The following is a 112,203-nucleotide window of genomic DNA, read 5'->3' on the forward strand; positions in this document are numbered from 1 at the left end:
GGCTCGGGCGCGAACGAGTACGAGTACAGGTGCGAGGGGATGTCGCAGGAGACGTTCGGATAGCGGTTGTCGCGCCAGGTGCCGCCGACGCGCTCGGCCCGCTCGAGCACCGCGAAGGAGACGCCGCCGCGGCGGGCGAGGCGCGCCGCCGCTCCGATCCCCGCGAAGCCCGCGCCGACCACGACGACGTCGACCGAGGTCGCCATCAGACGATCGTCCGGGGGAGCGTCGACCCGGCCGGGTCGCGGTGCGGGTCGGCGACGAAGCGCTCGACGAGTGCGAGCAGCTCGGCCGGCCGTTCGGCCAGCACGCAGTGGCCCGCGTCGATCACGGCGTAGCGGGCGTCGTCGATCGCCCCGAGCAGCGCCTCCGCCCCCTCGACGCCGACGAGGGCATCGGCCGCGCAGCCGACGACCAGCGCGGGGACGCGCAGGCGGGCCGCGGCCTCGGTCGCGTCGGCGCGGGCGGCCGCGGCGAGGAGCGCGGCGGTCGCGGCGTCGGCGGCCAGGGGAGTCGCGCGCCCGGGTCCGAGGTCGGCGAGCGTGCGGACGCCGATCACGCGCGCCAGGTCCGCGCGGGCGTCGGGGAGGCCGGCCAGCGACTCCCACAGCCGGGCGACCGCGAGGAGGCGCTCGGTGGGCCGCAGCCAGCCGGCGGCCAGCACCAGGGCGACCACGCGCGGGTCCGCTTCGGCGGCGGTGATCGCGGCCCAGGCGCCGAGGGAGACGCCGACGACGACCGCCCGCTCAGCGCCGAGCCGGTCGAGCGCGGCGGAGACGGCGCGGGGCGCGTCGGCGAGCGGATCCCGCAGGTCGGCGAGCTCGAGCGCCGCCACCCGGTGCCGGCGAGCGAGCATCGGCAGCAGCAGCGCCCCGTCGGCCCGGGCACCGCGACCCGGCCCGGTCACGAGCAGGACGACGTCCGTCGCCGGCTCACCACCGGAGTGGAGGCGGACCGTGTCGTCGCCGACGTCCAGGGACGACTCCAGGATCAGCGCGGCCTGCCGCTCGAGGTACGCCGACGACCGCGTCACGAGACGCGGCCGGCCTCGCGCACCGGGAGGCGCAGCCGGCGGGTCGCGGTGCTGCCGGGCGCCGGCGCCTTCATCGCGCGCTCGGGGGCGACGTGCCCGTAGTCGGTGGTGCGCTGGCGCCAGGGCCGCCCGATCTCGCCGGTGAGCCGCGCGACGGTCGCGATGTCGAGCGAGCGGTGCGCCTCAGCGCCCGCCTCCGGGCTCATCGCGCCGTCGAGCAGCAGCCCGCCGAGGTCGTCCGCGCCGCCGCGCAGCAGCTCCTGCGACAGCTGCAGCCCGAGCTTCGTCCAGGCCGTCTGCACGTGGTCGATCCGCCCGTGCAGGAGCAGCCGTGCCACCGCGTGCACCGCGCGCGTCTCGCGCCGGGTCGGCCCGCCACGGGTCTGCGCGACGACCGCGGGCGGCGCCTCGGCCGGCACGAACGGCATCGCGATGAACTCGGTGAAGCCGCCCGTCTCGTCCTGGATCGCGGCCAGCGCACGGAGGTGGTCGATCTGCTGCTGTGGCGTCTCGACGTGCCCGTAGACCATGGTCGCGGTCGACTTCAGGCCGCCGCGGTGCGCGGTCGTCACCGACTCCCGCCACTCGGCGACGCTCGGGTCTGCGCCCTCGCTCAGGATCGCGCGCACGTCGTCGTCGAGGATCCGCGCCGCGGTCCCCGGCACGGAGTCGACGCCCGCCTCGCGCAGCACGGCCAGCATCTCGGCGGGGGTCCGCCCGGTGCTCGTCGCGGCGTCGAGGATCTCGCCCGGCCGGAACGCGTGCAGGTGCAGCGAGGGGTGCCGAGCGTGCAGGGTGCGCACGATCAGCAGGTGGTCCTCGCCCGGGGTCGCGAGCGGACCCTGGAGGCAGAGCTCGGTGGCGCCGAGCACGACGGCCTCGTCGGCGAGCTGCTCCAGGGTCTCGACGGTGAGCCCGCCGGCGCCCCAGAGCGCGGTGTCGATGTTGCGGTTGGCCACCACGGTGACGGTGTCGCCCACGGCGGAGCGCCGGACGTCGTCGGCGAGGGCGGCCAGCGCGTCGAGGTCGTCGCCGTCGGCGGCGAGCAGGGCTCGGTAGTCGGCGTCGTCGAGACCGGCCGGATCGGCGGCGGCACGCTCCAGCACGGCGGCGAGGGTCGGCGCGGCCGGGCGCGGGGCGGGCGGGAGCTCCTCCTCGTACGCGCGGGGGACGATCGGCGCGGCCTCGTCGGCCAGCCACGACTCCCGGTCGGCGAGCGCGAGCACGTACGGCGCGACCCGCGGATCGATCCAGGTCTCCGCGTCGCTCAGGTACCGCGGATGCGCGGTCAGGCGCTCGTGCAGCAGGTAGCCGGAGTCGGCGGTCAGCCGCGCGAGGTCGTCGATGTTCGGCCACGGCCGCTCGGGATTCACGTGGTCCGCGGTCAGCGGACTGACGCCGCCCCAGTCGTCGATCCCGGCGCGGAGGAGCAGCCCGAGCTCCTGCTCGTCGGTGAGGTTCGGCGGCACCTGGATCGTCATGTCGGCGCCGAGGACGAGGCGCGCGACGGCGACGTTCGCGACGTACTCCTGCAGCTCGAGGTCGACCTCGTTCTGCATCGCGGTCCGCGGCTTGGCGCGGAAGTTCTGCACGATGCACTCCTGCACGTGGCCCCAGAGCGCGTGCGAGTCGCGGATCGCGAACAGTGCGTCCGCCCGCTCCGCCGTGTTCTCGCCGATGCCCAGCAAGACGCCCGTGGTGAACGGGATCCGGCTGCGCCCGGCGTCGTCGAGCACGCGGAGCCGGAGCGCCGGGTCCTTGTCGGGTGAGCCGTAGTGCACGCCGCCCTTCTCGGACCAGAGCCGCTCGGCGGTCGTCTCGAGCATCATCCCCATCGAGGGCGCGACCGGGCGCAGGCGCTGCAGCTCGGCCCAGGACATCACACCGGGGTTGAGGTGCGTGACCATGCCGGTCTCGGTCATCACCAGCACCGCCATGGCGCGCACGTACTCGAGCGTCGAGGCGTAGCCGTGCTCGGCGAGCCACGCGCGGGCGACGGGCCAGCGGTCCTCCGGGCGGTCGCCGAGGGTGAAGAGCGCCTCCTTGCAGCCGAGCGCGGCGCCGGCGCGGGCGACCTCGAGGATCTCCTCCGGCTCCATGAAGGTCGACTCGCGCTTCAGCGCCAGGCCGCCCGGGGTCTCGACGAACACGCAGTAGTGGCAGCGGTCGCGGCAGAGCTTGGTCAGCGGCACGAAGACCTTGCGGGAGTAGGTGATCACTCCCGGCCGGCCGCGGCGGGCGAGCCCCTCGTCGCGCAGCCGCCCGGCCGCCAGCAGCACCGCGTCGAGGTCGTCGCCGCGCGCCTCGAGGAGCACCTCGGCGCTCGCGCGCGTGATCGGCTCGCCGTCGGCGAGGCGGGCGAGGAGGGTGGGCACGGTCATGCGGAGGCGGCTCTTCCGGAGGGGTCGGTCGGCGGGCGCCGACGGGTCGGGGCGCGGGAGGGTCGACCGGCCGGCGGCAGCGCGCCGGCCGGTCGCGACGGTGTCAGAGGGCGCGCAGGCGCGGCGCGAGGTCGCGCTCGAACGCGTCGAAGAAGCGCTGCTGGTCGTCGCCCGGCGCGTGGAACACGAGGTGGTTGAAGCCGGCATCGACGTAGGGCTTGATCTGCGCGACCGTCTCGTCCGGGTCCGAGCCGACGATCCAGCGCTTGGCGACCTGCTCGATCGGCAGCTCGTCGGCGGCGCGCTCCATGTCGACCGGGTCGGTCAGCGAGTGCTTCTGCTCGGGCGTGAGCGAGAGCGGCGCCCAGAAGCGGGTGTTCTCGAGCGCGAGAGCCGGGTCGGGGTCGTAGGAGAGCTTGATCTCGATCATCCGGTCGAGCGCGGCGGAGTCGCGCCCGCCCGCCGCGATGCCCTCCTCGACCGCGGGGAGAAGCTTCTCGGTGTAGAGCTCCATGCCCTTGCCGGAGGTGCAGATGAAGCCGTCGCCCGCGCGGCCGGCGTACTTGGCGACGACGGGTCCGCCCGCGGCGATGTAGACCGGGACGCCGTTCTCCGGCTTGTCGTAGATGGACGCCTCGTGGGTGGAGTAGTACTCGCCGTCGAAGGAGACGCGGTCCCCGGCCCAGAGGGCGCGCATGAGGCGCACGGCCTCGCGCAGCCGGGCGAAGCGCTCCTTGAAGTCGGGCCAGCTCTGCTCGCCCGCGCCCTGGTAGCCGGTCGCGACCTCGTTCAGCGCCTCGCCGGTGCCCACGCCGAGCATGATGCGGTCCGGGTAGAGCACGCCGAGCGTGCCGAACGCCTGCGCGATGACGGCGGGGTTGTAGCGGTAGTGCGGCGTCATCACCGAGGTGCCGAGCCGGATGGTCGAGGTGCGCTCGCCGGCCGCGGCGAGCCAGGCGAGCGAGAACGGCGCGTGGCCGCCGGTGTGGCGCCAGGGCTGGAAGTGGTCGGAGACCACCGCGCTCTCGAAGCCGTGCCGCTCGGCGCCGACGGCCAGCTCCACGAGCTCGCGCGCCCCGAACTGCTCCGCCGATGCCTTGTACCCGAGCGTGATCGTCATAGTGCCGCCTTCGTCAGAGGGAGGGGACCGCTCCGGACACCGGGCGGTCCCTCCATTCTGCGCCCGCGCGGGCGGCGATCGGGACGCTCAGGCGGACGCGCCCGAGATGTTGACCATCCAGTGCACGCCGAAGCGGTCGGTCAGCATCCCGAACCGGTCGCCCCACGGCGACGTGGTCAGCGGCTCCTGGACCGAGCCGCCGACCGCGAGCCCGTCCCAGTAGCCACCGAGCTCGGCGTCGTCATCGCCGAAGAGCGCGACGGTGATCCGCGCGCCCTCCTCGAACGTCATCGAGCTCGGGGTGTCGGACGCCATCAGGATCAGCCCGTTCGGCGTGACCAGCTGCGAGTGCATGATCAGGTCCTGCTCGGCCGGATCCTCGCTCGCGTGGAAGTCAGCGAAGGTGCTGGACTGCAGCTCCCCGCCGAAGACCGAGTGGTAGAACTCCATCGCCTCGCGAGCGTTGTCGCGGAAGCCGATGTAGGGGCTGAGACTCGTGGACATGGGGCGCCTTCCGCTCGAGGAGGGCCCCAGTATCGACCCGCCGGCGATCCCGCTGCAACGGCCGCCTTCCTGCTGATCGAGTAGCCCGCGCAGAGGGCGTCCCCCTGCTGATCGAGTAGTCCGCGCAGCGGGCGTGTCGAGATCCACGCGTCCAGCAGGGGCGGGTCTCGATACGCCGCCTTCGGCGGCTACTCGACCAGCATGAATGCCGCCACCTTCTGCTGATCGTCCCCGCATGCTGATCGAGTAGCCCGCGCAGCGGGCGTATCGAGATCCACCAGCGTCAGAAGGACGAGTCTGCAGACTCGCCCTGCTGATGCCGCGGGTCTCGATACGCCCCTGCGGGGCTACTCGACCAGCATGTCTGCGCGCGTCTCTTCCCAGTAGATCCCTGTGTCCGGCAGGCGCGGACGGCGCGCCCCCTACAGCTCCGCGCGGGTCGGGGGGTTCGCGCCGGAGCGGGAGGTGGTGATGCCGGCGACGCGGGCGGCCCAGTGGCCGATCGCGCGCAGGGAGGGCTCGTCGAGGAGCAGGCCGTTCGGGGCGCCGAGACCCTGGCGGAACGCCTCGTCGAGGATCGCGCCCATCGCGGAGTCGCCCGCGCCGATGGTGTCGGCGACGACGATGCGGGCGGCCGGGACGGTGGCCCGGGCGACGGCGGAGGCGAGCAGCAGGCCCTCGCCGCCGCGGGTCACGACGGCGAGCTGGGCGCCCAGCTCGAGCAGGCGGGTCAGCACCTCGTCGAGCTGCATCGTCGGGTAGAGCCACTCCGCGTCCTCGTCGCTGAGCTTGACGATCTCGCAGGCCGCGGCGACCCGCTCGAAGCGGGCCAGTGCGTCGTTGTGCTCGCCGACGAGCGCGGGGCGGATGTTCGCGTCGACGCTCGCGGTGACGCGGGCCGGCAGGGCCTCGAGCAGCTCGACGATCGCGGAGCCGCCCGGCTCGAGGTAGACCGCGATCGAGCCGGTGTGCACGTGAGTCGCGCTCGAGGGATCGGCGGCCGGCGGGTTCCAGGAGAGGTCGAAGTCGTACTCCGCGGAGCCGTCCGCCTGCAGGCGGGCCCGGGCGGTCGAGGTGCGCTCGGCGTCCCCGTGCAGCACGGTGACGCCGGAGGCACCCAGGTGCTCGGCGATGCGCCGGCCGCGCTCGTCGTCGGCGATGTCGGTGACGAGGGTCGCCTCGCGGCCGAGGCGGGCGAGGGTGAGCGCGACGTTCGCGGGCGAGCCGCCCACGTGCTCGGTGCTCTCGCCGTCGCGCTCGACGATGTCGATCAGGGCTTCGCCGATGACGAGGATGCGGGGCGCCGCGCTGTCGCGGACGTCGGTGGAGGACATCCCGCCATCATGCCGGTCCGCGCGGCGCCGCCGCGAGACCTCCCGCGCCTCGCCAGGTTCCGGCGGGGAGTCCGGCCAGCACCTCGTCCACCGTGGTCAGGGTGATCAGCGGTCCGAACAAAGCCATCGCGTCGAGCGCGCGGGCGTGGTCGGCCTCGGAGGCGCCCGCGCAGGCATCGGTCACGACCCGCACCTGCACGCCGGCGTCGGCCGCAGCGAGCGCCGTCGCCAGCACGCAGCAGTCGGTCGAGACCCCGGTCAGCACCATCGAGCGGGAGTCGTCGAGCAGCGCCTCGAGCTCGGCGCCCCACTTGCCGAAGGTCGGCGCCGTGATCGTGCGGTGCCCTTCGAAGCCGGGGACGAGCGCGTAGAGCGGATCCTCGTCCGGGACGAGCGCGAACGGCCAGTCCCGGTAGTAGGGGATCCAGGCGCCGCGGGGCTTGGCCGGGGCGACGAAGCGGGTGGTGACCACCCGCTCGCCGAAGTGCGGGAGCAGCCGGGTCGTCCCCTCCGCCGCACGGGTGAACTCCTTCGACGCCCACGGCGAGGACACGTCGGCGAAGACGTGCTGCAGGTCGATCGCGACGAGCAGGCTCACGCGTCGGCCTCCTGGCGCCGCACCGCGGAGCGCGAGAGGACGAGCGTGCCGACGAAGCCGATCACGAGGGCGACCAGCACGCCGAGGTTCGCCCCGGCCCACTCGCCGTCGCGCCCGCCGATCGGGCCGAGCAGGTAGCCCTCCCACTCGAAGCCGGGGGAGTAGTTGACGACGAGGCCCCAGCCGATCACGGCGCCGATCACCACGAGCAGCACCGGCGCGATCGAGACGCTGCCGTAGCGGCCCCGCGAGGTGTAGAGCGCGTCCTGGTCGTAGTCGCGGCGGCGGAGGAGCAGGTCGGCCAGGAAGACGCCGAGCCAGCCCGCGATCGGCACGCCGAGGGTGATGAGGAAGCCCTGGAACGGGCCGAGGAAGTCGCCCGCGACGAAGACGACGTAGATCGCACCGAGCACCATCAGCACGCCGTCGATGCCGGCGGCCACCGGCCGGGACACCTTGAGGCCGGTGCTGAGCAGCGCGAGGCCCGAGGAGTAGATGTCCATCACCGCGCCGCCGATCAGCCCCAGCAGGGCCACCACGATGAAGGGGAGCAGGAACCAGGTCGGCAGGATGCTCGCGAGCGCGCCGATCGGGTCGGCCGCGATCGCGTCGGACAGCTCCGTCGAGGAGGCGGCGAGCAGCAGCCCGACCACCACGAGCACGACGGGCGCGACGGCGCCGCCGATCGTGGTCCAGCCGATGACTCCGGCGGTGCCGGCGGTGCGCGGGAGGTAGCGCGAGTAGTCGGCCGCCGCGTTCACCCAGCCCAGCCCGAAGCCGGTCATCATGAAGACGAGTCCGCCGATCACGGCCCCCGCCGATCCCGAGGGCAGGCTGCCGACGGCGGCGAGGTCGATGCGGTCGAGCACGAGCACGACGTAGACCACGGTCAGCACGGCGGTCGCGATCGTGATCGCGAGCTGGAGCCGCATGATCAGCCGGAAGCCGGCGATCCCGGCGATCACGATCAGCGCCGCGACGACGATCAGCGCGACGACCTTGGTCAGCACGCCGCCGTCCCAGCCGAACTCCTCGAAGACGGTCGCCGTCGCCAGCACGGCGAGGGAGGCGAGCACCGTCTCCCAGCCCACCGTGAGCAGCCAGGAGATCACCGCGATCAGCCGGTTGCCGTCGACGCCGAAGGAGGCGCGGCTGAGCACCATCGTCGGAGCCGAGCCGCGCTTGCCGGCGACCGCGACGAAGCCGCAGAAGAGGAAGGAGACGACGATCCCGATCACGGCGACCGCGGTCGCCTGCCAGAAGGACAGGCCGAAGCCGAGCAGGAACGAGCCGTAGCTCAGCCCCAGCACCGAGACGTTGGCCGCGAACCACGGCCAGAACAGGTCGCGGGGGCGGCCGTGCCGCTCCGACTCCTGGATGGTGTCGAGACCGTTGAGCTCGATGCCGCCGGCGGGGCGGGTGGTCGGTTCGGGAGAGGTCATGACATCCCTCGTTGTCGCGCGGAAGGCCCGGGCGAACGCCGGATCCTGTCGAATGTAGTGCAGGATCGGCGCCCGATCGCGGCGGGCCGGAAGACCGGTGGACGACTCCGCGAGGTCCGCTCCTGGGGAGGAGACCCGCGGCCCCGCCCGCTCAGTCCTCCGCGCGCTCCAGCAGCCCCCGCAGCGTCTCGAGGTCCGCCGCGACCCGGTCGCAGTCCTCGTCCCACTGCTCGAGCGTCATGCCGTCGTACCGGCGGACGGTGAAGGCGACCTCGGCGCCGTCGCCGTTGGCGAGGATCCGGAGCGGGTTGTCGAAGACCCGGCCGCCCTCGGTGATCACCCGGTGATCCGCCACGCCGTAGGGATTCCGCGGCGCGAAGACGATCTCGACCCGGCCCATCGGCGAGTCGGCGAACCAGTGGCCGTCCACCTCCTCGACGGACGCCTGCGCCAGCCCCGCCGCCCAGAGCGACAGGTTCGAGGGATCGACGACGAAGGAGTACACCTCGTCCGCCGGCGCGTCGATCACGACGCCGACCGGGCGCGACTCGTACAGGACCATCTCAGTCTCCCTCCGCGGCGAAGCTCGCCACGAGCAGCGCCGCGAGCGCGGTCCGCTCGAGCATCCCCTCGATGCTCACCGATTCTCCCCGGGCGTGCGCGCCCTCGCCAGGGGCGCCGAGCCCGTCGAGCACGGGGATCCCGAGCGCGGCGATCAGATTGCCGTCGCTGGCGCCGCCCACCGCCGTCTCGGTCAGCGGCAGGTCCATCGTCTTCGCCACCCGCTCGGCCCGGCGGTAGAGCGCGCCGACGGCGGCCGTCCGCTCGAAGACGGGCCGCTGCCACGAGCCGCGGACCTCGATCCGGATCCGCGGGTCCGACGCCTCGAGCGCGTTCATCTCGGCCTCCACCCGCGCCGCCTCGGCCGCGCCGCGGATCCGCACCTCGAGCTCGAGCCGCACCTTCGCGGTCGTCACGTTCACCCGGCTGCCGCCCTTGACCACGCCGATGTTGACGGTCGTCCCCGCCTCCGGCCGGGCGATCCCGAGCACCCGCGGGATCAGCGCGCCGAGCTCGTGGATCGCGCTGGCCCCCTTCTCCGGCTCGACGCCCGCGTGCGCCTCGATCCCGACGACGTCGACGACGAAGTTGCCGATGCCCTTGCGCGCGGTCTTCACCGCGGTGCCGATCGCCCCCTCGAAGACGAGCGCCGCCTCCGCTCCGCGGCTCTGGTGCTCGAGGAAGCTGCGCGAGGTGAGGCTGCCGACCTCCTCGTCGCCGTTCATCACCAGCCGCACGGCCGGGTGCGCCAGGCGGGCGTGCCGCAGCGCCAGCACCAGCCAGACCATCTGCACGAGGCCGACCTTCATGTCGTAGCTGCCCGGGCCGCTGAGGCGGTCGCCGTCGATCGCGAACGGCCAGCCGCGGGTCGTGCCGAGCGGCCAGACGGTGTCGTAGTGCCCCACCAGCGCCACGAACGGGCGGGACCCGCGCGGTCCGCGCCCCGGGGCACTGCCCGGGAACGTCCAGCTCGACGCGCTCGGGCAGTCCTGCTCGCGGAGGTGCTCGAGCTCGCCCGCGTGTCCGAGCCGCTCGCCGACCCAGTGCACGAGGAACGCGTGCAGCTCGTCGAGCGCCTCGAGGGAGTCGCTCGGGCTCTCCATCATCACGAGGTGGCGGACGTCGTCGAGGATGCGCGCGCGCTGGTCGCGGAGGAAGGTGCGGACGCGGGCGGCGTCGGCGGCATCGGGGAAGGTCACCGCTCCGGAGTACCAGAGTGCGGCGCCCGGCGCGAACCGGGGCCGCGGGTGAACCGGACGCCGCCCCTCTACGTTGAAGGAGGAGAGGTGGAGATGTCCGAGGATCAGGCCGAGATGCTGCGTGCCCTGCACGACGAGCACTCGGCGGCGCTGTGGCGCTTCGTCCTCCGGCTCACGGGCGACCGCCAGCTGGCGGAGGACGTGGTGCAGGAGGCGCTGCTGCGCGCCTGGAAGCACCCGGAGATCCTGGCCCAGGGCGAGGCCGCGGCCCGCTCCTGGCTCTACACCGTCGCCCGCAACATCGTCATCGACGACCGCCGCAGCGCCCGGCACCACCGCGAGTTCGGCACCGACGAGGTGCCCGAGCGCGCGCACGGCGACCGCACCGACCAGGTGCTGGACGCCTGGCTGCTCTCGGAGGCGCTGAGCACCCTCAGCCACGACCACCGCGCGGTGATCGTGCACGCCTACTACGGCGGGCGCACGGTCGGCGAGATCGCCGAGCTGCTGGGCATCGCGCCCGGAACGGTGAAGTCGCGGATGCACTACGGGATGCGGGCGCTGAAGCTCGCCCTCCAGGAGAAAGGCGTGACCGAACCGTGAGCACCGAGCAGCAGAGCGACGACGCCTTCCGCGACGACGCCTTCCGCGACTGGGACGCGGCGTACCTCCTCGGGGCGCTCTCGCCCGCCGACCGCCGCGCCTACGAGCAGCACCTGCGCGGCTGCCCCGGCTGCCGCGAGGCGCTCGGTGAGTTCGTCGCGATCCCCGGCCTGCTCGCGCACCTGCCGAAGGAGGAGGCGCTCGGCCTGCTCGAGACGGAGCAGCGCGTCGAGGAGTCCGCCCCGCCCGCCCTGCTCGCGCACCTCGCCCGGGCCACCGACGCGCTCCGCCGCCGCACCCGCTTCCGCATCGCCGGCCTCGTGCTCGCCGCCGCCGGGGTCTCCGCGGCCGCCGCGATCGCCCTCCCGCTCGTGGTCGGCACCCCGCCCACGGTGGTCGAGAATACGGTGGCGCTCGCCGCGGCGCCCGGCGTCCCGGTCGAGGCGTCGGTCCGGTTCGTGCCGGAGGCGTGGGGCACGCGGATCGACATGGACTGCAGCTGGGAGGAGAGCGGCGCGGCGACCGGGGGCGCGGCGTCCGTCGGCTACGTGATGTACGTGACCGACACGGCCGGCTCCACGGAGCCGATCGGCTCGTGGACGAGCACGCCCGGCTCGACGGTGGAGCCGAGCCTCTCGACCGGTCTGCCACTGGCCGAGATCGCCTCGGTCGAGGTGCGCCTGCAGGGCTCCGAGCAGGTCGTCCTCACCGGCAGCCCCTGACGCGGGTCTCGGCGCCGACCCCGATCTCCCAGGTGCGGAGCCCCGGGACTGAGTAGCTTCTCAGTCATGACGATCGCGACCCTCGCCCTCGCCCCTGCCTCCGTGACGGCGGCCTCCTCCACCGACAGCATCGACGAGCTCTCCGGTCTCGTCGGCGTCGCCGCCCGCGTGATCGCGGCACTCGGCGAGGCCGGGGTCGGTCTGCTGACGCTGATCGAGACGGTCTTCCCGCCGATCCCGAGCGAGCTGGTGCTGCCGCTGGCGGGCTTCCTCGCCCAGCAGGGGCGGATGAACCTGGTGCTCGTCGTGATCACCGCGACCCTCGGCGCCTACCTCGGCGGCCTGATCCTGTACTGGCTCGGCTACCGCATCGGCACCGAGCGCTCGATCCGCCTGCTGTCCAAGCTGCCCCTGGTCGACCGCGAGGACTTCGAGAAGGCCGTCGGCTGGTTCCGCCGCCACGGCACCTGGGCCGTCCTCTTCGGCCGGCTCATCCCCGGAGTCCGGAGTCTGATCTCGCTGCCCGCGGGTGCCGAACGGATGAATCTGCTGCTGTTCTCGGGTCTGACGATCCTCGGCTCCGGCGTCTGGAACGGCCTGCTGATCGGCCTCGGCGCCGCGCTCGGCACCCAGTACGAGCTGGTCGACCAGTACGCGGGCGTGCTCGACGCGATCATCTACGGCGCGATCGGCGTGGTCGTGCTGCTGCTGGTGGTCCGCAGCATCCGCCGGCATCGCGCCGCCCGCGGCACCGGGACGCGCCGCCGGCACTGACCCGGGCGGTCGGAGCCGGAGAGTACCGGGAGCGCCGACCCGGCGCGACCGCCCCCGTGTCCCGCCGTCCGCGCCGCGGATGTGCCCTAGCGTTCGAGGGGTCAGCCCCCGACGAGAAGGAACGCCATGCCCGAGAACACTGCCGAGAACGCCGCCGCGACTCCGTCTCCCGCCCTCTCCCGCACCGCCGTCGAGCGCAGCTGGATCATCGGCGTCTCGCTGATCGCCATCGCCCTCGGCGTGATAGCGGTGCTGATCCCCGGCCCGACCCTGCTGACCGTCGCGATCGTCTTCGGCATCCACCTGATCGCCGCCGGCGTCTTCCGGCTCCTGCTGGCCTTCACCGCCACGCGCCTGCAGAACCGGGTGCGCTGGCTCGCGGGCCTGCTCGGCGCGCTGATCCTGGTCGCCGGCATCCTCTGCCTGTCCAACCCGTTCGAGTCGCTGAGCATCCTCGGCCTCGTGATCGGCCTGGGCTGGATCCTCGACGGCGTCTCGAGCATCACCAGCGGCCGCACCGTCGCCGGCCCGGTGTGGCTGCCGATCGCCGCAGGCATCGCCTCGGTGATCGCGGGCCTGCTCACCGTCATCATGCCGGTGCTGGCGCTGTCCGCCTTCGTCACCGTCGCGGCGATCCTGCTGATCGTCGTCGGCGTCTCGGGCCTGCTGCTGCTGCCGGGCCGCACCAGGACCGCGCCGGAGACCGCCGAGGCGCGCTAGACGTTCCAGATGCCGAGGAGCTGCACCGGGATCGCGTAGGCGAACCAGGACAGGGGCGCGAGGATCCAGTTCGCGAGGATCCGCCGCCGGCCGTCCGCGTGCGCGAGCACCACGGCGACCTCGGAGCGGGCGATCCGCGGGGAGTAGAGCAGGGGCGCGTTCGCCACGATCGACAGCAGCGCGCCGATGATCACGGGTCCGCCGGCGAGGACGAAGAGACCCGGCTCGGTCTGCAGCGCGAACGCGGTGGCGACGATCAGCCAGATCGCGAGCAGGGTGGCGGCGGCGGCCCGGGTCGCCCGCTGGGCGAGGCTCCGTCCGGATGCGATCACCGCGTCGAGCGGCTCGGACCGGCCCGCCCGCACGGCGCGCACGGCGCGGAGGCGGAGCACGACGGCGACGATCAGCGCGAGCACCGCGTAGGGCAGGCCCGCGCGGGTCAGCGCGACGGGCAGCCAGGGCGCGCTGAAGGCGAGGACGCTCCCGAAGAGGCCGCCGAGCACCAGCATCCCGACCGGGACGACGACCACCAGGCTGAGCGGGAAGCGCGGGGGGCCGTCGTGCGTCGCACGGGCGTCCGCGTGCTCCGGCTCTCCGAACGGTCGCTCACCGGTCGCCTGCGCGGCGTGCTCGTGATCCCCGTCGTCCCCGATCCCCGTGCTCCCGTTCCCCATGCCGTCGACCCTAGCCCGGCCGCCTTTCCGCGGCGGGTCCGTGGCGGGTCCGTGGCAGCATGGCGCCGTGACCGCCGCCGACCCCGCCTCCGAGCCCGACCTCGTCCCCGAGCTCCTCGTCGAGGACCTCGAGCGCAGCCTCGCGTTCTGGTGCGGCCCCTGCGGCTTCGCGGTCCGCTACGCGCGACCGGAGGAGGGCTTCGCGTACCTCGTCCGCGGCACCGCCCACGTCATGCTCGACCGGATCGGCAGCACCCGCGACTGGATCACCGCGCCGCTGGAGCGCCCGCTCGGCCGCGGCGCGAACCTCCAGATCCGCGTCGACGACGCGGACGCGGTCGCGACGGCTCTCGAGGCCGCGGGAGTGCCGCTGTTCGCCCCGTCCGAGACCCGCTGGTACCGGGTGGGGGAGGAGGAGGCGGGCGTCCGCCAGGTCCTCGTCACCGATCCCGACGGCTACCTCCTGCGCTTCCAGTCCTCGCTCGGGCGACGCCGCGCGACGTGAGCCGAACGGCGCGCGCCATCATGCCAGCGGAGGACGCCGGAGACGGCCGCCGACTGGTTCCATCGGTTCCATGTCCACTCCGTCCACCGGCACCCTCGCGCTGCCGACCACCGACCAGGCCGCCGCCGACCCGGCCGCCGCCGCGCCGCCCGCGCCTCCCGCTCCCGCCGCCCTCTCCGACGACGAGGTCCTCCGCCCGGCCGATCTCGTCACCGCGCTGACCGGCGTCGCCCTCGGCTTCTTCGCCCTCTTCGTCCACGGCCTCACGCAGTGGTCGTACGTCGGGCCCACCGTCGAGCGGGCGGGCGTGCTCGGCTGGCTCGCCCCGGCGCTGGTCGGGCTGATCTGCGTCCTCACGGCCGTGACCTCGGTGGCGGTCCGCGCCGCCCGCCGGGAGAGCCGCCGCGGGCCGTCCGCGCCGACCGGAGCCGCCTCGTGACCGCCGCGCCCGCCGTCCCGTCCACCGCGACCCCCGCCGTCGCCCTCGCGCAGGAGCTGCTCCTGCGCACCGGCTGCGCCCGCCCGGGACTGCCCTGGGTCCGTGAGAGCGCAGCGGGATCCGCGGTCGACCTGGCGGTCCTCGAGCGCGGCGCGCACCTGCTCGACCTCTCCGAGGAGGCGGTCGCCCGGATCGCGCTGTCGCTCGCCACCGGCCGCCCGGTCGACCTGCGCGCGGCGTTCGGGCACCTCACCCGCGACCACGCCGAGGCCGTCATGATCGCCGTGGCCGTCGCCGGCGGGCACGACCGCGTCGAGAGCCGCGTCGTCGTCGCGGACGGCGAGCGCCGGGTCGAGAGCGTGCCCCCGCTCGGCGTCTGGCCCGATCGCGGAGCGCGATCCGGCGACGAGGGGCTCGCCCGGGCCGCGGCCTGACCGACCCGCACGACCCCCAGACGCGGGTGACGCCTCGGTCGTCCGGCCGATCCGAGTCGCTACGGCCTTTCGCAGATCCCCGGCTTAGGGTGTCCGTGTGCAACGTGTCGACGATTTCCCAGGAGCCGGACCGGTGGCGACCTCCCCCGAGTCCGGTGACCCGCGCGAGGCGTCCGCCCTCCAGCTCCCCTCCAACGCCACCACGCCCGTCCAGGTGACGAGCGGCGAGGCCGGCTACCAGGGCGGCAACGCGGCCGACCCGGTCTGGCAGTCCTGGCGGGAGGAGCTCGCCAAGGTCGGCGGCCCCTCGCCGCTCCTGCACTTCGTCGACTCCCCGCGCACCCGCATCGAGCTGTCCACCACGCACCCGGGCGGGCTGCCCCCGTTCATCTCGGGCAAGACGACCCTGCTCTCCTCCCTCATCCGCGACGAGCTGGCGCTGCGCACCGCGAAGAACGCCGCCGCCGCCATCACCGACAAGGGGATCGAGCTGCGCTCGGTCCGCGGCATCGAGGGCGTGCACCTCGCGATCGGCCTCGCCCAGTGGCGCGCCGGCGAGACGGAGTTCACCGCCCCCGTCCTGCTGCGCCCGCTCGCGATCCGCCGCTACGGCCGCGACTTCGAGCTCAAGCTCAAGGGCCAGCCCTACTTCAACCCGCAGCTCGCCCGCGCGCTCAAGCAGCAGTTCGGCATCACGATCGACCCCGAGCAGTTCGTCGAGCTCGCGGTGCAGAGCGGCGTCTTCAAGCCGCAGCCGGTCATCGACCAGCTGCGCGGACTCACCTCGCACCTGCCCTGGTTCGCCGTGCACCCGCGCCTGGTGGTCTCGAGCTTCGCCGACGTCGCCGGCGACATGCTCCGCGACGCCCGGATGCTCGAGCACCCCGTCCTGGACGCGGTCGCCGGCAACCCGGCCGCCAAGCGCGCGCTGCAGCAGTCGCAGAAGGTGGCGTCGATCATCCCGCAGGACGAGCGTCCGCCGGCGACCGACAACCTCCTCCTCGACGCCGACGCCGAGCAGGAGCAGGTCATCGCGAACATCGCGGCCGGCAACTCGCTCGTCGTGAAGACCCTGCCCGGCACCGGCGGCACTCAGACGATCGTCAACGCGATCGGCGCGCTCGCCGCCCAGCACAAGCGCGTCCTCGTCGTCGGCGCCCGCCGCTCGAGCCTCGACAGCATCCACCAGCGCCTGCTGTCCGCCGGGCTCGGCGGCATCGCCGTCAGCCCGCGCACGCTCCGCCGCGACCTGATCCAGTCGATCGGCCGCAACGAGAAGGCCGCGCGCCCCTCCGTCAGCGAGATCGACGACGCGCTGCTGCGCCTGCGCAAGGTGCTGCTCGACTACCGCGGCGCCCTCTCGCGCCGCGACCCCAGCTTCGGCGTCTCCGCGCTGCAGGCCCTCGAGGAGCTGGCGCGCCTCTCGCAGCTGCGCACGCCCCCGTCCACCGCCGCCCGCCTCGACCGCCGCGCCGTCACCGCCCTCGCGCACAGCCGCCCCGAGGCGACCCGGATGCTGATCGAGTCGGCCCGCCTCGGCGAGTTCCGCTACGGACCGGGCGACTCGCCCTGGTACGGCGCGCAGTTCGACTCCACCGCCGACGCCGAGGCCGCGCACGAGCTGGCCAAGCGCCTGCACCTGCGCGATCTGCCGCGCCTGCTCGACCGTGCCCAGGACGTCATCGCGCAGACGCGCATGCGCCCGTTCGAGTCGGTCGCCGAGCTCGGCATCTACCTGCGCCTGCTGCAGGACGTCCGCGAGACGCTCGACAAGTTCCAGCCGGCCGTCTTCGACCGCTCGATCCAGGACCTCATCGTGGCCACCTCGCCGCGCCGCGAGGCCGCCGAGATGTCGTCGACGAACCGCCGCCGCCTGAAGAAGCTCGCTCGCGAGTACATGCGGCCCGGCGCGCACGTCACCGACCTCAACGCGTCGCTGCGCCGTGTGCAGCAGCAGCGCACGCTCTGGCAGCGCTACGCCGTCGCGGGCACCGTCCCCGAGGTGCCGGTCGGCGTCGCCGACGTGCAGGTCGCGTTCCAGCAGGTGTCCGACCAGCTCGGCCGGCTCGACGAGCCGCTCGGCCGTCGCGGGAGCAGCACGCCGCTCGCGTCCCTCCCGCTCGCCGAGCTCGTCTCGATGGTCTCCGGGCTCGCCGAGGACAGCGAGGTGCTCGCCAACCTGCAGGAGCGCACGACGCTGCTCTCGACGCTGCGCGAGTGGGGCCTGGACCCGCTGCTGACCGACCTCTCGCGCCGCCACGTGCCGGCCGAGCTGGTCGCGATCGAGCTCGACCTCGCCTGGTGGCGCTCGGCGCTCGAGATCATGCTGACCGACGAGCGCGCCCTGCTCGGCGGCAACACCAGCGTGCTCGACCGGCTCGAGGCGGACTTCAAGCTCGTGGACGAGGCGCACGCCGCTTCCAGTGCCGAGCTGCTGGCCTGGAAGCTCTCGGAGACCTGGAAGATCGGGCTCGTCGACTGGCAGCTCGAGCGCGACGCTCTGCGCGCGCTCCTGCGCTCCGAGGCGTCGACCACGCCGCAGGAGCTGCAGAAGGCGGCGCCGCACCTCTCGCGGGTGCTCGCTCCGGCCTGGCTCGCCTCGCCCTACGAGGTGCACCGCATCGGCACCGAGACCACCTTCGACGCGGTCTTCCTCGTCGACGCCGGCGCCACGACGCTCGCCGAGAACGTCGGAGCGATCCGCCGCGCCAAGCAGGTCGTCGCGTTCGGCGACCCGGTGACGCAGACGCCGACGCCGTTCTCGCTGCGCGTTGACGAGACCGTCGAGTTCGGCAGCGCCGCCTCGCGCACCGACGTCGAGGCCCTGCACGCGCAGTCGGCGCTGGCCCGGCTCGGCGAGCTGCTCAACACCGTCACGCTCACCCGCAGCTACCGCGCGGGCGGCGAGGACCTCGCCGAGCTGGTGAACCGACGCTTCTACGGCGGCCGGATCGACTCGCTGCCGTGGGCCGGCTCGTTCCTCGGGCACGACTCGCTCCGCTTCCACTACATCGCCAGCGGACACGGCATGCCGGAGAACGACTCCGGAGCGGTCGAGTCCGTCGACGCCGAGGTCGCGAAGGTGGTCGAGCTGGTGCTCGAGCACGCGGTCATCCGTCCGCGCGAGTCGCTGATGGTGATCACCGCGAGCCCGCGGCACGCCGTCCGGGTGCAGCAGGCCGTGCTCACCGCGTTCGCCAAGCGCGCGGATCTCAACGACTTCATCCTCGGCGACCGGCCCGAGCCGTTCGCGGTGGTGACGCTCGAGCAGTCGGTCGCGCAGAGCCGCGACCGGGTCATCTTCTCGATCGGCTACGGCCGCACCCCGCACGGGCGCCTGCTCTCCAACTTCGGTGCGCTGGCAGAGCCGGGCGGAGAGCGCCTGCTCGCCGTCGGCATGACCCGCGCCCGCCGCTCGATGGACATCGTCTCCTGCTTCCGCCCCGGCGACATCGACGAGTCGCGGATGCGCTACGGCATGGTCGCGCTCGCCCAGGTGCTCCAGGAGGCGGAGGACCGCGTCCAGCCGAGCGACCGCGACGACTACTCCGAGCCGATGCTCGTCGACCTGGCCGCGCGTCTCGAGCGCCGCGGTCTTCGCGTGAACATCGGGCACAAGGGCAAGCTCGCACTGGTCGCGGCGCACGGCACCCGCGCCGTGGTCGTCGAGACCGACCGCGACGTCAGCACGCAGAGCCTCCGGGTCTCGCTGCGGCTGCGCCCGGAGCTGCTGCGCCGCCTCGGCTGGCACTACCTCCGCGTGCACAACTTCGAGCTGTTCGCCGACCCCGAGGCCGTGGCCGCGCGGGTCGCCGGGCTGATCGGCGCCCCGCAGGACGAGACGTCGACCGGTCCGATCGAGGTGCCGGTGGGCGCCGGCGCGCCGATCGTCGAGGACGCCGCCCCGGCGTCGAACGAGACGCAGCCGATCACGCCCCTGCCCGCCGACTGAGCGTGCCCGAGGACTCCCGGGCCGCCGCGCCCGCCGGCGCCGACCGACCGCTCCGGCGCTCGCGCGGCGGCCGGCGGGCGACCCTGCCCGCGAAGCCGGGCACCGACCCGTCCCCGCACGACGCCGTCGTCCCCGACCCCGACGCCGCGCCCGCGCGCCCCGACACGGGCCCGAACGACGCCCGCCTCCGCCAGGACGTCCCCCCGCACTACTGACCCCTCCCGCGAGATGCCACTTGTGCACGCTTTTCACGGCGTGTCGCGCGCACAAGTGGCATCTCGCGGGCCGCGGACGACGGCGGCCCACCGTGCCGGAGCACGATGGGCCGTCGTCGTCGCGGTAGCGGGTCAGCCGCAGGTGCGGGCCGCGTAGGGGGCCTTGACCGTCGAGGTGACGGACTTGCCGCCGACGGAGGCGGTCGCCGTCACCGTCGCCTCGCCGGCCGCGAGCTGGGCGGCCCGGACGGTGAAGGCGGCGGAGGCGTTCGAGCCCGCCTTGACGCCGGCGAAGGACTTCGTGCCCGCCGTCGAGGTGACCGTGACGTCCATCGGGACGGTGTCGCCGTTGGTCGCGACGACCGTCAGCACGACCTTGCCGGCGACGCAGCGGGTGGTCGCCGCGGCCGTCAGCTTCAGCGAGGACTGCACGGTGACCGTGGCGGTCACCGGCATCCGCGAGTCGTCCTGCGCCACTCCCCGCACCGTGAAGGTGCCGGCGGCGGCGTAGGAGGCCGGAGCGACGGCGTCCCAGGTCACGGCGACGGTGCGCTTCGCGCCGTCGGCCGTCGTGAGCTCCGCGCTGGGCAGCACCGGCGCGACGCCGGCCGCGGTCGAGACCGCGATCGGAGCGACCGAGGTGACGGCGATGGCCGGGGCGTACGCCTCGAGCATGCGCTGGTACTCGGCGCGGGTCACCGGGATGACCGTGCCGTGGCGGGGCTTGCCGCCGTCGGAGTTCTGCGGCAGGTTCTCCCGCAGCTTCGCTCCGAGCGGCTGCCAGGCGTCGGCGGCCAGGTCGTCGGTGCCGAACGGGATGTAGTGGTTCGGTCCCGCGTGGTAGTCCGGCTGGTCGATGAAGAGGAACCAGTCGAGGCCGTTCACGTCGCCCTCGTTCGCGGGGAAGACGTTCGGGCCCTCACCGCTGGTGAAGGTGCCGTTCGGCTCGCCGTTGGGCAGGCCGGAGGCGACGCGCTCCTTGACCAGGGTCCACTCGTCCGCGGGTCCGGAGCTGCCGGGCAGCGAGCCGCTGATCGTGGCGAGCAGGTCGGTGCTCTTCTCCTCGCGCAGCGTCATCGACGCCTCGTCCTTCGTGAAGCGGTAGTAGGTGTCGCCGTCCTTCGCGATGGTCGAGTCGATCGTGCCGCGGCCGGTGCCGCGCTTGACGTCGATCCACGGCTTCGCCTCCGAGAAGGTGACGAAGTCGTCGGTGGTCGCGTACATCATCTGGTTGTAGGTGACGGCGGTGCGGTCGGCCGCGTTCGTCGTCGGGTACATGTTCGAGGCCCAGAAGACGACGTAGGTGTCGAGCTCGTCGTCCCAGTGCGCCTCGGGTGCCCAGGTGTTGCCGGCGAAGTCGGTCGAGACCTTCACGTGGCGCTGCGCCGACCAGTTCACCAGGTCGGTCGACTCCCAGACCTCGATGTACTTCGAGCCCGACTTCTGCGCGGTGTCGAAGCCGCCGGCCAGGCCGTCGATCTTCAGGTCCGTCGCGAGCATGAAGAACTTGTCGCCCTCGTGCGAGCGGAGGATGAACGGGTCGCGCAGGCCCTTGGTGCCCTGGTCGGAGGTGAAGACGGGCTGTCCGCCGTTCAGCGTGTTCCAGTCGAGGGCGTCGTTCCCCTTCGAGGCGGCGAGGCTGACGCGCTCGGCGCCGGCGCCCTCCCCGGTGAAGAAGGCCCAGACGTAGGCCTCGGTGTCGTCCGTGCCCGTGGGCAGCGGCTGGAGGCGGAGGGTGAAGTCGCGGGTGCGCGTCACCGATCCGCTGGTGGCTGTCGCGCGGACCGTCACGTCGACGGCCGGGCTGCCCGCGGCGGGGCGCTCGACGACGATCGTGCGGCTGTCGGCGGTGCTGCCGTCGCGGATCGTCGCGGCGCTCGAGCCGACGACGCTCCAGGCGATGCTCGAGCCGAGGGCGCCGTGCGCCGGGACCGAGATGTTGGTGCGGACGTCGCCGGCCTGAGCGACGGTCACGGCGTCGAGGTCGCGCTGGACCTTGTCGGCGTCGGCGAGCTGCGCGGTGACGAGCACCGGGTAGTCGACGGTGCGCGTCTCGCTGCCGGAGGTGAAGGTGGCGGTGAGCGTCACGGCGGCGTCGGGGGAGCCGGCGGCCGGTCGTGTCACGACGGCGCTGCCTCCGGAGACGGCGATGGCCGCGCTGCTCGAGCGCCAGGTCACGGCGACGCCGGCGCTGCTGGTGGGCAGCGCGAAGTCGGCGGTCGCGGTCGTCGGGATGCTGACGGAGGCGACGGCGCGGTCGATCGCCTGCGACGAGTAGAGCGCGGTGACGGCGTCGGCGGTGAGCGCGCTGTCGTAGACCGCGAAGTCGTCGACGAGGCCGTTCCAGCCGGCGTCGTTGTAGGTCGAGCGGCCGAGGTAGCCGACCAGCGAGGTCCCGAAGGACGAGACGTTGCGCGTGATCGCGTTCTGGCCGATCCGGGTGCCGTTGACGTAGACCGAGAGCGTCCCGTTGGTGCCGTCGATGACCGTCGTGTAGAGCGAGTAGCCGGCGGGGGTGCGCAGGCCGGTCGTGGCGGCGTTCGTCGAGCCGGGGCCGACCTCGGTTCCCCACGGGGCGCCGGCGTTGGTCGCATTGGTGACGACCGACTTGACGAAGCCGGCCGGGTTCGTCGGGTTGAGCAGGTAGTAGCCGGAGGAGAAGGACGCGCCGGCCGCGACCGGGGCGCCGAGGAACGCGGCCGCGGTGTTCGCGGGTCCGGTCCGGTTCGACAGCCAGGTGGAGACCGTGAGGTCCTTCTTGCCGACCAGGCCCGCCGTCGGGATGTCGACGTAGGGGGCCGCGGCGGCGGAGCCGCCCGGCAGGCTCAGAGCGCCCGCAGCGACGGTGGCGCCGCTGCCGCGCAGGGTGCCGTTGTAGCCGTTGCCGCTGGTGTCGGCGACGGTCGTGCCGGTCGGCGCGGTGTCGAAGCTGTAGTGGAGCAGCGGCTGGGCCGTCGCTCCGGAGGCGGAGACCGGGAGGGCGGCTCCGAGCAGCGCGGTGGCTGCGATCGTCGTGGTCGCCAGAGCGGTCCGCAACGTCGATCGTGATCGTCTCATGCAGGATTCCTCGTCGTCGAGAGGGCGACGAGGCCGCGGGCCCTCGGGGTGAGGGTGCCGGTGCTCCGTCGCACGGGTGGTGAGGAACCACACACTAAATGCTCGCGAGGGCGACACGCGAGCACTTTGTTACCGTTAACAAGAATTGACACGGCGGACGCCGCGGGAGTGCGCTCCGGGGACATCGCCGGACGCGGCGAGGGGGGCGGCGACCTCGCGATCGCCGCCCCCCCTCCGCCGTCATTGCTGGTCAGTCGACGTGCTTGCCGGAGTTCGCGGTGGTCGCGGTGCCGCCGTTGGCGAGCAGGTCGCGGATGTCGGCGAGCAGCTCGAGCTCGGTCGGCGCCTTGTCCTCGGCAGCCGGGGCGTCGTCCATCTTCTTCTTGAACGCGGCGTTCTTGAGGTGGTTGATCGGCAGCACGAACGCGAAGTAGAGCACGAACGCGACGATGACGAACTGGATCAGGGCGGAGAGGACGGCGCCCCAGGCGATGACCGACGCCTCCTGGCCGTTGCCCTCGGGACGGATCGTCCAGACGAGCGTCTCGAGGGAGGAGGCGTCGAAGATGACGCCGATGATCGGGTTGAAGATCCCGGTGACGATGGCGTTGACGATCGTGGTGAACGCGGCGCCGATGACCACGGCGACCGCCAGGTCGATGACGTTGCCGCGGAGGATGAACTCTTTGAAGCCGTTGATCATGATCTGTTCCGTTTCTGCCGGCGGGCGGAGTGAGGTGCGCGGAGGCGGGCTCGCTCCCGGGGGAGCGGCGGCCCTAGGAGGAGGAGGACCCCGACCCGGAGGACGAGGCCTTGGAGGAGGAGGAGGAGCCCGAGGAGCCGGAGCCGGAGCCCGACCCCGAGGAGCCGGAGCCGGAGGATCCCGACCCGGAGGAGCCCGACGACGAGCCGGAGCCGCCCGAGGACGATCCGCCGGAGCCCGAGCCGGTCGAGGCGGGAGTGGACGACCCTCCGCCCGACTCGCCCTTCGACTCCTTCGAGCCGGAGCCGGACCCGGACCCCGAGGCGCGCGAGTCGGTCCGGTAGAAGCCCGAGCCGTTGAAGGTCACGCCGACCGCGCTGAAGACCTTGCGCAGCGCGCCCTGGCAGCTCGGGCACTCCGTGAGGGTGTCGTCGGTGAACTTCTGCTGGATGTCGAAGGCGTTGCCGCACTGGGTGCAGCGGTAGGAGTAGGTGGGCACTGGTGCTCCTGAGGCGGGTGGCGGCGGGGGAGTGGGGGAAGAGGGGAGCGGGTCAGCGCGGGATGTCGACGATGCCCGAGGGGGTGACGACGCCGTCGACCGCCTGGTCGTGCACCTCGCTGGGCACGTGCTCGACGAACTCGCTGTCGAAGACCACGGCGTAGACCGGCGGGCACTTCTCCATCGAGCCGAGCGTCTTGTCGAAGTAGCCGCGGCCCCAGCCCATCCGCATGCCCGAGCGGTCGACGGTGGCGGCGGGGACGATGATCAGGTCGACGTCGTTGATCGCGATGGGGCCGAGCAGCTGCCCGACCGGCTCGGGCATGCCGAACAGGCCCTGCGTCTCGGTGTGGCCGTCGCCGACCGCCCAGTCGAGCAGGCCGTCCTGGCGGGAGATGGGGAAGAGGACCCGGATCCCGCGGCTCTCGGCCCAGCCGAGGAACGGGCGGGTGCTCGGCTCGTCCGGAGCCGAGAGGTAGCAGGCGATCGACCGCGCGCCGACCCGGGTCGCCAGCTCCTCGAGGTGCTCGGTGAGGTGCAGGGTGGCCTGCTCGCGGGCGGTCGCGGTCTGCGTGCGTCGGCGCTCACGGAGCTCGGCGCGCAGCGCCCGCTTCTCGTGGGTGATGTCGGCTGGCATGGGGCCCAGTCTAGATCGGGGGTGTCGGACGGCCTTCGCGGCCGGGATCGCGATCGTGGGGAGTGCCGGATCGTGATCGTGAGGAGTCCTGCGGCGGCTCTGTCCACGAGCGGGGTACACCGTGGGCAAGCCCCTCTCGGGGCCGAAACGTGCCCGACCACGGCCGCCGCTAGTATGGCGCCCCATGGGCACTCGTATCCGCAAAGCCGTCATCCCCGCCGCCGGTCTCGGCACCCGCTTCCTGCCGGCGACCAAGGCCATCCCCAAGGAGATGCTGCCGGTCGTCGACAAGCCGGCGATCCAGTACGTGGTCGAGGAGGCCGCGGACGCCGGACTCCAGGACGTCCTTGTCATCATCGGGCGCAACAAGAACGCGCTCGCCAACCACTTCGACTCGGTCCCCGAGCTCGAGCAGAACCTCGCCAAGAAGCTGGACGACGCCAAGCTCGCGCACGTGCAGTACGCGAGCGACCTCGCCGACGTGCACTTCGTCCGCCAGGGCGAGCCGAAGGGCCTCGGCCACGCCGTCTCGCGCGCTCAGCGCCACGTCGGCGACGAGCCGTTCGCCGTCCTCCTCGGTGACGACCTGATCGACGCGCGCGACCCGCTCCTCACCCGCATGATCGACGTCGCGGAGCAGCGCGACACCACGGTCGTCGCCCTCCTCGAGGTCGACCCCGACCAGATCCACCTCTACGGCTGCGCCGCGGTCGAGACGACCGACGAGGACGACGTGGTGCGCATCACCGGCCTCGTCGAGAAGCCCTCCAAGGAGGACGCGCCCTCGAACCTCGCGATCATCGGCCGCTACGTCCTCAAGCCCGACGTCTTCGGCGTGCTCGAGCACACCGCGCCCGGCAAGGGCGGCGAGATCCAGCTGACCGACGCCCTCGAGCGCATGGCGCAGGACCCGGCCGAGTTCGGCGGCGTCTACGGCGTCGTCTTCCGCGGCCGTCGCTACGACACCGGCGACAAGCTCGACTACATCAAGGCCATCGTGCAGCTCGCCTCCGACCGCGAGGACCTCGGCGTCGACCTCAAGCCCTGGCTGAAGGACTTCGTCGCGGGCCTCTGAGCGAGGAGCCCGCGTGGGCGGGCGCTGCTCTTCGAACGGCACGCTTCGCGTTCTGCACATGCCGATCGAGCAGCCCGCCTAGCGGGGCGTTCGTTCCATGCTGATCGAGTAGCCCGCGCAGCGGGCGTATCGAGATCCACCGTCGTCTGCAGCTGAGCCTGCAGACTCGCCCTCCTGGCGGACGTGGGTCTCGATACGCGCCTGCGGCGCTACTCGACCAGCATGAAGTCCGCCGGGTCCGCCCCTTCATGAGCGGGCAGGCCCCTCCATGCTGATCGAGTAGCCCGCGCAGCGGGCGTATCGAGATCCACCGTCTCCTGCAGCTGAGCCTGCAGACCCGCCCTTCTGACGGACGTGGGTCTCGATACGCCCCTTCCGGGGCTACTCGACCAGCATGGAGTGGCGGCCCCCCGTGCTCCGGCCCCTGCCGCGTTCCGGCGCTCCGGTCCACCCCCTTCGACCGTCGCGACCGCGCAGTAGGGTCAGCACATGCCGCTGCCGATACCGACGCTCACCGAGGGTCGTGTCACCATCCGCCCGATCCGGGTCCGGGACGCCCGCCCCCTCGAGCGCGAGCTGATCGCGAACCGCGCCTGGCTGCGGCAGTGGGAGGCGTCCGACCCCCGCGGCGGCGCGGCCTTCGACGTCCGGGCCAGCATCCGCTCGCTGCAGCAGAACGCGCGCGCCGGCGGCGGCGTGCCGTTCCTGATCGACTGGGACGGCGAGCTGGCCGGCCAGCTCAACATCTCCAACATCGGCTACGGCTCCCTCTCCTCCGGCTCGATCGGCTACTGGGTCTCCGAGCGCTACGCCGGCCGCGGCATCACCCCCGTCTCGGTGGCGCTGGCCACCGACCACGCCTTCTTCGACCTCGGCCTGCACCGGATCGAGATCTGCATCCGCCCCGAGAACCGGCCGAGCCTGCGCGTGGTCGAGAAGCTCGGCTTTCGCTACGAGGGCCTGCGCCGCCGGTTCATCCACATCAACGGCGACTGGCGCGACCACTTCTGCTTCGCCCTCGTGGCGGAGGAGGTGCCGCGCGGTGTCCTGCGCCGCTACCTCGAGGGCCAGGTGCCGAGCGACGTCGGCGTGCCGACCGACGCCGACCAGCGCGCCTCCCGCCGATCGGGCCTCTCGGGGCCGCCCGACGGCGCCGGTGTCCCCCCGACGGGGAGCCGATTGATCCGCGATCCGCACGGACACACCTACCCGTAATGACGGACGGGAGCGTCCCGTGCTCCTAGCGTTGGTCGCATGAGTAGCGACTGGCTGGGCGGGGGCGTCGTCTGGGCGCTCGCCGCCGTTCTGTGGGTCGCCTATCTCATCCCCGCGTGGATGCGCCGGCGGTCGTTCTACGCGACCGAGCGCAACGCGGTGAGGCTCCAGCAGACCCTGCGGATCCTCGCCGAGACCGCCGAGGTGCCCGAGCACGTGCGTGCGGAGGCGACGGCCCGCGAGGTCGCGCTGCAGCAGCGCACCCTCCGGGCGACCGAGACCAAACAACGAGCCGAAGAGAAGGCACAGGCGATGGAGCTGGCACAGGCGGAGAAGGCGGCGCGCGAAGCGCTGCGGCGGGCGGCCGCGAGCACGCGGCAGAGCACGCGGACGGCTCCCGGCGCGATGCGCTGGCGCCAGGGCGCGGCGCTGACGGTGCTGATCGGCCTCGTCGTCGCCCTCGTCGGGCTGGTCATGCTGCCCTTCGGCGGTGCGGGCGTCGTACCGCTGGTCGGCGTGCTGCTGCTGGCCGCGGGTCTGGGCACCCTGATCCTGCTCGCTCCGGGCCGGCAGCGCAGCGCCGCGCCCGCCGCGGTCTCGACCAGCACCGCCGAGGTGGCCCGCCGCCGCGCCGAGGTCTTCGAGGCCGAGCTCGCCGAGGAGGACGCCGCCCCCGAGGAGGAGGCCGCCGCTGCCGAGGAGACCCGCTGGACGCCGCAGCCGCTGCCCAAGCCCCTCTACCTGTCCCGCGGCACCGTCGCGGCCAGCGCCATGGCCTCGATCGACGCCGTGGAGCGCCTCCGCGCCGCCGCCGCGGACGCCGAGATCGCCCAGCGCGCCGCTGCTGCGGCCCCCGAGGTCGCGCCGATCCGCTCGCCCCGCGCGACCGGCCCGGTCCCCGTCCCCGAGGCGCCCCGCCCGTCCTCCCGCTTCGCCTCGATGGGCGTCGTCGAGGGCGTCGACGCGATCGACCTCGACCAGGCCCTGCAGCGCCGCCGCGGAGCCTGAGCGTTCCGACGCCCCCTCGGCCACGTGCTAGTGTGGACGAGTTGTTCGGGCCGGTGACGGCTCGGAAGGCACGGGTCCGTGGCGCAGTTGGTAGCGCGCTTCGTTCGCAATGAAGAGGTCAGGGGTTCGAATCCCCTCGGATCCACCACCACACAGAAGGCCCGCTCGGGAGAGCGGGCCTTCTGTCGTTTCGGGGACGGGATCGCTCGGGTGGGCGTCCTGCTGCGTCGGGCCGGCTCCGGTTGCCGGACCGAGGGCGCCGGCGTAGTCCGTGTTCTCACGCCCGCCGTCACTGCGTCTCACGCCATCTGCCTGCCGAGTGGACCAGACGCGTATGGTGCTCTCAGAACACCATCCGACAAATGGCACCGACGGTGCTGGAGAGAAGGCAGAAACATGATTCGACGCAGGACGACGGCGATGGTCGTGGGCGCCCTCGTGGCAGGAGGCATCCTCGCGGGCGGCGCGGTCAGCGCCTCCGCCGTGACGGAGCGTCCCTCCGAGGGCGGGGTCTGGGATCACGGAACCCGCTCCGGTGGCATCTACGGAAGCGGCGGGCAGGTCTACTCCGAGTACCAGCACAGTGGAAAGAGCCACAAGGCGACGGCCTGCGGTCACGGCGGCTGCGCGTACAGCGGTTGGCAGCCGTCCTCGACGCTCGCCGTAGCGCACTGGTCGCCCCTGCGAGCTTCGGGCAACACGGCGTACTACGACGTCCTCGAGTAGGTCGTCCACCCCTCATGTCGAAGACGACACGACTTGTCATAGGAGGCGCAGTGCTGGTGCTTGGCCTGACCGGATGCGCGGCCGACGGACCGTCAGCCAACGGGACTGCTCCCGCCCGGGACGCCCCCGCTTTCACCGGCCCGTGGGCCTCGGAGTTCGCCGCCTCCTACGAACGGGCGACAGACGACTTCACCCGGTCCGTCATCGAGGACGGCTCCGTATCGGAGGAGGAGCGCGCGGAGATGATCGACCGCTTCACCAGGTGCGTCGCGGATCTCGGCTACGGCATCGACGAGTACGCGCTCGACGGGTCGTTCCACCTGACGTTCGCTCCGGATACGGACGCCGACGCCGCCAACGAAGATGTGAAGGGCTGCTCCCGGAGCTCGGGCGAGACCGAGATCGGCGCCCTCTACAGCTGGACCCATCGCAACCCGGATCGAGCTGACGAGACCACGCTGATCGTGGAGTGCCTCGCCCGCTCCGGCGTCGTGCCCTCCTCGTACTCGAAGGGCGACTACGCGGACGACACGTCGGGCGATGACTTCCCCTTCGTCGACGAGGCCGCGGGGCGGCTGGCGCTGCAGGGGTGCCGAATCGATCCCCTGGGAGTCGGCTCGTGAGCCGTCTGCTTACAGTCGGGGACCGGCCACTGCTCGCGATCCGTTCGCTCTTCGAGCATGGGTGACAAAGGCGGTCCCGGCCTCGTCGTCCTCGCGGCCGTCGTCCTCGCCGGCGCCGGCGTCGCGATCGCTCTGACCGTGGCGGCGACGCCGGAGGTGCCGCCGTCGGTCGCGTTCCCGACCTCCGCTCCTGCGGAGTTCGAGCCGACCGCCCAGTCGACGGTCGATGCGCGGGCCGTGAAGATCGCGGTCGAGCAGGGCGCACGAGAGCAACTGCAGGTGCGGCGCTCCGGCACGATCACGGCGCTGGACTGCGTACCCGGGACCGCCATCGACTCCTGGGGCAGCGTGCTCGCGGTCGACGGCTCGCGGCTCCTCAGCATCGCCACTGTGACGCCGCTCTACCGGGACCTCCGCGTCGGCGACACCGGAGACGACGTGCTCGCGCTCCAGAACGAACTCCGCCGCTTGGGTCACGCAGTCCGGGCGGACGGCGTCCTCGGGCAGACGTCGGTGAAGCTCGTCGACACGCGGCTGCGCGAGCTGGGTGCGGCGACGGAGCCGGACGTCATCGCAAGGGAGAGCCTCATCTGGCTGCCATCCCCGACGGCTCAAGCGGCGGGCTGCTCCGTCGAGCTCGGCACGACGGTGGAGTCCGGCGCGGTGATCGCCGAGCTGGAGTCGCCGGTGACGGCGGCGGCGGTCGATCCGGTTCCGGCGGATCTCCTGCCCGGCGAGCGCATCGCACTCGTCGCCGAGCATCGACTGACCGTGGATGGTCTCGGAGCGATCCGGTCCGCGGAGGACCTCCGCCTGCTGCGGTCGTCGGCGGAGTTCGAGCGGGCGGTTCGGGCCGTCGGCTCCAGCGCGGGAGGAAGTGCAAGCGCCCCAAGCGGCAGCGCCGCAGGCGGCGCCGCCACGGTCGTGCTCGACGCGACCCTCGAACTGGCGGAGCCGATCGAGACCTGGGCCGTCCCTCCGGCCGCGATCTACGCCCTCGAGGGGCGCCACGGCTGCGTGCTGGCCGGAGGTGAGGCGGTCGCCGTCGAGGTCGTGGCGTCCGAGCTCGGGAAGTCCTTCGTGCGCTTCGCCTCGCCCGAGCCACCCGCGCGGATCAGCACGGCCCCGGAGAGGACGGGAGGATGCTGAACAGTCGGGATCGGCAGTCCGCTGAGACACTCGACTCCAGCGCGGCCTTCGTCGAGCTGGTGGCGGTGAGTCATTCGTTCGACGCCCGCGCACCGCTCTTCGCTCCGGTGAGCCGACTCCTCCTGCCGGCGCGGACCTATGCACTGACCGGTCCTTCCGGCTCGGGGAAGTCGACGCTGCTCGGGATCCTGGCGGGATCACTCGCGCCCTCGCTCGGAACCGTCCGGACCTGCGGCGTCGCGCGGACGGGCCGGGTGCTGCAGAACCCGCACGGCACGGCGAGGCGCTCGGCACTCGACCATGTCGTCCTCCCTTTCCTGGCGAGGGGCGAGCGACGGTGGTCGGCCCAGGTCCACGCCGAGGCCCTGCTCAGCACCTTCGGTCTGGAGGAGCGCGCCGCGACGCCGTTCGCGCGGCTCTCCGGCGGGGAGGCGCAGCGGCTCATGCTCGCGCGGGCGGTCGCCTCCGCTCCCGACCTGCTGCTCGTCGACGAGCCGACCGCGCAGCTCGACTCGAGGAGTGCGGAGACCGTCATCGAGGTGCTCGGCCACGTCTCGAGCGGTGGGAGCATCGTCGTCGTGGCGACGCACGATCCGCGTGCTGCGGCCGCCTGCGAGACGGCCATCGAGCTGGCGCCCTAGTGCAGCTCTCGTCCGTCCTCACCGAGGCGCTCCGCAGCACGGCCGCCCGCACGAGCAGGCCGATCCTCGCGCTGGTGTCGTTCGTCGTCGTCGTCGGAGCGCTCTGCCTCTACGACGCGATGACGGTGAGGTCGATCGTGACCGAGTTCCGAGCGTTCCACTCCGCCGGAGCGACGATCAGCACGGTGGCGTCGACGCGAGGCATTTCCGGCAGGGCCTGCGAGAGACTCGCCGGAGTGGCGGGGGCAGGAGCGGCGGGCGCGATGTCGGACGGCGGAGGGGTCGTCTTCGAGGCGCTGCCGTCCACGACGGTCCCCAGCCGACACGTGACGCCGCACTTCGTCGACCTCCTGCCGCACCGGGTCGATCCCGCGATCGCCGGTCTGCTCCTCTCCCGGGAGGTCGCGGTCGCCCTCGGCAGCGACGTCGGCCAGACAGTGGCGACGACGGCGGGTCCCGTCGCGGTCGCGGGGATCTTCGACTACCCCGACGACGGCCGCCTGCCCGGACTCGGCTGGTCGGTCCTCGTCGTCGTTCCGGCGGACGGGATGTTCGACGCCTGCTGGCTCGATGTCCCCTTCGTCCAGTCACCCACGGCGTCGTTCCTCCTCACCGCAGTCGCTCCGAGTCCGGTCGAGAAGCCGTCCGTCAGCCGGCTGAACTCCCGACTGGGCGAGCCCTACGACGTCGGCGAGGCGGTCCGCGCCAGGCCTTCCCTTCTCGCGGTGCCGAGTGCGGCAGTGTTCGGAGTCGTGCTCGGAGCGGTACTCGTACGCCTCCGTCGCCTCGAGCTGGCCTCGGCGCTCCACGTCGGCGTCCGCCGATCGGCTTTGCTGGTGCAACTCCTGGCCGAGAACGCGCTCTGGCTTGCCGCTGCCTGGGCTGTGATCCCGGCCGGCGTGCTCGTTCTCGCTCTGCCCGAGAGCCCCGGCGACCGGACGGCCCTGCTGCACGGCTGCCTCCGCCTGCTCGTCCTGGCCTCGGCGGCGACGGCCGCTGGCTGCGCGGCCGGGACTCTCCTCGTGCGGGAGAAGCACCTGTTCCGCTACGCCGCGGAGCGCTGACGGCGACGACGAAGTGTCCGGCGGAACCAGGGTCGGTACGGATTCCACCGGGGCCGAGCAGAGCGGCTGATCCGGTCAGCTCTCCAGGACCGCGGGGCGCGGGCGACGACGGGCGAGTCCTCGACGAGTCGAGACGACTGCGATGGCGATGACGACGACGAGCAGACCGAGAGGATACGGCTCGAAGACGAGAGCGGGCAGACCGTTCTCGGTCGATGACCACGCTGAAATCACTCCCGGCAGGTGGACGTCGCTGCTCGTGAGGAACGCCGAGCCGAGCACGACGACGAGCCCGAGGACGACGAGGACGGCGCCGACCACCGCCCCCTGAACCAGGTGCCGAATGGTCCACCACACCGTGTTCACCGGATTCCGCACGTCCATCCCGGACCCTTCTCTCGTCTGTCGAGGAACACGAGTGATTCCGCTCGGTGCTGGTCGGATCGCCCGCGTTCGGTGGCGGGCTCCTCACCTCTGCGGAGAGAAGTGGTCGTCCGAGCGCCGTCGTGGCACCGCTTCGCACTCGATCTCCCGCGAAACCGTAGTCGGAAGCGTGAAGGCCGGTGAGTGCGTTCGTGAACTGGCGCGCTGCATGGGACGTCGGCCAACCGGCTCGCGCCGTCGTGTCAGAACGGCGGACGGGTGGACGACCGCTCAGCGGGAGGCCGCGTCCGGGTCGCGCCAGTTCTCGACGGTCTGCAGGATCCAGAAGGCGGTGAAGAGGGCGAGGGTGATCGCCTCGACGATCAGCAGCCACTGCTCGCCGAGGAGCGCCGAGGCCCGGCCGGTCAGCAGGAGGACGATCGCGGCGGCGTCGACCGCGGCCAGGAGGACGGCGAGCGCGGAGTAGGCGAGCGAGTAGGCGCGGAGCGAGCCAGGTCCGCGGATGCCCTGAGAGCGCACCGCGTGGGCATGGATGCCGGCCACGGCGGCGATGAGCAGGAAGAAGAGCGCGGCGGCGGCGTAGTGGCCGAGGTCGGCGAAGGCCGGGGTGGTCGAGAACACGGCGAGGCCGGCGAGAAGCACGGCGGCACCGCCGGCGCGCAGCCAGGCGCCGCGGTCGAGCGCGCGGTCGACGGCGAGGAAGGCGAGCGAGGCGACCAGGGCCGCCGCGGCGACGACGAGGTAGGCGAGCATCCCGACGGCGATCGCGTCCGCGGTGCCGGGGGCGACGCAGCGCGCGACGCCCGCGGGGCAGCCGGTGCCCGTCAGCAGCTGCAGCTCGTCGGAGGGGATCGGTGCGGGCACCAGGGCGATGACGGGAGCGGTGAAGCCGGCGATCACGAGCAGCGTGCGGCGGAGGCTGCGCCCGGCGAGGACCACGAGGCCGACCGCGACGGCGAACAGCGAGCCGACGAAGATCGAGCGCACGGGCGTGTAGTAGGCGGCGCTGATGGAGCGCAGGGGGCCGAGCGTGACCAGGTGCCACGTCACTCCGACGCCGAGGAACAGCACCGCGGCCACGAGCGACACCCGGACGTAGCGGTAGGTCCGCAGTGACGAGACGGTGCCGTCGGCCCGCAGCGCGTCGGGGGAGTGCACGGGGCTACTCCGCGCGGAGGCCCGAGGAGGCGAGGGCGAAGTCGACGTCGATGCGGATCGCGACGCGGAGCGGGTTCTCGCGGGGCGTCCGGTAGCGCTGCGAGTACAGCTCGACGGCGTGCGCGACGGCCTCGGGGTCCTCCTCGATCGAGGCCGGGCCGCCGAGGCTCAGCCAGCGGATGCCGTCGACCTGGCTGACGGTCGCGGTGCCGCCGCGGCGGACGTTCAGCACCTTCTGGCTCTCGCGCGAGGTGATGACGCGGACGACGCCGTCCTCGTAGGTGAAGCCGACGGCGACGACGTGCAGCCGTCCCTGCTGCCACGGGGTCGACAGGGTGGCCAGGTGCCGCTGGGTCACGAACTCGAGGCCGTCCGCGCTGAGGATGCTCATCCCGCGAGCGTAGCCGGACGGGCTGACCCTCCCCGCGAGATGCCACTTGTGCACGCGACACGCCGCGAAAGGCGTGCACAAGTGGCATCTCGCGGGACGCGCAAGGGCGTCAGGCGCGGAGGAGGAGGGCCTCGCCCTGGCCGCCGCCGCCGCAGAGGGCCGCGGCGCCGAGGCCGCCGCCGCGGCGGCGGAGGGCGAGGGCCAGGTGCAGGGCGAGGCGGGCGCCCGAGGCGCCGACCGGGTGGCCGAGGGCGATGGCGCCGCCGTCGAGGTTGACCGACTCGGGCGGCACGCCGAGGTCGTCGGCGGACTGCAGGACGACCGAGGCGAAGGCCTCGTTGATCTCGATGAGGTCGAGGTCGGCCACGGTGCCGCCGCGACGGGCGAGGGCACGGAGGATCGCGGCGGACGGCTGGGAGTGCAGCGAGTTGTCGGGGCCGGCGACCTGGCCGTGCTCAGCGATCTCGGCGAGCCAGGGCAGGCCGCGTGAGAGGGCCCAGCCCTTGCTCGCGACGACGAGAGCGGCCGCTCCGTCGGTGATCGGGGAGGAGCTGCCCGCGGTGATGGTGCCCTCGGGGCTGAAGGCGGGGCGGAGGCCCGCGAGGATCTCGACGGTCGTCTCGGGGCGGATGCCGTCGTCCTCGGACACGAGGAGGTCCGGGCGGCGGCGCTGCGGGACCTCGATCGGCACGATCTCCTCGGCGAGGACTCCGGAGTCGCGGGCCGCCGCCGCGCGCTGGTGCGAGAGGGCGGCGTAGGCGTCCTGGCGCTCGCGGCGGATCCCGCGCTCGGCGTTGCCGTCGTCGGTGACGCGGCCCATCATCCGGTCGTCGAAGGGATCGAGGAGGCCGTCGTGCAGGAGCGCGTCCTCGAGGGGCCGCGCGCCGACGCCGAGACCGGAGCGGGCGCCGAGCAGGAGGTGCGGGGTGTTCGTCATCGACTCCTGACCGCCGGCGACGACGACGGAGGCCTCGCCGGTGCGGATCAGCCGGGCGGCGTCGATGACGGCCGTGAGGCCGGAGAGGCAGAGCTTGTTGATCGTGGTGGCGGGGACGTCCCAGCCGAGGCCGGCGCGGATCGCGGTCTGCCGAGCGGGGCCCTGGCCGACGCCGGCCTGGATGACCTGGCCGAGGATCACGGCGTCGATGTCGGACGGCTGCGCGCCGGAGCGGGCGAGGGCCGCTCGGACGGCGGCGGCGCCGAGCTCGACCGCCGAGAGCGGGGCGAAGGCGCCCTGGAAGCGCGCGAAGGGGGTGCGGGCGCCGCCGAGGATGACGGGGGTGGTGTCGTCGGTGGTCATGGCGGGACTCCTTCGTCGGCGTGGATCTCGGTACGCCCGCTGCGCGGGCTACTCGATCAGCATGCAGGGTGCGCGGTGTTCGTGGGCATGCCGCGGGACGTTCGCGGATCTTGCTGGTCGAGTAGCCCCGCAGGGGCGTATCGAGACCCGCCGTGACCAGCAGGGCGGGGCGGCAGACTCGGCTTCTGACGTGGGTGGATCTCGATACGCCCGCTGCGCGGGCTACTCGATCAGCATGAGGTGCGCGGGCTGCACGATCGGCATGAGGTGCGCGGGTATCTCGATCGGCATGAGGTGCGCGGGCTGCTCGGTCAGCATGAGGTGCGCGGGCTGCTCGGTCAGCATGGGGTGCGCGGGTCGCTCGGTCAGCATGGGGTGCGCGGGTCACTCGTGGTGGCTCAGGGGACGAGGAGGATCTTGCCGCGGGTGTGGCCGTCCTCGCTGAGGCGGTGGGCGTCGGCGACGTCGTCGAGGCTGAAGCGCGGGCCGAGCTCGATCGAGAAGCGGCCGTCGGCGGCGAGCTGCGCGGCGCGGGGGATGCCCTCGCGGCGCAGGGCCTTCTCCTCGTCGGTCAGCGGGACGGGGCTGCCGCCCATCCAGGCGCGGATGCCCAGCTCGGCGGCGCGCGCGCCGACGACGACGGTGCCGACGTGCTGCGGGTCGCTCACCAGGGCGAGGGAGGCGGCGAGCGCCTCGTCGGTGCCCGCCGCGTCGAGCACGCGGTCCACTCCGTCGGGAGCCGCCGCGCGCAGGCGCTCCTCGAGGCCGGGTCCGTAGGCGACGGGTTCCGCGCCGAGCTCGCGCAGCCGGTCGTGGTTGGCCGGGCTCGCCGTCGCGATCACGCGCGCACCCCGCTCCATGGCGAACTGCACGGCAGCCTGGCCGACGGCGCCCGCGCCCGCGTGCACGAGGAAGACGGAGCCCTCGGCGACGCCGAGCGAGACGACCGCCTGGTAGGCCGTGCTGATCGGCACGCCGAGCGCCGCGGCCTCCTCGAAGCCGAGGCTCGCCGGCTTGCGGTCGAGGCTCTCGGGGGCGACGACGACGGACTCGCCGTACGTGCCGACCGCGCTGCTCAGGATCACCTCGTCGCCGACGCTCCAGCCGGAGACGCCCGCGCCGACGGCGGTGATCACGCCGGCTCCGTCCGAGCCGAGGCGGCGGGGGAACGGCGGTCCGGGGCGGACGCCGGAGCGCATCTTCCACTCGATCGGGTTCACCCCGGCCGCGCGGACGGCGACGACGACGCCGCCCTCGGGGGCCTCGGGCTCGGGCGCCTCGACGACCTCGAGCACCTCGGGGCCGCCGTTCTCGGTGTACTGCACGAATCGCGTCATGTCGTTCTCCTTCATCGGGCTGTGAACAGTCGGTCTGTGAACAGTCGAGCTGTGACCCGTCGAGCTGTGACCGGGAAGCGGGCGGAGCCGGCCGGCTCAGCCCAGCAGCGTCTCGCGCACCTCGCGGCGCAGCACCTTGCCGATCAGCGAGGTGGGCAGCGCGTCGACGGTCACCACCCGCTTCGGCACCTTGTAGGCCGTCAGGTGCAGGCGGCAGAAGTCGCGCAGCGCCTCGGCCTCGACGACCGTCCCGGCCCGCAGCACGACGGCGGCGGCGACGCTCTCGCCGCCCTCGGCGCGGGGCAGGCCGACGACCGCGGCGCGCACGACGTCCGGGTGCGACTCGAGCACGCCCTCCACCTCGGACGGCGAGACGTTGAAGCCGCCGGTGATGATCAGCTCCTTCGCCCGGTCGACGATCGTGACGAAGCCGTCCGCCGAGACCGTGGCGATGTCGCCGGTGCGGAGCCAGCCGTCGGGGAGCAGCGTCGCCGCGGTGTCCTCGGGGCGCTTCCAGTAGCCCTGGAACACCTGCGGGCCCTGGAGCAGCAGCTCGCCGGACTCGCCGGGGCCGCGGTCGACGGAGGGGTCGGCCGGGTCGACCAGTCGGATCCGGGTGCTCGGGAACGGCACGCCGACGGTGCCCGGCCGGCGGCTCGGGCCGACCGGGTTGCCGAGCGCGACGGGCGAGCTCTCGGTCATCCCGTAGCCCTCGACGAGGAGTCCGCGGCTCGCGCGCTCCCAGCGGTCGACGGTGGCGACGGGGAGGCTCATCGCTCCCGAGATCGCGAAGCGGATGCCGCGCAGGCCGAGCTCGCCGCGCTCGGAGGCGCGGGCCAGCGCGTCGTAGACCGGCGGCACGGCGGGCAGGAAGGTGGGCGGCGACTTCTTCGCCGCGGCCTTGACCAGTCCGACGTCGAAGGTCGGGAAGAGCACGACCTTGGCGCCGATGCTGATCGCGAAGGTGAGGCAGAGCGTGAGCCCGTAGGCGTGGAAGAGGGGGAGGACCGCGTAGAAGGTCTCGTCGCCCTCGCGGAGCCCGGGCACCCAGGCCTGGCCCTGCAGCGCGTTCGCGCGGAGGTTGGCGTGCGAGAGGATCGCGCCCTTCGGCGTGCCGGTGGTGCCGCTCGTGTACTGGAGCAGGGCGGTGTCGGCGAGTGCCGGGCGCGGGTGCGAGCGGGCGATCCGGCGGCCGCTGAGGAGGCGGTCGAAAGGGATCAGCGAGCGGGTGCGCGGACTCGTGGTCAGCTTGGCGCGCGCCTCCCGGGCCTTCGCCAGGGGCAGCCTCAGGGCGAGGCGCTTGCCGAGCGGGAAGGACGCGGTGAGGTCGACCGAGACGACGCGCTCGACGCCGAGGTCGGCGGGCAGCGCGGCGATGACGTCGGCCGTCTTGTTCCAGACCACCGCGACGCGGGCGCCGTGGTCCTCGAACTGCCGGCGCAGCTCGCGCGGGGTGTAGAGCGGGTTGTGCTCGACGACGATCGCGCCGAGCCGCAGCACGGCGTAGAACGCGATGACGTGCTCGGGGCAGTTCGGCAGCACCAGGGCGACGCGGTCGCCGGCGCGCACGCCGAGGCGGCGCAGCCCCTCCGCGGCCCGGGCGACCTTCTCGCCGAGCTCGGCGTAGCTCGTCTCGGCGCCGAAGAACTCGAGCGCGATGCCGCGCTTGTAGCGGGCCACCGAGTCCTCGAGCAGATCGACGAGGGTCTGCGTGGGCGGGTCGATCTCGGCCGGGACGCCCTCCGCGTAGGAGGTCAGCCACGGCTTCATCGCCAGGTTCGAGGTTCCGGAGGTCACGGAGCGAGTATCCGGCACCCGCCTCCGGGGATCCTCCGAGCACTCGACAGGGGGTGACGCGACATCGGCGCGCCGAGCAGACTGGCGGGATGACTGCAGCCATCGACCTCCTCCGCGATGCCTTCGACCGGGTGCACGGGACCGTGCACGCCGTCCTCGAGGACAGCACCCCCGAGCGGCTCGGCTTCCGGGCCGATGCGCAGGCCAACTCCGCCGCCTGGCTCGTCTGGCACCTGACCCGGGTGCAGGACGACCACCTCGCCCCGCTCGCCGACCGAGAGCAGCTCTGGATCTCCGGCGGCTTCCACGAGCGCTCCGGACTGCCGTTCCCGGCCGAGACGAACGGCTACGGGATGGAGCCTTCCGAGGTCGCGGCGCTCGCCGCGGTGCCGGCCGAGCTGCTCGCGGACTACTACGACGCCGTGCACGAGCAGACGCTCGCCTACCTCGACACCCTCGAGGACGCCGACCTCGCCCGCGTGGTCGACGAGGACTGGGACCCGCCGGTGACCCTCGCGGTCCGGCTCGTCTCGGTGATCGACGACGACACCCAGCACGCGGGACAGGCCGCGTTCTCGGCCGGCCTCGCGGAGCGCGCCGGGCTCTGAGCGACGCCGGCCGCCCCTACGGTGGGACGGTGCGGTGGGGGATCAGGGCCCGAGGGGTCGGGCCGGAGTCGATCCCGGCGGGCGCCGTCCTCGTCGTCGCGACCCTGCTGACCCTCCTCGGCTCCTGGATCCCCTCCTACTGGAACGACGAGGCCGCGACCCTGCGCCTCGCGCGGCTCCCGCTGCCCGAGCTGCTCGCCTTCGCGCAGCAGAAGGACGCCGTGCACGTCGTCTACGCGCTGCTGATGCACGGCTGGATCGCGGTGGCGGGGGAGTCGGAGCTGGCCGTCCGCGCGCCGTCCGCCCTCGCGGCGGGGGCGGGAGCGGCGGGCGTGCTGGTGCTCCTGCGCTCGCTGGGCCGGCCGCGGGCCGCGCTGCTCGCCGCGATCGTGTTCGTGCTGCTGCCCCGGACGTCGTTCAACGGGACGGAGGCGCGCTCCTCCGCGCTCGCGACCGCGCTGGTCGTGTGGGCGGCGGTGCTGGTGGTCCGCGCGGCCCGGGACGGCGGGGTGCTGCGCTGGGTCGCGTTCGTCGCGGTGGCGGGGCTGGCGAACGCCGTCTTCCTCTACTGCGTGCTCGTGCTGCCGGCCTTCGTGCTGCTCTCGGCGGCCGTCGGGCCCCGGCGTGGCAGGGCGTTCGGGGCCGGCGTGCTCGGCGCGGTGCTGTCGGTCGGCGTCGCGAGTCCGGTGATCGTCACGGCGGCGGGGCAGAGCGGGCAGATCGGCTGGCTCCGCTCCCAGCCGGTCAACGCCTACACGGTGGTCGTCGAGTCGTTCTTCGGCTCGGCGTGGTGGCTGGCGGCGCTCGCCGTGGGGCTGCTGGCCGTCGCGGCGGTCCGGACGCGGGCGGTGCGGTCGCGGGCGCTGCGGTCGCGCGCGACCGTGGCGGGGGCCGTCCAGCCGCCGCTCGTCCTCGTGCTGGGCGTCTGGCTGCTCCTGCCGGCCGCGGTCCTGCTCCTCGGCACCGCGTTGATCGAGCCGATGTTCACCCCGCGCTACCTCAGCCTCAGCTCGCCCGCGCTGGCGATGGTGCTGGGGCTGGCCCTCGCCTCCTGGCGCCCGGTGACGGCGGGCGTCCTCGTCGGTGCCCTCGCCGTCGCGGCGCTGCCGGCGCTCGTCCTGATGCGGACGGAGACCGGCAAGCCGGCCGGCCAGGACCTCCGCGCCCTCGCGCAGACGATCCGGGCCGGCGCGCGCCCGGGCGACGCGTTCCTCCTCGGCGACAGCGGGACCGTGTCGCTGCGGCCGCGGATCGCCCTCGCCGCCTACCCCTCGGCCTTCGCCGGGCTCGACGACGTCGCCCTCGAGCGCTCGTACGCGACGACCGGCACCTACTCCGACGTCCTGCTCGGGGACGACGCGCTGCGGGCCGCCCTCGGGGGCGAGCAGCGCGTCTGGACCGCGGCTCCCGCCTCCGACCCGGCGGCCTTCGACTGGCTCGCCGCGGAGGGCTTCGAGGCCGGCCCCGGCTCGACCGTGCCGACCGCGACGATCACCCTCTGGGAGCGGCGCTGACGCGTCCGCTCCGCCCCGAGCCGTTACCCTGGACCCCGGCACCGTCGCTGAGCGGCGGGGCTCGCGGTGCGAAGACCGCGCCACCGGAAGGACCTGCTCACGTGACGCTGCCCACCACCTCCACCACCTCCGGCGAGACCGGCCTGAAGCGCAAGGGGCGCGACGTCGCCCCCGAGATCGCCCGCTCCTGGCTGCTCGTCAACGCGACCCGCACCGACACCTTCGACGCCGCGCACGCCTCGCGTGCCGACCAGGTCGTCCTCGACATCGAGGACGCGGTCGACCCGAAGGCCAAGCCCGAGGCCCGCGCCGACGTCGCCGCCTGGCTCAGCGGCGAGAAGCGCGCCTGGGTGCGCATCAACGACCACTCCACCCCGTTCTGGTCGGACGACGTCGACGCGCTGAAGGGCCTGCCCGGCCTGGCCGGCGTCATGCTCGCGAAGACCGAGGCCGGCGAGCACGTCACCGAGACCTTCGACCGCCTCGGCGGCGCGACCCCGGTGCTCGCGCTGGTCGAGTCGGCCCTCGGCATCGAGGAGGCGGTCTCGATCGCCCGCGCCCGCGGGACCTTCCGCCTCGCCTTCGGCAGCGGCGACTACCGCCGCGACACCGGCACCAGCGCCGACGACCTGGCGATGGCGTACCCGCGCTCGCGCCTCGTCGTCGCCTCGCGCATCGGCGACCTGCCCGGCCCGATCGACGGCCCGACCGTCTCCAACAGCCACCCGGTGCTGCGCGAGCAGTCCGCGCTTACCGTCTCGCTCGGCCTCACCGGCAAGCTCTGCCTCGACACCGAGCAGCTCGCGGTCATCAACGAGGTCATCAGCCCGACTCCGTCCGACGTGGCCTGGGCGCGCGACTTCCTCGACGACTTCGAGGCCCGCGGCCGCGTCATCCGCGACGGCAGCGACCTGCCGCGACTGGGCCGCGCGAAGAAGATCGACAAGCTCGCGACCGCGTTCGGGGTCAATCCGCTCTGACGCTCGGGCCGCTGACACGTCGGCGGCTCCGACCGCTCCGGCCCGCGACGGGGCACACTGGGGATCGACGAGGAGGCCGGCATGGGTGCAGTCAGCACGTTCCTGTGGTTCGACGACCAGGCGAGGGAGGCGGCCGAGTTCTACACCGAGCTCGTGCCGAACTCGCGGATCCTGAGCACGGAGGTGCTGCCCGAGGGCTCGCCCTCGCCGGGCACCGTCACCGTCGTGACCTTCGAGCTCGACGGGCAGCTCTTCCGGGCGATGAACGCCGGCCCGCGCTTCCCGTTCACGGAGGCGGTCTCGATCGAGGTCTCGGTCGAGGACCAGGCCGAGGTCGACCGGCTCTGGGACGCGCTGATCGCCGACGGCGGCGAGGAGAGCCGCTGCGGCTGGCTCCGCGACCGCTGGGGGCTCTCCTGGCAGATCGTGCCGACCGCGCTCGCGACCGTGCTCGGCGGCTCCGACGCGGAGGGCGCGGCGCGGGCGCTGCAGGCGATGCTCGGGATGACGAAGCTCGACGTCGCCGCCCTCGAAGCGGCCTATGCCGGCGCCTGAGCGGGGGCGCCCGCGGCGCTCGTCCGCCTCGCTGCGCGCGGCCTATCTGCGCGACTACCGCTACGCCTACGGATCGCGGTTCACGCATCTGCGCGAGGGCTGGGACGTCTCGCGCTACGCCTCGGGCGACGGCGCGCCCGTCCTGCTGATCCCCGGGATCTACGAGACCTGGCAGTTCCTGCGGCCGATCGCCGACCGGCTGCACGCGGCCGGGCACCCGATCCATGTGCTGCCCGCGCTCGGCTACAACACCCGGCCGATCGTCGCGTCGGCCGCGCTCGGGCAGGAGTACCTGCGCGAGCACGACCTGCGCGGGGTCGTCGTCGTCGCGCACAGCAAGGGCGGCCTGATCGGCAAGCACATGATGGTCGTCGACGACCGCGACGAGGGCCGGATCGACCGGATGATCGCCGTCTCGACGCCGTTCAACGGCTCACCGCTCGCCCGGATCGCGCCGGCCCGGGCGCTGCGCGAGTTCGGCCCGCACCGCCCCGTGATCCGGACGCTGCTGGCCGAGCGCGACGCCGACCGGCGCATCGTCTCGATCTACGGGATGCGCGACCAGTACATCCCGGGCGGGAGCCGCCTCGCCGGCGCGCGCGAGAACATCGCGGTGTCGGTGGTGGGGCACTTCGTGCTGCTGTCGCACCCGCGGGTGCTGGCGCTCATCGCGGCGCGGGTGGAGCCGGAGGACGACGCGCCGGGGACGGACGACGTCACTCCGGCGACGACCGTCGTCGCTCCGGAGTGACGGCCGGCCGGGTCAGGACCAGGGCGTGAGCAGCACCAGCGGGATCTGCCGGTCGGTCTTCGTCTGGTACTCGGCGTAGTCGGGCCAGGCCGCGACCGCCCGCTCCCACCAGGCGGCGCGCTCGTCGCCCTCGAGGACGCTCGCGGTGTAGTCCTTCTTCACCGGGCCGTCCTGCAGCTCGACGTGCGGCTCCTTGACCATGTTCAGGTACCAGACCGGGTGCTCGGGGGCGCCGCCCTTCGAGGCGACGACGACGTAGGAGCCGTCGTGCTCGACGCGCATCAGCGCGGTCTTGCGCAGCTTGCCGCTGCGGGCTCCGACCGTGGTCAGGACGATGATCGGCTTGCCGCGGAGGAGGTTGCCCTCCGCGCCGCCGGTGGCCTCGTAGAGCTCCGCCTGCTCGCGGGCCCAGGCGGACGTGCTCGGTTCGTATTCTCCGGTGAGGGGCATGCATCGATCGTATTGCGCGCAGAACATCAGCTGAGAAGGTCCTTCATCGGCGATGAGCGACGAACTCGGCTCTCAGCTGATGTTCTGCGCCGCAGCCGCACCGTCCGGGCTCCGGGTGTGCACGAGGATGGAGCGGTGCAGCCTGCAGACCAGCTCGACCGAGCCCGCATCGCGCTTCTCGGCGACGACCTCTCCCGTGCCCGCTACCGCGTCGACGCCGTCCGCGAGCTGTGGGGCGAGGCCGCGGGCGAGGCGCTGCACCGCGGCGACCGGGTCCCGGCCCGGCGGGCGCTGGAGCGCAGCGGCGATCGCGGGCCGCTGGCCACGCTGGCTCGGCTGTTCCTCCTCGCCGATCCGGTGCCGACGGAGCAGGCGGAGGCGGCGTTCCCGTCGCTCGGGCTCGACGGCGCCCTGGAGCTGGAGCTCGTGCGCTCCGAGGCCGGAGCGGTGGTCACCGCCGCGCTCGACCTGCGGCCCTACGACCTCGTCGACCTGCACGGCGCCGCCTCCTGGTGGATCGCCTCCGATCTCGGCGAGCTCGCGCTCGGCCGGCCGCTCGACGAGGACCACGTGCTCGGCGTCGGCGGCGCGAGCCTCACCCTCGCCGGGCTGATGATCCAGCGGCCGGTCGGCAGCCTGCTCGATCTCGGCACCGGCTGCGGGATCCAGGCGCTGCACGCCTCCAGGCACGCGGACCGCGTCGTCGCGACCGACGTCTCGCACCGCGCGCTCGCCATCGCCGCCTTCAACGCGGCGCTGAACGGCATCGACTCGATCGAGTTCCGGCACGGCAGCCTCTACGAGCCGGTCGCGGGGGAGCGGTTCGACCAGATCGTCACCAACCCGCCGTTCGTGATCACGCCGCGGTCCGCGGGCGTCCCCGCCTACGAGTACCGCGACGGCGGCCTCGAGGGCGACGAGATCGTCCGCCGCGTGATCGTCGGCGCCGCCGAGCACCTGGTGCCGGGCGGTGTCGCGCAGCTGCTCGGCAACTGGGAGTACCGGGCCGACGCGGACGCGTTCGACCGGGTCCGCGCCTGGCTGGCCGACGGCCGCAGCCCGCTCGAGCAGGCGCTCGAACCCGGGCACGCCGGGCTGGCCGCCTGGATGGACGGCACCGCCTCGCCGCTCGACGTCTGGATCGTGGAGCGCGAGCAGCAGGATCCGGCGATCTACGCCGAGACCTGGATCCGCGACGGCGGGACCACCCGCGGCGCGGAGTCCGACGCGCTCGTCGACGCCTGGCTCGAGGACTTCGAGCGGCGCGGCGTGACCGGCGTCGGCTTCGGCTACGTGACGCTCCGGCTCCCCGCCTCGCCCCGGCCACCGATCCGGCGCCTCGAGCGGCTCGATGCCGCGTTCGCGACCGCGGGGCTGGGCGGGCACCTCGCGCACTGCCTCGACGCGCTCGACGCGCTGTCCGCGGTCGACGACGCCGACCTCGCGCGGCTGGCGCTCGTCGTCGCGGGCGACGTGACCGAGGAGCGGCACTACTGGCCGGGCAATGACGACCCGACCGTGCTCCGACTGCGCCAGGGCGGCGGCTTCGCCCGGGTGGAGGAGGCGGACACAGCACTCGCCGCGGTCGTCGGGGCGTGCGACGGCGAGCTGTCGATTGCCGCCATCACGGCCGCGGTGGCCTCGCTCCTGCACGTGGAGGAGGCCGCCGTGCTGGACTCCGTGCTGCCGCGCGTGCGCGAGCTCGTCGCGACCGGGATGCTGCGGCTGCCCTGAGCGCGGGGTGCGCCCCCACGGGTCAGAACAGGGTCGCGGGGGCGTCCTCGGTGTCGACGGCGGGCGTCACGGCGGGGGCGGCTCCCGGCCAGCCCGGACCGGCGTCGACGGCCGTGCGGCGCTGGTAGGCCGTCGCGGCGGCGCGGGCGCGCACGTCGGCGGCCTCGTTCATCCGGTGGTTGGCGTGCCCCTTCACCCACTCGAAGGTGACGGCGCGGCCCTGCAGCTCCTCGTCGAGCGCCTTGATGATCTCGACGTTCATCACCGGCTTGCCGTCGGCCTTCCGCCATCCCTTCCGCTTCCAGCCCGGCAGCCACTCGGTGCAGGCCTTGATGGCGTACTGGCTGTCGCAGAGGATGTGCACGGGCTCGCTCTCCTGCGCGGTGGCGCGGAGCAGCTCGAGGACCGCGGTGAGCTCGCCGATGTTGTTGGTGCCGTGCGACCAGCCGCCGGCCGCCCAGCGCTCGTCGTCGACGTACCAGGCCCAGCCCGCGGGGCCGGGGTTGCCCAGCGCTGATCCGTCTGCGGCGGCGATGATGCTCACGTGCGGTCCTCCTCGAAGTCGGTGCGCCCTCGCGAGCGCCCTTCGAGGGTAGTCGCCCGCGCCGACGCCGGTCGCCGGGCGCAACCCGGTACCCGGTGTCGGGGCCCGCTGGCAGGGTGGAGGGATGACCAGCATCCCCACCCTCACTCTCAACGACGGCACGAGCATCCCGCAGCTCGGGTTCGGCGTCTTCCAGGTCGACCCCGCCGAGACGGAGCGCATCGTCTCCGAGGCGCTCGAGGCCGGCTATCGGCACATCGACACCGCCGCGATCTACGGCAACGAGGAGGGCGTCGGGCGGGCGCTCGCCTCCTCCGGGATCGCGCGCGACGAGCTGTACGTGACCACGAAGCTGTGGAACGACGACCAGGGCCGCGACACGGCGGCCGGGGCGCTCGACGCCAGCCTCGAGAAGCTCGGCCTCGACGCCGTCGACCTCTACCTCATCCACTGGCCGAAGCCGAAGCAGGACCGCTACGTCGAGAGCTGGGAGGCGATGCAGGAGCTGCAGGCCGCCGGCCGCACCCGCTCGATCGGCGTCTCGAACTTCCTCGTGCCGCACCTGGAGCGGCTGCTCGCCGCGACCGACGTCGTCCCGGCCGTCAACCAGATCGAGCTGCACCCTTACCACCAGCAGCCGACGGTCACCGCGTTCGGCGCGCAGCACGGCATCGCGACGGAGGCGTGGGGGCCGCTCGGGCAGAACAAGTACCCGCTGCTCGAGCTGCCGGTGATCACCGGCGCGGCCGAGGCGCACGGGGTCACGCCCGCGCAGGTCGTGCTGCGCTGGCACCTCGACCGCGGCCACATCGTCTTCCCGAAGTCGTCGACGAAGGCCCGCATCGTGGAGAACATCGACGTCTTCGGCTTCGAGCTCACGTCCGACGAGCGCGACGCCATCACGGCCCTCGAGCGCGCCGGCCGCGTCGGCGGCGACCCGAACGAGGTCTGACGCGGGATCTCCTCGGGAGTACGGGGAGGCCATGCTGATCGAGTAGCCCTCTCAGAGGGCGTATCGAGATCCACGTGCTCGGAGTGCGGTGGGTCTCGATACGCCGCTGGCGCGGCTACTCGACCAGCATGATGTGCCCGCCGACAGCCGCCCGTGAGGGCGCGCTTGCATGTTGATCGAGTAGCCCCGGAGGGGCGTATCGAGATCCACCATTCTGCAGACGTGGGTCTCGATACGCCGCTGTCGCGGCTACTCGACCAGCATTTTCCGCACCCGCTGCGACGCTCGGCGCAGCAGGAGCGGCATCCCGCTAGGAGGCGCGGCGGGCGATGGTGACGCGGGTCGCGTACGGCATGGCGACACGGTCGCCGGGCAGCGCGTCGACGACCTCGCCGACGGCGGCGAGGACCGCCGCGCGCTCCTCCTCGGGCATCGCGATGACGTAGCTGCGGGAGGCGAACATATCGAGCAGCGCGGGCCGGCCGAGCTCGTACTCCCAGTCGAACTCGGCGTACGCGACGCGCTCCAGCGCCGAGCCGAGCGGCGGCGGCACCGTCTCGAAGCGCTCGGCGGCGGAGGAGCCGGCGACCTCGCCGAGGCGCCGCACCCACGGCACCGACTCGTCGCGGATGTTCCAGACCAGCGCGAGCACGCCGCCCGGAACCAGCACCCGCGCGACCTCGGCGCTCGCGCGCTCGGGGTCGACCCAGTGCCAGGACTGCGCCGCGGTGACCAGCTCGACGGACGCGTCGGCCAGCGGGATCGCCTCGGCGGTCCCCGCCAGCGCCCGGACCGACGGCAGCTGCGCCGTCAGCCGCTCGAGCATCGCCGTGTCCGGCTCCACAGCGGTCACGTCGAGTCCGCGCGCCACCAGCGAGGCGGTGAACTTCCCGGTGCCGGCCCCGAGGTCCACAGCGCGTACCCGGTCGGAGGCGTCCGCGCCGGCCGCCCGCGCGCGCTCGGGCACGAAGGCACCGGCCACCCGGGCCGGCGCGTGCCCGACGAGCCAGTCCACCGCGTCGTCAGGGTAGCCCGGGCGCCCGCGGTCGTAGGCGTCGACGGCCGAGCCGAAGGAGCGGCCGAGCTCGGAGTCGGGAGCGGAGGGTGTCGCGTCGGAAGGCGTCATGCTTCCGACGCTACGCCCCGACGACTCACCCCGCGCTACGCGTCCGGAGCCGTCGCCCCCAGGGTCCGTGCGAGGACGTCGACCGCGTAACCGTAGCCCGCGATCCCCGCGCCGACGATCACGGCGACCGCGATGTCCGACAGGTAGGAGTGCCGCCGGAACTCCTCGCGCCGGTGCACGTTGCTCACGTGCACCTCGACCAGCGGCAGCTCGGTGGCGAGGACGGCGTCGCGGATCGCGATCGAGGTGTGGGTGTAGGCGCCGACGTTGAGCAGCAGGCCGGCGGCCGTGCCGCGCGCCTCGTGCAGGCGGTCGATGATCGCGCCCTCCGAGTTGCTCTGGAAGAACTCGATCTCGAGGCCGAGCCGCTCCGCCGCGCCGGTGGCGAGCGCCTCCGCATCGGCGAGCGTGTCGGAGCCGTAGACCGCGGGCTCGCGAGTGCCGAGGAGGTTCAGGTTCGGGCCGTTCACGACGAGGATCTTCACGCTCCGACCCTAGCGACCCGCGGGCGCGGACCGGTCAGGCGAGCGTCGCCGCGATGCCGACCGGCAGCGCCGGCAGCTCGGCCCGCAGCCGGATCAGCTCCCGTGCGTGCTCGTCCAGGCGGCGGTCCTCGTCGCTCCGCGGCTCGAGCGCCGGCACCGCCTCGGCCGCTCCGTCGTCGCCGCGCACCACGAAGACGCTCATGCACTGCGTGGTCAGCTCGAGGGCGCCCGTCCGCGGGTCGCCGGAGCGCACGTGGATCGCAAGGTGCATCGAGCGCGGCCCGGTGTGGATCAGCCGCGCCTCCACCTCGACGAGATGCCCGATCCGCACCGGCCGGTAGAAGTGGATGCCGCCGGAGTAGACGGCGACCGCGTCCCGGCCGCTCCAGCCCTGCGCGACGGCGTTCGCGGCCTCGTCGATCCAGCGCATCACGATGCCGCCGTGCGCGTTGCCGCCCCAGTTGACGTCGCCGGGCGCGGCGAGGAATCGGAAGACGATCCGCGGGCCGGTCCCCGCCTCCGTGTACTCCTGCGCGCGCATCACCTCGTGCAGCGCGCGTCGGCCGTCGATGCGGGCGGCGGCGCCCTCGGCCAGGGCGAGGTCCTCGATCGTGCGCGGGGTCCACTCCGGGACCGGTCGCGGGCGCTTCTCCTCGTCGACGGCGACGAAGATCAGGAGGCAGTGCGTCGCCGCCTCGTAGCGCCCGGTGCGCGGGTCGGCCTGGGCGACCCGCACCAGCACGTGCATGCTCGTCCGGCCGGTGTGGATGACCTGCGCGGTCGCCTCGATCAGGTTGCCGACGGCGATGGGCCGGGTGAAGTGCACGTTGCCGACGTACGCGGTCACGCAGTAGCCGCCGCTCCAGCCGACGGCGCAGGCGTAGCCGGCCTTGTCGATCCACTCGAGCACGCGGCCGGCCTGGGCGCTGCGGCCGTCGGCGGTCGCGTCCTGCGGCGCGGCGAGGAAGCGGAGGGTGATGCGGTCGTCCATGGTGCCCGTCTGGTCGTGCGGTAGGTGGGGGATCTCCACATGCTGGTCGAGCAGCCGCGCCAGCGGTCCTCACATGCTGGTCGAGTAGCCGCGTCAGCGGCGTATCGAGACCCACGCGTCCGGAGGTGGTGGATCTCGATACGCCCCTGCGGGGCTACTCGATCAGCAAGAAGGGGCGGGCATTCATGCTGGTCGAGTAGCCGCGTCAGCGGCGTATCGAGACCCACGTGCTCGGAGGTGGTGGATCTCGATACGCCCCTGCGGGGCTACTCGATCAGCATGAGGGCGGCGGCGCGGTCGCTGCCGCGCGGAGGAGAGGAGTGGACCCGCGGAGGGGGATGCGAAGAAGGGGATGGTTCCCCTCCGCGGGCCACAGGGGCGCCGGCGCGGGGCCGGCGGGATCGGGGTCAGGCCGCGTGGGCGGCCGGCAGCTCCTCGGCGAGCAGCCGGAGTCGCAGCGCCTGGAGCTCGGCGGCCAGCTCGGGCGGCAGGCGGTCGCCGAAGCGGGCGAAGAACGCCTCCGTCAGGGCGCACTCGTCGAGCCACGCCTCCACCGGCACCGAGAACAGCTCCTCCTTCGCGGCGGCCGAGAGGTTGAGCCCGTGCGTGTTGATCGACAGCGGGAGGTCGCCGATCGCGCTGGGCCGCGACTCCGCGAGCCCCTCGATCCGCCGGACGAGCCACTGCAGCACCCGGGCGTTGTCGCCGAAGCCGGGCCAGAGGAAGGAGCCGTCGGCGCCCTTGCGGAACCAGTTGACCTGGAAGACCGCGGGCGCCTTCTCGCCGAGGTCCGCGCCGATCGCGAGCCAGTGCGCGAAGTAGTCGGCCATGTTGTAGCCGCAGAAGGGCAGCATCGCGAACGGGTCGCGCCGCAGCTCGCCGACCGTCCCCTCCGCGGCGGCCGTCTTCTCGGAGGCGATGGTCGCACCGAGGAAGACGCCGTGCTGCCAGGAGGTCGCCTGGGTCACCAGCGGCACGTTGCTGGCACGCCGCCCGCCGAAGACGATCGCGTCCAGCGGCACGCCCTCGAAGGCGTCCCACTCGCGCGAGAGGGTCGGGCACTGCTGGGCCGGCGCGGTGAAGCGGGCGTTCGGATGCGCGGCCGGGGTCCCAGAGGCGGGCGTCCACGGCTCTCCGCGCCAGTCGGTCAGCCGCTCGGGCACCTCGTCGGTGAGGCCCTCCCACCAGACGTCGCCGTCCTCGCGGAGCGCGACGTTGGTGAAGATCGTGTTGCCCCAGAGGGTGTGCACGGCGTTCGGATTGCTGCTCTGCCCGGTGCCGGGCGCGACGCCGAAGAACCCGGTCTCGGGGTTCATCGCCCAGAGGCGGCCGTCCTCGCCCTTCTTCATCCAGGTGATGTCGTCGCCGAGCGTCTCGACGCGCCAGCCCGGGATGGTCGGCTGCAGCATCGCGAGGTTGGTCTTGCCGCAGGCGCTCGGGAAGGCGGCGGCCACGTGGTAGCTCCGCCCCTCGGGCGAGACGATCCGGATCAGGAGCATGTGCTCGGCGAGCCAGCCCTCCTCGCGGCCCATCGCCGAGGCGATCCGCAGGGCGAAGCACTTCTTGGCCAGCAGCGCGTTGCCGCCGTAGCCGGAGCCGAACGACCAGATCTCACGGGTCTCGGGGAACTGGGTGATGTACTTCGTCGCATTGCACGGCCAGGCGACGTCCTCGCGGGTCGCGCCGTCGGCGTCGCGGAGCGGGAAGCCCACCGAGTGCACCCCGCGGACGAAGGCGGTCTCCTCGGTGAAGGCGGCGAGCGGCTCAGCGCCCACTCGGGCCATGATCCGCATGTTCAGCACGGCGTAGGCGGAGTCGGTCAGCTGCACGCCGAGCTGGGAGAGCGGGCCGCCGACCGGACCCATCGAGAACGGGACGACGTACATCGTCCGGCCGCGCATCGAGCCGGCGAAGTAGGGCGCGAGCTCGGCCTTCATCGCGGAGGGCTCGCGCCAGTTGTTCGTCGGGCCGGCGTCGGCTTCGTCGGTGGTGCAGAGGAAGGTGCGGTCCTCGACGCGGGCGACGTCGTCGGGGTCGGTGCGGGCGAGGAAGGAGCCGGGCCGCCACTCCGGGTTCAGGGCGATCAGCTTCCCCTCTTCGACCATCCGGGCGGTGAGGCGGTACCACTCGGCGGGGGAGCCGTCGCACCACTCGATCGCGTCGGGCTGGAGGATCGCGGCCGTCTCGCGCACCCAGCGGCGCAGGGCCAGCGGGGCGGGCGGCACGACCGGTGCGTCGACCGGGGTCGGCGCGGTCATGGTGGTCGTCTCGAGGAGGAGGGTGTTGCTGTAGATGCTCATGCTGGCTCCGCTTTCAGTGCAGTCGTCGTCGACGGGGTGGGGAGTCGGTCCTCGTGGCGGTCGTGATCCGACGGTGCGAGGGGCGCTCTCTGGCGCCTGAAGCCAGGATGGAGGAGGATCGAGGGGTATTTGCGAGGCCTTGACCGTCAAGAACCGTGGTTTTTGCGCTTCCGTCACAACCGATCGCTGGAGCTCGCCGTGACCGACACCACCGACCCCGCCGCCGTCCCCACCGCCGGGACCGATGCCGCCCTGCTCGGGCAGCGCATCCGGCACTTCCGGACCCGCCGCGGGCTGACCCTCGGGCAGCTCGCCGAGCGCGTGGGCGTCTCGGGCAGCCAGCTCTCCCTGATCGAGACCGGACGCCGGGAGCCGCGGCTCTCGCTGATGCAGGCGCTCGCCACCGCGCTCGGCGTCGAGCTCGCCGCGCTGCTCTCCGACGAGCCGCCGAGCGAGCGCGCCGCCCTCGAGATCGAGCTGGCGCGGGTGCAGAAGGGGTCGCTCTACCGCTCGCTCGGGCTGCCGGAGTTCAAGGTCAACAAGAGCCTGACCACTCCCGTCCTCGAGGCGTTCCTCGGCGTCTACCGCGAGCTGGCGCGCCGCAAGAGCGAGGCCAGCGCGACACCGGAGGAGGCGCGGCGCGCCAATACCGCTCAGCGGCTGCAGCTGCGCGAGCACAACGCGTACCTGCCCGAGATCGAGGCGGTCGCCGGCGAGATGCTCCGCACGGTCGGGCACCGCGGGGGAGCGCTGACCCACAGCTCGGTCTCGAAGATGGCGCGGCACCTCGGCTTCGAGATCATCCACGTCGGCGATCTGCCGCACTCGGCGCGCTCGGTGATCGACCTCGCGAACGGACGGATCTACCTGCCGCCCGCCTCGATCCCCGGCGGGCACGGGCTGCGGGCGCTCGCCCTGCAGGCGATGGCGCACCGGCTGCTCGGCCACGAGCGCCCGGTCACCTACGCCGACTTCCTCCGGCAGCGGCTCGAGATCAACTACTTCGCGGCGGCCTGCCTGATGCCGCTGGAGCCGGCCGTGGCGTTCCTGGAGGAGGCGAAGCGCGACCGGGACATCTCCGTCGAGGACTTCCGGGACGGCTTCGGCGTCACGCACGAGGCGGCGGCGCTGCGCTTCACCAACCTGCTGACCTCGCACCTCGACATCCGGATGCACTTCCTCCGCGTGCTCGGCGACGGCTCGATCCAGAAGGCCTACGAGAACGACGGCCTGCCGCTGCCGACCGACGTGACGGGCGCCGTGGAGGGGCAGATCGTCTGCCGCTACTGGTCGGCGCGCTCCGCCTTCAGCCGCACCAACCGGACGACGGAGTACTACCAGTACGTGGACACGCCGGCCGGCACCTTCTGGTCGGCCTCGCAGACCGGCACCACCGCCACGGAGGAGTTCTCGATCACCGTTGGCGTCCCCTTCGCCGAGGCGCGCTTCTTCCGCGGCCGCGACACCGACCGCCGCGAGCAGTCCCGCTGCCCCGACGAGTCCTGCTGCCGCCGCGCCCCCGCCGAGCTCGCCCAGCGCTGGGACGGCAACGCCTGGCCGAGCGCCCGCCTGCACGCGCACGTCCTCGCCCCGCTGCCCTCCGGCACCTTCCCCGGCATCGACGACGCCGAGGTCTACGCCTTCCTCGACGCCCACGCCCGCGAGTCCTGACGCTCCTCCCCAGCCCTGCCGCCTTCCGCGAGATGCCACTTATGAGGCGATTCCTCGGCGTGTCGTGCTCATAAGTGGCATCTCGCGGGAAGGGGCTGTGGAGAACGCGCGCGGAGGAGCGCGGGGTGCGGCAGGGTCCTCGCATGCAGGACGACACAGAGACCCGGATCGTGAACGCGTCGACGAGCGAGCTCGCGCGCCATCGGCTGGTGGCGGAGTACCCGGTCGGCGTCTTCCGGGGTGCTCGTGCCGCGATCGAGCCGGTGACCTACGGCGAGACGATCACCGCGTTCGCCGCCGTGATGCGGCCGGGCGAGTTCTTCTCGCATGTCACCGCCGCTCATCTCCTCCAGCTGCCCGATCGGCGGGCGACGAAGACCACTCCGCTGCACGTGTCGGTCACGCCGCCGATGCGAGCCGCCCGTCGGGTCGGCGTGAAGTCGCACCATCTCTGGGACGAGGCGGTGACCGTCGTCGACGCGGGCCATCCGGTGACGGATCCCGCCTCGACCTTCTGCCATCTCGCCGACTCGCGATCGCTCGACGAGCTGGTCGTGCTCGGCGATGCTCTCGTGCGGCCCGACGAGGAGCTCGGTCGCCGCGGCCTCCGCGTCGATCTCGAGGTCCTCGCGGCGAGGGCGGCACGCTATCGCGGGCGGGGCGGCCGGCGCGCTCGGGAGGCGGTCGGATTCGTCCGGGTCGGCTCCGAGTCGCCGAAGGAGACGCTCCTCCGGCTGCTGCTGATCCGCGCGGGGCTGCCCGAGCCGGAGCTCAACGTCGAGCTGTACGACGCGGACGGTGTCTTCGTCGCGCGGGTGGATCTGCTCTATCCGAATCAGTGGGTCGTCGTCGAGTACGACGGCGATCAGCACCGGACGGACACGCGGCAGTACGAGCGGGACATCGCGCGCAGCGAGGCGATCCAGGCGCTCGGCTACCGCCACATCCGCGTGCGTCTCTCCGGCCTCGTCGACCACCCCGAGGCCACGGCCGCCCGCGTCCGCCGCGCTCTCGGCCTCTGACCCCCGCCGCGGCATGCCACATATGACGAGATTCTGCGGCGTGTCGTGCTCATAAGTGGCATCTCGCGGGAGGGGGAGAGAGCCGGGGGTCAGCCGGAGATCAGGGCGCGGGCCGTGCCCTCGTCGAGGATGAGGTCGGTGAGGAGGCCGGCGGCGAGGGCGCCGCGCAGGCCCGGGAGCTTCGAGGCGCCCGAGACGACGCAGATGCGGCGGGAGGCGCGGCGCACGGTGGAGAGGTCCGGGCCGCTTGCACGTTCGTTCATGGGGATGTCGTCCCAGGTGCCGTCGGCCCGGTAGAACACGGTGGCGACGTCGCCGACCACGCCGGACGCGCTGAGCGAGGTGAAGTCGCTCGGCTCCAGGTAGCCGCCGATGTAGACCTTCGAGGGCACCGCCGCGAACGGCGAGCCGAGGCCGAAGAGCGCGACGTCCATCCGCTGCTGCAGCTCCAGCACCCGCTTGGTCGACCGCTCGCGCCAGACCGCCTTCTTGGTCATCGGGTCGTCGAAGAACGCCGGCACCGGGAACTGCTGCACCTTCGCGGCGTACGCGTCGCCGAAGCGCCGCAGGATCTCGCTGGAGTAGTTGATGCCGGTGGTCTCGGTGTTGCCCGCGCCGTTGAGCTGCACGATCTGGGTGTTGTGCGTCTCCTTGGCGATCAGGTGCCGGCTCATCGCGCTCATCGTCGAGCCCCAGGCGATGCCGACGATCATGTTCGAGTCGATGAACGGCCCGAGGATCCGCGCGGCCGACAGCGCGACGCGCTCGAGCCGGTCGATCTCACTGGTGTGATCGGGCACCGGGACGATGTGCGCCGTGATGTCGAAGTGCGCGCGCACCTCCGCCGACAGCGCGCTCGCCCGGTCGAGGGGGGAGCGGATCTGGATGTCCACCAGTCCCGTCGCGCGGGCGTGCGAGAGCAGCCGCGACACCGAGGAGCGCGAGGTGTGCAGCTCGTGCGCGATGGCGTCCATCGTCAGGTCCTGCATGTAGTACAGCTGCGCGGCCCGGAGCGCGTCGCGCGTCTTGTCCGGGTGGGTCGCGTGCGTCGTCTCGTCCAGCTCGACGACCGGTCGGACAGGGGTCATTGCCACTCCTTGCACGTATTTCCACCCGTCTTGACCGGATGTGTTGTCGGGTCAAGGATGGCTGTATTCCCTCGCGATATCAACCGTCCATCTGGGGCGGCCACACTCGCACGAGGCATTCGACGCAACACCTACGACACGAAGGCGAGTACGAAGTGGCACAGTCTGTCGGAACTCCCGGAAGCTCCTCTCTCCGCGAGAGCGTCTCCGCACTGCGGGACACCCCCCGCGCGACCGTCCTCGTGATCGGCGGTGGCATCAACGGCATCGGGACGTTCCGCGAGCTCGCGCTCAACGGCGTCGACGTCGCCCTGGTCGAGCGCGGCGACTACGTCTCGGGCGCGTCCAGCGCCTCGAGCCACATGATCCACGGCGGCATCCGCTACCTCGAGAACGGCGAGTTCCGCCTCGTCAACGAGGGCGTGCACGAGCGCAACGGCCTGCTCAAGATCGCTCCGCATTACGTGAAGCCGCTGCAGACCACGATCCCGATCTACTCGACGTTCTCGGGCATCCTGGCCGCGCCGCTGCGCTTCCTCACCCACAAGTCGGGCAAGCCCCAGGAGCGCGGCGCGCTGCTGATCAAGGTCGGCCTCACCCTGTACGACTTCTTCTCCCGCGACGGCGGCGTCGTCCCGCGCCACCAGTTCCACGGTCGCAAGCGCTCGCTGAACGAGCTGCCCAAGCTCGACCCGAAGATCAAGTACACCGCCACCTACTTCGACGCCTCCGTGCACGAGCCCGAGCGCCTGGCGCTCGATGTGCTGCGCGACGCGCTCGTCGGCGGAAAGAAGGCCCGCGCGGCCAACTACGTCGAAGCCGTCGGCACCTCCGAGGGCGGCGTGCTGCTGCGCGACCGCGAGAGCGGCGAGGAGTTCGCCTTCCAGGCGGACGTCGTCGTCAACGTCTCCGGACCGTGGACCGACTTCACCAACACGGCGCTCGGCACGACCACGAAGTTCATGGGCGGCACCAAGGGCTCGCACATCGTCCTCGACAACCCCGAGCTGGTCGAGGCCTGCGAGGGCCGCGAGATGTTCTTCGAGCACAGCGACGGCCGCATCGTGCTGATCTACCCGCTCAAGGGCCGGGTCATGGTCGGCACCACCGACATCGAGGCCGACCCCAACGAGCCGGCCGTCTGCACCGAGGAGGAGATCGACTACTTCTTCGACCTGGTGAACCACGTGTTCCCCTCGATCCCGGTCACCCGCGAGCAGATCGTCTTCAAGTTCTCCGGCATCCGCCCGCTGCCCCGCCACGACGACGAGACCCCCGGCTTCGTCTCCCGCGACTACCGCATCGAGCCCTCGACCCTCCCCGGCGGGAAGACTCCCGTGCTGAGCCTGGTCGGCGGCAAGTGGACGACGTTCCGCGCCCTGTCCGAGCACCTCTCGAACGAGGTCTTCAAGCGGATCGGCGTCACCCGCCGCGTCTCGACCGTGAAGACCGCGATCGGCGGCGGCAAGGGCTTCCCGCGCACGGACGCCTCGCGCGCCCAGTGGATCAGCCAGCACCGCTCCGGTCTGTCCTCGGCCCGCACCGGCCAGCTGCTCGAGCGCTACGGCACCCGGGCGGAGGAGGTCATCGAGGCCCTGGCCGACGGCCACGACGAGGCGCTCGACTTCGACAAGGACTTCACCACCGGTGAGATCCGCTACCTCGCCCAGCGCGAGAGCGTCGTGCACCTGATCGACCTGGTCATGCGCCGCACCAACCACGCCTTCACCGGCGGCCTGAGCCGCGAGCTGCTCGAGGAGCTCGCGCAGCACACCGGCGAGGTCCTCGGCTGGGACGAGGCGGAGCGCGCCCAGGAGGTCGACGCGACCATCGAGCACCTGAAGAAGTACAACGGCGTCGATGTCGGCGGCACCTCGGTGCAGGCGCCGACGGCGGTCGCAGCCTCCTAGCGGGGCGACTGGCGCGGATCGACGGGAGTCCCGGTTCGAGGAGTGATCTCGAGCCGGGACTTCCGTCGTCACAACGCACAAACGTGCACGCGGCGTTCCTTGTCCCCGGTACGGGGCGCCGATAACTTCACACTCGTCGGGCATCGATGCCCGTCGCGGGCGCGTTCGCGCGTTCCGACCGATGAAAAGGAAAAGGTCAACGTGGACAATCTCGGAGTGGTGTTCCTCGCGGAAGTCGTGGGAACGGCGATGCTCGTGCTCCTCGGCTGCGGCGTGGTCGCCAACGTCGCGCTCGTGAAGAGCAAGGGTCTCAACGGCGGGACCCTGATGGTCAACTTCGGCTGGGGCTTCGCCGTCTTCGCCGGTGTGATCGTCTCCTACAACTCGGGTGCGCACCTCAACCCGGCCGTCACGCTCGGCCTCGCGGCCAGCGGAGCGACGGAGTTCGGCTCGGGCGTCCCGGTCAACATCGTCTCGATCCTGATGTACATCCTCGCCCAGATGATCGGTGCGATCCTCGGCGCCGTCTTCTGCTGGCTCGCCTACAAGCAGCACTTCGACCAGGAGCCCGACCCGGCCAACAAGCTCGGCGTCTTCTCCACGGGTCCTGCGATCCGCAGCTACGGCTGGAACTTCGTCACCGAGGTCATCGGCACCTTCGTCCTCGTCTTCGTCGTGATCGGCTTCGGCGGCGGACGCCAGGGCGACGGCGGACTCGCGGCGCTGGGCGCCCTGCCCGTCGCCATCCTGGTGATCGCGATCGGCGCCTCCCTCGGTGGCCCGACCGGCTACGCCATCAACCCCGCCCGTGACCTCGGCCCCCGCATCGCCCACGCGCTGCTGCCGATCAAGGGCAAGGGCTCGAGCGACTGGAGCTACGCCTGGGTCCCCGTCGCGGGCCCGATCGTCGGCGGTGTCCTCGCCGGTCTCGCCTCGACCGCGCTGCTGCCGATCCTCTAGCCGGTCCTGCGGGCCGCTCCGGCTCGCGATCCGCACTCCACTTCACCCGTTACGAAGGAGTAATCATTCATGGCTGACTACGTCATCGCTATCGACCAGGGGACCACGTCGTCCCGCGCGATCATCTTCGACAAGAAGGGCTCGATCGTCTCGACCGGCCAGAAGGAGCACGAGCAGATCTTCCCGCGCGCGGGCTGGGTCGAGCACGACCCGATCGAGATCTGGAACAACGTCCGCGAGGTCATCGGCCAGGCGCTCTCCCGCGCCGACCTGACCCGCCACGACATCGCCTCCGTCGGCATCACCAACCAGCGCGAGACCGCGGTGGTCTGGGACAAGACCACCGGCAAGCCCGTCTACAACGCCATCGTCTGGCAGGACACCCGCACGCAGTCGATCGTCGACCGGCTCGCCGGCGACGAGGGCGCGGACCGCTTCAAGTCGATCGTCGGGCTCCCGCTCGCGACCTACTTCTCCGGCACCAAGATCGTCTGGATCCTCGAGAACGTCGAGGGCGCCCGCGAGAAGGCGGAGGCCGGCGACCTGATCTTCGGCACCACCGACACCTGGGTCCTCTGGAACCTCACCGGCGGAGTCGACGGCGGCGTGCACAAGACCGACGTCACCAACGCCTCGCGCACCCTCTTTCTCGACCTCGAGACGCTCGAGTGGCGCGACGACATCCTCGAGGCCTTCGGGGTGCCGAAGTCGATGCTCCCCGAGGTGTGCTCCTCCTCCGAGGTCTACGGGCAGGTCGAGTCCTCCTCGCTGCTGCGCGAGGTCCCGATCGCGGGCATCCTGGGCGACCAGCAGGCCGCGACCTTCGGCCAGGCGGCGTTCGATCCGGGCGAGGCGAAGAACACCTACGGCACCGGCAACTTCCTGATCTTCAACACCGGCACCGAGATCGTGCACTCCAAGAACGGGCTGCTCACGACGATCGGCTACAAGCTCGGCGACGGCGAGGTGCACTACGCGCTCGAGGGCTCGATCGCGGTCTCCGGCTCGCTGATCCAGTGGCTGCGCGACAACCTGGGCCTCATCGGCTCGGCCCCCGAGGTCGAGGCGCTGGCCGCGACGGTCGAGGACAACGGCGGCGCGTACTTCGTCCCCGCGTTCTCCGGCCTCTTCGCGCCGTACTGGCGAGCGGACGCGCGCGGTGCGCTCGTCGGCCTCACCCGCTACGTCAACAAGGGCCACATCGCCCGCGCCGCGCTCGAGGCGACGGCGTTCCAGACCCGCGAGGTCCTGGACGCGGTCAACGCCGACTCCGGCGTCCCGCTGCAGGAGCTCAAGGTCGACGGCGGCATGATCGCCAACAACCTGCTCATGCAGTTCCAGGCCGACATCCTCGGCGTCCCGGTCGTCCGGCCGGTCGTCGCGGAGACCACCGCGCTCGGCGCCGCGTACGCCGCGGGCCTCGCGGTCGGCTTCTGGGAGAACCTGGACGACCTGCGCCAGAACTGGCAGGAGGACTCGCGCTGGACCCCGCAGATGGACCAGGACGAGGCCGCCCGGCAGTACCGCCTCTGGAAGAAGGCCGTCACGAAGACCTTCGACTGGGTCGACGAGGACGTGCAGTAGCACCGCACCACTGAACGACGAGGGCCCGCGCACGCAGAGTGCGCGGGCCCTCGTGCGTGGTCCACTGGGAAGAGACGCCCGCAGACATGCTGGTCGAGTAGCCCCGCAGGGGCGTATCGAGCGGCGAAGCCGCTTCGCGTCTTGGTGGCGGGTGAAAAGACGCGGCTGCGCCCCGTCATGTTGGTCGAGTAGCCCCGAAGGGGCGTATCGAGACCCGCCGTCGTCAGCAGGGGGTCTGCAGACTCGTCCTGCTGGCGCTGGTGGATCTCGATACGCCCTCTGCGCGGGCTACTCGATCAGCATGACTTTCCCCATGCGGACGAGGTGAACTTTCCTGGCAGACCCGCCCGCGGCGGAGCTCCGTCAGAGCAGCGGGCGCCGACGCCCCGACGCGACCGCGACGAGAGCGAGTGCCAGCAGCCAGGCCGGGCCCGCCAGCACGGCCGCGACCGTGGGCGGCGCGGACGCCGACAGCGCAGCGAGGGGCGCGACGTCCTCGAGGGCGGTGCCACTCGTGAAGGTCGCGACACTGAGCGGTGCCAGGGCCGCGAAGAGCACGAAGAGCGGTGCTCGGACGATCGTGCCGACCAGCGCGCCCCAGATCGCACCTCCGGTACCGGCCACAGGCACGAGGATCACGACGCCGACGTCCGGAGTGACCCTTCCCGCCGAGACGACCGCGACGCCGGCGACTCCGACCGCGACCGCCGCCGTCGCGAGCACCGCACCGGCACCCGCCGTCACCAGGAACCGTGCCGCGAGCGCCGGCCGGAGCCCTGACGAGAGCACGTCGCGTGCGAGGATCCCCTTCTCGAAGGCGCTCGCCGTCCGCAGTGCTCCGAAGGCCGCCGCCCCGACGACGCCGCCCTGCAGCAGCGCCGCCGAGATCGCGTGCTCGAGCGAGGCCGCTTCTCCGGGCGGGAGCGCGCCGAGATCGACCTGCGTCACGGCGAGGAGGAGGGGGAGCACGGGCAGCAGTCCGAAGACCAGTCCCCAGAGCGGTGTCCGGCTCGCGACCACGCGCCGGGACTCGGCGGCGACGGCGCGGGTGAGCGGTCCCTCCGCTGCCGCGTCCGTCACCGCGCCCGCCGTTGCTCGAGGATCCGTGCGCCGCCGATCGCCAGGAGTGCCCAGACGGCCAGGACGGCCAGCGCGAGTGGCGCCGGGAGCATCCCGTCGACCGGCGCTCCGGTCGCTCCGGCGACGGCTCCGATCGGGAGCAGCCGCCCGGCGTCGCGGGCCACGCCGAGGAACGGCACGGCCAGGGCGGCCGGCAGGACCAGCGCGATCGGGATGCAGGCGTAGTAGTTCCCCACCGCGTAGCCGACGCCGACGCCCAGCACGCCGCTGAGGGCAAAGGCGAGGACGACGCCGAGCGAGGCGGACAGCAGCGTGATGTCCGGCGTCAGGCGGCGGCCGGCGGTCGCCAGCACCACCGCGGAGATCGGCCACCAGCCCACGACCGCCACGACCCCGAAGACCGCGCCCGAGACCGCGCCGGCCAGCGCCTTCGCCACCAGGATCGCGTCCCGGCTGCCGAGCAGCAGCGTCCGGTCGAGCGAGTGGTAGTACGTCTCCCGGGTGTAGGCGTAGGACCCGTAGAAGCACGCGCCCAGGGCGGCGCAGGCCGCGAAGCCGAAGACGAAGCGGCTCGCCGGAGCGTCGTCGAGGCCGCCGAGCCGATCCGTCGTACCGGGCATGTTCAGGGCGAAGACGGGGATCAGTATCGCGTAGGCGAGGAGGACCGGGAACGACGAGCCGCTGCGGGAGCGCAGGATCTCGGCCCGTGCGAGCGCGCCGGCCCCGCTCATCGACCGGCCTCGCCGTCGACGAGGTCGAAGTAGCCGTCCTCGAGACTCCGCCCTCCCGAGCGGGTGAGGTCCTCGAGCGGACCGTGGAAGAGCATCCGGCGCCGCAGGACGACGACCTCGTCGACGGTGTGCTCGAGCTCGGCGAGCTGGTGACTGGAGACGAGGACCGTCCGTCCGCGCTCGGCCTCAGCGCGGATCAGGCGCCGCAGCCAGCGGATCCCCTCGGGGTCGAGCCCGTTCGCAGGTTCGTCGAGGACGAGGATCTCCGGGTCACCCGCCAGGGCCGTGGCCAGGCCGAGGCGCTGGCGCATCCCGGTCGAGTAGCCGCGGACCGGCCGTCGCGCCGCGTCGGTGAGGCCGACCGTCTGCAGCAGCTCGTCGACCCGCGAGAGCGGTTCGCCGACCGCGCGGCAGACGATCGCGAGGTGCCGGCGGCCGGTGATGCCGTTCTCGAAGCCGAGGCCGTCGAGGTGCACGCCGACGACCCGGGCGGGAGCGCGCAGCTCCGCGAACCGGTGGCCGCCGATCCGCGCCTCACCGGAATCGGAGCGCAGCAGTCCGACCAGCCCGCGGAGCGCCGTGCTCTTGCCGGCGCCGTTCGGGCCGAGAAGACCGACGACCGTTCCCTGCCGCACGGAGAAGCTGAGGTCGTCCACGACGCGGCGGCCGCGGAAGGACTTGGTGAAGTGCAGGAAGTCGAGCGCCGAGCTCATGGGCGGGCCTTTCGGGTCGAGGGGGTCATCGTCGTCGAGCGGTCGTGCCGCCGGCGCCGAGCGGTCGCGCGGTCAGGTCGTCGAGGAGCCGGTGCACGGGGGTGACCAGCGTCGGGTAGTCGCCGGAGACCGACCGAGCGAGCACCTTCGCGGCGGCGAAGGCGAGGGCGGGCAGTGCGGCGTCCGAGTGCAGCCGCTCGCCGAGCACCTCGACGAGGGAGCGCCGGGCGTCCGGGGCGGCGAGGGTGTGCACGTAGAGGGTCGCGACGTCGAGGTGCTCGGGTCCGCGCCCCCAGGCCTCCCAGTCGGCGAGGCCGAGCGGCGCGACGAGCAGGTTGCCGGGGTGCAGGTCGCCGTGCGCCGTCGTCCAGCACGGGGTGCCGCGCGGGAACCGATCGCCGAAGAAGCTGCGCAGCAGCCGGTCCACCGTGGCGGGGACGGTCGACTCCCGCTGCGTCGGGACGGCGGCGAGCGCGTCGAGGATCCCGCCGAGCTCGACCCAGACCGCCGGATCGACCTCGGTCTCGGGCGCCAGCTCCGCCGTCGGGGACAGGGCACGACCGGGCAGACGGGTCATCAACTCGGCGCGGAGCCGGTACCCCTCGACGTGGGGCGGGTCCCACTCCTCGACGGCGAGCACGACCGGCTTGGGCAGGGCCGGGAGCACGGCGCTGTCCGCCGTGCCGGTCCACCACGTCCCTTGGGCGAGCGCCGAGGGGGAGCTGACGAGGCGGAGCCAGAGCCGCTCGCGGTCGCGCCGGACGGGACCGGAGAGGGTCCTGCCTCGCCAGCCGAGGACCGTGTCACCGTCCCTTGCAGCGGCGAGCACGCGGAGGGCGTGCTCGAAGGCGCTCTCGAGCACACTCCCGCCGGTCACCGGCCGACCCCCAGGCGGCGGAGCGCGTCCCCAGCGACGAGATCGAGCACCGCGCCGCCGATCGTGCCGCCGCCGAGCGACACCGAGGCGCCGCCTACCGGGGGAGTGCTCGCGGAGTCGGGCAGGGCGAGGGGATAGCCGACGGCCGGCACGTCGTCGAGCCCGGTGAGGGGCGCGAGCGCCGCGATCGGGGCGAGCAGCGACTCCGCGGGCCCGCTGACGACGGCCGTCGACCGCGGAGACCGCACCGCGATCCCGTTGCTGGTCAGCCGCACCGGGGTACCCGGCACGATCCTCGGGTCGGCCGAGGTCCGCACGAGGAAGGCCTCGCCGTTGCGGACGACGTAGCCGCCCTCGATCCGCTCCTCGAGGGGGAGGGCTGTGACGCCGGCGAGAGCGGCGGCGAGGACGGCGGACGCGACGGCGACCCGGAGCGCTCCGACTCGCGCTTCTCTCGCGGCTCGCGCGAACCGGACGAGGGAGACGACGAGTGCGCCGAGGAGCGCTGCGGCGAACACGAGCGCGATGACCGCGCCCGGCTCGGTGAGGATCAGGACGGGGACGCTGCGGACGTAGGCCCAGCCGATCAGGAGCAGGGCGAAGCCGCGGCAGCCGACTCCGAACAGGACGAGCCAGGGGGAGGCACGTGGCGCGGTTCCCCCCAGCAGGCGCAGGACGGCGTCGCCGACGGCTCGGATCGCGGCTCTGCGCAGGAACGGCCGGTCGAGGACCGCGACCAGGGCCAGGTAGCCGTCGAGGTGCACGAGCGGAATGAGATTGGTCACTGCGCTGAGCGCGGCGGCGACGACGAAGCAGGCGAGAGCGGACCGCCCCGTCGACGACCAGAGCAGCGCCGTCGCGGCGCCCGCCGCGAGGACGAGGTGCACCGCCGGACCGGCAAGCGCGACCGCCGCGCGGGAGCGCCGGTCGCCCAGGCGCCAGCCGTCGGTGACGTCGCAGAAGAACGCGGGGGCGAGGTAGAAAATCATCACCCCGGCGCGCCGCGGCCGTCCACCGAAGGCCGCGAGGGAGACCGCGTGACCGGCCTCATGGACCGCTCCCGCGAGCAGGAACGCGACCGAGACCGCGAGGAGCGAGGGCAGGGGCAGTGGCTCGCTGAGGACGGCGGCGATCTCCGCCGAGTGCGCGATCGCGCTCGCGGTACCCAGGAGCAGCACCGCGACGACCGCGGCGACGGCGAGCAGCCGGATCGGCCGTCGGCGCAGGAGCCGCGCGAGCACGAGCGCCGGCCGCGTCGCGTCGAGCAGGGTCAGCTGGAAACTCGCCGGCGGCCGGAACTGCAGCCGATGCGACCGGGGCTCGCGGCGCTCGGAGCCGGCGAGGAGCCCGGCCGCCGCGAACTCGCGGAGCAGGGCGGCCGTCTCCTCGTCCGACAGCCGCGCGGTCCCTGTGCCGTCGGTCTCGTCCGTCTCGTGCGCGCTCGGGCGCAGCCCGGCGGCGAAGGTCGCCACCGCGGGACCGACCCGTGCGCGCGGGACGCCCCGCACCGAGAGGATCCACGGAGCGCCGGGCGCGATCGGCTCGTCGATCGTCACGGTGTCCGCCAGTCGCGGCACGGGGTCACTCATGCCCAGACCAGCTGCAGCAGCGTCGAGTCCTCGGTCTCCGCCAGCTCGGTGCGCGCGGCGACGCGAAGTCCCGCACGCCCGGCCTCCGCCGAGACCTCCTCGGCGTCGACGACGTTCACCCGCGAGTGGAAGAGCCGAGCCGCCGCCCGCCCGCCGGGATCGAGACCGAGCTGCACGACCTCGACGTCCCGGTGGAGACCGTCGGGGGTGACGGCGGACGTCACGACGGCCGCTCCCGGTCCGCCGGACGGCCCGGGCACGGCGCGGATGCGCGAGCTGCGGCTTCCGGCGACGTAGGCGTGGTCGGGGCTCGACGCGGTGATCAGGAGGACGCCGTCCGCTCCGAGGTGCTCGCGGGCGGCTCGGAGGAAGGCGTGCCGGCCGGCTCGGTCCAGGAGCGCGATGGACGTGGCGCCGAGGACGACGGCGCCGAAGCGCTCCGGCAGGTGGAAGCAGGTCATGTCGCCGACCAGCGCCCGGGAGCCGTCGGCGATCCTGGCGGCGGGCAGCGCCGCGATCCGCGACCGGAGGATGTCGACCATCGTCGGCGAGAGATCGAGGCCGACGACGGGGCGGCCGAGGCCCAGGAGGGGCACCGTGAGGCGTCCGCCGCCGCAGGCCAGCTCGAGGATCGGCCCCTCGGTCCGGCGGACCGCTGCCAGCAGGGGGCTGATCTCGCTGCGGTCCTCCGCGGTGAAGTGCTCGTAGACGACGGACCCGTCGGGTCCGTAGAGGTCCTCCGGCGCCACGGTGGCGGGGGAGAGGGCGCCAAGGAGGGCGGCGCTCGCCGCGGTGAGGGGCGGCGGGTCCGAGGGGTGCTGCATGGTCGCTCCAGGTCTGAGAGGGAGCGGTCCCGGACGCTCGAGCGTCCGGGACCGCGGGAGGTGCACTGTCGGCTAGGTCGCGAGCATCACGATGCTGCCGAGCGCGATCACGATGCCGAGGCCGGCGTCGGCGGCCCGCCAGCCGTCGGCCGGAGCGACCGCGGGTTCGATCTCCTGGAAGAGAACAGGATTCTCCATTTCTCACCTCCTCGGTGATGAAGTCCTCGGTGAAGAGGTGCTCTCCTCGAGAGCTAGGTCAGGACGATCGCGCCGAGCCCGAGCCCGACGGCGATCCCGAGCTTCGCGGCGATGTACCAGTCGGAATCGGGTGCGGCCATCGACTCGATCTCCTCGAATCGCAGGGGGGTGGGTGGTTGCATGCGTCGTCTCCTCGTGTCGTCGTCTGGAATGCGAGTGTCGTCGGTCGGTCCCGGTCAGGTGAGGAGACCGAGGAAGAGGCCCGCGACGAGCAGCCCCTTCGTGAAGCCGGAGGCCGCCGACTCCCAGTCGGGAGCGACCGCCGCCTCCAGCTCGTGGAACTCGAGTTCGTTCTGTGTGTTCATGTGTTCACCTCCTTCGTGACGTCGATGGGCCTGCGCCGGCAGGAACGCCGCGCGCAGGAGTCGGAGGGCGTCGTCGAGCGCCAGGCCGGGCAGCGCCGAGCGACCCCAGCGGGCGACGATCGCGAGTGCCGCGTCGCGGAGGGCGCGGTCGGCGACGGCCGGTGCGGTGATGCTCCACCGCTCGGACCACTGGGCGCTGCCGACGACGGGATCGACGTCGAGCCCGAGGGGAGCGGCGAACCACTGCCAGACGGCCCGTCGTCGCGCGCGACGCTCCGGGGAGTCGCGACTCCACAGGACGGGCAGCAGCGGCATCGTCGCCGGCACCTTCCGCAGTCCCGCGCGACTGCTCACCTCGTTGGCGAGGTACCAGTGCGTCGCCGCGAAGGGATCGGCGGTCGCCGAGCGCAGCACGCCGTGACTGTCGGCGCTCGCCGCAGCGAGCGTCGCGCGGTCGGCGCGGCGAACGAGTCCGGCGCTCCCGGCGACGCGGCCGCCGGCCTCGGCCAGCGCCTCCAGCAGTCGCCTCGACCGATCGTCGGCGGAGCGGTCGGCGGGCGACCCGGACCGCGAGCCGATCAGCCGCAGGGCCGCCTCCGCCGCTCCCTCGAGCACGGAGGAGCGGGTCAGCGTCGCCGTGAGCTCGGCGTCGATCACGGCGGCGTCGGCCCGGAGCGCGTCGCCGACCACGACGGAGCGGAGGCCGCCGATCTCGCGGCAGGCCGCGGCGCTCGTCTCGCTGCCGGGCCCGATCGTCGTGGGCACCAGGACGAGACGAGGGACCTCCGTCGATGCGGGGAGGTCTGGAGCGAGAAGCCCGCCGTGCCTGCTCAGCAGTCCGTCGAGGCGCGATCGGAGGGTGCGGTCGGCGGCGAACAGGCGCGCCAGCGCCACCACGTCGTGCAGCCTGCCGCCGCCGATGCCGACGAGGCGGTCGGGACGGACGGCGCGGAGGGCGCGGTCGACGGTGTCGAGCAGCCGACCCTGCTCGGACGCGACGTCGAGGACGACCACCCGTCCGTGCAGTCGCTCGGGCTCGACGGCTCCGCGCCGGACGAGCGCGCTGTCGAGCACGAAGAGGGTCTGCCGGGAGCCGGTGGTCGCCGCATCCGACGCCAGACCGGTCCGCAGATCGGTGCTGCGGACGCTCATGCGTCGAGCGCCGCACTGATGATGCGCGGGATGCCCGCGAGGTCGTGGTCGGTGGACACCGCCGCAGGCAGGAACTGGATCCCGCCCGGCGCGGGGTGCACGACCGCCCCGCGCCGCCGGACGTCCTCCACCAGGCCGAGGACCTCCTCGGCGCTGGCGACCCCCGCGATGTGGAGGGCCCGGAAGGACCCGGCGCCGGAGGATCCGAGCACCCGCGGATGCGCGGACAGCGCGGTGACGGCACGGTCGAGGGCGGTGCTCACGCGCGGGAAGCCGTCGGCTCCGAGCAGCTCGGGGAGCAGCGCGAGGCTCTGCAGGACGGCGGCGCAGACCGCGGGTGTCCCCGCCTGGGTCTCCGCATGGACGAACGGGGCGTCGGCGGCATCGATCTCGGCGAGGAGCCGCTCGCCGACGACCACGGCGGCCGCCGCGAGCGTGCCGTTCGTCAGAGCCTTCGAGAGGACCACCGCGTCGGGCGCGAACGGCCAGCGCGAGGAGGCGAGGAACGGGCCGGTGCGGCCGAAGCCGGTCGCCACCTCGTCCGCGACGACGGGGACGCCGTCCTGGGAGGCGCTCTCGAGCACCGCGAGGAGTGCGTCCGAGAGCGGGAGGGCACCGGAGCCGAGGACGGGCTCCACGACGATGCCGCAGATGCGCCGTCCCTCCCGGTGGAGCAGCGACTTGAGGGCGTCCGGATCGTCGTGCGCCACGTGCCGGACCCCCGAGCGATCGACGCCGTAGACGTCCTGGCCCAGCTCGTCGCCGCTCAGGGCGTGGGCGCCGTAGGTGAGCCCGTGGTAGCTGCCGGACAGGCCGACGACCAGCCGGCGCTCCGGCCGACCGAGGAGCGCGGCCCGCTGGCGGAGCAGCTTCATGACCGCGTCGTTCGCGCTGCCGCCCGAGGTGGTGAGGAGGACGCGCCGGAAGGAGGCGTGCGGGAGCGCGTCGCCGACGACCGTGAGCAGTGCCGCGGCCGCCCGCTCCGCCCAGGGGTGACTCCGCCGGAAGAGGGACAGGTAGGAGGCCTCGGCCAGAGCCGCGGCGATGGCAGCGGTGAACTCCGGTCGGCCGCAGCCGAACGGCGCGTTCCACAGTCCGCTCGTGAGGTCGATCGCCTCGACGCCGTCGGCGAAGCGGATGCGCGTCCCCGTCGCGCTCACCGCCGCAACGGTCCTGGCCGCCGCCGTCGGCGAGACCAGGGGCACGAGGACCGGCGAGGCCGTCATGCTCCTCTCCGGAGGTGGACGCCCTCGTGCTCGAACCGCTCGACGAGCCGCGAGACGAAGGCCTCGTCGGCCGGCGTGCGCGGCTCGTCGTCCGGGCCGTCGCTCAGCAGCCGTTCGACGACGACCGCGGTGGCGGGTGCGAGGGCGAACCGCCGCAGGGTCCGGGGCTCCACCAGGACGCGCTCGTCGCCCCGGTGCAGGAGGATCAGGTCGGAGCGCGTGAGCGTCGTCACCTCCCCGTCCGGTCGGAGGGACGTTCCGAGCCCGACCACCGACCACGCCGGGCCGGTGTCGTCGGCGGCGGCGAAGGCGAGGCCGGCGCGGTACAGCGCCAGCCAGGGGCGGCGCGCGATGTCGTCGGCGACACCGCCGCCCAGCGCGGCGAGCCGGTCGAGCGGACGGTACGACCTGTCGAGGGCGGCCGCGAGACCGTCGGGGTCTCGGGCGTCGCCGAGGACCAGCCCGTCCGGACCGAGCGTCGCGACCCCGTCCCGGCCGACATCGACGGCAGCGACGGGTCCGGCAGCGGGGTCGTCCGTCAGCGGCAGACCGCTCACGGCGACCGCGGCTCCCAGGAGCTGCGGGACCAGCCGACCGGAGGCGCGGGCGGCGTCGGCGTCCTCCAGATAGGCCTGCCAGCCGTTCGCATCGCGGAGCCGTGCGGTCGTCGCACCGGTGACCGGGAGGAACGCGATCGAGGCGTAGTCCTCCGTCTGGACCCGCAGCTCGCCGAACCAGGCGACGTCTCCCGGCTCGTCGAGTCCACCGCGGTAGTCGAGGACGGCCGCGCAGTCGCAGGTCGGGGCCTCGCGGGTCTCATCGTCGTCGGTCACGCTCTCGCTTGGGAGGAGCAGGACGTCCTCCGGCCCGAGCAGTGGCTCCACCGCTCCTCGCCACCGCCGGTCGGCGAGGCGCACGACCCGTCGAGCGTCGACCCGATCACCCGTCACCCACTGGAGGACGGCCCGGGCGACTCCGCGTCGATCCACCGCGGTCGCTCGCGTGTCGGCGTCGGCGAGACCGGTCGGAGTCGAGAGCGCCGTTCGCGAGCCGCGGTCGCCGCGATCGAGGGAGCGCGTCGCGTCTCCGTCGGAGCGGATCGGTCCTGGGTCAGTTGCCATACGTGGATGGTAGCCGACTGAAGCTCACGTCTGTCAAGGCCGACTCGCCGACCGAGCTGATGATCACCGATGCGCGCCACGGGCGAGCTCGGCGCGCGCCTTCGACACCGGGCGCCGACGTCGGTGCTAGACATACGCGTATGACGAACGCAGCAGCATGCAGACGACTCCCAGCACGGCGGTGGCTGTCGTGAGATCCCGATTCGACCTCGTCGTTCTCGTCGTCTTCGGTCTGTACGGCCTCGTCCGAAGCGTCCTCGACGCCCCCGCGGTCATCGCGGCACCGAGCGCCGTCGGGATCGCGTCGCTGTGCGCCTCCGCCTTGCTCCTCGTCGTGGCGATCGCGGCGCTCGCCCTCGAGCTGCGGCGCAGACGGAGGAAGCGCGCGGCGGCGGCCTCGACCGTCGCCGCCCGGATGGGCCGAGAGGCCGACTGCGAGCGGTAGAGCCGGAGGCGTCGGCCCGCCGACCTGCGTCAGCGCCCACCGTGCGCCGACCTCCCGTCATGCTGGTCGAGTAGCCCCGCAGGGGCGTATCGAGACCCACCCTCCTCAGAAGGCCGGTTTGCAGGCTCGTCCTCTGACGCTGGTGGATCTCGATACGCCCGCTTCGCGGGCTACTCGATCAGCATGAAGTCCGTGCGTCGAGTCCACTCATGCTGGTCGACTAGCGCGGAGCGCGCGTCGGGACCCGGGCCGGGAGCGGCACGCACGTCGTGCGATCCGCGCCAGCGACAAGAGGGCCTCGCGCGCTGTGGCAAGGTCCCGGGATGACAGTGCCGAAGAAGAAGGAAGACCGCGTGCGCCGCTTCGCGCTCGCCCTGCTGGGAGTGAGCATGGGAGTCGCCGTCGTGACGACGATCGTCGGAGGGATCGACGATCCGTACGACGTTGTGACTCTCGGCGTGTGCGGCTCCTGTGCCTCCCTGGTGATCGTCACCTTGATCCGCGAACGATGAACCTCGCGCTGGCGCTCGGGCGGAGGCGTGCACAGAGGTAGCGCGCTGACGCTGCATCCGGACGCTCCGCCGAGCACGAGTGAACGGTCAGCCCGCCGGCCGAGGGTCAGCGCAGCCCCGCGATCGCGTCCAGCTCGTCCAGCGACCCGATCCGCACCACCCCGAGCGCGACGGCCTCCGGCGGCAGCTCGCGCCCGTGCTCCGGACCGCCGACGCGGTCGAGCCACACCCCGCGCAGGCCGGCGCGCGCCGCGCCGATCGCGTCGGTGCCCAGCCGGTCGCCGACGTACAGCGCGTCGGCCGGAGCGACGCCGAAGCGCTCGCAGGCGACGTGGAAGATCCGCGCATCCGGCTTCGTCACGCCGACCTCGCCCGACGCCACGAGGTGCTCGACCCGCTCCGTCAGACCGATCGCGTCCGTCTTGGTCGTCTGGAAGTCCACATCGCCGTTGGTGATCACACCGATCCGGACGCCCGCCGCATCGAGCCGATCGAGCACCGGCAGGGCGTCGTCGTGCAGCGTCCACGCCGCGACGTAGTGCCCCAGGTAGGCGGCGAACCACGCGCTCGCCTCCTCGGGCGTCAGCGCGACACCGGCGTCGGCCGCGAAGGCCGTGGCGCGGGCGCGCCGCTGCCCCTCGTAGTCGAGCTCGCCGGCGAGGTAGCGGTGGTAGTGCTCCTCCTCCAGCGCGTACCAGCGCCGCTGCAGCGCGCCCGCCTCGCCCGCGTACGCGTCGCCGAGCGTGGCCGCGTACGCGACGATCCCCTCGCGCACCGCACGGGCGTGCGCGAAGAGCGTGTCGTCGAGATCGAAGAGGGCGAGCCGGATCATCGAGGGCTCAGCGACTGCGGCGCAGGAAGCCGACCCGCTCGTACACGGTCGCGAGCGTGCGCTCGGCCGTCTCCGAGGCGCGGTCCGCCGCGCGGGAGAGCACCCGGTCCAGCTCGGCCGGGTCCTCGAGCAGCTCGGCGGTGCGCGCGCGGATCGGATCGAAGGTCGCCGCGACGACCTCGACCAGGCCCTTCTTCAGGTCGCCGTAGCCGCGGCCCGCGTACTCCTGCTCGAGCGACTCGATCGTGCGGCCGGCGAGGACGGAGTAGACGGTGAGCAGGTTCGAGACGCCCGGCTTGGCCGCGCGGTCGAAGCGCACCTCGGACTCGGTGTCGGTGACGGCGCGCATGATCTTCTTCGCGGTGACCTTCGGCTCGTCGAGCACGCTGAGGAGGCCCGCGTCCGACTCCGCGGACTTCGACATCTTCGCGCCGGGGTTCTGCAGGTCGTAGATCTTCGCCGTCTCCTTGGCGATGTACGGCTCCGGGATCGCGAAGGTCTCGCCGAAGCGCGTGTTGAAGCGGCCCGCGAGGTCGCGGGTCAGCTCGAGGTGCTGGCGCTGGTCCTCGCCGACCGGCACGGCGTCGGTCTGGTACAGCAGGATGTCGGCGGCCATCAGGATCGGGTAGGTGAAGAGGCCGACCGAGGCCGCCTCCGTGCCCTGCTTCGCCGACTTGTCCTTGAACTGCGTCATCCGGCTGGCCTCGCCGAAGCCGGTGACCGTGTTCAGGATCCAGGCCAGCTCGGCGTGGGCCGGGACGTGCGACTGGATGAACAGCGTCGAGCGCTCCGGGTCGATGCCGGCCGCGATGTACTGCGCGGCGGTGGCGCGGGTGCGCGCGCGCAGCTCGGCGGGCTCCTGCGGCACGGTGATCGCGTGCAGGTCGACGACGCAGAAGTGGGCGTCGAAGTCGTCCTGCATCGCGACCCACTGGGTGAGGGCGCCGATGTAGTTGCCGAGGTGCAGCGAGCCGGAGGAGGGCTGCATGCCGGAGAAGATGACGGGCTTCGCGCCCGGAGTGCTGGGGGTCATGGTGAGGCCTCCTGAGTGACGGCGGCGCGGTCGGCGCCGGGGGAGAAGGGGGTCAGAGCTCGTAGTCGACGACGACAGGCGCGTGGTCGGACCAGCGGGTGTCCCACGCGCTGGCGCGGTCGATCTCGTAGCTGCGGGCCAGGGCGGCGAGCTCCGGCGTCGCGAGCTGGTAGTCGATCCGCCAGCCGGTGTCGGTGTCGAACGCCTGGCCGCGCTGCGACCACCAGGTGTAGGGCCCGGGCACCTCGCCGGCGAAGCGGCGGCCGAGGTCGACCCAGCCCATCCCGGCTCCGGCGTTGTAGCCCTCCTCGCCCTCGGCGCCGACGAAGCGGTCGAAGTAGGCGCGCTCCTCGGGGAGGAAGCCGGCCTTCTTGACGTTGCCCTTCCAGTTCTTGATGTCGAGGGTGCGGTGGCCGACGTTGAGGTCGCCCATCACGACGGCGAGCGGGTTGTGGGCCTGCAGCTGGGGGAGGCGCTCGATCATCGCGTCGAGGAAGCGCATCTTCTCGTCCTGCTTCGGCGTGCCGACGCCGCCCGAGTGCACGTAGGTGGAGACGACGGTCACGGTCCGGTCGCCGACCTCGTAGTCGGCCTCGAGCCAGCGGCCCGCGGAGTCGAAGTCGTCGGCGCCGAGCGCGACCCGGTGGATCGTCGCGCGCTTGCGCGAGGCGAGCGCGACTCCGGCGCGGCCCTTGGCGGTCGCCTCGTCGTGCAGCACGTCCCACTCGTCGCCGAGCAGGCCGGTGAGGTCGTCGGTGGAGGCGCGGACCTCCTGCAGGGCGAGGATGTCGACGTCGCGGGCGGCGAGCCAGTCGCCCATGCCCTTGCGGAAGGCGGCGCGGACGCCGTTGACGTTGACGGAGGCGATGCGGAGCGGCTTTCGAGTCACCGGAGCAGTCTACGGAGGACCGCCGACAGCGCGCGGCGCACGGGGCAGCGGCGGACCGGCGCGCCCCCGGGGCATGCAGAAGCCGGCGGCCCCGCCCCGCGCCGCCCCCTCGGAGGAGAGGGGCGACGCGGAGACGGGACCGCCGGCGGGACCGCTCAGGACGGTCGGTCGGTGCGGATCAGACGGCGACGGGGCGGGCCGTGGCCGGCTCCGGGACCTCGGCGACGATCGGAGCGCGCTTGATGCTCTTCGCGATGATCACGCAGACCGCCGTGACCACCATGCCGACGAGGATCGCGACCAGGTAGAGCAGCGGCTGCCCCACCAGTCCGGTCACCCAGACGCCGCCGTGCGGGGCGCGCAGCGTCGAGCCGAAGAGCGCGACGAGCGCGCCGGTGACGGCCGAGCCGATCATGGCGGAGGGGATCACGCGCAGCGGGTCGACCGCGGCGAACGGGATCGCGCCCTCGGAGATGAACGAGGCGCCCAGCAGGTAGGCCGCCTTGCCGTTCTGGCGCTCGGCGTCGGTGAACAGGCGCTTGCGGAGCGACGTGGCGAGAGCGAGGCCCAGCGGCGGCGTCATGCCGGCCGCCATCACGATCGCCATCACCTTGAACTGCACCGAGTTCGGGTCGCCGTCCGCGGGGACCGAGGCGAGCCCCGTGGTCGCGAAGGCGTAGGCCACCTTGTTGACCGGGCCGCCCATGTCGAACGCCATCATCAGGCCCAGGATGATCCCGAGGATGATCAGGTTGCCGCCGGTGAGGCCCGAGAGCCAGGCCGACAGTCCCTCGCTCAGCGCGCGCAGCGGCGCGCCGAGGACGACGAACATCAGGAAGCCCGTGATGAAGGTCGCGATCAGCGGGATGATGACGACCGGCATCAGCGACTTGAAGGCCGCCGGCAGCTTGATCCGCGAGATGTACAGCGCCGCGTAGCCGGCGATGAAGCCGGACGCGAGGCCGCCGAGGAAGCCGGCGCCGACGGTGACCGCCACGGCGCCGCCGAGGAAGCCGGGCGCGATGCCGGGGCGGTCCGCGATGCCGAAGGCGATGAAGCCCGAGAGCACCGGCACCAGGAACGCGAAGGTCGCGCCGCCGATCAGGAACATCACTCCGGCCCAGTCGGTGATGTTGGCGATGTTGAAGCCGTTGTCGATGATCTGCTGCGGCGTGTAGCTGACGATCTGGTAGCCGCCGAAGAGGAACGACAGCGCGATCAGCAGACCGCCCGCCGCGACGAACGGGATCATGTACGAGACGCCGGTCATCAGGTTCTGGCGGATGCGCGTGCCGACGCCGACCTTCTTCGGGGCGGCGGGCGCCGCGGCCGGAGTCGAGCGGGCGGCGGACGGAGCCGTGCCGGTGCCGCGCAGGGCGAGCGCCCGGTCGAGCACCTCGTCCGGCTTCGACAGCGCCTCGGCGACGCCGACCTGGAGGATCGGCTTGCCGGCGAAGCGGTCCTTGCCGCGGATCTCGAGGTCGGCGGCGAGGATGACGACGTCCGCGGCGGCGATGTCGCCCGCGGTCATCTCGTCCGAGCCGGCGGCGCCCTGGGTCTCGACGTGGATCGGATAGCCGCGCTTCTTGGCGGCCTGCTCCAGCGCCTCGGCCGCCATGTAGGTGTGCGCGATGCCGGCGATGCAGCTCGTCACCGCGACGAAGCGCGGGGCGCCCGTCGAGGAGGCGGCGGCGGGAGCGTCCTGGACCTTCGCGGCGGCGCGGTCGATGACGTCCGCGGCCTTCGCGAGCGCCTCCGAGGTGCCGACCTCGAGGGTCGGCTTGCCGGCGAAGCGGTCCTTGCCGCGGACCTCGAGGTCGGCGGCGAGGATCACGACGTCGGCGTCGGCGATCGTCTGGTCGGACATCGGGTCGGAGCCGGCCGCGCCCTGGGTCTCGACCTGGATCTGGTAGCCCTTCTTCTTGGCGGCCTGCTCGAGGGCCTCGGCCGCCATGTAGGTGTGCGCGATGCCGGCGATGCAGCTGGTGACGGCGACGATCTTCACGAGACGACGACCTCTCGGGCGATGATGTCCGCGACTTCCTGGCCGCTGCCGGCGGCGCGGAGGGATCCGGTGAAGGACTCGTGGATCAGCTTGCGGGCGAGCTGGGCGAGGATCTTGAGATGGGCCTGGTCGGCGCCGTCGGGGGCGGCGATGAGGAAGATCAGGTCCGCGGGGCCGTCCGGGGCGCCGAAGTCGACGCCGGACTTGGCGATGCCGACGGCGACGCTGGGCGAGACGACGTGCGAGGAGCGGGCGTGGGGGATCCCGATGCCGCCGGGCATGCCGGTGGCCATCTGCGACTCGCGGTCGCGGACGTCGGCGAGGAAGCCGTCGAGGTCGGTGACGCGGCCGGCGTCGGCGAGCGTCTTCGCGAGCTGCGCGGTGGCGTCGTCCTTCGTGGCGGCGGTGAGGTCGACGATGACCGTCGACGCCTCGGTGAGAGCAGTCATGCGCTCAGTTCTCCAATCGGGAGGGTGGGGTCGGGGTTCTCGACGACGGAGACGTCGTCGAGGCGGAGGGAGTCGGGACCCGGGGCTTCACTGCCCGGGAGGGTGACGGCGGCGGTGCCCCAGGCGACGGCCGTCCGCAGACGCTCCGCCTCCGAGGCGTCGGTCGCCGACAGGTAGCCCGCGAGGGTGCTGTCGCCGGCGCCGACGGTGCTGAGGGGCACGACGGGGGGTGCGCCCGCCCACCACGACGAGTCCGCCGTGACGAGGAGGGCGCCGTGCTCTCCGAGGCTCACGAGCGCTCGCGCGTCCGGGAGGCGGAGGAGTGTGCGGGCTCCGTCGACGACGTCGCCGACGGTCGCGAGGGAGCGGCCGAGGAGCTCCTCGAGCTCCTCGAGGTTGGGCTTCACCAGCGTCGCGGTGCCGGCCGCGATGATCGCGGTCAGGGGTGCTCCGGAGGTGTCGACGGCGAGGGGGACGCCGAAGTGGGTGGCGAGGCGGCCGAGCGCCGGGTAGAAGTCGTCGCCGAGGCCGGGCGGGACGCTGCCGCAGGCGACGAGCCAGCGCGGGCCGGCGACGACGTGGTCGCAGATCAGAGCGGAGAGCGCCTTCGCCTCCTCCGGCGTGACGGCCGGGCCGGGCTCGTTGATCTTGGTGGTGCGTCCGGTCGCGTCGTCGACGACGGTGATGTTGGTGCGGATCGGCTGCGCGATGGGCGCACTCGCCGAGGCGACTCCGGCCGCCTCGAGCATGGAGCGCAGGTCCAGGCCCGTGGAGGCGTCGGCCGGGTAGATCGCCGTGGCCTCGACGCCGTTGCGGGCGAGGGCCCTGGCGACGTTGACGCCCTTGCCGGCCGGGTCGCGGCGCACGCCGTGGGCGCGGTTGACCTCGCCGACGGCGAAGCCGCTCGTCGACAGGGTGACGTCGATGCTGGGGTTGGCGGTGACGGTGACGATCATGCGCGGACGACCTCCGGGCCGGCCGATTCGATGTCGTCGGCGAGCTCGTCGTCGACTCCTCGATCGGTGATGACGGTGTCGATCGCGGACAGCGGGGCGACGTGCCCGAAGTCCTGGCGGCCGAACTTGGAGTGGTCGGCGAGGACGACGACCCGGCGCGCGGCGGCGATGAGCGCGGTCTTGACGACGGCCTCGTCGAGGTCGGGGGTGGTGAGCCCCCGCTCCCGGCTGATGCCGTTCGTGCCGATGAAGGCGACGTCCACCGAGACGGTGGGGATCACCTGGGCGACCCACGGCCCGACGGCGGCCTGCGTGACCCCGCGCAGGTGCCCGCCGAGCAGGTGGAGGTCGATGTTGGGCCGGCCGACGAGCGCCACCGCGACAGGGAGGGAATGGGTGACGACCGTCAGCCGGCGGTCCAGGGGGAGCAGCTCCGCGAGGCGGACCGTGGTGGTCCCGGCGTCGATGGCGATCGAGCCGCCGTCGGGGACCTCGGCCAGTGCGGCGGTGGCGATGCGGTCCTTCTCCGCGGCGAGGTGGCCCTCGCGGGCGGCGACCTCGGGTTCGATGCCCAGGCGCTCGACGGGGATCGCGCCGCCGTGGGCCCGGCGCAGCAGGCCGCGCTTCTCCAGGCTGGTGAGGTCCCGGCGGATCGTCTCGGGCGTGACCGCGAGGGACTGCGCGAGGTCGCGGACCTCGACCCGCCCGTCGGTGCGGGCGCGGTCCAGGATCGCCTGGTGCCGCTCCGGTGCGTACATGTGGACTCCGTCGTCTCGCGAGATGCTACGCCTCGTCCGCGGTGTCGGTGTCGACCTCGGATCTGCGTTTACATCTTTTTAGACCCGTTCGTGTCCGATGTCAACAGAAACGGACATGTTCGACAGTCGTCGTTCCGCGCCAGGGCTCGGTCGGCCGCGTCGGCGTCGAGGAGAGCGTGTGTCGAGGAGAGCGACTGCCGCGGATTCAAGCGGCCGCGTCGGCCAGCTCGTCCTCGAGGCGCGAGAGCTGCTTCTCCAGGCGCCGGCGCTTGAGCAGCGACGCGTCCGGCAGGGCGGCGCGCAGGCGCTCGCGCTCCGCCTCGGCGAGGGTGCGGCGGGCGAGGCGCAGCTGCTCCTCGCGCTCGCGCTCGATCTCGTCCGGCGTGCGCTTGCGCGCCGAGATGCCGGCGTCGCTCATGCCCACCGAGATCCAGGAGGCGACGATCAGGATCACCTGGCAGACCAGGTTGAACCAGATCAGCAGACCGATCAGGACGGCGAAGGAGGCGAGCAGCGGGTTGCGCGAGGCGCCGCCGAGCAGCTGGGTTCCGAGGACCTTGAGCGCGCCGAGCGCGATCCCGCCCATCAGCGCGCCGACCCAGAGGTTCTTCCACGGGATCGGGATGCCGCTGAGGATCCGGAACGAGCCGGCGAGCGTAGCGGTGTCGAGCGCGAGCATGATCAGCAGGCCGACGACGGTGCCGGTGACCCGGCCGAGGGTCGAGTCGCTGCCGATCCCGAGGACGTCGAACGCGACGTCGACGAACGAGGTCGAGAAGACCGAGAGCGCCGCGGACACGACGAGGACGGCGCCGAAGACGAGCGCGAGCCCCGCGTCCTTGAGCTTGAGCAGGACGAACAGGACGGTCGGACCGGGCAGGGAGAACAGGATCCGCACCGCCTGCCGGAGGCTGCCGAGGAAGTTGAGCGCCGTCCAGAGCAGACCCGCCGCGGCGATCACTCCGGTCCAGCCGAGGATCGTGGAGTCGAGCAGCGTGTCGATGGACACCAGCGCGTTCTTGTCCCCGATCAGCCCGGGCACCGAGCTGGTGAGCAGCTGCAGGAGCGAGTCGCGCAGCGCCGCGTTGTCGCGCAGGACGAAGCCGAAGACAGCGAAGAACACGAACAGCGCCGCGAAGATCGCGAACAGCGCCTGGAAGGCGAGCCCCGACGCGAACAGCGGCCCGCCGCTCTCGGAGTAGTGCAGCATCACCCGCACCGGCCTCGTCCGCATGATCCGCTCGAACAGCGCCGGGATGCCGCGCGGTGCCTCGGTCGCCGCCTCCGTCATGCCCTCCAGCGTAGAGGCGCCGGGCGCGGCTCCGAGACGCACGCCTCCGCCGCGCGCGGCGGCGCGACCTCCGGCTCGCGGGATCGCCTCCGGCTCGTGGAATGCCGCACCTCCGACGTGCCGGAGCAGTTCCCGCGTGCCGGACCCCGGCGGCCCGACCTCCGGCTCTCGGAACCGCCTCCGGCTCGCGGAATCGCGTCCCTCCTGCGTGCCGGAACCTGTTCCGCGTGCCGGAGCGTCGGCACCGACGTCCGGTGGTCGCCCGACGACCTCGCCTGCCTCGAACGGTGCGCCTCTGGCTGTCAAGGGAGGCATCCTCGCGTCGGGCGGGCGGGACTCAGCGGAGCGGGCCGCGCGCGCGGACCGCGAGGATGCTGTCGCGGGTGCGCGGCCAGTGATGCATCACGTCCGCGTAGGTGAAGCGGAGCGTCGTGTACCCGCGCTCGGCTGCCGCGCGGTCGCGATCCCGGTCTCGCTGGAAGGCGTTTGGGTCGTCGTGCCAGGCGCGACCGTCGATCTCGAGGAGCAGCCACCCGTCGATCGCCAGGTCGACCCTGCCGACGCCGTCGATCTCGACCTGGATGTCGGACCTGATGCCGAGCAGATGCAGGCGGACCCGAGTGACGGACTCCGTCCCGGACTCCGAACGGGCGTCGACCAGCTCCGCAACGACGGCGAAGCGACGGGGCAGCGCCGCCAGCGACTGGGCGAGAGCATCGGACCCGATGAGGCGCAGGCGCAGGCAGGAATCGGCGACGGCGACGGCGAGCTCGAGAGGCTGGCAGAGGAAGACCTGGGTCAGCGCCTCGATGCGCGTCGTCCGGATGGAGCGGTACTCCGCCGGCCGTGCACGGCGACTCCAATGCGTGACCACGTCGCTACCCAGTTCTCGCGGCCGCGGGCGCGAGCTGGAGGTGATGGCGAGGTGGAGTCGGGTGTCGGGCGGACGGAAGGCGCCCGCCTCTGCCAGCAGAGAGATGCAGGACAGCGACCCGCAGGCCTCCGCCGCGCGCAGCTCCTCCGCCGAGGCGTGCGGCGACGCGTACCAGCCGCGCCTGATGCGGCGCAGCGCGCCCGATCGCACGGCGGCCGTGGCGTCGACGCCGACCGCGTGAAGGTAGCCGATGTGGTGCACTCCGTATTGCATGCGCCGACTCTGCCGTCGGACGGCGATCCGTGCGGACCTGATCGCCCGTTCGGTGGAGAGCTCGTGCTCACCGCCGACTGTGGAGGAGGCGACCGGCGACCGAGGGCCGGCACCGGGGAGGTCGGGCTCGCGATGCGGGGTCCGGCTCGTCGATCCGCCGTCGTCGGGCGTGCCGAAGCGGTTTCCGCGTGCCGGAGGTGGGATGGACTGACGTTCGGCTCGTGATTCCGGCTCGGGCTCGTCGATTCGCCGTGTTCGGGCGTGCCGGAGTTGTTTTCACGTGCCGGAGGTGAGGTGCGGGGGATGTTCGGCTCGTGATTCCGAGTCGGGCTCGTCGGTCGGCAGGATTCGGGCGTGCCGGAGCTGTTCCCACGTGCCGGAAGTGCACCGCCGGGCCCGGGGATGACGAACGGCCCGCCGGATCCGAGGATCACGACGGGCCGAACGGGGGAGGAAGCGTCAGGCGCGGCCGCGGATGACGGCCTGCTTCACCTCGGCGATCGCCTGGGTGATCTGGATGCCGCGGGGGCAGGCCTCGGTGCAGTTGAAGGTCGTGCGGCAGCGCCAGACGCCCTCCTTGTCGTTGAGGATGTCCAGGCGGGCTCCGCCCGCGTCGTCGCGCGAGTCGAAGATGAAGCGGTGCGCGTTCACGATCGCGGCGGGGCCGAAGTACTGCCCGTCGGTCCAGAACACGGGGCAGGACGACGTGCACGCGGCGCAGAGGATGCACTTGGTGGTGTCGTCGAAGCGGGCGCGGTCGGCGACCGACTGCACGCGCTCCTTGCCCTTGGTCGGCGGGGTGTTCGCGATCAGGAACGGCTGCACCTCGCGGTAGGAGGCGAAGAACGGCTCCATGTCCACGACGAGGTCCTTCTCGAGGGGCAGGCCCTTGATCGCCTCGATGTAGATCGGCTGCGAGATGTCGAGATCCTTGATCAGCGTCTTGCAGGCCAGGCGGTTGCGGCCGTTGATCCGCATCGCGTCGGAGCCGCAGATGCCGTGCGCGCAGGAGCGGCGGAAGGTCAGCGATCCGTCCTGGTCCCACTTGATCCGGTGCAGCGCGTCGAGGACGCGGTCGGTCGAGAACATCTCGACGTCGAAGTCCTGCCAGCGCGGCTCGGTGTCCTGCTCCGGATCGAAGCGGCGGATGATGAACGTGACGGTGAACGCCTCCGGGGCCGCGGGGGCGGCGGGGGGCTGCTCGAGAGTGGCGGACGACACGACTAGTACTTCCTCTCCATCGGCTGGTACCGGGTGATCACGACGGGCTTCCAATCGAGGCGGATGTGATCGCCCGCGTCGGAGGAGTGGGCGTCACCGGAGAGGTACGCCATCGTGTGCTGCATGTAGTTCTCGTCGTCGCGCTTGGGGAAGTCGTCGCGCATGTGGCCGCCGCGGCTCTCCTTGCGGTTCCGGGCGGAGTAGACGACGACCTCGGCGAGGTCGAGGAGGAAACCGAGCTCCACGGCCTCCAGGAGATCGGTGTTGAAGCGCTTCCCCTTGTCCTGCACCGAGATGTTGCGGAACCGGTCGCGCAGGCGCTGGATGGTGCCGGTGACCTGCTCGAGCGACTCGTCGGTGCGGAACACCTGGGCGTTCTTGTCCATCTCGTCCTGCAGCTCCTTGCGGATCGAGGCGATCCGCTCGGTGCCGGTGGCGCCGCGGAGCGAGGCGAGCATGTCGCGGATCGCGCCGGCGGGGTTCTCGGGCAGGGGAGTGAAGTCGACGGTCTGCGAGTAGTCCGCGGCGTTGTTGCCGCTGCGCTTCCCGAAGACGTTGATGTCGAGCAGCGAGTTGGTGCCCAGGCGGTTCGAGCCGTGCACCGAGACGCAGGCGCACTCGCCGGCGGCGTAGAGGCCGGGGACGACGGTGGTGTTGTCCGAGAGGACCTCCGCCTTGACGTTCGTCGGGATGCCGCCCATCGCGTAGTGCGCGGTCGGCATGACCGGCACCGGCTCGACGACCGGGTCGACGCCCAGGTAGGTGCGGGCGAACTCGGTGATGTCCGGGAGCTTCGTCTCGAGCACCTCGGCGCCGAGGTGGGTGCAGTCCAGCAGCACGTAGTCCTTGTGCGGGCCGGCGCCGCGGCCCTCCGCCACCTCTTGCACCATGCAGCGGGCGACGATGTCGCGCGGTGCGAGGTCCTTGATGGTCGGGGCGTACCGCTCCATGAAGCGCTCGCCCGAGGCGTTGCGGAGGATCGCACCCTCTCCTCGCGCTCCCTCGGTGAGGAGGATGCCGAGCCCGGCGAGGCCGGTGGGGTGGAACTGGAAGAACTCCATGTCCTCGAGGGGGAGGCCCTTGCGCCAGATGATGCCGACGCCGTCGCCCGTGAGGGTGTGCGCGTTCGACGTCGTCTTGTAGATCTTGCCGAAGCCGCCGGTGGCGAAGATGATCGCCTTCGCCTGGAAGACGTGCAGCTCGCCGGTCGCCAGCTCGTAGGCGACGACGCCCGACGGCTTGTTCACGCCGTCGACCTCGGTCATCACGAGGTCGAGGACGTAGAACTCGTTGAAGAAGTTGATGCCCAGGCGGACGCAGTTCTGGAACAGCGTCTGCAGGATCATGTGGCCGGTGCGGTCCGCCGCGTAGCAGGCCCGGCGCACGGGTGCCTTGCCGTGGTCGCGGGTGTGACCGCCGAATCGGCGCTGGTCGATCTTGCCGTCCTCGGTGCGGTTGAACGGCAGGCCCATGTTCTCGAGGTCGATGACCGCGTCGATGGCCTCCTTCGCGAGGATCTCCGCCGCGTCCTGGTCGACGAGGTAGTCGCCGCCCTTGACGGTGTCGAAGGTGTGCCACTCCCAGCTGTCCTCCTCGACGTTCGCGAGGGCGGCGGCCATGCCGCCCTGCGCCGCACCGGTGTGCGAGCGCGTCGGGTACAGCTTGGAGATGACGGCGGTCTTCGCCTTGGGCCCGGCCTCGATCGCGGCGCGCATGCCCGCTCCGCCGGCTCCCACGATCACCACGTCGAACTGGTGGTAGTGGACGCCGTCGGCGCCAAGGGTCTGGGTGAAGGCGCTCTGATCAGCGCCGCCGCTGTGGACGTGGCCTGGTGTGCTCACTGGGTGACTGCTCCGTTGAACGGGGTGGAAGGGCGGGAGTGGGGGAGGGGCGCTCCCGGTGGCGTGGCTGTGCCGCGCGGACGGACCGCGCGGCACCGGGCGCCTAGGCGGCGCAGAAGGAGGGCAGCAGGCTCGGGTCCCCGCCGGTCGGGCAGGGGTTGAAGCCGAAGACGACGTAGGTGCCGAGCGCGATCAGCGCGACGACCGAGACGACGATGCCGCCCTTGAAGACGCGGGCCAGCAGCGGCGAGGTCGCGTAGTCGTTCACGAGCGTGCGCATGCCGTTGCCGCCGTGGATGAGCGCGAGCCAGAGCATCGCGACGTCCCACCACTGCCAGAACGGGTTGGCGAGCTTGCCGCCGACGAAGCCGAAGTCGATGGCTTTGATGCCGTCGCCGAGCAGCAGGTTGAAGATCAGGTGCCCGAAGATCAGGACGATCAGCACGACGCCGGAGGCGCGCATGTAGATCCAGCCCCACTTCTCCCAGTTGGTGCCGGAGGCGCGGGTCGGGACGTGCGGAGTCCGCGGTGCGGCGACGGTGCTCAATGGGCACCTCCCTCGCTGAAGACGTTGATGAGGTGGCGGGGCGCGAAGCCGAGCATCAGCACGACCCACAGGCCGATGACGACCCAGAAGAGCAGGCGCTGGTTCCGGGTGGCCCAGCTCCAGAAGTCGACGAGGATGATGCGCAGGCCGTTCATGGCGTGGAACGCGATCGCGGCCACGAGGCCGGTCTCGCCGAGGCCCATGATCGGGTTCTTGTACTGGGCGATGACCGCGTTGTACGCCTCGGGGCTCACGGCGATAAGGGCCGTGTCGAGGACGTGCACGAGGAGGAAGAAGAAGATGGCGACACCGGTGATCCGGTGCAGCACCCACGACCACATGCCTTCGCGACCGCGGTAGAGGGTTCCGGCCGGACGGCGGATCTTCCCCTGCTTCCGGGGTGCGAGGGTTTGAGCAGCTGAAACTGACACGAACAACCCTCCCTGGTTGACTGCTCCGTCGGCCTGACCGGACCCGCGACTCGAGGACGCGGGCGGGGCGGAGGAGCGGCGAGAACACTCGCTCCACGATTCTAAGCGCCGGGCCCGGTCGCCGCGGCTTAGGCGAGCCTTAGCTGCCGCGGGCCATCGACACGGGTGCGCCGACCGTCGCGTAGTGCGCGAGGAGCTCGTCCGTGAGCGCGCTCCAGGTGCGGTGCAGCACGCGGCGCCGGCCCGCCTCGCCGAGCCTCGAGCGGAGCCCCGGATCGTCCAGCAGCCGCTCGACCTGCCGACGCAGATCGGAGTCGCTCTCCGGCGCGTAGAGCAGCCCGTCCACGCCGTGCTCGATCAGATCGGTCGGGCCGCCGGCGTGCGGGGCGACGACCGCCGTGCCCGAGGCCTGCGCCTCCTGCACGGTCTGGCCGAAGGTCTCCTCGGTGCCGGTGTGCACGAAGACGTCCAGGGCCGCGAAGACCGCGGGCAGTCGCTCCCCGTCGAGCCGTCCGAGCATCCGCGCCGAGGAGCCGAGCGCCGCCGCGACACGGGAGGAGGAGGGGCCGTAGCCGCCGACGACCAGGTCCGCGCCCGGAAGAGAGGAGAGGGAGGCCAGGCGCTCGACGCGCTTCTCGGGGGAGAGACGGCCGATGTAGCCGACGAGCGCGTCGCCGGGGGCGACCGGCGCCCGCACCTCGGCGGCGTAGGGCGAGGAGCGCATCCGCGGGTGGAAGCGGTCGCTCTGCACGCCGCGCCCCCAGAGCGCCGTGCGCTCGATGCCGGCCGCGGCGAGGTCGTCGAGCGCGCTGGTCGAGGGGGCGAGCGTCAGGTCGGCGCCCGCGTGGATCTGGCGGATCACCCGCCAGGCCAGGGCCCGGGCGCCGCGGATCCCGTAGCGGGCGGCGAAGCGCGGGACGTCGGTCTGGTAGATCGCGACGCTGGGCACCCCGAGCCGGTTCGCCGAGGCGATGGCCCGCGCCCCCAGAAGGAAGGGCGAGGCGACGTGCACGACGTCGGGTTCGAAGGCGGCCAGCTCGCGGGTGAGCGCCAGCGTCGGGATGCCGACGGGGAAGTCGCGGTAGGCGATCGCCGGGTGCTCCACGACGCGGTGGCCGGCGTAGTGCCCCGGCGCGCCCGCGGCAGGACAGACGACGAGGGCCTCGATCCCGCGCGCCGCGAACTCGTCGAGGACCCGGAGGACGCTCGTGGTGACACCGTTCAACGACGGGAGGAAGCTCTCCGTGACGACCGCGACTCTCACCCTCCGGACGCTACGGGCGCCGTGTGAACGCGGGAGCGCGCCCGGGTGAACGGACGGACACGTCCGGGCGCCCTTGTATCCTGCGGACATGACATCACCTGAGACCGATGGCCGCGCCCCGCTCGACCGCTTCTACAGCGTGATCCCGGCAGGCGGGATCGGCTCGAGGCTGTGGCCGCTCTCCCGGGCCGACGCCCCGAAGTTCCTGCACGACCTCACCGGCTCGGGCCAGACCCTGCTCCGCGACACCTGGGACCGCCTCGCCCCGATCTCGGGTGCTGACCGGATCATGGTCGTCACCGGCCGTGCGCACCGCGCCGCGGTGGAGCAGCAGCTCGAGAGCCTCGAGGACCTCAACGTCGTCCTCGAGAGCGAGCCGCGCGACTCCTCCGCCGCGATCGGCCTCGCCGCCGCGATCCTCGAGCGCCGCGAGCCCGGCGTGATCATCGGCTCGTTCGCGGCCGACCATGTGATCAGCGGTCAGCACCTCTTCCACGACGCGGTGGCCGAGGCGGTCGTCGCCGCCGACGCCGGCTTCATCGCGACGATCGGCATCACGCCGACCGAGCCGGCGGTGGGCTTCGGCTACATCCGCACCGGCGACCACCTCGGCATCGAGGGCGCCGCGCACACGCTCGCCGTCGACTCCTTCGTCGAGAAGCCCGACGCCGACACCGCCCGCACCTACGTGCAGAGCGGTCAGTACCTCTGGAACGCCGGCATGTTCATCGCCCGCGCCGACCGCCTGCTCGAGGAGCTCGGTCGCTCGAAGCCGAAGCTGCTCGCGGGTCTTCTCGAGCTCGCGGAGGCATGGGACACCCCGGAGCGCGGCGCTGTCGTCGACCGCATCTGGCCGGGCCTGGAGAAGATCGCGATCGACTACTCGGTCGCCGAGCCGGCCGCCGCGGAGGGCAAGCTCGCCGTCGTCCCCGGCCACTTCTCCTGGGACGACGTCGGCGACTTCGCCTCCATCGCGAAGCTGCACGCGAGCGGCCTGCGCTCCGACCTGGCGATCCTCGGCGAGGACGCCCGCGTCCTCGCCGACTCCGCCACCGGCATCGTGGTCAGCGGCGGCAATCGCACCATCGCGCTGATCGGCGTGAAGGACATCGTCGTCGTCGACACCCCCGACGCCCTCCTCGTCACCACCACGGAGAACGCCCAGAAGGTGAAGGGCGTCGTCGACGCCCTCCGCCTCTCGGGCCGCACCGACGTCCTGTAGCCGATCGTCGCGAGATCCGTCGTCCTGGAACAGATGGATCTCGATACGCCCTCCGCGAGGGCTACTCGATCAGCATGGCTGGAGGCGGCCGCGCTCGACCCCCGCTGGTCGAGTAGCCGCGCAGCGGCGTATCGAGACCGCCGTCCCCAGCAGGGCGGTTCTGCAGACTCACGTTCTGACGTCTGTGGATCTCGATACGCGCGCTCCGCGCGCTACTCGATCAGCATGGGGTGGCCGCGCGCCCGGAGGCAGTCGTGTCCTCACCGACTGGTCGCAGAGCCGTCCGGGAGCGCCGCCTCCCGGACGCCCTCACCCGCAGGGTCGAGGGCCGCGAGCGGAAATCGCGTGCCAGCGATTTCCGCCAGCCCGACGCGACCCGCTCTGCGGAACGCACCACTCCTGGTGGCCGACCGCGGGGGAGGAGCCGCCTGCGGCTCCTCCCCAAGACCGGCACCGCATCGAGGGCCGCGAGCCGGAATCGCGTGCCAGCGATTCCGGCCAGCCCGACGCGACCCGCTCTGCGGAACGCACCACCTCGACGGGCCGACCGCGGGGGAGGAGCCGCTCGCGGCTCCTCCCCAAGATCAACACTGTGTAACGCTTCCCGAGTTGGCCCTCCGCGGCGGCTGAGCGTTCCGACACCTTGGGTAACGTGAGGTCATCGATGCCCTGCAGTGCCGATCGTGCGCGCGGGGCCGAATCTTGGAGGACGAATCTTGACTATCACCACGCGTAAGGCCGCGTTCGGCGGTCTCGCCGCTCTGGGCGTCACCGCGCTTCTCGCCGGTTGCGCCTCCGCCCCCGAGGAGAGCGGCTCGAGCGCCGCCGCCGGTGGCGACTTCCTGCCCTGCATGGTCTCCGACGCGGGCGGGTTCGACGACAAGTCGTTCAACGAGCTGGGCTACAACGGCCTGGTCGCGGCGTCCGAGGACCTCGGCGTCACCCCGAAGACCGTCACCTCGGAGTCCGAGACGGACTACGCGCCCAACCTGACGAGCCTCGTCGACCAGGGCTGCAACCTGATCATCACCGTCGGCTTCGCCCTCGCCGAGGCCACCTCGGCCGCGGCGGAGGAGAACACCGACATCGACTTCGCCATCATCGACGACGCGTCGATCGACCTGCCGAACGTCAAGCCGATCACCTTCGACACCTCGCAGTCGGCGTTCCTCGCCGGCTACGCGGCGGCGTCGTACTCGAAGACGGGCGTCGTGGGCACCTACGGCGGCCAGCAGTTCCCGACCGTCACCATCTTCATGGACGGCTTCGCGGACGGCGTGGCGTACCACAACGAGCAGAAGGGCACCGACGTCAAGGTCGTCGGCTGGGACGTCGCCGCGCAGACCGGCTCCTTCACCGGAGGCTTCGCCGCCGGTGTCGAGGCCAAGTCGGCCGCGCAGTCCCTGATCGACCAGAACGCCGACGTCATCCTCCCGGTCGGCGGCCCGATCTTCCAGTCGGCCATCGAGGCCATCCGCGACTCCGGCAAGGAGATCGCCATGGTGGGTGTCGACGCCGACCTGTACGAGACCTACCCCGACGGCGGCGACCTGTACCTGACCTCGATCCTCAAGGGCATCGAGGCCGGCACCACCGACGTCACCTCCACCGCGGGCGCCGACGCCTTCGACGCGACCCCGTACGTGGGCACGCTCGAGAACGACGGCGTCGGCATCGCGCCGTTCCACGACTTCGAGTCGAAGGTCTCGGCCGACCTGCAGGGCGAGCTGGACACCATCAAGGAGGGCATCATCGACGGCTCGATCACCGTCGAGTCGCCGTCCGCTCCCGCCGCGTCCTGATCCCCGGATCGATCGCAGCGCACTGACGAAGAGGCCGGTGGGCCCGAGTTCTGCTCGGGCCCACCGGCCTCTCGTCGGCTGTCCCGCCGGCTCCCGCGCGCTGGCAGCCCGCACCGAAAGTTAGATTGGACCCATGAAGCTCGAACTGCGGGGCATCACGAAGCGCTTCGGCGCTCTCGTGGCCAACGATCACATCGACCTCACCGTCGAACCCGGTGAGATCCACTGCCTCCTCGGCGAGAACGGCGCGGGCAAGTCCACGCTGATGAACGTCCTGTACGGGCTGTACCAGGCGGAGGAGGGCGACATCCTGCTGGACGACGTGGTCCAGCGCTTCTCCGGCCCCGGCGACGCCATGAAGGCGGGGATCGGGATGGTGCACCAGCACTTCATGCTCGTGCCGGTCTTCTCGGTCGCCGAGAACGTCATGCTCGGCCACGAGGAGACGAAGTCGGGCGGGCGGCTCGATCTGGCCGCGGCGCGCGCCCGCGTCCGCGACATCTCCGACCGCTTCGGCTTCGACGTCGATCCCGATGCGATCGTCGAGGACCTGCCCGTCGGCGTCCAGCAGCGGGTCGAGATCATCAAGGCGCTCTCCCGCGACGCGAAGGTCCTCGTCTTCGACGAGCCGACCGCCGTGCTGACCCCGCAGGAGACCGACGAGCTGATCGCGATCATGCGGCAGCTGCGCGCCTCCGGGACCGCGATCGTCTTCATCACGCACAAGCTGCGCGAGGTCCGCGAGGTCGGCGACCGCATCACGGTCATCCGCCTCGGCCAGGTCGTGGGCGAGGCCTCGCCGACCGCGAGCAACGCGGAGCTGGCCTCGCTGATGGTCGGCCGCGCCGTCGAGCTCACCGTCCAGAAGGAGCCGGCCCGGGCGGGCGACGAGGCCCTCGTCGTCAGCAACCTCACCGTCCGCGACGCGAACGGGCAGGCCGTCGTCGACGACGTCTCGTTCGAGGTCCGCCGCGGCGAGATCCTCGCGATCGCCGGCGTCCAGGGCAACGGCCAGACCGAGCTGACCGAGGCGATCATGGGCCTGCAGGAGCGCGTCGAGGGCACGGTGACCCTCGACGGCCGCCGGCTCGACGGCCTCTCCGTCCGCCGCGTGCTGGACGCCGGCGTCGGCTTCGTCCCCGAGGACCGCACCGAGGACGGCCTGGTCGCCGAGTTCACCATCGCCGAGAACCTGATGCTCGACCGCAGCGACAGCGGCCCCTTCGTCAAGGGCCTCGGCCTGCAGCTGAAGGCGCTGGAGACGTTCGCCGAGGAGCGCGTCCGCGAGTTCGACGTCCGCGCGCAGGGCATCACCACGCACGTCGGCCGACTCTCCGGCGGCAACCAGCAGAAGGTCGTGCTGGCCCGCGAGCTCAGCCGTGAGCTGCGGCTGTTCATCGCCGCCCAGCCGACGCGCGGCATCGACGTCGGCTCGATCGAGTTCGTGCACAAGCGGATCGTCGAGACCCGCGACACCGGCGTGCCCGTCATCGTCGTCTCCACCGAGCTCGACGAGGTCGCGGCTCTCGCCGACCGCATCGCGGTCATGTACAAGGGCGGCATCATCGGGATCGTCCCCGCCGACACTCCCCGGGAGACCCTGGGGCTCATGATGGCCGGGCAGTCGCCCGCCGAGAAGGGTGCGGCCGCATGAGCGACGCGCAGTTGCCCGCCGTCGATCCGGACGCCGAGTCCGAGAGGGCGACCGGTCTCGAGCCGGGCCAGAAGCCGGGTCAGGAGGCGCGGCCCGGCCCGATCGAGAGCGGGGCCTCGCGCGTCCTCCGCGAGATCCTCTCCGGCACCGCGCTGATGTCGGTGCTCGCCGTGCTGCTCTCGCTGATCGCGGGCGGCGTGCTGATCGCCGCCACCGACCCCGAGGTCCAGTCGGCCTCGGGCTACTTCTTCGCCCGGCCGCTCGACACGCTGCAGGCGATCTGGCAGTCGGTCGCGGGGGCGTACTCCTCGCTCTTCCAGGGCTCGGTCTACAACTTCCGCCGCGAGGGCTTCGCGAACGGCATCAAGCCGCTGACCGACACGCTCGCCTTCGCCACGCCGCTGATCGCGGGCGGCCTCGGTGTCGCCCTCGCCTTCCGCGTCGGGCTCTTCAACATCGGCGGCCGCGGCCAGATGCTGATCGCCGCCGCCTGCGCCGGCTGGGTCGGCTTCTCCTTCGACCTGCCGTTCGGCGTGCACCTGGTGATCACGCTCGCCGCGGGCATCCTCGGCGGGGCGCTCTGGGGCGGACTCGTCGGCCTGCTCAAGGCGAGGACCGGCGCGCACGAGGTGATCCTCACGATCATGCTCAACTACGTCGCGTTCTACTTCGTCTCCTACCTCCTGCGCACGCCGGGGGCCCTCCAGGCGCCGGGTTCGAACAACCCCAAGTCGCCCGGGATGAAGGACACCGCGGTCTTCCCCGACCTCCTCGGCTCCGGCTACTCGCTGAACCTCGGCTTCGTCGTCGCGATCCTCGCGACCGTCTTCGTCTGGTGGCTGCTCAACCGCTCGAGCATCGGCTTCAAGTTCCGTGCGGTGGGCGAGAACCCGCACGCGGCCCGGGTCGCCGGCATCGACGTCAAGAACAGCTACGTGTACGCGATGCTGCTCTCCGGCGGCCTGCTCGGCCTGGCCGGCAGCGCGCAGGTGATGGGCACCGTCACCACCGGCTTCACCTCCGGGATCGACGCGGGCATCGGCTTCGACGCGATCACCGTCGCGCTGCTGGGCCGGTCGCGGCCCTGGGGCGTGTTCTTCGCCGGCATCCTCTTCGGCGCGTTCAAGGCCGGCGGCTACTCGATGCAGGCCGCCGAGGGCGTGCCGATCGACGTGGTCCTCGTCGTGCAGTCGCTGATCGTCCTCTTCATCGCCGCGCCGCCCCTGGTGCGCGCGATCTTCCGCCTCCCGACGCCCGGGGTCGCCCCGAAGCGCCGCACGCGCCGCACCACGGAGGTGTCCGCATGACGACCGCAGTCTCCCGTGCCCCCGGGACCGCGTCCCGGGTCGCCGTCCGCAGCTGGAAGGCTCCGATCGCGTTCGGGATCTTCGCGCTGCTGGCCGTGATCCTGTTCGTGGCCCTCGGCCGCGACGGCACCAGCTCGTTCCGCCTCGCCTCCGGCAACGACTTCTTCGCCCTGCCGGACCTGCCGTTCCCGACCCGCGCCACCGGCGTGGTCGTGGCGGTCGTCCTGGTCGGTCTGACGGCGGTCGCCGTCGCCTTCACCCGCTCGGCCCGCCGCCTGCCGCTCTGGCTCTCGGCGCTCTTCGCGCTCGTCTTCCTGGTCGGCTTCCTGGTCTGGGCGTCCGCGGGCGCGACCCTGCCGCTGCCGGGACTGCTGCTCGGCACCGTCGGACTCGCGACTCCGCTGATCTTCGGCTCGCTCGGCGGCGTCATCTCGGAGCGCGTCGGCGTGGTCAACGTCGCGATCGAGGGCCAGCTGCTCGCCGGCGCCTTCACCGCGGCGATGGTCGGCTCGCTGACCCGCCAGCCCGTGCTCGGCCTGCTCGCGGCGATGATCGCGAGCGTGCTGGTCTCCTTCGTGCTCGCCGCCTTCGCGATCAAGTACCTGGTCGACCAGGTGATCGTCGGCGTGGTCCTCAACGTCCTCGTGACGGGGCTGACGAGCTTCCTCTACTCGCAGGTGCTGACCAGCGACGCCGCCGTCTTCAACTCGCCGGTCAAGTTCGAGCGGCTGCCGATCCCGGGGCTCAGCCAGGTGCCGATCCTCGGCCCGGTGCTGTTCAACCAGACGATCATCGTCTACCTGATGTACTTCGCGATCTTCGCCGTGTGGTGGGGGCTGTTCAAGACCAAGTGGGGCCTGCGGCTCCGCGCGGTCGGCGAGCACCCCCAGGCCGCGGACACCGTCGGCATCAACGTCGCCAGGACGCGGTTCTGGAACGTCTCGCTCGCCGGCGCGATCGCGGGCATGGGCGGGGCGTACTACACGCTCGACGCGGTCGGCGCCTTCGGCAAGGAGATGACGGCGGGCGCGGGCTTCATCGCCCTGGCGGCGGTCATCTTCGGCCGGTGGGACCCGATCAAGGCCACCCTCGCCTCGCTGCTGTTCGGCTTCGCGACCAACCTGCAGAACGTGCTCGGCGTCATCGGCTCGCCGGTGCCGAGCGAGTTCATGCTGATGCTGCCCTACGTGGTGACGATCTTCGCGGTCGCCGGCCTGGTGGGGCAGTCCCGCGGGCCGGCCGCCGCCGGCAAGCCCTATCTCAAATCGTGAGGACGGATCCGATGACCGACATCGACTGGGACGCGCTGCGCACCGCCGCGCTCGACGCGATGGGCAAGGCCTACGTGCCGTACTCGAAGTTCCCCGTGGGGGTCGCCGCGCTGGTCGACGACGGCCGGGTGATCTCCGGCTGCAACGTCGAGAACGCCTCCTACGGCCTGACCCTCTGCGCCGAGTGCGCGTTGGTGTCCTCGCTGCACATGACGGGCGGCGGCCGGCTCGTCGCCTTCACCTGCGTCGACGGCAAGGGCGGCGTGCTGATGCCCTGCGGGCGCTGCCGTCAGCTGCTCTTCGAGCACTCCGCCGACGGGATGCTCCTGCAGACCGTGTCGGGCGTGAAGACGATCGACGAGGTCATCCCCGACGCGTTCGGTCCGCGCACCCTCGAGGCGTACGCGGCCGAGTAGTCCCGCCCCGCTGACGCCCTCCGCGGCGCCGACGGCCCTCCGCGGCCGTGGCGCGCCGACGCCTCCCGCTCCCACTCCTGAACCGAGGACCCCGCATGACCCCGTCCACCCCCGTCGAGGCGTTCGATGCCGTCGATCTCATCCGCACCAAGCGCGACCGCGGCACGCTCTCGACCGCGCAGATCGACTGGCTGATCGACGCCTACACCCGCGGTTACGTCCAGGGCGAGCAGATGGCCGCCTTCGCGATGGCCGTGCTGCTCAACGGGATGGACCGCGACGAGATCCGCGACCTGACCCTCGCGATGATCGCGAGCGGCGAGCGGATGAGCTTCGACGGCCTCGGCAAGCGGACGGTCGACAAGCACTCCACCGGTGGCGTCGGCGACAAGATCACGCTGCCGCTGATGCCGCTGGTCGCCTCCTTCGGCGTCGCGGTGCCGCAGCTCTCGGGCCGCGGCCTCGGTCACACGGGCGGCACGCTCGACAAGCTCGAGGCGATCCCGGGCTGGCGCGCGAACCTCAGCAACGAGGAGATGTTCGAGCAGCTCCGGACCGTCGGCGGCGTGATCTGCGCCGCGGGCTCCGGGCTCGCCCCGGCGGACAAGAAGCTCTACGCCCTGCGCGACATCACCGGCACCGTCGAGGCGATCCCGCTGATCGCCTCCTCGATCATGTCGAAGAAGATCGCGGAGGGGACCGACGCCCTGGTCCTCGACGTCAAGTTCGGCTCCGGCGCGTTCATGACCGACATCGCGCGCTCGCGCGAGCTGGCCCGCGCCATGGTCGATCTCGGCAACGACGCCGGCGTCCGCACCACGGCGCTGCTGACCAACATGAACGTGCCGCTCGGCCTCGCGATCGGCAACGCGAACGAGGTCCGCGAATCCGTCGAGGTGCTCGCCGGCGGCGGCCCCGCGGACGTCCGCGAGCTGACCCTCGCGCTCGCCCGCGAGATGCTGGCGCTGGCCGGGCAGCCCGACGCGGACGTCGAGGGCGCGCTCGACGGCGGCGCGGCGATGGACACCTGGCGGGCGGTCATCCGCGCCCAGGACGGCGACCCGGACGGTGCGCTGCCCGTCGCCCGCGAGACGCACGTGGTGCTCGCCGAGCGCGACGGCGTCCTGGTCGAGCAGCAGGCGCTGCCCTTCGGCATCGCGGCCTGGCGCCTCGGCGCGGGCCGCGCGCGCCAGCAGGACGCGGTGCGGCACGCCGCCGGCATCGACCTGCACGCGAAGCCCGGCGACCGGGTCCGCGCCGGTCAGCCGCTCTTCACACTCTCCGCCGACGAGCCGTCCCGCTTCGCCCGCGCGCTCGAGGCGCTGGACGGCGCCTACCGCATCGGCGACGAGGGCGACGCCGTCCTCGACGGCGGCCCACTGGTGGCGGAGCGCCTCGCCTGACCCTCGCCGCCGCTCGGGTCGAGCTCCGGCTCGCGGAACGGCCTCCGGCACGTCGGATCCACGGATTCCGGCGTGCCGGAGCTGTTTCCGCGTGCCGGGAGTGGGGCGGACGTCCGGCTCGTGGAGTCGAGTCCGGCTCGTGGACTCCGCTGGTCAGGGCGTGCCGGAGCTGCTTCAGCGTGCCGAGGGTGGTTCGGGTGCAGGTCCGGCTCGTCCAATCGAGTCGGGCTCGTGGAACCCGAAGGTTCCGACGTGCCCGAGCTGTTTCCGCGTGCCGGAGGTGAGCAGAGAGGAGCTTCGGCTCGTGAAACCGGCCCGGGCTCGTGGGATCCGCTGGTTCAGGCGTGCCGGAGGTGACTCCGCGTGCCGGTGGTGAGCCGAGTGGATGTCCGGCTCGTGGAACCGGCCCCGGCTCGTGGAATCCGAAGGTCTCGACGTGCCGGAGCTGTTTCCGCGTGCCGGAGGTGGCCCGGTCTGCGCGCGCACCCTGCCTGACCCGGACGGGGTGGTGGACTCGGCGGAGGCCGGCGCGGGTGGCACCGTAAGGTGGTCGGCGAACCGTCGTCCCACCGGAGGAGCACCGTGACCGACAGCACCGAGATCGGCAGCAGCCACGAGGAGTACCTCCTCCCGGGCGAGGGCATCCTCATCGACGACCTGCCCAAAGTGTCGCTGCACGACCACCTCGACGGCGGACTCCGCCCCGAGACGATCGTCGAGATCGCCGCGGAGACCGGCGTCGCCCTCCCCGCCGAGGACCCCGAGGCCCTCGAGCGGTGGTTCACGACGACGGCGGACTCCGGCTCGCTCGAGGACTACCTCGCGACCTTCGAGACCACGATCGCCGTCATGCAGACCGCTTCGTCGCTCGAGCGCGTCGCACGCGAGTTCGTGCTCGACCTCGCCGCCGACGGAGTCGTGCACGGCGAGATCCGCTGGGCGCCCGAGCAGCACCTCCGCGCCGGTCTCACCCTCGACGCGGCCGTCGAGGCCGTGCAGGAGGGACTCGAGCAGGGCGTCCAGGAGGCGGCCGCGCACGGCTCCCGCCTCGGCGTCGGCCAGCTGATCACCGCGATGCGGCACACCGACCGCTCGCTCGAGATCGCCGAGCTCGCCCTGCGCCACCGCGAGCGCGGTGCGATCGGCTTCGACATCGCCGGTGCGGAGGCGGGCTTCCCGGCATCGCGGCACCGCCCCGCCTTCGAGCTCCTCGCCGCCGCGCACTTCCCGACGACCGTCCACGCGGGCGAGGCCGACGGACTCGACAGCATCCGCTCGGCGCTCCTGGACGGGCGCGCGCTGCGCCTCGGCCACGGCGTCCGGCTCGCGGAGGACATCCGCGTCGAGCGCCAGGACGACGACGCCAGCTACGTGACTCTGGGTGAGCTCGCCGAGTGGGTGAAGGACCGGCGGATCGCGCTCGAGCTCAGCCCCTCCTCGAACCTGCAGACCGGCGCGATCGCCGCGTGGGGCACCGAGCTCGCCGACCACCCGTTCGACCTGCTCTACCAGCTCGGCTTCCGCGTCACCGTCAACACCGACAACCGCCTGATGAGCGGCACGACGCTCAGCCGCGAGCTCGCGCTGCTCTCGGACGCGTTCGGCTACGACCTCGACGACCTCGAGGCGTTCCAGGTCAACGCGGCCGAGGCCAGCTTCCTGCCGCTGGACGAGCGTCGCGAGCTGATCGACACCATCAGCGCCGGCTTCGAGGCGGCCTGAGCATGCCGCTCGACCCGCTCTCCGACGCCGCGGTGGCCCTGCGTCACCCCGCCGCCAGCTGGCGCGAGGCGGTCATGGAGGCGGGCCGCGCCCTCGAGCGCAGCGGCGCCGTCGACCCGGCCTACTCCCGCCGGATGGTCGAGCAGGTCGACGTGCTCGGCCCCTACATCGTGATCGCCCCCGGCCTCGCCCTCGCGCACGCCCGCCCGGGCAACGACGTGCTCGCGGACGGGATCTCGGTGGTCACCCTCGCCGAGCCCGTCGCCTTCGGCCACAGCACCAACGACCCGGTCTCGGTCGTCATCGGCATCGCCGCCACCCAGGCGCACGGCCACGTCGGCTTCGTCTCCGGCCTCGCCGACGTCCTCAGCAAGCCGGACGCGGTCGCGGCCCTCGCCGCCGCCCGCACCGTCCGCAGCATCAACGCCGTCCTCACCGACGACACCCCGCACCACGGAAGAAGCGCATGAAGATCGTCACCCTCTGCGGCGCCGGAATCGGCACCTCCGCCATCCTCAAGCTCGGCGCCGAGCGCGCCCTCGAAGCCCTCGACCTCGAGGCCGAGGTCGTCGCCTCCGACCTCGCCTCCGTCGACGCCCTCGCCGCCGACGCGCAGGTCATCCTCACCTCCAGCGAGCTGATCGACAGGATCGGCAAGACCTTCGCCGAGGTCGTCGTCATCGACAACTACCTCGACCAGACCGAGATCACGGCGAAGATCGAGCGGGCGCTCGGCGGTGCCGTTCTCTGAGCCGCTCCCTGCGCGGCTCAGCGCGGTCGGCTTGTCGACGTGGTGCGTTCCGCAGAGCGGGTCGCGTCGCGCTGTCGAGAATCGCTTGGCACGCGATTCTCGATCGCGCGCTCTGCGGTGCCATCTGTCTGAGCCGCCCCCTGTGCGGCTCAGCGCGGTCGGCTTCTCGAGGTGGTGCGTTCCATGGAGCGGGTCGCGTCGCGCTGTCGAGAATCGCTTGGCACGCGATTCTCGGTCGCGCGCTCTGCCTTGAGGGTGCTCGCTTCTGGTGGGTGCGAGGGCGTGACGGGTCGCGAGATGCCACTTGGGTACGCGACACGCCGGGGGAAGCGGGCGTAAGTGGCATCTCGCGGAGGGGCGGCGGGTCAGGGGGCCAGCAGGGTGAGGGTGCGGGTGAGGAGGGCTCGGGCGCGGGCGGGGGAGAGGCGGGTCGGCTCCTCGGCGGCGCGGGCGACGGCGATGCCGTCGAGGACGGCGAGGAGGAGCGCGGCGTCGTCGGGGTCGAAGGACGCCGTGGGGCGCGCGGCGCGCAACAGCTCCAGGACGACGTCCTCCGTGCGCGACCAGCCGGCGGTGTGCAGGGCGCGGATCTCCGGGTCGGTGCCGGCGCGCGAGGCGAACGCGGTCCAGACGACGGCGTCGGGGACATCGGCGTCCTCGACGCAGGCGATCGCCTCGCAGAAGGCGCGCAGGCGAGCGTCCGCCGACGGCTCCTCCTCCCGCAGGTCGAGCATCCGCCGGCGGAACCGCTCCTCCACCGCTGCCATCGCGCCGGTCAGCAGCGCCTGCTTCGTCGGGAAGTGGTGCTGGACGGCGCCTGCCGAGACGCCGGCTTCGGCGGCGACGGTCCGGATGCTGAGCTGATCCGCCCCGCGCGTCGACAGGACGGTGACGACCGCCGAGAGGATGTCGCTCCTGCTCTCGCGCCGATCGGCCACGTGCGCTCCTCTCGATCCATCCGCTCGAGCAGGCTACGCTCTCGAGCATGACCAATACGACTGTATTGCCTGCCACTGAGACGGCGAGAGCGCGCATCGACTCGCTGGACGTCGTCCGCGGCGTCGCGATCATCGGGACCCTCGGCACCAACATCTGGCTGTTCTCCCACCCGTGGGGACTGCTCGGGATGCTCAGCGAGCCGGTGACGGCCGGGACGTCCCCGGGCGCGCAGACCGTGCAGCTGGTGCTGATGGCTCTGGCGCAGGGGAAGTTCCTCGCCCTACTCTCGCTCACCTTCGGCATCGGGCTGGCGATCCAGCACGCGTCCGCGGTCCGCCGGGGGCGACGCTGGCCCGGTCGCTACCTCTGGCGGGCGACGCTGCTCCTTCTCGACGGCGCGGTCAACTACGTGCTGATCGCGGAGTTCGACGTGCTGATGGGCTACGCGGTCACGGGGGCGGTGGTGGCCTGGCTGCTGCTCACCCGGCCGCGGACGCAGCGGCGCACGGTGGTCGTCCTCGGCGCGCTGCACGTCCTGCTGATCTCGGCGCTCGTGGCGCTCGTGGCGACGCAGCCGGGTGCCGGTCAGGGTCCCACCGGTCGCAGCCCGTACGCGGACGCCTCCTTCCTCGGCCTCGCCCTCTTCCGGCTGCAGAACACGGGAGTCTTCCGGGCTGAGCCCGTGCTGATCGGCTTCCTCAGCCTGGCGATGTTCCTCCTCGGCGCCCAGCTGCTGCGGGCCGGCCTCTTCGCGGAGGAGGGGCGACCGCTGCGGCGGCGGCTGATGGTCCTCGGTGCGGTCGCTGCTCCGGTCGACCTGGCGCTCGGCCTCACCGGGAGCGCGGCCGGTCTGCTGGCCGAGCGCTATCTCGTCGCTCCGCTGGTGGCGCTCGGACTGCTCGCCCTCCTCGCCGAGCTCGGCCTGCGCCGGGGGAGTGACGGCTGGGTCGCGCGGCGTGCGCGCGAGGTGGGTCGGGTCGCGCTGAGCGCCTACCTCCTGCAGAACCTGCTCGGGGGCGCGCTCTTCTACGGCTGGGGCCTCGGGCTCGCGGTCACCGCGGCGCCGTGGCGGGTGCCCGTGACGATCGGCGCCTTCGTCCTGATCGCGGCGATCGTCGTGCTCGCCGCGCACCTCTGGCTCCGCCGCTTCGCTGTCGGCCCGGTCGAGTGGCTCTGGAGGCGCGGCGAGCAGCTGGGGAGTCGTCCCTCCCGCTGACGACGTGGTGCGCCAGATCCCGCGCCAGAACGGCGAGGTCGGGACGCCCGTGCGATTCTCCGACCTGGCTCCGTCTCCGAGCCTCTTCACCGAATCGATAGGACTGAAGTGCGTACTCGCATCCGCTGCACGATCGCTGGGCTCACCACCCTCGGCCTCCTGGCGGGAGGTGCTGTCCTGGGGGCGGGACCCGCCTTCGCCCAGACCGCGTCACCCGTCACGTCGACGGCCACCGCCACCTCCATTGCCGCACCCGAGTGGAGCGCGACCGCGACGTACACGGGCGGGCAGCAGGTGACCCGCCAGGGGAAGCTGTACACCGCCGGCTGGTGGACCCGGGGCGAGGACCCGCTGCTGGTCTCCGGAACGGTCGGGACCGGCAAGGTCTGGCAGCCCGCCACCGGCGCGAGTGCTCCGTCCGTCACGCCGGCACCCGCGCCCACCGCCGCGCCCGCTGCCGCATCGACGCCGACCGCTGCGCCCGCGCCCACGCGCGCCCCGGCGCCCGTCGCCGCCGCGGTGCCGACCGCCGCGCCCGCGCCGGCCGCCGCCGCGTCGAACCCGTTCCCGGGCGTCGCGGCGTGGAGTGCGTCGGCGACGTACACCGGCGGCCAGCAGGTCGTGCGCGACGGCAAGCTCTACACCGCCGGCTGGTGGACCCTCGGCGCGGACCCCCGCACCGAGTCCGGTGCGATCGGCTCCGGGAAGGTGTGGCAGCCCGCGAGCGCGGTCGCCCCCGCCCCGATCTCGACTCCGGCCCCGACGACGACTCCGGTCCCCGCGAAGACGGCGGTGCCGACCCCGTCCGCCGCCACGGATCCCGCGAAGAGCCCCGGCACCGCGGCGCCCGTCACCGGAACGTCCCCCGCCGTCCTGCGCTCCGGCTACAAGGACATCACCATCAACATGGACTGGAACACCCACCAGCTGCGCACCGCGGTCGACGGCCGGATCGTCCCCCTCGTGGGTCCGGACTCCTGGGCGAGCCGGACCGGCAGCAGCGCGGTCACGCTCGCCTTCGCCTCCGGCACCGGGGACGCCCCGAACTGGGCGGGCGTCACGGCGGACGAGTTCCGCAGCTCGATCGACCAGCTGGTCGCCGCGGACGTGGACTACGTGCTCGCCACCGGCGGAGCCTCGGCGGTGTTCACCGCGAACGCCGCGCAGCTGGACTCCTTCATCAGCCGCTACGCCTCGAAGAACCTGATCGGCATCGACTTCGACATCGAGCGCGGGCAGACCGCCGCGCAGATCCGGGAGCTCGCCGACGCCGCTGCCGTGGCCGAGGTGAAGTACCCGAACCTCCGGTTCCAGTTCACCCTGCCCACCGCGGCGGCGTCGGACGGATCGAGGTACAGCCTGACCGACGTCGGCGTCACGACCGTCGAGGCGATCAAGGCCTCGGGCGTGCAGCACTACACCGTCAACCTGATGGCCATGGACTACGGTCTGCCGACCGCCGCGAACGCGGTCATCGACTCGACGACCGGCAGGACCGACATGGGGGCCTCCGCCATCCAGGCCGCTCGGAACGTGCACGAGAAGCACGGCATCCCCTACTCGAAGCTCGAGCTGACCGCGATGATCGGCGTCAATGACGTGACCGAGGAGGTCACCTCCGTCGCGGACTTCGAGAGGATCGCCGCCTTCGTGAAGACGCAGGGCCTCGCCGGACTGCACCACTGGTCCGTCGACCGCGACACCCCGTCGACGGTCGGTGTGGTCTCCCCGACGGGCTCCGGCACGGCCATCCCGTCGGGGGCGTTCGCCGCGGTCGTCAACCGCGCCGGCTGACCCACGCCCGTCCGCTGCGCCGCCCCGCCGACCCGCGGGGCGGCGCAGCGGCGCGCCCCGGATCCGGTCCTCGCCGTCCGCGTCGCTCGCCCTCTCCGCCCGCCCCCTACTCAGGAGCCGCCCCACCCATGTCCTCGATCCCGTCCGACCCCTCCTCGCCCGATCTCCGCCACGCCTCCCGGCGTCCGCGTCCGCTGCTCCGCCAGCTCCTGTCCGTCCTCGCGACGGCCGTCGCCGTCGTCCTCGGGCTCGTCCTGTCGACGATCGCGGCGGCGTTCGCGCTCGCCGTGTCCCTGCCCTTCGCGATCGTCGTGTGGGTCGTCCTGTCCCTGCTGCTCGTCTTCCTGCTGGTCTCGGCCGTGCAGCGACTGCTCCCGCGTCGGCCTCGGCCGGTCCGCCGGTCGGTGCGCCTGCGCACCCCGCTGATCGTCGCCGCCGTCGCGACCGCCGCCGTCGGCGCGCTCACCGGAGGCACCGTCCTCGCGCCGATCGGCGGGTCGTCCGTCGGCTTCGGCCCGGTCGCCCCGCAGTACTGGGACCTCTCCACCGGCTCGCACGTCGCGTACTGGAAGACCGCCGCTCCCGGCCCCGGCGGATCCGACGTCCCGATCGTGTACCTCCACGGCGGTCCCGGCGCGTTCGTCTTCCCCGGAGACTTCGACTTCGCCCCCGTCCTCGCCGGGACCGGACACGACGTGTACATGTTCGATCAGGCCGGCGCCGGCTACTCGTCCGAACTGCCCCTGGGGGAGTACACGCTCGAGCGGTCGCTCGCGGACATCGACGCCGTCCGCGAGCAGACCGGGGCGGACCGAGTGATCCTCGTCGGCCACTCCGCGGGCGGCTTCCTGGCGGCCGCCTACGCGGCGGAGCACCCCGAGCACGTCGAGAAGACCGTCTTCGTCTCGCCCGGTTCCTACGACACCTCCGCGGAGGGGCTCGACGCCGCCGCGGCCGCTCAGGCGGCCGCCGACGAGCGGTCGAGCGAGGCTCCGAGCAGTGATCAGCCCGCTCCCGATCCCGTTCACCTCGGCACTCAGCTGCGGATGGCCGCCGCCTCGGCCGTGCTCGACTCCGTGGGCTCGGACGCCGCCGCCGCCCTTCTCTCCCAGGAGGACATGAAGAAGGTGCTCGCGGCCGGGGCCGGCGCGTCGGGCGGCCTCAACCTGTACGTCAACGTGATCCTCAACAAGGATTTCGAGGCGCACTGGGGCACTGTCCTCTCGCAGCTGGCCGCAGTCCAGGTCCCCACGCTGCTCGTCCGGGCGCAGTACGACTACCTCGACTGGCGCGGTCAGCACCTGCTCGCCGGGGCCGTTCCCGACGCGCAGACGGTCTACATCCCCGGCGCGGAGCACGTGCCGTGGGCGCTGCAGCACGATCGGACGATCGCCGCGGTGTCCGACTTCCTCCTCGACCGGGCGCAGCCGATCTACACCGGCGACACCGACCCCGGGCTGGCGGACGCTCCCGATCGCGGCTGATCGCCGCTCAGCGCAGCAGCTCAGCGGCTCCCGTCCGCAGGGCGTCGAGGCGGGCGGCGACCGCGCCGCGGCGGGCGTCGGCGTCCACCTCGTGCGACCACGCGTCGAGGTAGAGCTTCACCTTGGGCTCGGTGCCGCTCGGCCGGGCGATCAGACGGGCGCCGTCGAGGGTGAACCGCAGCGCGTCCGTCGGCGGCAGCGCTCCGCCCGCCGCGAGCAGGTCCTCCGTGCGCTGCACCGTGAGGCCGCCGATCGCGGCGGGCGGAGCGCTGCGCAGCCCCGCCATGATCCGGCCGATCTCGGACAGGTCGGTCACCCGGAGCGAGATCTGCTCCGAGCCGAAGAGGCCGAACCGCTCGGCGAAGGCGTCGAGCTCGTCGGCGATCGTGCGGCCCTCGGCGGCGAGCGAGGAGGCGAGATCGAGGAAGGCGAGCGCCGCCGAGATCCCGTCCTTGTCGCGGACCGTCTCCGGGTTCACGAGGTAGCCGAGCGCCTCCTCGTAGCCGAAGACCAGGTCCGGGACGCGCGAGATCCACTTGAAGCCGGTCAGCGTCTCCGCGAACTCCAGCCCGTAGTCCCGGGCGACCGCGCCGAGCGCGGGGGAGGAGACGATCGAGCAGGCGAGCGCGCCACCCGTCCGGCCGGCGGTACGGGCGCGCTCGGCGGCGCGCCAGCCGAGCAGCGCGCCCACCTCGTTGCCGGACAGGCGGCGGAAGCCGTCCTCGAGCGACGCGTCCGGGATCGCCGCGGCGAAGCGGTCGGCGTCGGGATCATTGGCGACGATCAGCTGAGCGCGGCCCGAGCGCGCGGTCGCGAAGGCGAGGTCGAGCGCCCCGGCCTCCTCGGGGTTCGGGAACGCCACGGTAGGGAACGCGGGATCGGGATCGATCTGCTCGACGACCACGGCCGGCTCGTCGAAGTCGGCGGCGGAGAGCACGCGGTGCGCGGTCTCCCAGCCCACGCCGTGCATCGCCGTGTAGACGACGCGCAGCGGCGCCGACTGGCGGCCGACCGCCGCCGTCGCAGCGATGTAGGCGTCGACCACCGACTCGTCGGCGACGCGGTACTCGCCCCGGCGCAGCTCGGTGACGCGGCGCTCGGTCGCGACCGCGAGGATCCGCTCGGCGATCGCGGAGTCGACCGGCGGCACGATCTGCGAGCCGTCATCGCCGCCGCCGAGGTAGACCTTGTAGCCGTTGTCCTGCGGCGGGTTGTGGCTGGCCGTCACCATCACGCCGGCGTCGGCGCCGAGGTGGCGCACGGCGAAGGCCAGCACGGGAGTCGGCAGCAGTCGGGGGAGCAGCACCGCGTCGGCGCCCGCGCCGGCCATCAGGGCGGCCGAGTCCTCGGCGAAGACGCGGGAGTTCCTCCGCCCGTCGTAGCCGATGACGATCAGCGGGCGCTCGAGGCCCTGGGCGCGCAGGTGGTCCGCCAGCCCGACGGCCGCCTGCGACACGAGGACGCGGTTCATCCGGTTCGAGCCGGCCGCGATCGCGCCGCGGAGCCCGGCGGTGCCGAAGGCGAGGCGCTCGCGGAAGCGGTCCGCCAGCTCGGCCGCGGCGGCGGAGTCACCGGCGGCGTCGGCCGACAGCAGGTCGACGAGCTCCTGCCGGGTCTCCGGGTCGGGGTCCTGAGCGAGCCAGTCCTCGGCGCGCGCGCGGACGTCCGCCGTCACAGTGCGCCCGTGATCCCGGCGAGCAGGCGGGCGAGGTCGTCCTCGGCGTTCCGCCCGGCCTCGAGGACCTCCTCGTGGCTCAGCGGCGTCTTCTGGATGCCCGCCGCCAGATTCGTGATCAGCGACATGCCCAGCACCTCCATGCCGGCCTCGCGCGCCGCGATCGCCTCGAGGGCGGTCGACATGCCGACGATGTGGCCGCCGATGATCCGCGCCATCTGCACCTCGGCCGGGCTCTCGTAGTGCGGGCCGCGGAACTGCACGTAGACGCCGTCGTCGAGGTCCGCACGGGTCTCGCGGGCGAGCGCGCGCAGGCGGGCGGAGTAGAGGTCGGTGAGGTCGATGAACGTCGCGCCCTCGAGCGGGGAGTCGGCGGTGAGGTTGATGTGGTCGCTGATCAGGACCGGGGTGCCGGGGGTCCAGTGCTCCTTGATGCCGCCCGCGCCGTTGGTGAGGATCATCACCGAGGCGCCGGTCGCCGCGGCGACCCGGACGCTGTGCGCGACCCGGCGCACGCCGTAGCCCTCGTAGTAGTGGGTGCGGGCGCCGATGATCAGCGCGCGCTTGCCGGTCGGCAGCAGCACCGAGCGCAGGCTCCCGCCGTGGCCGTGCACGGCCGACTTCGTGAAGCCGACGATGTCGGTCGCCGGGACCGTCGCGGTCGTCTCGCCGATCGCGTCCGCGGCCTTGCCCCAGCCGCTGCCGAGCGTGAGGGCGATGTCGTGCTTCTCGACGCCGGTCGCCTCGATGATCTGGGCGGCGGCCTCGGCGGCGATCGCGAAGGGATCGGCGTCGGCGGAGTCGAGCGGATTGGGGGTCTGGTCAGCCATTCCCCCACCCTATCCACGCGCGACGCGAGGGTGGGCGAGGCCCGCGGACCCTCCCGGACCCGCGTCGATTGGGCGAACTCCCAGCGCGGGAGGACAATGGGAGGCATGCCTTACGAGTTCGAGCGCACGCAGCGGATCGCCGTCCTCGGAGGGGGACCCGGCGGCTACGAGGCCGCCCTCGCCGGAGCCCAGCTGGGCGCCGAGGTCACCCTCGTGGAGCGGGTCGGCGTGGGCGGCTCGGCCGTCATCACCGACGTCGTGCCGTCGAAGTCGCTGATCGCGACCGCCGAGGCCACCAACGCCATCGGCGAGGCCGCCGACCTGGGTGTGCAGTTCTTCACCCGCCACGAGCAGACCAACAAGCCGGTCCGCCCCGAGGTCGCGGTCAACCTCGCCACGGTCAACAAGCGCCTCCTCGGGCTCGCCCGCCAGCAGTCCGAGGACATGCGCGCGAACCTCGTGCATCACGGCGTGCGCATCGTGCAGGGCGACGGTCGCCTCGACGGCTCGAACGCGCTGATCGTCGCGACGGCTCCCGGCGACGAGGGCATGGACTTCGACCGGATCGAGGCGGACACCATCGTCGTGTCCGTCGGCGCCAGCCCGCGCATCCTGCCGTCCGCCGCGCCCGACGGCGAGCGGATCATGAGCTGGACCCAGCTCTACAACCTCAAGACCGTGCCCGAGCACCTGATCGTGGTCGGCTCCGGCGTCACCGGCGCGGAGTTCGCCTCCGCCTACCGCGCCCTCGGCGCCAAGGTCACGCTGATCTCCTCCCGCGACCAGGTCCTCCCCGGCGAGGACGCCGACGCCGCCGCCGTGATCGAGAACGTCTTCAAGCGCAACGGCATGGTCGTGCTGTCCAAGTCGCGCGCCGACCGCGTCGAGCGCACCGAGACCGGTGTCCGCGCCGTGCTCTCCGACGGCCGCGTCGTCGAGGGCTCGCACTGCCTGATGGCGGTCGGCTCGATCCCGAACACCGCCGGCATCGGCCTCGAGGAGGCGGGCGTCCAGCTCACCGAGTCGGGTCACATCCGCGTCAACCGCGTCGCGCGCACCAGCGTCCCCTCGATCTACGCGGCCGGCGACTGCACCACCTTCCTGCCGCTCGCCTCCGTCGCCGCCATGCAGGGCCGCACCGGCGTCTTCCACGCCATGGGCGACGCGGTGAACCCGACCGAGGTGCGCAACGTCGCGGCGAACATCTTCACCCAGCCCGAGATCGCGACCGTCGGCTGGAGCCAGAAGGAGATCGAGGAGGGGCTCGCCCAGGGCGAGATCTACAAGCTCCCCCTCGCCGCCAACCCCCGGGCCAAGATGATGGGCATCCGCGACGGCTTCGTGAAGGTCTTCGCCCGCACCGGCTCCGGCACCGTCATCGGCGGCGTCATCGTCGCCCCCAAGGCCAGCGAGCTGATCTTCCCCCTCGCCCTCGCCGTCGAGCACCGCCTCACCGTCGACCAGGTCGCCCGCGCCTTCACCGTCTACCCCAGCCTCACCGGCTCCATCTCGGAGGCGGCGCGCGCCATGCACATCGTCAGCTGACGCTGACGATGTGCGCGCCCATCTCTGAGCCGCTCCCCGCGCGGCTCAGCGCGGTCGGCTTGTCGACGTGGCGCGTTCCGCAGAGCGTCCTGCGTCGCGCTGCCGAGAAACGCTGGCACGCGTTTCTCGGTCACGGCGCTCTGCCCTGCGGGTGAGCGGCTCCGGCGGTGACCGTCCCATGCTGATCGAGTAGCGCGCGGAGCGCGCGTATCGAGATCCGGTGCCGACGGGCGCAGTATCAGCTGTGGCGCGGAGTCATCGCTGGTGGGCGATGAGGGCGGCTCCTGGCTGATGGTGTGCGCCTGGAGCTGCACTGCTGGTCGAGGGAGGGTCTCGATACGCCGCTGCGCGGCTACTCGACCAGCATGAAGGAGCCGCGACGCGGGTTCCTGCGGACGCGCATCGGCCGATCATGCTGATCGAGTAGCGCGCGGAGCGCGCGTATCGAGATCCGGCGCTGCCCGGGGCGCGGCGTCAGCTGTGGTGAGACTGCATTCAACCGGACTGCTGATCGAGGGAGGGCCTCGATACGCCGCTGCGCGGCTACTCGACCAGCATGTGCGCACCTGCGCGGCTACTCGACCAGCATGTGTGCGCCGTCGCGCGACCGCTCGACCAGCTTGTTCCGGAGCAGACCGGAGCGGTGCAGTGTCAGGCAGAGCGCACGACCGAGAAACGCGTGTCAGCGTTTCTCGGCAGCGCGACGCGACCCGCTCTGCGGAACGCACCACGCAAACGGGCCGACTGCGCTGAGCCGCGCAGGGAGCGGCTCAGAGATGAGCACAGCCGGAGCGCGAGACCGAGAAACGCGTGTCAGCGTTTCTCGGCAGCGCGACGCGACCCGCTCTGCGGAACGCACCACCTCAACAGGCCGACCGCGCTGAGCCGCGCGGGGAGCGGCTCAGGAGATGGACAACAGCACGTGGCCCGAGGAGACCGTGGTGCCGGCCTCCGCGTTCAGGGAGCGGACGACGCCGTCCTTGTGGGCGGTGAGGGGCTGCTCCATCTTCATGGCCTCGAGGACGACGACGAGGTCGCCGGTGACGACGGTGTCGCCCTCGGCGACGGCGACCTTGACGATGGTGGCCTGCATCGGCGCGGTGACGGAGTCGCCGGTGACGGTGCTGACGGAGGCGGAGCCGCGGCGCTTGGGGGCGGCGGCGGCGGGACCGCGGGAGGGGCCGGAGCCGACGAGGTCGCTCGGCAGGGTGACCTCGACGCGGCGGCCGTCGACCTCGACCACGACGCTCTGGCGCGCGGCCGGTCCGTCGATCGCGCCGGGCTCGCCGCTCCACGCCTCGATGGTGTTGTCGAACTCGGTCTCGATCCAGCGGGTGTAGATCGAGAACGGCTCGTCGCCGGCGGGGGCGAAGGCCGGGTCGTCGACGATCGCGCGGTGGAACGGCAGCACGGTCGGCAGGCCGGTGACCTCGAACTCGGCGAGGGCGCGGCGGGACCGCTCGAGCGCCTCGGCGCGGGTGGCGCCGGTGACGATCAGCTTGGCCAGCAGGGAGTCGAACGAGCCGGAGATCACGTCGCCGGCGACGACGCCGGAGTCGACGCGGACGCCCGGTCCGCCGGGCGCCTTGAAGACGTGCACGGGGCCGGGGGCGGGCAGGAAGCCGCGGCCGGCGTCCTCGCCGTTGATGCGGAACTCGAAGGAGTGGCCGCGCGGCTGCGGGTCGTCGTAGTCGAGCAGGCCGCCCTCGGCGAGGCGGAACTGCTCGCGGACGAGGTCGATGCCGGTGACCTCCTCGGAGACGGGGTGCTCGACCTGCAGGCGGGTGTTCACCTCGAGGAAGGAGACGGTGCCGTCCTTGCCGATCAGGAACTCGCAGGTGCCGGCGCCGACGTAGCCGACCTCGCGCAGGATCGCCTTCGAGGCGCGGTACAGCTCGGTGTTCTGCTCGTCGGTGAGGAACGGCGCGGGCGCCTCCTCGACCAGCTTCTGGTGCCGGCGCTGCAGCGAGCAGTCGCGGGTGGAGACGACGACGACGTTCCCGCTCGAGTCGGCGAGGCACTGGGTCTCGACGTGGCGCGGCTGGTCGAGGTACTTCTCGACGAAGCACTCGCCGCGGCCGAAGGCGGCGATCGCCTCGCGGGTGGCGGAGGCGAACATCTCCTCGACCTCGTCGCGCTCGCGGGCGACCTTGAGGCCGCGGCCGCCGCCGCCGAAGGCCGCCTTGATGGCGACCGGGAGGCCGAACTGGTCGACGAACTCGAGCACCTCGGCGGCGCCCGAGACGGGGTTCAGGGTGCCGGGCGCGAGCGGAGCGCCGACCTTCTCGGCGACGTGGCGGGCCGAGACCTTGTCGCCGAGGCGCTCGATGGCCTCGGGCGACGGGCCGATCCAGATCAATCCGGCGTCGATGACGGCGCGGGCGAAGTCGGCGTTCTCGGCGAGGAAGCCGTAGCCGGGGTGCACGGCGTCGGCGCCGGAGCGGCGGGCGACCGAGAGCAGCTTCTCGATGACGAGATACGTCTCGGCGCTGGTCGTGCCACCGAGCGCGTACGCCTCGTCGGCGAGGCGGCTGTGCACGGCGTCGCGGTCCTGATCGGCGTAGACGGCGACGGAGGCGATGCCGCTGTCGCGGGCGGCCCGGACGACGCGGACGGCGATCTCGCCCCGGTTGGCGATGAGCACCTTCGTGATACCTGGCATGGTCCCCAACCCTAGAGGGCGCCCCGCGGATGCCCGGCGCGGCTCACCACAAAGAAGGGCGAGCGCTTCGTCGGTTCCGCACAAGGGCGGCCGGGAGTGGGCGGTGTCAGCGGTTCCCGGGCGTCAGCGGTTCCAGAGCGACGGCCAGGACACCCCGAGCTCGCGGACGAGCGAGCGCAGCGTCGGCACGGACATCCCGATCACCGTCGACGGGTCGCCCTCGATCGCGGTGATGAAGCCGGCGCCGCGGCCGTCGATCGTGAACGCGCCGGCCACCTCGAGCGGCTCCCCGGTCGCGACGTAGGCGTCGATCTCGTCGTCCTCGATGTCCGCGGCGAAGGTGACGGCGGCGGAGGTGACCGCGCCGGTCTCGGCGACGATCCGACCGCCGCGGTGGTCGATCAGCCAGTGGCCGGAGTGCAGGCGTCCGGTGCGCCCCCGCTGCGCCCGCCAGCGCTCGCGAGCGCGCTCGGGCTCGTGCGGCTTGCCGTGCACGACGCCGTCGAGCACGAAGGCGGAGTCGCCGCCGAGGACGAGTCCGTCGATCTCCGGCCCGAGGACGGCCGTCGCCTTGGCGCGGGCGAGCAGCGCCACGGTCGCGTCGGCGTCCAGCGCGGCCCCGCGCTCCCGCTCGGCCCGGGCGACGGCGGCCGGCTCGTCGACCTCCGAGGGGACGACCACGGGCTCGATCCCGGCGGCGCGCAGCAGTGCCAGGCGGGCGGGGGAGGTGGAGGCGAGGTGGAGGCGCACGAGGGCTCCCTGCGATCGGGCCCACGCTGTGGGATGCTCGACGGATGGCACAGACCCCGCCCCGCGCGTCCGACCGAGCCGCGGGGACCGGCGAGGCACTCGGGACCGAGATCGAGCTCGACATTAGCAACGTCGCTCACGGCGGCGTCTTCGTCGCCCGGCACGAGGGCCGCGTCGTCTTCGTCCCCGACGTGCTGCCCGGCGAGCGGGTCCGCGTGCGGGTCAGCGAGGTCCGCCACGACAGCTTCTGGCGCGGAGAGGCGCTCGAGGTGCTCGAGGCGTCGCCGCACCGCGTCGAGCACGTGTGGGCGCAGGCAGGCATCGACCGCCGTCCCGAGGAGCGCGTCGGCGGCGCCGAGTTCGGCCACGCCGCGCTCGAGTACCAGCGCGAGCTCAAGCGCGCCGTGCTGGTCGACTCCTTCTCCCGCTTCGCCCGGCGCGAGGTCGACGTCGTCGTCGCCCCGGTCGCGGGCGACGACGAGACCGGCGGCCTCGGCTGGCGCACCCGCAACCGCCTGCACGTCGACGACTCCGGCCGCGTCGGTCCCTACGCCGCGCGCAGTCACCATGTCGTCGACGTCGAGGGCCTGCCGCTCGCGACCGCCGCCTCCTCGGCCGCGGCCCCGCTCGACCAGCGCCTGGCCCCGGGATCCGTCGTCGACCTCGTCGACGCCGCAGGATCGGACGGTGCGGCCGTGCTCGTGCACGACCCGTCCGACAAGCGCGCGAAGAGGGACCGCACGGTCGTCTCCGAGTTCGTCGCCGACCGCACCTTCCGCGTCGACCGCTCCGGCTTCTGGCAGGTGCACCGCGGAGCCGCGGCGACCCTCTTCGACGCGGTGCAGGCCGCCGTGGACGCCGGCGTCGCCGACGTCCGCGCCGCCAACCACGACCTCTACGGCGGAGTCGGGCTGCTCGCCGCCGCGCTGGCCGACCACCTCGGCGCCGGCGTCCGCGTGACGAGCGTCGAGAGCGACGCGCGGGCCACGGAGCACGCCCTGGAGAACCTCGCCGATCAGGTCGGTGCCCGCGCGACGACCGCCCGGGTCGACCGCTACCTCCGCGACGCACTGGCCCAGGCCGACGCCCGGGAGCGCGGGCGCTGGCGGGCCGCGACGGTCGTCCTCGATCCGCCCCGGGCAGGAGCCGGCCGCGCGGTGACCGACGCCCTGATCGAACTCGCGCCCGCGCAGCTGGTCTACGTCGCCTGCGATCCCGTGGCCCTCGCCCGCGACGTCGGCGCGCTCTCCGCCGGCGGCTACGAGCTCGAGCGGCTCGACGGCTTCGACCTCTTCCCGCACACCTCGCACGTGGAGGCCGTCGCCCGCCTCGTGCGCCGAGACGGCTGAGCGCCGCGTCGCTAGCATGAGCCCGATGGAGACCGCCGATGACCGCTGAGTCCGCCGCCGCGCCGAAGGTGCGGGTCGCCATCGTGGACGACCACGAGTCCGTCCGGCTGGGCGTCGCCGCCGCCATCGAGGCCGCGGGGATGCAGGTGATGGCCGCGGCCGAGACGGTGCGCGCGCTCGAGGAGGTCCTCGACGGCTCGGAGATCGAGGTGCTCGTCCTCGACCTCTCCCTGAACGACGGCTCGAGCATCACGGCGAACGTCAAGTGGGGCCAGGTGCGCGGCTCGGCCGTCCTGGTGCACAGCATCGCCGACCGCGTGGTCGCCGTGCGCGAGGCGCTCGCGGCGGGTGCCGCCGGAGTGATCCCGAAGTCCTCCCCGATGTCGACCGTGGTCGCCGCGATCCGCACCGTCGCGCGCGGCGAGGTCCTGAACAATCTCGAGTGGGCGTCGGCGATCGACGCGGACGACGACTTCGCCCGCGCGGTGCTCGGGCGCCGCGAGCGCGACGTGCTGCACCTCTACGCCTCCGGCCTGCCGCTCAAGCTCGTCGCCGACCGCCTGCAGATCTCGGTGTCGACGGCCAAGGAGTACCTCGACCGGATCCGCGACAAGTACGTCGAGATCGGGCGGCCGGCCCCCACGAAGGTCGACCTGCTGCGCCGCGCCGTCGAGGACGGCATCCTGCCGGGCATCGATCCGGACGACGGCGATGCCGCGCGCTGAGGTCGTCCCCGCGCGCGCTCCGGCGAATCGCGAGCGCATCGACCGGATCATCAGCACCGTCGTCTCGTTCTTCGGCTTCGGCTTCGCGCTGCAGACCGTCCCGCCGATCCTCGGCCAGCTCCCGGTCCTGCGGCCCGAGGTCGTCTGGCCCGTACTGGTCGTCGTCTTCGGCGCGCTCGGCGCCTCGGTGGTCACGGCGGTCGCGCGCCGCGGGACGCAGGTCAGCGGCGCCGTCGTGGCCGCGTCGCTCCTGCTCGCGCTGCTCACCTGGCCGCTGACGATCAGGCCCGACGCCGTCCCCCAGGAGACGCCGTGGATCTGGTACCTGCTGACCATCGGCACGGCCTTCTGCACGATCGTCGCGCCGCTGCGGCTGGCGATCGTCTACGCCTCCGTCACCACGCTGCTGTTCGGCGTCCTGCGCGTCCTCCCCTCGGGCGGTGGCGCGTCGCCGACCCGTGCCGCCCTCGACGCCGTCTACGTCGGCATCGTCGGCTTCGTGATGCTGGTGCTGATCACCGTGCTCCGGCAGTCGGCGGACCGGGTGGACCGCGCGCAGCGGACGGCGATGGAGCAGTACGAGGGGGCGATGCGCCAGCACGCCGGCGAGGTCGAGCGGGTCGAGGTGGACGCCCTCGTGCACGACAACGTGCTCGCGACACTGCTCGCCGCGGCGACGGCGGAGTCGGGCGCCGAGCGCGCCCTCGTCTCCTCGATGGCGCGGAAGACGCTCTCGGTGCTGCTCCCGGACGAGGAGTCCGACCTCGATGCGGGGGAGGTGCCGCTGGAGCTGCTCGAGCGGCAGCTGTCGCACGCGGCCTCGACCTTCGTCGCGGAGTTCGGAGTCGTCGTGGACGTCGACGTCGACCCACGGGCGACGACGATGCCGCGGCCGGTCGCGGAGGCCGTCCTCGGCGCGGTCTGGCAGGCCCTGACCAACAGCGTCCAGCACGCCGGTCCGAGCGACGCCGTGCGCCGCTCGGTGCGCGG

107 protein-coding genes and 1 tRNA gene (2 of these 108 cut by a window edge) are annotated in these 112,203 nt (G+C 72.7%); 49 read left to right on the forward strand and 59 right to left on the reverse strand.

Annotation, left to right across the window (positions count from 1 at the left end; translation table 11 throughout):
- From EDF17_RS03655 to EDF17_RS03700, 10 genes are all read right to left on the reverse strand, one after another.
- Positions 1 to 206, reverse strand: the beginning of a protein-coding gene (locus EDF17_RS03655) for an NAD(P)/FAD-dependent oxidoreductase (protein ID WP_123445215.1). 1,258 nt of this gene lie to the left of the window's left edge; only the first 206 of its 1,464 coding nucleotides appear in the window; it begins with the start codon at positions 204 to 206; its stop codon lies off the left edge, out of view.
- On the reverse strand, positions 206 to 1,033 hold the full coding sequence (locus tag EDF17_RS03660) for an alpha/beta hydrolase (protein ID WP_123445216.1): 828 nt from the start codon (positions 1,031 to 1,033) through the stop codon (positions 206 to 208). The genes EDF17_RS03655 and EDF17_RS03660 overlap by 1 nt, the downstream gene beginning before the upstream one ends.
- Positions 1,030 to 3,414, reverse strand: coding sequence for a 7,8-didemethyl-8-hydroxy-5-deazariboflavin synthase CofG (gene cofG / locus EDF17_RS03665; RefSeq protein WP_123445217.1), 2,385 nt, complete (start codon positions 3,412 to 3,414; stop codon positions 1,030 to 1,032). Before cofG ends, EDF17_RS03660 begins: the two co-directional genes overlap by 4 nt.
- Before the next feature lie 103 nt (positions 3,415 to 3,517).
- The gene (gene fgd, locus EDF17_RS03670; RefSeq protein ID WP_123445218.1) at positions 3,518 to 4,534 is read right to left on the reverse strand and encodes a glucose-6-phosphate dehydrogenase (coenzyme-F420); all 1,017 of its coding nucleotides are present in this window, start codon (positions 4,532 to 4,534) and stop codon (positions 3,518 to 3,520) included.
- 87 nt (positions 4,535 to 4,621) lie between these two features.
- Positions 4,622 to 5,038, reverse strand: coding sequence for a VOC family protein (locus EDF17_RS03675; protein ID WP_123445219.1), 417 nt, complete (start codon positions 5,036 to 5,038; stop codon positions 4,622 to 4,624).
- 422 nt (positions 5,039 to 5,460) lie between these two features.
- Positions 5,461 to 6,372 carry a carbohydrate kinase gene (locus EDF17_RS03680; RefSeq protein ID WP_123445220.1) on the reverse strand — a complete coding sequence of 304 codons (912 nt, stop codon included), beginning with the start codon at positions 6,370 to 6,372 and terminating at the stop codon, positions 5,461 to 5,463.
- A gap of 7 nt (positions 6,373 to 6,379) precedes the next feature.
- Entirely contained in the window at positions 6,380 to 6,970 is a 591-nt protein-coding gene (locus EDF17_RS03685) for an isochorismatase family protein (protein WP_166649592.1), read from the reverse strand.
- Positions 6,967 to 8,412, reverse strand: coding sequence for a cytosine permease (locus tag EDF17_RS03690; protein WP_123445221.1), 1,446 nt, complete (start codon positions 8,410 to 8,412; stop codon positions 6,967 to 6,969). The genes EDF17_RS03685 and EDF17_RS03690 overlap by 4 nt, the downstream gene beginning before the upstream one ends.
- A 151-nt stretch (positions 8,413 to 8,563) precedes the next feature.
- Positions 8,564 to 8,974, reverse strand: a complete 411-nt coding sequence (locus tag EDF17_RS03695) for an SRPBCC family protein (RefSeq protein WP_123445222.1) — start codon at positions 8,972 to 8,974, stop codon at positions 8,564 to 8,566.
- A gap of 1 nt (position 8,975) precedes the next feature.
- Positions 8,976 to 10,172: a M20/M25/M40 family metallo-hydrolase gene (locus tag EDF17_RS03700; RefSeq protein ID WP_208110563.1), complete on the reverse strand. Its 1,197-nt coding sequence runs from the start codon at positions 10,170 to 10,172 to the stop codon at positions 8,976 to 8,978.
- Positions 10,173 to 10,265: 93 nt separating this feature from the next.
- Between EDF17_RS03700 and EDF17_RS03705 the strand changes: the two genes are divergently transcribed.
- From EDF17_RS03705 to EDF17_RS03720, 4 genes are all read left to right on the forward strand, one after another.
- Positions 10,266 to 10,775, forward strand: a complete 510-nt coding sequence (locus tag EDF17_RS03705) for a sigma-70 family RNA polymerase sigma factor (RefSeq protein ID WP_123445223.1) — start codon at positions 10,266 to 10,268, stop codon at positions 10,773 to 10,775.
- Positions 10,772 to 11,497 (forward strand): zf-HC2 domain-containing protein, encoded by a 726-nt coding sequence (locus EDF17_RS03710; RefSeq protein ID WP_123445224.1) that lies wholly within the window; start codon positions 10,772 to 10,774, stop codon positions 11,495 to 11,497. Before EDF17_RS03705 ends, EDF17_RS03710 begins: the two co-directional genes overlap by 4 nt.
- A 66-nt stretch (positions 11,498 to 11,563) precedes the next feature.
- The gene (locus EDF17_RS03715; protein WP_123445225.1) at positions 11,564 to 12,271 is read left to right on the forward strand and encodes a DedA family protein; all 708 of its coding nucleotides are present in this window, start codon (positions 11,564 to 11,566) and stop codon (positions 12,269 to 12,271) included.
- A gap of 126 nt (positions 12,272 to 12,397) precedes the next feature.
- A complete protein-coding gene (locus EDF17_RS03720; RefSeq protein ID WP_123445226.1) occupies positions 12,398 to 12,991 on the forward strand; it encodes a DUF308 domain-containing protein in 594 nt (197 codons plus the stop codon).
- On the opposite strand, the gene EDF17_RS03725 is transcribed toward EDF17_RS03720, so the two are convergent.
- On the reverse strand, positions 12,988 to 13,665 hold the full coding sequence (locus tag EDF17_RS03725) for a hypothetical protein (protein WP_123445227.1): 678 nt from the start codon (positions 13,663 to 13,665) through the stop codon (positions 12,988 to 12,990). The two genes, EDF17_RS03720 and EDF17_RS03725, sit on opposite strands and share 4 nt — an antisense overlap.
- Positions 13,666 to 13,732: 67 nt before the next feature.
- Here EDF17_RS03725 and EDF17_RS03730 point away from each other — a divergent pair, with 67 nt between their 5' ends.
- From EDF17_RS03730 to EDF17_RS03750, 5 genes are all read left to right on the forward strand, one after another.
- Complete coding sequence (locus EDF17_RS03730; RefSeq protein ID WP_123445228.1) at positions 13,733 to 14,170, forward strand: VOC family protein; 438 nt, start codon at positions 13,733 to 13,735, stop codon at positions 14,168 to 14,170.
- A gap of 70 nt (positions 14,171 to 14,240) precedes the next feature.
- Positions 14,241 to 14,609 carry a hypothetical protein gene (locus EDF17_RS03735; RefSeq protein ID WP_123445229.1) on the forward strand — a complete coding sequence of 123 codons (369 nt, stop codon included), beginning with the start codon at positions 14,241 to 14,243 and terminating at the stop codon, positions 14,607 to 14,609.
- The gene (locus EDF17_RS03740) at positions 14,606 to 15,043 is read left to right on the forward strand and encodes a hypothetical protein (protein ID WP_123445230.1); all 438 of its coding nucleotides are present in this window, start codon (positions 14,606 to 14,608) and stop codon (positions 15,041 to 15,043) included. The genes EDF17_RS03735 and EDF17_RS03740 overlap by 4 nt, the downstream gene beginning before the upstream one ends.
- 214 nt (positions 15,044 to 15,257) lie before the next feature.
- Positions 15,258 to 18,995 (forward strand): AAA family ATPase, encoded by a 3,738-nt coding sequence (locus EDF17_RS03745; RefSeq protein WP_243587266.1) that lies wholly within the window; start codon positions 15,258 to 15,260, stop codon positions 18,993 to 18,995.
- A gap of 2 nt (positions 18,996 to 18,997) precedes the next feature.
- Positions 18,998 to 19,210 (forward strand): hypothetical protein, encoded by a 213-nt coding sequence (locus EDF17_RS03750; protein ID WP_123445231.1) that lies wholly within the window; start codon positions 18,998 to 19,000, stop codon positions 19,208 to 19,210.
- Between the two features lie 132 nt (positions 19,211 to 19,342).
- Here the strand turns inward: EDF17_RS03750 and EDF17_RS03755 are convergent, their stop codons facing one another.
- From EDF17_RS03755 to EDF17_RS03770, 4 genes are all read right to left on the reverse strand, one after another.
- The gene (locus EDF17_RS03755; protein ID WP_123445232.1) at positions 19,343 to 22,267 is read right to left on the reverse strand and encodes an immunoglobulin-like domain-containing protein; all 2,925 of its coding nucleotides are present in this window, start codon (positions 22,265 to 22,267) and stop codon (positions 19,343 to 19,345) included.
- A 250-nt stretch (positions 22,268 to 22,517) separates the two neighbouring features.
- On the reverse strand, positions 22,518 to 22,970 hold the full coding sequence (mscL, locus tag EDF17_RS03760; protein WP_185019944.1) for a large conductance mechanosensitive channel protein MscL: 453 nt from the start codon (positions 22,968 to 22,970) through the stop codon (positions 22,518 to 22,520).
- A 73-nt stretch (positions 22,971 to 23,043) separates the two neighbouring features.
- Complete coding sequence (locus tag EDF17_RS03765; protein WP_123445233.1) at positions 23,044 to 23,469, reverse strand: FmdB family zinc ribbon protein; 426 nt, start codon at positions 23,467 to 23,469, stop codon at positions 23,044 to 23,046.
- Positions 23,470 to 23,521: 52 nt separating this feature from the next.
- Positions 23,522 to 24,106: a 5-formyltetrahydrofolate cyclo-ligase gene (locus EDF17_RS03770; RefSeq protein ID WP_123445234.1), complete on the reverse strand. Its 585-nt coding sequence runs from the start codon at positions 24,104 to 24,106 to the stop codon at positions 23,522 to 23,524.
- Positions 24,107 to 24,290: 184 nt separating this feature from the next.
- Between EDF17_RS03770 and galU the strand changes: the two genes are divergently transcribed.
- From galU to EDF17_RS03820, 9 genes are all read left to right on the forward strand, one after another.
- Positions 24,291 to 25,181, forward strand: a complete 891-nt coding sequence (galU, locus tag EDF17_RS03775) for a UTP--glucose-1-phosphate uridylyltransferase GalU (RefSeq protein ID WP_123445235.1) — start codon at positions 24,291 to 24,293, stop codon at positions 25,179 to 25,181.
- Positions 25,182 to 25,670: 489 nt separating this feature from the next.
- On the forward strand, positions 25,671 to 26,396 hold the full coding sequence (locus tag EDF17_RS03785; protein WP_123445236.1) for a GNAT family protein: 726 nt from the start codon (positions 25,671 to 25,673) through the stop codon (positions 26,394 to 26,396).
- A 39-nt stretch (positions 26,397 to 26,435) separates the two neighbouring features.
- Positions 26,436 to 27,404 carry a hypothetical protein gene (locus EDF17_RS03790; protein WP_123445237.1) on the forward strand — a complete coding sequence of 323 codons (969 nt, stop codon included), beginning with the start codon at positions 26,436 to 26,438 and terminating at the stop codon, positions 27,402 to 27,404.
- 72 nt (positions 27,405 to 27,476) lie between these two features.
- A tRNA-Ala gene (locus EDF17_RS03795) sits at positions 27,477 to 27,552 on the forward strand.
- A gap of 248 nt (positions 27,553 to 27,800) precedes the next feature.
- The gene (locus EDF17_RS03800) at positions 27,801 to 28,130 is read left to right on the forward strand and encodes a lactococcin 972 family bacteriocin (protein ID WP_123445238.1); all 330 of its coding nucleotides are present in this window, start codon (positions 27,801 to 27,803) and stop codon (positions 28,128 to 28,130) included.
- 14 nt (positions 28,131 to 28,144) lie between these two features.
- Positions 28,145 to 28,753 carry a hypothetical protein gene (locus tag EDF17_RS03805; protein WP_133671874.1) on the forward strand — a complete coding sequence of 203 codons (609 nt, stop codon included), beginning with the start codon at positions 28,145 to 28,147 and terminating at the stop codon, positions 28,751 to 28,753.
- 57 nt (positions 28,754 to 28,810) lie between these two features.
- Entirely contained in the window at positions 28,811 to 29,902 is a 1,092-nt protein-coding gene (locus tag EDF17_RS03810; RefSeq protein ID WP_123445240.1) for a hypothetical protein, read from the forward strand.
- Complete coding sequence (locus EDF17_RS03815) at positions 29,896 to 30,543, forward strand: ATP-binding cassette domain-containing protein (protein WP_123445241.1); 648 nt, start codon at positions 29,896 to 29,898, stop codon at positions 30,541 to 30,543. Before EDF17_RS03810 ends, EDF17_RS03815 begins: the two co-directional genes overlap by 7 nt.
- Positions 30,543 to 31,607 carry a hypothetical protein gene (locus tag EDF17_RS03820; RefSeq protein ID WP_123445242.1) on the forward strand — a complete coding sequence of 355 codons (1,065 nt, stop codon included), beginning with the start codon at positions 30,543 to 30,545 and terminating at the stop codon, positions 31,605 to 31,607. Before EDF17_RS03815 ends, EDF17_RS03820 begins: the two co-directional genes overlap by 1 nt.
- 75 nt (positions 31,608 to 31,682) lie before the next feature.
- Here the strand turns inward: EDF17_RS03820 and EDF17_RS03825 are convergent, their stop codons facing one another.
- The 7 genes from EDF17_RS03825 to EDF17_RS03850 all read right to left on the reverse strand — a co-directional run bounded on the left by EDF17_RS03825 (position 31,683) and on the right by EDF17_RS03850 (position 37,974).
- On the reverse strand, positions 31,683 to 31,991 hold the full coding sequence (locus EDF17_RS03825; protein WP_123445243.1) for a hypothetical protein: 309 nt from the start codon (positions 31,989 to 31,991) through the stop codon (positions 31,683 to 31,685).
- A 270-nt stretch (positions 31,992 to 32,261) separates the two neighbouring features.
- Complete coding sequence (locus tag EDF17_RS03830) at positions 32,262 to 33,149, reverse strand: hypothetical protein (RefSeq protein ID WP_123445244.1); 888 nt, start codon at positions 33,147 to 33,149, stop codon at positions 32,262 to 32,264.
- Positions 33,150 to 33,153: 4 nt separating this feature from the next.
- Positions 33,154 to 33,540 (reverse strand): pyridoxamine 5'-phosphate oxidase family protein, encoded by a 387-nt coding sequence (locus EDF17_RS03835; RefSeq protein ID WP_123445245.1) that lies wholly within the window; start codon positions 33,538 to 33,540, stop codon positions 33,154 to 33,156.
- A gap of 109 nt (positions 33,541 to 33,649) precedes the next feature.
- Complete coding sequence (locus tag EDF17_RS03840; RefSeq protein ID WP_123445246.1) at positions 33,650 to 34,840, reverse strand: acetyl-CoA C-acyltransferase; 1,191 nt, start codon at positions 34,838 to 34,840, stop codon at positions 33,650 to 33,652.
- Between the two features lie 222 nt (positions 34,841 to 35,062).
- Complete coding sequence (locus EDF17_RS19745; RefSeq protein WP_166649593.1) at positions 35,063 to 35,212, reverse strand: hypothetical protein; 150 nt, start codon at positions 35,210 to 35,212, stop codon at positions 35,063 to 35,065.
- A 26-nt stretch (positions 35,213 to 35,238) separates the two neighbouring features.
- Positions 35,239 to 36,177 (reverse strand): NADP-dependent oxidoreductase, encoded by a 939-nt coding sequence (locus EDF17_RS03845; RefSeq protein WP_123445247.1) that lies wholly within the window; start codon positions 36,175 to 36,177, stop codon positions 35,239 to 35,241.
- Positions 36,178 to 36,273: 96 nt separating this feature from the next.
- Positions 36,274 to 37,974 carry a long-chain-fatty-acid--CoA ligase gene (locus EDF17_RS03850; protein ID WP_260321488.1) on the reverse strand — a complete coding sequence of 567 codons (1,701 nt, stop codon included), beginning with the start codon at positions 37,972 to 37,974 and terminating at the stop codon, positions 36,274 to 36,276.
- Positions 37,975 to 38,063: 89 nt separating this feature from the next.
- Between EDF17_RS03850 and EDF17_RS03855 the strand changes: the two genes are divergently transcribed.
- The 5 genes from EDF17_RS03855 (at position 38,064) to EDF17_RS03875 (ending at position 42,382) form a co-directional block, all read left to right on the forward strand.
- Positions 38,064 to 38,582, forward strand: coding sequence for a DUF664 domain-containing protein (locus EDF17_RS03855; RefSeq protein WP_123445248.1), 519 nt, complete (start codon positions 38,064 to 38,066; stop codon positions 38,580 to 38,582).
- 29 nt (positions 38,583 to 38,611) lie between these two features.
- Positions 38,612 to 40,096 (forward strand): glycosyltransferase family 39 protein, encoded by a 1,485-nt coding sequence (locus EDF17_RS03860; RefSeq protein WP_123445249.1) that lies wholly within the window; start codon positions 38,612 to 38,614, stop codon positions 40,094 to 40,096.
- A 107-nt stretch (positions 40,097 to 40,203) separates the two neighbouring features.
- Positions 40,204 to 41,076 carry a CoA ester lyase gene (locus tag EDF17_RS03865; RefSeq protein ID WP_208110572.1) on the forward strand — a complete coding sequence of 291 codons (873 nt, stop codon included), beginning with the start codon at positions 40,204 to 40,206 and terminating at the stop codon, positions 41,074 to 41,076.
- 81 nt (positions 41,077 to 41,157) lie between these two features.
- Positions 41,158 to 41,631, forward strand: coding sequence for a VOC family protein (locus EDF17_RS03870; protein ID WP_123445250.1), 474 nt, complete (start codon positions 41,158 to 41,160; stop codon positions 41,629 to 41,631).
- On the forward strand, positions 41,618 to 42,382 hold the full coding sequence (locus EDF17_RS03875) for an alpha/beta hydrolase (protein ID WP_123445251.1): 765 nt from the start codon (positions 41,618 to 41,620) through the stop codon (positions 42,380 to 42,382). Before EDF17_RS03870 ends, EDF17_RS03875 begins: the two co-directional genes overlap by 14 nt.
- Before the next feature lie 12 nt (positions 42,383 to 42,394).
- Here the strand turns inward: EDF17_RS03875 and EDF17_RS03880 are convergent, their stop codons facing one another.
- The gene (locus tag EDF17_RS03880; RefSeq protein WP_123445252.1) at positions 42,395 to 42,832 is read right to left on the reverse strand and encodes a nitroreductase family deazaflavin-dependent oxidoreductase; all 438 of its coding nucleotides are present in this window, start codon (positions 42,830 to 42,832) and stop codon (positions 42,395 to 42,397) included.
- Positions 42,833 to 42,967: 135 nt separating this feature from the next.
- On the opposite strand from EDF17_RS03880, the gene EDF17_RS03885 reads away from it, so the two are divergent.
- Complete coding sequence (locus EDF17_RS03885; protein WP_123445253.1) at positions 42,968 to 44,566, forward strand: methyltransferase; 1,599 nt, start codon at positions 42,968 to 42,970, stop codon at positions 44,564 to 44,566.
- Between the two features lie 22 nt (positions 44,567 to 44,588).
- Here the strand turns inward: EDF17_RS03885 and EDF17_RS03890 are convergent, their stop codons facing one another.
- On the reverse strand, positions 44,589 to 45,110 hold the full coding sequence (locus EDF17_RS03890; RefSeq protein ID WP_123445254.1) for a ribonuclease H: 522 nt from the start codon (positions 45,108 to 45,110) through the stop codon (positions 44,589 to 44,591).
- Positions 45,111 to 45,234: 124 nt separating this feature from the next.
- Between EDF17_RS03890 and EDF17_RS03895 the strand changes: the two genes are divergently transcribed.
- Positions 45,235 to 46,062, forward strand: a complete 828-nt coding sequence (locus tag EDF17_RS03895) for an aldo/keto reductase (RefSeq protein ID WP_123445255.1) — start codon at positions 45,235 to 45,237, stop codon at positions 46,060 to 46,062.
- A 310-nt stretch (positions 46,063 to 46,372) separates the two neighbouring features.
- Here the strand turns inward: EDF17_RS03895 and EDF17_RS03900 are convergent, their stop codons facing one another.
- From EDF17_RS03900 to EDF17_RS03915, 4 genes are all read right to left on the reverse strand, one after another.
- Positions 46,373 to 47,188, reverse strand: a complete 816-nt coding sequence (locus EDF17_RS03900) for a class I SAM-dependent methyltransferase (protein ID WP_123445256.1) — start codon at positions 47,186 to 47,188, stop codon at positions 46,373 to 46,375.
- Between the two features lie 35 nt (positions 47,189 to 47,223).
- A complete protein-coding gene (gene aroQ / locus EDF17_RS03905; protein WP_123445257.1) occupies positions 47,224 to 47,673 on the reverse strand; it encodes a type II 3-dehydroquinate dehydratase in 450 nt (149 codons plus the stop codon).
- A 34-nt stretch (positions 47,674 to 47,707) separates the two neighbouring features.
- Complete coding sequence (locus EDF17_RS03910; protein WP_123445258.1) at positions 47,708 to 48,664, reverse strand: hotdog domain-containing protein; 957 nt, start codon at positions 48,662 to 48,664, stop codon at positions 47,708 to 47,710.
- Positions 48,665 to 49,071: 407 nt separating this feature from the next.
- Complete coding sequence (locus tag EDF17_RS03915; RefSeq protein WP_123445388.1) at positions 49,072 to 50,922, reverse strand: phosphoenolpyruvate carboxykinase (GTP); 1,851 nt, start codon at positions 50,920 to 50,922, stop codon at positions 49,072 to 49,074.
- Between the two features lie 240 nt (positions 50,923 to 51,162).
- Between EDF17_RS03915 and EDF17_RS03920 the strand changes: the two genes are divergently transcribed.
- On the forward strand, positions 51,163 to 52,635 hold the full coding sequence (locus EDF17_RS03920; RefSeq protein WP_123445259.1) for an XRE family transcriptional regulator: 1,473 nt from the start codon (positions 51,163 to 51,165) through the stop codon (positions 52,633 to 52,635).
- A 143-nt stretch (positions 52,636 to 52,778) separates the two neighbouring features.
- Positions 52,779 to 53,657, forward strand: a complete 879-nt coding sequence (locus EDF17_RS03925) for a DUF559 domain-containing protein (protein WP_123445260.1) — start codon at positions 52,779 to 52,781, stop codon at positions 53,655 to 53,657.
- 89 nt (positions 53,658 to 53,746) lie between these two features.
- Here the strand turns inward: EDF17_RS03925 and EDF17_RS03930 are convergent, their stop codons facing one another.
- Positions 53,747 to 54,745, reverse strand: a complete 999-nt coding sequence (locus tag EDF17_RS03930) for a sugar-binding domain-containing protein (RefSeq protein WP_123445261.1) — start codon at positions 54,743 to 54,745, stop codon at positions 53,747 to 53,749.
- 155 nt (positions 54,746 to 54,900) lie between these two features.
- On the opposite strand from EDF17_RS03930, the gene EDF17_RS03935 reads away from it, so the two are divergent.
- From EDF17_RS03935 to glpK, 3 genes are all read left to right on the forward strand, one after another.
- The gene (locus EDF17_RS03935) at positions 54,901 to 56,655 is read left to right on the forward strand and encodes a glycerol-3-phosphate dehydrogenase/oxidase (RefSeq protein ID WP_243732776.1); all 1,755 of its coding nucleotides are present in this window, start codon (positions 54,901 to 54,903) and stop codon (positions 56,653 to 56,655) included.
- Positions 56,656 to 56,856: 201 nt separating this feature from the next.
- Positions 56,857 to 57,615, forward strand: coding sequence for an MIP/aquaporin family protein (locus EDF17_RS03940; RefSeq protein ID WP_123445263.1), 759 nt, complete (start codon positions 56,857 to 56,859; stop codon positions 57,613 to 57,615).
- Between the two features lie 69 nt (positions 57,616 to 57,684).
- On the forward strand, positions 57,685 to 59,199 hold the full coding sequence (glpK, locus tag EDF17_RS03945) for a glycerol kinase GlpK (protein ID WP_123445264.1): 1,515 nt from the start codon (positions 57,685 to 57,687) through the stop codon (positions 59,197 to 59,199).
- A 363-nt stretch (positions 59,200 to 59,562) separates the two neighbouring features.
- On the opposite strand, the gene EDF17_RS03950 is transcribed toward glpK, so the two are convergent.
- From EDF17_RS03950 to EDF17_RS03990, 11 genes are all read right to left on the reverse strand, one after another.
- Entirely contained in the window at positions 59,563 to 60,279 is a 717-nt protein-coding gene (locus tag EDF17_RS03950; protein ID WP_123445265.1) for a hypothetical protein, read from the reverse strand.
- Complete coding sequence (locus EDF17_RS03955; RefSeq protein WP_123445266.1) at positions 60,276 to 61,010, reverse strand: hypothetical protein; 735 nt, start codon at positions 61,008 to 61,010, stop codon at positions 60,276 to 60,278. Before EDF17_RS03955 ends, EDF17_RS03950 begins: the two co-directional genes overlap by 4 nt.
- Positions 61,007 to 61,723 carry an ATP-binding cassette domain-containing protein gene (locus tag EDF17_RS03960; protein ID WP_123445267.1) on the reverse strand — a complete coding sequence of 239 codons (717 nt, stop codon included), beginning with the start codon at positions 61,721 to 61,723 and terminating at the stop codon, positions 61,007 to 61,009. Before EDF17_RS03960 ends, EDF17_RS03955 begins: the two co-directional genes overlap by 4 nt.
- A 25-nt stretch (positions 61,724 to 61,748) precedes the next feature.
- Positions 61,749 to 62,600 (reverse strand): phosphotransferase, encoded by an 852-nt coding sequence (locus EDF17_RS03965; protein WP_133671876.1) that lies wholly within the window; start codon positions 62,598 to 62,600, stop codon positions 61,749 to 61,751.
- Positions 62,597 to 64,189, reverse strand: coding sequence for a daptide biosynthesis intramembrane metalloprotease (gene mpaP / locus EDF17_RS03970; protein ID WP_123445269.1), 1,593 nt, complete (start codon positions 64,187 to 64,189; stop codon positions 62,597 to 62,599). Before mpaP ends, EDF17_RS03965 begins: the two co-directional genes overlap by 4 nt.
- Positions 64,186 to 65,013, reverse strand: a complete 828-nt coding sequence (mpaM, locus tag EDF17_RS03975) for a daptide-type RiPP biosynthesis methyltransferase (protein ID WP_123445270.1) — start codon at positions 65,011 to 65,013, stop codon at positions 64,186 to 64,188. The genes mpaP and mpaM overlap by 4 nt, the downstream gene beginning before the upstream one ends.
- Positions 65,014 to 65,085: 72 nt before the next feature.
- Positions 65,086 to 65,211, reverse strand: coding sequence for a hypothetical protein (locus EDF17_RS20435; RefSeq protein ID WP_260321489.1), 126 nt, complete (start codon positions 65,209 to 65,211; stop codon positions 65,086 to 65,088).
- A gap of 53 nt (positions 65,212 to 65,264) precedes the next feature.
- Positions 65,265 to 65,393, reverse strand: coding sequence for a daptide-type RiPP (locus tag EDF17_RS20440; protein ID WP_260321490.1), 129 nt, complete (start codon positions 65,391 to 65,393; stop codon positions 65,265 to 65,267).
- Between the two features lie 54 nt (positions 65,394 to 65,447).
- A complete protein-coding gene (locus tag EDF17_RS03980) occupies positions 65,448 to 66,728 on the reverse strand; it encodes an iron-containing alcohol dehydrogenase (protein WP_123445271.1) in 1,281 nt (426 codons plus the stop codon).
- On the reverse strand, positions 66,725 to 67,954 hold the full coding sequence (gene mpaD, locus EDF17_RS03985; protein WP_123445272.1) for a daptide-type RiPP biosynthesis aminotransferase: 1,230 nt from the start codon (positions 67,952 to 67,954) through the stop codon (positions 66,725 to 66,727). Before mpaD ends, EDF17_RS03980 begins: the two co-directional genes overlap by 4 nt.
- A complete protein-coding gene (locus tag EDF17_RS03990; RefSeq protein ID WP_133671878.1) occupies positions 67,951 to 69,075 on the reverse strand; it encodes a hypothetical protein in 1,125 nt (374 codons plus the stop codon). The genes mpaD and EDF17_RS03990 overlap by 4 nt, the downstream gene beginning before the upstream one ends.
- A 190-nt stretch (positions 69,076 to 69,265) precedes the next feature.
- On the opposite strand from EDF17_RS03990, the gene EDF17_RS03995 reads away from it, so the two are divergent.
- Positions 69,266 to 69,520, forward strand: a complete 255-nt coding sequence (locus EDF17_RS03995; RefSeq protein WP_133671880.1) for a hypothetical protein — start codon at positions 69,266 to 69,268, stop codon at positions 69,518 to 69,520.
- Between the two features lie 323 nt (positions 69,521 to 69,843).
- Entirely contained in the window at positions 69,844 to 70,032 is a 189-nt protein-coding gene (locus EDF17_RS04000) for a hypothetical protein (RefSeq protein WP_133671882.1), read from the forward strand.
- 106 nt (positions 70,033 to 70,138) lie between these two features.
- Here the strand turns inward: EDF17_RS04000 and EDF17_RS04005 are convergent, their stop codons facing one another.
- The 14 genes from EDF17_RS04005 to EDF17_RS04070 form a co-directional block, all read right to left on the reverse strand.
- The gene (locus tag EDF17_RS04005; protein ID WP_123445275.1) at positions 70,139 to 70,864 is read right to left on the reverse strand and encodes an HAD family hydrolase; all 726 of its coding nucleotides are present in this window, start codon (positions 70,862 to 70,864) and stop codon (positions 70,139 to 70,141) included.
- Between the two features lie 7 nt (positions 70,865 to 70,871).
- Complete coding sequence (trpS, locus tag EDF17_RS04010) at positions 70,872 to 71,897, reverse strand: tryptophan--tRNA ligase (protein WP_123445276.1); 1,026 nt, start codon at positions 71,895 to 71,897, stop codon at positions 70,872 to 70,874.
- 52 nt (positions 71,898 to 71,949) lie between these two features.
- A complete protein-coding gene (locus EDF17_RS04015; RefSeq protein ID WP_243582899.1) occupies positions 71,950 to 72,717 on the reverse strand; it encodes an exodeoxyribonuclease III in 768 nt (255 codons plus the stop codon).
- Positions 72,718 to 72,964: 247 nt separating this feature from the next.
- Positions 72,965 to 74,791, reverse strand: a complete 1,827-nt coding sequence (locus EDF17_RS04020; RefSeq protein ID WP_123445278.1) for a PTS fructose-like transporter subunit IIB — start codon at positions 74,789 to 74,791, stop codon at positions 72,965 to 72,967.
- On the reverse strand, positions 74,788 to 75,240 hold the full coding sequence (locus tag EDF17_RS04025) for a PTS sugar transporter subunit IIA (protein ID WP_123445279.1): 453 nt from the start codon (positions 75,238 to 75,240) through the stop codon (positions 74,788 to 74,790). Before EDF17_RS04025 ends, EDF17_RS04020 begins: the two co-directional genes overlap by 4 nt.
- The gene (locus EDF17_RS04030) at positions 75,237 to 76,196 is read right to left on the reverse strand and encodes a 1-phosphofructokinase family hexose kinase (RefSeq protein WP_123445280.1); all 960 of its coding nucleotides are present in this window, start codon (positions 76,194 to 76,196) and stop codon (positions 75,237 to 75,239) included. The genes EDF17_RS04025 and EDF17_RS04030 overlap by 4 nt, the downstream gene beginning before the upstream one ends.
- Entirely contained in the window at positions 76,193 to 76,954 is a 762-nt protein-coding gene (locus EDF17_RS04035) for a DeoR/GlpR family DNA-binding transcription regulator (protein ID WP_123445281.1), read from the reverse strand. The genes EDF17_RS04030 and EDF17_RS04035 overlap by 4 nt, the downstream gene beginning before the upstream one ends.
- Positions 76,955 to 77,159: 205 nt before the next feature.
- On the reverse strand, positions 77,160 to 78,245 hold the full coding sequence (locus EDF17_RS04040; protein ID WP_159423283.1) for a YihY/virulence factor BrkB family protein: 1,086 nt from the start codon (positions 78,243 to 78,245) through the stop codon (positions 77,160 to 77,162).
- Positions 78,246 to 78,582: 337 nt separating this feature from the next.
- Positions 78,583 to 79,392 (reverse strand): DUF559 domain-containing protein, encoded by an 810-nt coding sequence (locus EDF17_RS04045; protein WP_123445283.1) that lies wholly within the window; start codon positions 79,390 to 79,392, stop codon positions 78,583 to 78,585.
- A 459-nt stretch (positions 79,393 to 79,851) separates the two neighbouring features.
- The gene (locus EDF17_RS04050; protein ID WP_123445284.1) at positions 79,852 to 80,613 is read right to left on the reverse strand and encodes a succinate dehydrogenase iron-sulfur subunit; all 762 of its coding nucleotides are present in this window, start codon (positions 80,611 to 80,613) and stop codon (positions 79,852 to 79,854) included.
- A 2-nt stretch (positions 80,614 to 80,615) separates the two neighbouring features.
- A complete protein-coding gene (gene sdhA / locus EDF17_RS04055; RefSeq protein WP_243587270.1) occupies positions 80,616 to 82,358 on the reverse strand; it encodes a succinate dehydrogenase flavoprotein subunit in 1,743 nt (580 codons plus the stop codon).
- Between the two features lie 199 nt (positions 82,359 to 82,557).
- The gene (locus EDF17_RS04060; RefSeq protein WP_123445286.1) at positions 82,558 to 83,001 is read right to left on the reverse strand and encodes a succinate dehydrogenase hydrophobic membrane anchor subunit; all 444 of its coding nucleotides are present in this window, start codon (positions 82,999 to 83,001) and stop codon (positions 82,558 to 82,560) included.
- Entirely contained in the window at positions 82,998 to 83,384 is a 387-nt protein-coding gene (sdhC, locus tag EDF17_RS04065) for a succinate dehydrogenase, cytochrome b556 subunit (RefSeq protein WP_260300765.1), read from the reverse strand. The genes EDF17_RS04060 and sdhC overlap by 4 nt, the downstream gene beginning before the upstream one ends.
- A 187-nt stretch (positions 83,385 to 83,571) precedes the next feature.
- A complete protein-coding gene (locus EDF17_RS04070) occupies positions 83,572 to 84,696 on the reverse strand; it encodes a glycosyltransferase family 1 protein (protein ID WP_123445288.1) in 1,125 nt (374 codons plus the stop codon).
- Positions 84,697 to 84,784: 88 nt separating this feature from the next.
- On the opposite strand from EDF17_RS04070, the gene EDF17_RS04075 reads away from it, so the two are divergent.
- The 10 genes from EDF17_RS04075 (at position 84,785) to EDF17_RS04120 (ending at position 96,244) form a co-directional block, all read left to right on the forward strand.
- Positions 84,785 to 85,918 (forward strand): mannose-1-phosphate guanylyltransferase, encoded by a 1,134-nt coding sequence (locus EDF17_RS04075; RefSeq protein ID WP_123445289.1) that lies wholly within the window; start codon positions 84,785 to 84,787, stop codon positions 85,916 to 85,918.
- Positions 85,919 to 86,634: 716 nt separating this feature from the next.
- Positions 86,635 to 87,720, forward strand: coding sequence for a BMP family ABC transporter substrate-binding protein (locus EDF17_RS04080; RefSeq protein ID WP_123445290.1), 1,086 nt, complete (start codon positions 86,635 to 86,637; stop codon positions 87,718 to 87,720).
- 133 nt (positions 87,721 to 87,853) lie between these two features.
- A complete protein-coding gene (locus tag EDF17_RS04085; protein WP_123445291.1) occupies positions 87,854 to 89,374 on the forward strand; it encodes an ABC transporter ATP-binding protein in 1,521 nt (506 codons plus the stop codon).
- The gene (locus EDF17_RS04090) at positions 89,371 to 90,681 is read left to right on the forward strand and encodes an ABC transporter permease (protein WP_123445292.1); all 1,311 of its coding nucleotides are present in this window, start codon (positions 89,371 to 89,373) and stop codon (positions 90,679 to 90,681) included. Before EDF17_RS04085 ends, EDF17_RS04090 begins: the two co-directional genes overlap by 4 nt.
- A complete protein-coding gene (locus tag EDF17_RS04095; RefSeq protein ID WP_123445293.1) occupies positions 90,678 to 91,952 on the forward strand; it encodes an ABC transporter permease in 1,275 nt (424 codons plus the stop codon). Before EDF17_RS04090 ends, EDF17_RS04095 begins: the two co-directional genes overlap by 4 nt.
- A gap of 11 nt (positions 91,953 to 91,963) precedes the next feature.
- Positions 91,964 to 92,368, forward strand: coding sequence for a cytidine deaminase (locus tag EDF17_RS04100; RefSeq protein WP_123445294.1), 405 nt, complete (start codon positions 91,964 to 91,966; stop codon positions 92,366 to 92,368).
- Positions 92,369 to 92,463: 95 nt separating this feature from the next.
- Positions 92,464 to 93,771, forward strand: coding sequence for a thymidine phosphorylase (locus EDF17_RS04105; RefSeq protein ID WP_123445295.1), 1,308 nt, complete (start codon positions 92,464 to 92,466; stop codon positions 93,769 to 93,771).
- Positions 93,772 to 94,371: 600 nt separating this feature from the next.
- On the forward strand, positions 94,372 to 95,493 hold the full coding sequence (locus tag EDF17_RS04110; RefSeq protein ID WP_123445389.1) for an adenosine deaminase: 1,122 nt from the start codon (positions 94,372 to 94,374) through the stop codon (positions 95,491 to 95,493).
- Between the two features lie 2 nt (positions 95,494 to 95,495).
- Entirely contained in the window at positions 95,496 to 95,963 is a 468-nt protein-coding gene (locus tag EDF17_RS04115) for a PTS sugar transporter subunit IIA (RefSeq protein ID WP_123445296.1), read from the forward strand.
- The gene (locus tag EDF17_RS04120) at positions 95,960 to 96,244 is read left to right on the forward strand and encodes a PTS sugar transporter subunit IIB (protein ID WP_123445297.1); all 285 of its coding nucleotides are present in this window, start codon (positions 95,960 to 95,962) and stop codon (positions 96,242 to 96,244) included. The genes EDF17_RS04115 and EDF17_RS04120 overlap by 4 nt, the downstream gene beginning before the upstream one ends.
- Positions 96,245 to 96,609: 365 nt before the next feature.
- Here EDF17_RS04120 and EDF17_RS04125 read toward each other — a convergent pair whose 3' ends face one another.
- Positions 96,610 to 97,182, reverse strand: a complete 573-nt coding sequence (locus EDF17_RS04125; protein ID WP_123445298.1) for a TetR/AcrR family transcriptional regulator — start codon at positions 97,180 to 97,182, stop codon at positions 96,610 to 96,612.
- A gap of 47 nt (positions 97,183 to 97,229) precedes the next feature.
- Here EDF17_RS04125 and EDF17_RS04130 point away from each other — a divergent pair, with 47 nt between their 5' ends.
- The 3 genes from EDF17_RS04130 (at position 97,230) to EDF17_RS04150 (ending at position 101,677) form a co-directional block, all read left to right on the forward strand.
- The gene (locus tag EDF17_RS04130) at positions 97,230 to 98,399 is read left to right on the forward strand and encodes a DUF418 domain-containing protein (RefSeq protein ID WP_123445299.1); all 1,170 of its coding nucleotides are present in this window, start codon (positions 97,230 to 97,232) and stop codon (positions 98,397 to 98,399) included.
- Between the two features lie 108 nt (positions 98,400 to 98,507).
- Entirely contained in the window at positions 98,508 to 100,193 is a 1,686-nt protein-coding gene (locus EDF17_RS04145; RefSeq protein WP_123445300.1) for a carbohydrate-binding protein, read from the forward strand.
- A 128-nt stretch (positions 100,194 to 100,321) separates the two neighbouring features.
- The gene (locus tag EDF17_RS04150; RefSeq protein ID WP_123445301.1) at positions 100,322 to 101,677 is read left to right on the forward strand and encodes an alpha/beta hydrolase; all 1,356 of its coding nucleotides are present in this window, start codon (positions 100,322 to 100,324) and stop codon (positions 101,675 to 101,677) included.
- 7 nt (positions 101,678 to 101,684) lie between these two features.
- Here EDF17_RS04150 and EDF17_RS04155 read toward each other — a convergent pair whose 3' ends face one another.
- Together EDF17_RS04155 and EDF17_RS04160 are read right to left on the reverse strand one after the other, a co-directional pair.
- Positions 101,685 to 103,352, reverse strand: coding sequence for a phospho-sugar mutase (locus tag EDF17_RS04155; RefSeq protein ID WP_123445302.1), 1,668 nt, complete (start codon positions 103,350 to 103,352; stop codon positions 101,685 to 101,687).
- Positions 103,349 to 104,182 carry a purine-nucleoside phosphorylase gene (locus tag EDF17_RS04160; protein ID WP_123445303.1) on the reverse strand — a complete coding sequence of 278 codons (834 nt, stop codon included), beginning with the start codon at positions 104,180 to 104,182 and terminating at the stop codon, positions 103,349 to 103,351. The genes EDF17_RS04155 and EDF17_RS04160 overlap by 4 nt, the downstream gene beginning before the upstream one ends.
- Before the next feature lie 105 nt (positions 104,183 to 104,287).
- Here EDF17_RS04160 and EDF17_RS04165 point away from each other — a divergent pair, with 105 nt between their 5' ends.
- A complete protein-coding gene (locus EDF17_RS04165; protein WP_123445304.1) occupies positions 104,288 to 105,727 on the forward strand; it encodes an NAD(P)H-quinone dehydrogenase in 1,440 nt (479 codons plus the stop codon).
- 901 nt (positions 105,728 to 106,628) lie between these two features.
- On the opposite strand, the gene EDF17_RS04170 is transcribed toward EDF17_RS04165, so the two are convergent.
- Both EDF17_RS04170 and EDF17_RS04175 read right to left on the reverse strand, forming a co-directional pair.
- Positions 106,629 to 108,389 carry a biotin carboxylase N-terminal domain-containing protein gene (locus EDF17_RS04170; RefSeq protein ID WP_123445305.1) on the reverse strand — a complete coding sequence of 587 codons (1,761 nt, stop codon included), beginning with the start codon at positions 108,387 to 108,389 and terminating at the stop codon, positions 106,629 to 106,631.
- A 123-nt stretch (positions 108,390 to 108,512) separates the two neighbouring features.
- Positions 108,513 to 109,139 (reverse strand): Maf family protein, encoded by a 627-nt coding sequence (locus EDF17_RS04175; RefSeq protein WP_123445306.1) that lies wholly within the window; start codon positions 109,137 to 109,139, stop codon positions 108,513 to 108,515.
- Positions 109,140 to 109,183: 44 nt separating this feature from the next.
- Between EDF17_RS04175 and EDF17_RS04180 the strand changes: the two genes are divergently transcribed.
- The 3 genes in view from EDF17_RS04180 to EDF17_RS04190 are tightly spaced (at most 38 nt apart) and all read left to right on the forward strand, a layout consistent with a single transcriptional unit that may run on beyond the window.
- Positions 109,184 to 110,488: a TRAM domain-containing protein gene (locus EDF17_RS04180; protein WP_123445307.1), complete on the forward strand. Its 1,305-nt coding sequence runs from the start codon at positions 109,184 to 109,186 to the stop codon at positions 110,486 to 110,488.
- 38 nt (positions 110,489 to 110,526) lie between these two features.
- Positions 110,527 to 111,213, forward strand: a complete 687-nt coding sequence (locus tag EDF17_RS04185; RefSeq protein ID WP_123445308.1) for a response regulator transcription factor — start codon at positions 110,527 to 110,529, stop codon at positions 111,211 to 111,213.
- Positions 111,200 to 112,203 carry the 5' portion of an ATP-binding protein gene (locus EDF17_RS04190; protein ID WP_123445309.1) on the forward strand. Its footprint extends 208 nt past the window's final position, so only the first 1,004 of its 1,212 coding nucleotides appear in the window; it begins with the start codon at positions 111,200 to 111,202; its stop codon lies beyond the right edge, outside the window. Before EDF17_RS04185 ends, EDF17_RS04190 begins: the two co-directional genes overlap by 14 nt.

This window comes from Rathayibacter sp. PhB1 (assembly GCF_004362935.1).
Taxonomy (GTDB): Bacteria; Actinomycetota; Actinomycetes; order Actinomycetales; family Microbacteriaceae; genus Rathayibacter; species Rathayibacter festucae.

Excerpts from the sequence above, each read along its gene's own strand:
- cofG (WP_123445217.1), bottom strand. The coding sequence starts at position 3,414 with ATGACCGTGCCCACCCTCCTCGCCCGCCTCGCCGACGGCGAGCCGATC.
- fgd (WP_123445218.1), bottom strand. The coding sequence starts at position 4,534 with ATGACGATCACGCTCGGGTACAAGGCATCGGCGGAGCAGTTCGGGGCG.
- EDF17_RS03675 (WP_123445219.1), bottom strand. The coding sequence starts at position 5,038 with ATGTCCACGAGTCTCAGCCCCTACATCGGCTTCCGCGACAACGCTCGC.
- EDF17_RS03680 (WP_123445220.1), bottom strand. The coding sequence starts at position 6,372 with ATGTCCTCCACCGACGTCCGCGACAGCGCGGCGCCCCGCATCCTCGTC.
- EDF17_RS03690 (WP_123445221.1), bottom strand. The coding sequence starts at position 8,412 with ATGACCTCTCCCGAACCGACCACCCGCCCCGCCGGCGGCATCGAGCTC.
- EDF17_RS03695 (WP_123445222.1), bottom strand. The coding sequence starts at position 8,974 with ATGGTCCTGTACGAGTCGCGCCCGGTCGGCGTCGTGATCGACGCGCCG.
- EDF17_RS03705 (WP_123445223.1), top strand. The coding sequence starts at position 10,266 with ATGTCCGAGGATCAGGCCGAGATGCTGCGTGCCCTGCACGACGAGCAC.
- EDF17_RS03715 (WP_123445225.1), top strand. The coding sequence starts at position 11,564 with ATGACGATCGCGACCCTCGCCCTCGCCCCTGCCTCCGTGACGGCGGCC.
- EDF17_RS03720 (WP_123445226.1), top strand. The coding sequence starts at position 12,398 with ATGCCCGAGAACACTGCCGAGAACGCCGCCGCGACTCCGTCTCCCGCC.
- EDF17_RS03725 (WP_123445227.1), bottom strand. The coding sequence starts at position 13,665 with ATGGGGAACGGGAGCACGGGGATCGGGGACGACGGGGATCACGAGCAC.
- EDF17_RS03735 (WP_123445229.1), top strand. The coding sequence starts at position 14,241 with ATGTCCACTCCGTCCACCGGCACCCTCGCGCTGCCGACCACCGACCAG.
- EDF17_RS03755 (WP_123445232.1), bottom strand. The coding sequence starts at position 22,267 with ATGAGACGATCACGATCGACGTTGCGGACCGCTCTGGCGACCACGACG.
- mscL (WP_185019944.1), bottom strand. The coding sequence starts at position 22,970 with ATGATCAACGGCTTCAAAGAGTTCATCCTCCGCGGCAACGTCATCGAC.
- EDF17_RS03770 (WP_123445234.1), bottom strand. The coding sequence starts at position 24,106 with ATGCCAGCCGACATCACCCACGAGAAGCGGGCGCTGCGCGCCGAGCTC.
- galU (WP_123445235.1), top strand. The coding sequence starts at position 24,291 with ATGGGCACTCGTATCCGCAAAGCCGTCATCCCCGCCGCCGGTCTCGGC.
- EDF17_RS03785 (WP_123445236.1), top strand. The coding sequence starts at position 25,671 with ATGCCGCTGCCGATACCGACGCTCACCGAGGGTCGTGTCACCATCCGC.
- EDF17_RS03790 (WP_123445237.1), top strand. The coding sequence starts at position 26,436 with ATGAGTAGCGACTGGCTGGGCGGGGGCGTCGTCTGGGCGCTCGCCGCC.
- EDF17_RS03800 (WP_123445238.1), top strand. The coding sequence starts at position 27,801 with ATGATTCGACGCAGGACGACGGCGATGGTCGTGGGCGCCCTCGTGGCA.
- EDF17_RS03805 (WP_133671874.1), top strand. The coding sequence starts at position 28,145 with ATGTCGAAGACGACACGACTTGTCATAGGAGGCGCAGTGCTGGTGCTT.
- EDF17_RS03810 (WP_123445240.1), top strand. The coding sequence starts at position 28,811 with ATGGGTGACAAAGGCGGTCCCGGCCTCGTCGTCCTCGCGGCCGTCGTC.
- EDF17_RS03815 (WP_123445241.1), top strand. The coding sequence starts at position 29,896 with ATGCTGAACAGTCGGGATCGGCAGTCCGCTGAGACACTCGACTCCAGC.
- EDF17_RS03825 (WP_123445243.1), bottom strand. The coding sequence starts at position 31,991 with ATGGACGTGCGGAATCCGGTGAACACGGTGTGGTGGACCATTCGGCAC.
- EDF17_RS03835 (WP_123445245.1), bottom strand. The coding sequence starts at position 33,540 with ATGAGCATCCTCAGCGCGGACGGCCTCGAGTTCGTGACCCAGCGGCAC.
- EDF17_RS03840 (WP_123445246.1), bottom strand. The coding sequence starts at position 34,840 with ATGACCACCGACGACACCACCCCCGTCATCCTCGGCGGCGCCCGCACC.
- EDF17_RS19745 (WP_166649593.1), bottom strand. The coding sequence starts at position 35,212 with ATGCTGACCGAGCGACCCGCGCACCCCATGCTGACCGAGCAGCCCGCG.
- EDF17_RS03845 (WP_123445247.1), bottom strand. The coding sequence starts at position 36,177 with ATGACGCGATTCGTGCAGTACACCGAGAACGGCGGCCCCGAGGTGCTC.
- EDF17_RS03855 (WP_123445248.1), top strand. The coding sequence starts at position 38,064 with ATGACTGCAGCCATCGACCTCCTCCGCGATGCCTTCGACCGGGTGCAC.
- EDF17_RS03870 (WP_123445250.1), top strand. The coding sequence starts at position 41,158 with ATGGGTGCAGTCAGCACGTTCCTGTGGTTCGACGACCAGGCGAGGGAG.
- EDF17_RS03875 (WP_123445251.1), top strand. The coding sequence starts at position 41,618 with ATGCCGGCGCCTGAGCGGGGGCGCCCGCGGCGCTCGTCCGCCTCGCTG.
- EDF17_RS03880 (WP_123445252.1), bottom strand. The coding sequence starts at position 42,832 with ATGCCCCTCACCGGAGAATACGAACCGAGCACGTCCGCCTGGGCCCGC.
- EDF17_RS03895 (WP_123445255.1), top strand. The coding sequence starts at position 45,235 with ATGACCAGCATCCCCACCCTCACTCTCAACGACGGCACGAGCATCCCG.
- EDF17_RS03900 (WP_123445256.1), bottom strand. The coding sequence starts at position 47,188 with ATGACGCCTTCCGACGCGACACCCTCCGCTCCCGACTCCGAGCTCGGC.
- EDF17_RS03910 (WP_123445258.1), bottom strand. The coding sequence starts at position 48,664 with ATGGACGACCGCATCACCCTCCGCTTCCTCGCCGCGCCGCAGGACGCG.
- EDF17_RS03915 (WP_123445388.1), bottom strand. The coding sequence starts at position 50,922 with ATGACCGCGCCGACCCCGGTCGACGCACCGGTCGTGCCGCCCGCCCCG.
- EDF17_RS03925 (WP_123445260.1), top strand. The coding sequence starts at position 52,779 with ATGCAGGACGACACAGAGACCCGGATCGTGAACGCGTCGACGAGCGAG.
- EDF17_RS03930 (WP_123445261.1), bottom strand. The coding sequence starts at position 54,745 with ATGACCCCTGTCCGACCGGTCGTCGAGCTGGACGAGACGACGCACGCG.
- glpK (WP_123445264.1), top strand. The coding sequence starts at position 57,685 with ATGGCTGACTACGTCATCGCTATCGACCAGGGGACCACGTCGTCCCGC.
- EDF17_RS03955 (WP_123445266.1), bottom strand. The coding sequence starts at position 61,010 with ATGAGCGGGGCCGGCGCGCTCGCACGGGCCGAGATCCTGCGCTCCCGC.
- EDF17_RS03960 (WP_123445267.1), bottom strand. The coding sequence starts at position 61,723 with ATGAGCTCGGCGCTCGACTTCCTGCACTTCACCAAGTCCTTCCGCGGC.
- mpaP (WP_123445269.1), bottom strand. The coding sequence starts at position 64,189 with ATGAGTGACCCCGTGCCGCGACTGGCGGACACCGTGACGATCGACGAG.
- mpaM (WP_123445270.1), bottom strand. The coding sequence starts at position 65,013 with ATGCAGCACCCCTCGGACCCGCCGCCCCTCACCGCGGCGAGCGCCGCC.
- EDF17_RS20435 (WP_260321489.1), bottom strand. The coding sequence starts at position 65,211 with ATGGAGAATCCTGTTCTCTTCCAGGAGATCGAACCCGCGGTCGCTCCG.
- EDF17_RS20440 (WP_260321490.1), bottom strand. The coding sequence starts at position 65,393 with ATGCAACCACCCACCCCCCTGCGATTCGAGGAGATCGAGTCGATGGCC.
- EDF17_RS03980 (WP_123445271.1), bottom strand. The coding sequence starts at position 66,728 with ATGAGCGTCCGCAGCACCGATCTGCGGACCGGTCTGGCGTCGGATGCG.
- mpaD (WP_123445272.1), bottom strand. The coding sequence starts at position 67,954 with ATGACGGCCTCGCCGGTCCTCGTGCCCCTGGTCTCGCCGACGGCGGCG.
- EDF17_RS03990 (WP_133671878.1), bottom strand. The coding sequence starts at position 69,075 with ATGGCAACTGACCCAGGACCGATCCGCTCCGACGGAGACGCGACGCGC.
- EDF17_RS04000 (WP_133671882.1), top strand. The coding sequence starts at position 69,844 with ATGACAGTGCCGAAGAAGAAGGAAGACCGCGTGCGCCGCTTCGCGCTC.
- EDF17_RS04005 (WP_123445275.1), bottom strand. The coding sequence starts at position 70,864 with ATGATCCGGCTCGCCCTCTTCGATCTCGACGACACGCTCTTCGCGCAC.
- trpS (WP_123445276.1), bottom strand. The coding sequence starts at position 71,897 with ATGACCCCCAGCACTCCGGGCGCGAAGCCCGTCATCTTCTCCGGCATG.
- EDF17_RS04015 (WP_243582899.1), bottom strand. The coding sequence starts at position 72,717 with ATGGGCGACTGGCTCGCCGCCCGCGACGTCGACATCCTCGCCCTGCAG.
- EDF17_RS04025 (WP_123445279.1), bottom strand. The coding sequence starts at position 75,240 with ATGACTGCTCTCACCGAGGCGTCGACGGTCATCGTCGACCTCACCGCC.
- EDF17_RS04030 (WP_123445280.1), bottom strand. The coding sequence starts at position 76,196 with ATGATCGTCACCGTCACCGCCAACCCCAGCATCGACGTCACCCTGTCG.
- EDF17_RS04035 (WP_123445281.1), bottom strand. The coding sequence starts at position 76,954 with ATGTACGCACCGGAGCGGCACCAGGCGATCCTGGACCGCGCCCGCACC.
- EDF17_RS04040 (WP_159423283.1), bottom strand. The coding sequence starts at position 78,245 with ATGACGGAGGCGGCGACCGAGGCACCGCGCGGCATCCCGGCGCTGTTC.
- EDF17_RS04045 (WP_123445283.1), bottom strand. The coding sequence starts at position 79,392 with ATGCAATACGGAGTGCACCACATCGGCTACCTTCACGCGGTCGGCGTC.
- EDF17_RS04075 (WP_123445289.1), top strand. The coding sequence starts at position 84,785 with ATGACATCACCTGAGACCGATGGCCGCGCCCCGCTCGACCGCTTCTAC.
- EDF17_RS04085 (WP_123445291.1), top strand. The coding sequence starts at position 87,854 with ATGAAGCTCGAACTGCGGGGCATCACGAAGCGCTTCGGCGCTCTCGTG.
- EDF17_RS04090 (WP_123445292.1), top strand. The coding sequence starts at position 89,371 with ATGAGCGACGCGCAGTTGCCCGCCGTCGATCCGGACGCCGAGTCCGAG.
- EDF17_RS04095 (WP_123445293.1), top strand. The coding sequence starts at position 90,678 with ATGACGACCGCAGTCTCCCGTGCCCCCGGGACCGCGTCCCGGGTCGCC.
- EDF17_RS04100 (WP_123445294.1), top strand. The coding sequence starts at position 91,964 with ATGACCGACATCGACTGGGACGCGCTGCGCACCGCCGCGCTCGACGCG.
- EDF17_RS04105 (WP_123445295.1), top strand. The coding sequence starts at position 92,464 with ATGACCCCGTCCACCCCCGTCGAGGCGTTCGATGCCGTCGATCTCATC.
- EDF17_RS04115 (WP_123445296.1), top strand. The coding sequence starts at position 95,496 with ATGCCGCTCGACCCGCTCTCCGACGCCGCGGTGGCCCTGCGTCACCCC.
- EDF17_RS04120 (WP_123445297.1), top strand. The coding sequence starts at position 95,960 with ATGAAGATCGTCACCCTCTGCGGCGCCGGAATCGGCACCTCCGCCATC.
- EDF17_RS04130 (WP_123445299.1), top strand. The coding sequence starts at position 97,230 with ATGACCAATACGACTGTATTGCCTGCCACTGAGACGGCGAGAGCGCGC.
- EDF17_RS04150 (WP_123445301.1), top strand. The coding sequence starts at position 100,322 with ATGTCCTCGATCCCGTCCGACCCCTCCTCGCCCGATCTCCGCCACGCC.
- EDF17_RS04160 (WP_123445303.1), bottom strand. The coding sequence starts at position 104,182 with ATGGCTGACCAGACCCCCAATCCGCTCGACTCCGCCGACGCCGATCCC.
- EDF17_RS04165 (WP_123445304.1), top strand. The coding sequence starts at position 104,288 with ATGCCTTACGAGTTCGAGCGCACGCAGCGGATCGCCGTCCTCGGAGGG.
- EDF17_RS04170 (WP_123445305.1), bottom strand. The coding sequence starts at position 108,389 with ATGCCAGGTATCACGAAGGTGCTCATCGCCAACCGGGGCGAGATCGCC.
- EDF17_RS04180 (WP_123445307.1), top strand. The coding sequence starts at position 109,184 with ATGGCACAGACCCCGCCCCGCGCGTCCGACCGAGCCGCGGGGACCGGC.
- EDF17_RS04185 (WP_123445308.1), top strand. The coding sequence starts at position 110,527 with ATGACCGCTGAGTCCGCCGCCGCGCCGAAGGTGCGGGTCGCCATCGTG.